General features: G+C 66.6%; 81 protein-coding genes and 1 tRNA gene (1 of these 82 running past the window's edge). 41 read left to right on the plus strand and 41 right to left on the minus strand.

The genetic code is table 11. The features are described 5' to 3' along the window. On the minus strand, nucleotides 1-508 hold a 508-nt coding region (locus Sp245p_RS26145), incomplete at its 3' end, for an NAD-dependent epimerase/dehydratase family protein (protein WP_129557238.1). A 737-nt stretch (nucleotides 509-1245) separates the two neighbouring features. Here Sp245p_RS26145 and Sp245p_RS36335 point away from each other — a divergent pair. After that, nucleotides 1246-1368 carry a hypothetical protein gene (locus Sp245p_RS36335; protein WP_281291748.1) on the plus strand — a complete coding sequence of 41 codons (123 nt, stop codon included), beginning with the start codon at nucleotides 1246-1248 and terminating at the stop codon, nucleotides 1366-1368. 1344 nt (nucleotides 1369-2712) lie between these two features. Here Sp245p_RS36335 and Sp245p_RS26150 read toward each other — a convergent pair. After that, a complete protein-coding gene (locus Sp245p_RS26150) occupies nucleotides 2713-6270 on the minus strand; it encodes a glycosyltransferase family 4 protein (protein WP_109139043.1) in 3558 nt (1185 codons plus the stop codon). Between the two features lie 331 nt (nucleotides 6271-6601). On the opposite strand from Sp245p_RS26150, the gene Sp245p_RS26155 reads away from it, so the two are divergent. The 12 genes from Sp245p_RS26155 to Sp245p_RS26210 all read left to right on the plus strand — a co-directional run bounded on the left by Sp245p_RS26155 (nucleotide 6602) and on the right by Sp245p_RS26210 (nucleotide 18443). Continuing rightward, nucleotides 6602-6892, plus strand: a complete 291-nt coding sequence (locus tag Sp245p_RS26155) for a hypothetical protein (RefSeq protein WP_014200367.1) — start codon at nucleotides 6602-6604, stop codon at nucleotides 6890-6892. Nucleotides 6893-6896: 4 nt separating this feature from the next. Continuing rightward, nucleotides 6897-7562 carry a hypothetical protein gene (locus Sp245p_RS26160; RefSeq protein ID WP_014200366.1) on the plus strand — a complete coding sequence of 222 codons (666 nt, stop codon included), beginning with the start codon at nucleotides 6897-6899 and terminating at the stop codon, nucleotides 7560-7562. 27 nt (nucleotides 7563-7589) lie between these two features. Beyond that, nucleotides 7590-7892, plus strand: a complete 303-nt coding sequence (locus tag Sp245p_RS26165) for a hypothetical protein (protein WP_014200365.1) — start codon at nucleotides 7590-7592, stop codon at nucleotides 7890-7892. A 180-nt stretch (nucleotides 7893-8072) separates the two neighbouring features. Further along, nucleotides 8073-8909 (plus strand): radical SAM protein, encoded by an 837-nt coding sequence (locus Sp245p_RS26170; protein WP_109139044.1) that lies wholly within the window; start codon nucleotides 8073-8075, stop codon nucleotides 8907-8909. A 5-nt stretch (nucleotides 8910-8914) separates the two neighbouring features. Continuing rightward, complete coding sequence (locus tag Sp245p_RS26175) at nucleotides 8915-9595, plus strand: SPASM domain-containing protein (RefSeq protein WP_014200360.1); 681 nt, start codon at nucleotides 8915-8917, stop codon at nucleotides 9593-9595. Between the two features lie 144 nt (nucleotides 9596-9739). Then, the gene (locus Sp245p_RS26180; protein WP_082188334.1) at nucleotides 9740-12175 is read left to right on the plus strand and encodes a class I SAM-dependent methyltransferase; all 2436 of its coding nucleotides are present in this window, start codon (nucleotides 9740-9742) and stop codon (nucleotides 12173-12175) included. Nucleotides 12176-12859: 684 nt separating this feature from the next. Next, complete coding sequence (locus tag Sp245p_RS26185) at nucleotides 12860-14314, plus strand: hypothetical protein (RefSeq protein ID WP_014200358.1); 1455 nt, start codon at nucleotides 12860-12862, stop codon at nucleotides 14312-14314. Between the two features lie 47 nt (nucleotides 14315-14361). Further along, nucleotides 14362-15654 carry a glycosyltransferase gene (locus Sp245p_RS26190; RefSeq protein WP_014200357.1) on the plus strand — a complete coding sequence of 431 codons (1293 nt, stop codon included), beginning with the start codon at nucleotides 14362-14364 and terminating at the stop codon, nucleotides 15652-15654. 57 nt (nucleotides 15655-15711) lie between these two features. Further along, the gene (locus Sp245p_RS26195; RefSeq protein WP_014200356.1) at nucleotides 15712-16809 is read left to right on the plus strand and encodes a glycosyltransferase family 4 protein; all 1098 of its coding nucleotides are present in this window, start codon (nucleotides 15712-15714) and stop codon (nucleotides 16807-16809) included. Between the two features lie 29 nt (nucleotides 16810-16838). Then, nucleotides 16839-17144 (plus strand): hypothetical protein, encoded by a 306-nt coding sequence (locus Sp245p_RS26200; protein WP_014200355.1) that lies wholly within the window; start codon nucleotides 16839-16841, stop codon nucleotides 17142-17144. Beyond that, nucleotides 17141-18205 (plus strand): glycosyltransferase family 9 protein, encoded by a 1065-nt coding sequence (locus Sp245p_RS26205; RefSeq protein ID WP_014200354.1) that lies wholly within the window; start codon nucleotides 17141-17143, stop codon nucleotides 18203-18205. The genes Sp245p_RS26200 and Sp245p_RS26205 overlap by 4 nt, the downstream gene beginning before the upstream one ends. Beyond that, nucleotides 18195-18443 (plus strand): hypothetical protein, encoded by a 249-nt coding sequence (locus Sp245p_RS26210; RefSeq protein ID WP_041814858.1) that lies wholly within the window; start codon nucleotides 18195-18197, stop codon nucleotides 18441-18443. The genes Sp245p_RS26205 and Sp245p_RS26210 overlap by 11 nt, the downstream gene beginning before the upstream one ends. 31 nt (nucleotides 18444-18474) lie before the next feature. Here the strand turns inward: Sp245p_RS26210 and Sp245p_RS26215 are convergent, their stop codons facing one another. The 8 genes from Sp245p_RS26215 to Sp245p_RS26250 form a co-directional block, all read right to left on the minus strand. Then, the gene (locus tag Sp245p_RS26215; protein ID WP_109139045.1) at nucleotides 18475-20094 is read right to left on the minus strand and encodes a COG1470 family protein; all 1620 of its coding nucleotides are present in this window, start codon (nucleotides 20092-20094) and stop codon (nucleotides 18475-18477) included. Between the two features lie 627 nt (nucleotides 20095-20721). Beyond that, nucleotides 20722-22167 (minus strand): mannose-1-phosphate guanylyltransferase/mannose-6-phosphate isomerase, encoded by a 1446-nt coding sequence (locus tag Sp245p_RS26220; protein ID WP_014200351.1) that lies wholly within the window; start codon nucleotides 22165-22167, stop codon nucleotides 20722-20724. Between the two features lie 514 nt (nucleotides 22168-22681). Next, nucleotides 22682-23902: a glycosyltransferase family 4 protein gene (locus tag Sp245p_RS26225; RefSeq protein WP_158310488.1), complete on the minus strand. Its 1221-nt coding sequence runs from the start codon at nucleotides 23900-23902 to the stop codon at nucleotides 22682-22684. Nucleotides 23903-23933: 31 nt separating this feature from the next. Next, nucleotides 23934-25097 carry a glycosyltransferase family 4 protein gene (locus Sp245p_RS26230; RefSeq protein WP_082188333.1) on the minus strand — a complete coding sequence of 388 codons (1164 nt, stop codon included), beginning with the start codon at nucleotides 25095-25097 and terminating at the stop codon, nucleotides 23934-23936. A gap of 355 nt (nucleotides 25098-25452) precedes the next feature. Next, on the minus strand, nucleotides 25453-26493 hold the full coding sequence (locus Sp245p_RS26235) for a rhamnan synthesis F family protein (RefSeq protein WP_014200348.1): 1041 nt from the start codon (nucleotides 26491-26493) through the stop codon (nucleotides 25453-25455). A gap of 25 nt (nucleotides 26494-26518) precedes the next feature. Further along, a complete protein-coding gene (locus Sp245p_RS26240) occupies nucleotides 26519-28348 on the minus strand; it encodes a class I SAM-dependent methyltransferase (protein WP_041814855.1) in 1830 nt (609 codons plus the stop codon). Nucleotides 28349-28465: 117 nt separating this feature from the next. Then, on the minus strand, nucleotides 28466-29575 hold the full coding sequence (locus Sp245p_RS35185; RefSeq protein WP_014200346.1) for a hypothetical protein: 1110 nt from the start codon (nucleotides 29573-29575) through the stop codon (nucleotides 28466-28468). Nucleotides 29576-29744: 169 nt separating this feature from the next. Beyond that, nucleotides 29745-31181, minus strand: coding sequence for a DUF2142 domain-containing protein (locus Sp245p_RS26250; RefSeq protein WP_014200345.1), 1437 nt, complete (start codon nucleotides 31179-31181; stop codon nucleotides 29745-29747). A 196-nt stretch (nucleotides 31182-31377) separates the two neighbouring features. Between Sp245p_RS26250 and Sp245p_RS26255 the strand changes: the two genes are divergently transcribed. The 3 genes from Sp245p_RS26255 (at nucleotide 31378) to Sp245p_RS26265 (ending at nucleotide 36155) form a co-directional block, all read left to right on the plus strand. Continuing rightward, entirely contained in the window at nucleotides 31378-32352 is a 975-nt protein-coding gene (locus Sp245p_RS26255; protein WP_014200344.1) for a glycosyltransferase family 2 protein, read from the plus strand. Nucleotides 32353-32478: 126 nt separating this feature from the next. Continuing rightward, on the plus strand, nucleotides 32479-33621 hold the full coding sequence (locus Sp245p_RS26260; RefSeq protein ID WP_014200343.1) for a glycosyltransferase family 61 protein: 1143 nt from the start codon (nucleotides 32479-32481) through the stop codon (nucleotides 33619-33621). After that, a complete protein-coding gene (locus Sp245p_RS26265) occupies nucleotides 33618-36155 on the plus strand; it encodes a glycosyltransferase (protein ID WP_041814853.1) in 2538 nt (845 codons plus the stop codon). Before Sp245p_RS26260 ends, Sp245p_RS26265 begins: the two co-directional genes overlap by 4 nt. Before the next feature lie 139 nt (nucleotides 36156-36294). Here the strand turns inward: Sp245p_RS26265 and Sp245p_RS26270 are convergent, their stop codons facing one another. Next, the gene (locus tag Sp245p_RS26270; RefSeq protein WP_129557236.1) at nucleotides 36295-38463 is read right to left on the minus strand and encodes a glycosyltransferase family protein; all 2169 of its coding nucleotides are present in this window, start codon (nucleotides 38461-38463) and stop codon (nucleotides 36295-36297) included. 199 nt (nucleotides 38464-38662) lie between these two features. Between Sp245p_RS26270 and cysD the strand changes: the two genes are divergently transcribed. The 5 genes from cysD to gmhB all read left to right on the plus strand — a co-directional run bounded on the left by cysD (nucleotide 38663) and on the right by gmhB (nucleotide 44681). After that, nucleotides 38663-39568 (plus strand): sulfate adenylyltransferase subunit CysD, encoded by a 906-nt coding sequence (cysD, locus tag Sp245p_RS26275; RefSeq protein WP_014200340.1) that lies wholly within the window; start codon nucleotides 38663-38665, stop codon nucleotides 39566-39568. Then, a complete protein-coding gene (gene cysC, locus Sp245p_RS26280; protein ID WP_014200339.1) occupies nucleotides 39568-41490 on the plus strand; it encodes an adenylyl-sulfate kinase in 1923 nt (640 codons plus the stop codon). Before cysD ends, cysC begins: the two co-directional genes overlap by 1 nt. A gap of 171 nt (nucleotides 41491-41661) precedes the next feature. Beyond that, on the plus strand, nucleotides 41662-42621 hold the full coding sequence (locus Sp245p_RS26285; protein ID WP_014200338.1) for a UDP-glucuronic acid decarboxylase family protein: 960 nt from the start codon (nucleotides 41662-41664) through the stop codon (nucleotides 42619-42621). Nucleotides 42622-43083: 462 nt separating this feature from the next. Then, nucleotides 43084-44022 (plus strand): replication protein RepA, encoded by a 939-nt coding sequence (locus Sp245p_RS26290; protein ID WP_014200337.1) that lies wholly within the window; start codon nucleotides 43084-43086, stop codon nucleotides 44020-44022. A 116-nt stretch (nucleotides 44023-44138) separates the two neighbouring features. Further along, nucleotides 44139-44681: an HAD family hydrolase gene (gmhB, locus tag Sp245p_RS26295; RefSeq protein ID WP_014200336.1), complete on the plus strand. Its 543-nt coding sequence runs from the start codon at nucleotides 44139-44141 to the stop codon at nucleotides 44679-44681. Between the two features lie 55 nt (nucleotides 44682-44736). Here gmhB and Sp245p_RS26300 read toward each other — a convergent pair whose 3' ends face one another. Further along, nucleotides 44737-45729 carry a recombinase family protein gene (locus Sp245p_RS26300; RefSeq protein ID WP_014200335.1) on the minus strand — a complete coding sequence of 331 codons (993 nt, stop codon included), beginning with the start codon at nucleotides 45727-45729 and terminating at the stop codon, nucleotides 44737-44739. An 849-nt stretch (nucleotides 45730-46578) separates the two neighbouring features. On the opposite strand from Sp245p_RS26300, the gene Sp245p_RS26305 reads away from it, so the two are divergent. From Sp245p_RS26305 to Sp245p_RS26320, 4 genes are all read left to right on the plus strand, one after another. After that, a complete protein-coding gene (locus Sp245p_RS26305) occupies nucleotides 46579-49455 on the plus strand; it encodes a DUF4347 domain-containing protein (protein WP_014200333.1) in 2877 nt (958 codons plus the stop codon). A gap of 428 nt (nucleotides 49456-49883) precedes the next feature. Beyond that, complete coding sequence (locus tag Sp245p_RS36340; protein ID WP_014200332.1) at nucleotides 49884-52181, plus strand: DUF4347 domain-containing protein; 2298 nt, start codon at nucleotides 49884-49886, stop codon at nucleotides 52179-52181. 183 nt (nucleotides 52182-52364) lie between these two features. Then, on the plus strand, nucleotides 52365-53357 hold the full coding sequence (locus tag Sp245p_RS26315; RefSeq protein WP_014200331.1) for an AAA family ATPase: 993 nt from the start codon (nucleotides 52365-52367) through the stop codon (nucleotides 53355-53357). Further along, nucleotides 53347-54216 carry a ParB/RepB/Spo0J family partition protein gene (locus tag Sp245p_RS26320; protein ID WP_014200330.1) on the plus strand — a complete coding sequence of 290 codons (870 nt, stop codon included), beginning with the start codon at nucleotides 53347-53349 and terminating at the stop codon, nucleotides 54214-54216. Before Sp245p_RS26315 ends, Sp245p_RS26320 begins: the two co-directional genes overlap by 11 nt. A gap of 157 nt (nucleotides 54217-54373) precedes the next feature. On the opposite strand, the gene pgmG is transcribed toward Sp245p_RS26320, so the two are convergent. The 9 genes from pgmG to Sp245p_RS26365 form a co-directional block, all read right to left on the minus strand. Continuing rightward, nucleotides 54374-55780 (minus strand): phosphoglucomutase/phosphomannomutase PgmG, encoded by a 1407-nt coding sequence (pgmG, locus tag Sp245p_RS26325; RefSeq protein ID WP_014200329.1) that lies wholly within the window; start codon nucleotides 55778-55780, stop codon nucleotides 54374-54376. 35 nt (nucleotides 55781-55815) lie between these two features. Next, the gene (locus tag Sp245p_RS26330) at nucleotides 55816-57141 is read right to left on the minus strand and encodes a UDP-glucose dehydrogenase family protein (protein ID WP_014200328.1); all 1326 of its coding nucleotides are present in this window, start codon (nucleotides 57139-57141) and stop codon (nucleotides 55816-55818) included. 308 nt (nucleotides 57142-57449) lie between these two features. Beyond that, complete coding sequence (locus Sp245p_RS26335) at nucleotides 57450-57746, minus strand: hypothetical protein (RefSeq protein WP_014200327.1); 297 nt, start codon at nucleotides 57744-57746, stop codon at nucleotides 57450-57452. 100 nt (nucleotides 57747-57846) lie between these two features. Continuing rightward, on the minus strand, nucleotides 57847-59100 hold the full coding sequence (pseC, locus tag Sp245p_RS26340; RefSeq protein ID WP_014200326.1) for a UDP-4-amino-4,6-dideoxy-N-acetyl-beta-L-altrosamine transaminase: 1254 nt from the start codon (nucleotides 59098-59100) through the stop codon (nucleotides 57847-57849). After that, entirely contained in the window at nucleotides 59100-60092 is a 993-nt protein-coding gene (gene pseB / locus Sp245p_RS26345) for a UDP-N-acetylglucosamine 4,6-dehydratase (inverting) (RefSeq protein WP_041814898.1), read from the minus strand. The genes pseC and pseB overlap by 1 nt, the downstream gene beginning before the upstream one ends. Nucleotides 60093-60341: 249 nt before the next feature. Next, nucleotides 60342-60416 (minus strand) — tRNA-Gly (locus Sp245p_RS26350). A 397-nt stretch (nucleotides 60417-60813) separates the two neighbouring features. Continuing rightward, nucleotides 60814-61482, minus strand: coding sequence for a 4-carboxy-4-hydroxy-2-oxoadipate aldolase/oxaloacetate decarboxylase (locus Sp245p_RS26355; protein ID WP_014200323.1), 669 nt, complete (start codon nucleotides 61480-61482; stop codon nucleotides 60814-60816). 79 nt (nucleotides 61483-61561) lie between these two features. Continuing rightward, a complete protein-coding gene (locus Sp245p_RS26360) occupies nucleotides 61562-63064 on the minus strand; it encodes a tripartite tricarboxylate transporter permease (RefSeq protein WP_041814897.1) in 1503 nt (500 codons plus the stop codon). Further along, on the minus strand, nucleotides 63064-63591 hold the full coding sequence (locus Sp245p_RS26365) for a tripartite tricarboxylate transporter TctB family protein (RefSeq protein ID WP_246119816.1): 528 nt from the start codon (nucleotides 63589-63591) through the stop codon (nucleotides 63064-63066). Before Sp245p_RS26365 ends, Sp245p_RS26360 begins: the two co-directional genes overlap by 1 nt. A 507-nt stretch (nucleotides 63592-64098) precedes the next feature. On the opposite strand from Sp245p_RS26365, the gene Sp245p_RS26370 reads away from it, so the two are divergent. From Sp245p_RS26370 to Sp245p_RS26385, 4 genes are all read left to right on the plus strand, one after another. Further along, nucleotides 64099-64677: an NUDIX hydrolase gene (locus tag Sp245p_RS26370; protein ID WP_014200320.1), complete on the plus strand. Its 579-nt coding sequence runs from the start codon at nucleotides 64099-64101 to the stop codon at nucleotides 64675-64677. Between the two features lie 493 nt (nucleotides 64678-65170). Next, on the plus strand, nucleotides 65171-65863 hold the full coding sequence (locus tag Sp245p_RS26375) for a TVP38/TMEM64 family protein (RefSeq protein ID WP_014200319.1): 693 nt from the start codon (nucleotides 65171-65173) through the stop codon (nucleotides 65861-65863). Nucleotides 65864-65912: 49 nt separating this feature from the next. Next, on the plus strand, nucleotides 65913-67118 hold the full coding sequence (locus Sp245p_RS26380) for a glycosyltransferase family 4 protein (RefSeq protein ID WP_014200318.1): 1206 nt from the start codon (nucleotides 65913-65915) through the stop codon (nucleotides 67116-67118). 290 nt (nucleotides 67119-67408) lie between these two features. After that, nucleotides 67409-67708, plus strand: a complete 300-nt coding sequence (locus Sp245p_RS26385; RefSeq protein ID WP_014200317.1) for a hypothetical protein — start codon at nucleotides 67409-67411, stop codon at nucleotides 67706-67708. Between the two features lie 82 nt (nucleotides 67709-67790). Here the strand turns inward: Sp245p_RS26385 and Sp245p_RS26390 are convergent, their stop codons facing one another. The 4 genes from Sp245p_RS26390 to Sp245p_RS26400 form a co-directional block, all read right to left on the minus strand. Further along, on the minus strand, nucleotides 67791-68651 hold the full coding sequence (locus Sp245p_RS26390) for an amino acid kinase family protein (RefSeq protein ID WP_014200316.1): 861 nt from the start codon (nucleotides 68649-68651) through the stop codon (nucleotides 67791-67793). Between the two features lie 13 nt (nucleotides 68652-68664). Beyond that, nucleotides 68665-69477: an amino acid kinase family protein gene (locus Sp245p_RS26395; protein ID WP_041814848.1), complete on the minus strand. Its 813-nt coding sequence runs from the start codon at nucleotides 69475-69477 to the stop codon at nucleotides 68665-68667. A 361-nt stretch (nucleotides 69478-69838) separates the two neighbouring features. Then, nucleotides 69839-70333 carry a calcium-binding protein gene (locus Sp245p_RS36590; protein ID WP_109139049.1) on the minus strand — a complete coding sequence of 165 codons (495 nt, stop codon included), beginning with the start codon at nucleotides 70331-70333 and terminating at the stop codon, nucleotides 69839-69841. Then, nucleotides 70222-73176 (minus strand): carbohydrate-binding domain-containing protein, encoded by a 2955-nt coding sequence (locus tag Sp245p_RS26400; protein ID WP_165360004.1) that lies wholly within the window; start codon nucleotides 73174-73176, stop codon nucleotides 70222-70224. Before Sp245p_RS26400 ends, Sp245p_RS36590 begins: the two co-directional genes overlap by 112 nt. A 232-nt stretch (nucleotides 73177-73408) precedes the next feature. Between Sp245p_RS26400 and Sp245p_RS26405 the strand changes: the two genes are divergently transcribed. Further along, on the plus strand, nucleotides 73409-75802 hold the full coding sequence (locus tag Sp245p_RS26405; protein ID WP_041814847.1) for a glycosyltransferase: 2394 nt from the start codon (nucleotides 73409-73411) through the stop codon (nucleotides 75800-75802). A 34-nt stretch (nucleotides 75803-75836) separates the two neighbouring features. On the opposite strand, the gene Sp245p_RS26410 is transcribed toward Sp245p_RS26405, so the two are convergent. The 4 genes from Sp245p_RS26410 to Sp245p_RS26425 all read right to left on the minus strand — a co-directional run bounded on the left by Sp245p_RS26410 (nucleotide 75837) and on the right by Sp245p_RS26425 (nucleotide 82310). Further along, complete coding sequence (locus tag Sp245p_RS26410; RefSeq protein ID WP_014200312.1) at nucleotides 75837-77570, minus strand: B12-binding domain-containing radical SAM protein; 1734 nt, start codon at nucleotides 77568-77570, stop codon at nucleotides 75837-75839. A gap of 63 nt (nucleotides 77571-77633) precedes the next feature. Next, entirely contained in the window at nucleotides 77634-78704 is a 1071-nt protein-coding gene (locus Sp245p_RS26415; RefSeq protein ID WP_014200311.1) for an NAD-dependent epimerase/dehydratase family protein, read from the minus strand. Nucleotides 78705-78753: 49 nt separating this feature from the next. Then, on the minus strand, nucleotides 78754-79833 hold the full coding sequence (locus tag Sp245p_RS26420; protein ID WP_014200310.1) for an NAD-dependent epimerase/dehydratase family protein: 1080 nt from the start codon (nucleotides 79831-79833) through the stop codon (nucleotides 78754-78756). Between the two features lie 113 nt (nucleotides 79834-79946). Then, on the minus strand, nucleotides 79947-82310 hold the full coding sequence (locus tag Sp245p_RS26425; RefSeq protein ID WP_014200309.1) for a glycosyltransferase family 4 protein: 2364 nt from the start codon (nucleotides 82308-82310) through the stop codon (nucleotides 79947-79949). Between the two features lie 253 nt (nucleotides 82311-82563). On the opposite strand from Sp245p_RS26425, the gene Sp245p_RS26430 reads away from it, so the two are divergent. Together Sp245p_RS26430 and Sp245p_RS26435 are read left to right on the plus strand one after the other, a co-directional pair. Continuing rightward, a complete protein-coding gene (locus tag Sp245p_RS26430; protein WP_109139051.1) occupies nucleotides 82564-84579 on the plus strand; it encodes a hypothetical protein in 2016 nt (671 codons plus the stop codon). Then, a complete protein-coding gene (locus Sp245p_RS26435) occupies nucleotides 84564-85172 on the plus strand; it encodes a hypothetical protein (RefSeq protein WP_109139052.1) in 609 nt (202 codons plus the stop codon). The genes Sp245p_RS26430 and Sp245p_RS26435 overlap by 16 nt, the downstream gene beginning before the upstream one ends. A 125-nt stretch (nucleotides 85173-85297) precedes the next feature. Here the strand turns inward: Sp245p_RS26435 and Sp245p_RS35195 are convergent, their stop codons facing one another. Further along, a complete protein-coding gene (locus Sp245p_RS35195) occupies nucleotides 85298-85468 on the minus strand; it encodes a hypothetical protein (RefSeq protein WP_162471590.1) in 171 nt (56 codons plus the stop codon). Nucleotides 85469-85660: 192 nt separating this feature from the next. Between Sp245p_RS35195 and Sp245p_RS26440 the strand changes: the two genes are divergently transcribed. Next, a complete protein-coding gene (locus Sp245p_RS26440; protein WP_014200306.1) occupies nucleotides 85661-86503 on the plus strand; it encodes a class I SAM-dependent methyltransferase in 843 nt (280 codons plus the stop codon). Nucleotides 86504-86539: 36 nt separating this feature from the next. On the opposite strand, the gene Sp245p_RS26445 is transcribed toward Sp245p_RS26440, so the two are convergent. The 3 genes from Sp245p_RS26445 to Sp245p_RS26455 all read right to left on the minus strand — a co-directional run bounded on the left by Sp245p_RS26445 (nucleotide 86540) and on the right by Sp245p_RS26455 (nucleotide 91797). Then, nucleotides 86540-89275 carry a methyltransferase domain-containing protein gene (locus Sp245p_RS26445; protein WP_244439588.1) on the minus strand — a complete coding sequence of 912 codons (2736 nt, stop codon included), beginning with the start codon at nucleotides 89273-89275 and terminating at the stop codon, nucleotides 86540-86542. 334 nt (nucleotides 89276-89609) lie between these two features. Continuing rightward, nucleotides 89610-90737 carry a DegT/DnrJ/EryC1/StrS family aminotransferase gene (locus tag Sp245p_RS26450; RefSeq protein ID WP_014200304.1) on the minus strand — a complete coding sequence of 376 codons (1128 nt, stop codon included), beginning with the start codon at nucleotides 90735-90737 and terminating at the stop codon, nucleotides 89610-89612. 25 nt (nucleotides 90738-90762) lie between these two features. After that, nucleotides 90763-91797 carry an NAD-dependent epimerase/dehydratase family protein gene (locus tag Sp245p_RS26455; protein ID WP_014200303.1) on the minus strand — a complete coding sequence of 345 codons (1035 nt, stop codon included), beginning with the start codon at nucleotides 91795-91797 and terminating at the stop codon, nucleotides 90763-90765. Nucleotides 91798-91984: 187 nt separating this feature from the next. Here Sp245p_RS26455 and Sp245p_RS26460 point away from each other — a divergent pair, with 187 nt between their 5' ends. Continuing rightward, nucleotides 91985-92815: a class I SAM-dependent methyltransferase gene (locus tag Sp245p_RS26460; protein WP_014200302.1), complete on the plus strand. Its 831-nt coding sequence runs from the start codon at nucleotides 91985-91987 to the stop codon at nucleotides 92813-92815. Nucleotides 92816-92859: 44 nt separating this feature from the next. On the opposite strand, the gene Sp245p_RS26465 is transcribed toward Sp245p_RS26460, so the two are convergent. The 5 genes from Sp245p_RS26465 to Sp245p_RS26485 all read right to left on the minus strand — a co-directional run bounded on the left by Sp245p_RS26465 (nucleotide 92860) and on the right by Sp245p_RS26485 (nucleotide 98633). After that, nucleotides 92860-94065, minus strand: a complete 1206-nt coding sequence (locus tag Sp245p_RS26465; RefSeq protein ID WP_158310487.1) for a tetratricopeptide repeat protein — start codon at nucleotides 94063-94065, stop codon at nucleotides 92860-92862. 451 nt (nucleotides 94066-94516) lie between these two features. Beyond that, entirely contained in the window at nucleotides 94517-95419 is a 903-nt protein-coding gene (locus tag Sp245p_RS26470) for a glycosyltransferase (protein ID WP_014200299.1), read from the minus strand. After that, a complete protein-coding gene (locus Sp245p_RS26475; protein WP_014200298.1) occupies nucleotides 95361-95771 on the minus strand; it encodes a glycosyltransferase family protein in 411 nt (136 codons plus the stop codon). Before Sp245p_RS26475 ends, Sp245p_RS26470 begins: the two co-directional genes overlap by 59 nt. A 389-nt stretch (nucleotides 95772-96160) precedes the next feature. Next, nucleotides 96161-96892 carry an FkbM family methyltransferase gene (locus tag Sp245p_RS26480; protein ID WP_014200297.1) on the minus strand — a complete coding sequence of 244 codons (732 nt, stop codon included), beginning with the start codon at nucleotides 96890-96892 and terminating at the stop codon, nucleotides 96161-96163. 88 nt (nucleotides 96893-96980) lie between these two features. Further along, a complete protein-coding gene (locus Sp245p_RS26485) occupies nucleotides 96981-98633 on the minus strand; it encodes a bifunctional glycosyltransferase/class I SAM-dependent methyltransferase (protein WP_014200296.1) in 1653 nt (550 codons plus the stop codon). Between the two features lie 236 nt (nucleotides 98634-98869). Here Sp245p_RS26485 and Sp245p_RS26490 point away from each other — a divergent pair, with 236 nt between their 5' ends. Then, nucleotides 98870-100162 (plus strand): nucleotide sugar dehydrogenase, encoded by a 1293-nt coding sequence (locus Sp245p_RS26490; protein ID WP_014200295.1) that lies wholly within the window; start codon nucleotides 98870-98872, stop codon nucleotides 100160-100162. 40 nt (nucleotides 100163-100202) lie between these two features. On the opposite strand, the gene Sp245p_RS26495 is transcribed toward Sp245p_RS26490, so the two are convergent. After that, nucleotides 100203-101693, minus strand: coding sequence for a bifunctional class I SAM-dependent methyltransferase/glycosyltransferase family 2 protein (locus tag Sp245p_RS26495; protein WP_014200294.1), 1491 nt, complete (start codon nucleotides 101691-101693; stop codon nucleotides 100203-100205). Nucleotides 101694-102062: 369 nt separating this feature from the next. Then, entirely contained in the window at nucleotides 102063-103061 is a 999-nt protein-coding gene (galE, locus tag Sp245p_RS26500) for a UDP-glucose 4-epimerase GalE (protein ID WP_014200293.1), read from the minus strand. 655 nt (nucleotides 103062-103716) lie between these two features. Here galE and Sp245p_RS26505 point away from each other — a divergent pair. From Sp245p_RS26505 to Sp245p_RS26525, 5 genes are all read left to right on the plus strand, one after another. Continuing rightward, nucleotides 103717-104751, plus strand: a complete 1035-nt coding sequence (locus Sp245p_RS26505) for a calcium-binding protein (protein ID WP_014200292.1) — start codon at nucleotides 103717-103719, stop codon at nucleotides 104749-104751. 135 nt (nucleotides 104752-104886) lie between these two features. Continuing rightward, entirely contained in the window at nucleotides 104887-109089 is a 4203-nt protein-coding gene (locus Sp245p_RS26510; RefSeq protein WP_014200291.1) for a glycosyltransferase, read from the plus strand. A 20-nt stretch (nucleotides 109090-109109) separates the two neighbouring features. After that, nucleotides 109110-109703 (plus strand): class I SAM-dependent methyltransferase, encoded by a 594-nt coding sequence (locus tag Sp245p_RS26515; RefSeq protein ID WP_014200290.1) that lies wholly within the window; start codon nucleotides 109110-109112, stop codon nucleotides 109701-109703. A gap of 100 nt (nucleotides 109704-109803) precedes the next feature. Then, a complete protein-coding gene (locus tag Sp245p_RS26520; protein WP_014200289.1) occupies nucleotides 109804-111051 on the plus strand; it encodes a glycosyltransferase family 4 protein in 1248 nt (415 codons plus the stop codon). Continuing rightward, nucleotides 111048-112601: a class I SAM-dependent methyltransferase gene (locus Sp245p_RS26525; protein ID WP_014200288.1), complete on the plus strand. Its 1554-nt coding sequence runs from the start codon at nucleotides 111048-111050 to the stop codon at nucleotides 112599-112601. The genes Sp245p_RS26520 and Sp245p_RS26525 overlap by 4 nt, the downstream gene beginning before the upstream one ends. Nucleotides 112602-112633: 32 nt before the next feature. Here Sp245p_RS26525 and Sp245p_RS26530 read toward each other — a convergent pair whose 3' ends face one another. Further along, nucleotides 112634-113755, minus strand: a complete 1122-nt coding sequence (locus Sp245p_RS26530; protein WP_014200287.1) for an NAD(P)/FAD-dependent oxidoreductase — start codon at nucleotides 113753-113755, stop codon at nucleotides 112634-112636. Nucleotides 113756-114222: 467 nt separating this feature from the next. On the opposite strand from Sp245p_RS26530, the gene Sp245p_RS36345 reads away from it, so the two are divergent. Beyond that, nucleotides 114223-115343: the 5' portion of a M10 family metallopeptidase gene (locus Sp245p_RS36345; RefSeq protein WP_014200286.1), read on the plus strand. The gene runs 571 nt beyond the window's last position; 1121 of the gene's 1692 nt are visible here — the first part of the coding sequence; its start codon is at nucleotides 114223-114225; the stop codon falls past the right edge of the window.

A 115343-nucleotide genomic window follows, 5' to 3' on the forward strand; every position in this document is an offset into this window, starting at 1 on the left:
CCCACTGCGGCGGCCGCGGCCGGCCGCGGCGCACCAGATCGACGATCCGGCGGTCGAAGGCGTGCTTGGACCAGCCATAGGCGTTGAGCGGACGAAGCTCGGCCAGGGCCGCCGGGTCGTTGTCATCCACGAACCCCCGCGCACCGTCGCCGTAGGTGGCGGCCGAGGAGGCGTAGATCAGCGGCACGCCGCCGGCGGCGCACCATTCCCAAAGATGGGCCGAGAATTTTATGTTCGTGTCGACGATCAGATCGACGTCGGTGGCGGTCGTCGCGGAAATGGCCCCCATATGGACCACCGCGCGCACGGTGCCCGCCGTACGGTCAAGGAAAGCCGGAAGCTCCGCCGGCGCCACGAAATCCGCCACCAGATGCTTGGCGAGATTCCGCCACTTCTGGCCGCTGCGCAGCCGGTCGCAGACCACGATCTCACAGTCGTTCCAGCCGTGCAGGGCGGCGGCGATGTTCGAGCCGATGAAGCCGGCCCCCGGTGACGATGATGATGTCAGTCATGAACGGACCATAGATACCGGGGTGTTGCCCAAGGTGACCGGCCGATGCCCCCGCTTGAGGTGCCAAGGCAGCCTTTATGAGGAGGAACTTTCATATACCATCTGGTTGGCCCCGTCTTCTGGCTTTGCAGCATCGCTGTCCAATTCACCGGCAGACGGGAAGAAAGGCGCGTCGAGCGTCCTTTTCTTCCATACCCTGGCCACATCCGGTTGCCATGCGGCAACCGGATCGGCGCCCCATACCGCCAACGCACTGTTGACACTTCGTTAATTGAAAAACCGTTGCCCAGCTCTCTTCCGAGCCGGCTGTGGACCGGCGACGGAGCCTCCCCCTGCCCCCGCATCCATTGGCGCAGAAGAAGGCCGCCGCCGCTCCTTTGGATTCCCGACCCTCAGGTCGTCTGGCCGGTCTCCGAGACGAGGGCTGCTTCGCAGACGATGGAGCCGCTTTCCAGTCGGCGGCCCGTGGCTTCTTGGCCAATGAGGCGGCCATCATGCCATCCTTCTCCGAAGCCTCCCCGTTGGCCTCGGAGCGGATTTCAGAAAGGACCTCGAGCCCAGCCCCGGATTCCGCCTTCGGCTGCGTCCCGTTGTGATGGACTCCGTTGTGCTGGGCCGCAGCGGCGGGCTGATGCCATTCGATGCCGACGAGGAGAACGCCGAGGCACCGGAAGTCCGAGCCAAGCCCGACATCCTGCGGAACCAGCGCGCTGTCCGTAACCAGGGACACCTTCATGAGGCTCCCGGCCCGGCCCGTTCCGGACGGCAACTCGACGGGTACGGCCTGCGCGTCCATGTGCGACATCGTCCGGCTGGTCACGACGACGTCGTCGATCAGGACATCGACCCGCGCCTGACCTTGATGACCGGCAGAGACCGCGGCGCAATGCAGCGTCATGCGGGAGCCCGGGCGCATATCCGTGGGGATCGCGATCCAGATGTCTCCACGCTCCCCGTTGGTCCAACGGCCGAGCGCCTCCCTGACATGCCAGTTGGGGAACAGGGGCGACCCGCTCCAGCGCCTCGTCGACGCGGCCAGGAAGGCCTTTTCCGGCAGGGTGGCCCAAGCGTTTCAGCTCCACCTCGGCGACCCGAAGGCCAAGCAGGCGGCGGTCGCCGGACATGCCCAAGCGCTGCGGGCTGACGGCCCGCGTTCCGACGGAACGCGATCGTGATCTCCTTGCTCCCCTGCGGCAGCGCGGAACCGAGACCGAGGGGCACGATCCGCGACACCAAGCCGACATTCGGAGCGGTCAGATCGACCGGAACGCGATGTCGGTGCCTTCGACGGCGATTGTGGCCTTGTCGTCCGGCTTTGCCCGTCGACAGCGCCGCGACCTCCAGCAACAGAAGCTCGTTCCGGCCCTCGATGTTCACGGTGCAATCGAGACGCCCAAGGTCGCCGATCGACCAGACGCCCTGCTCCTCCGCCGCGTACCAACCCCAGGGCATGAACGCCCGCTGGACCGCCGCGTTGGCCGAGGACAGCACGACGCTCCGGGCCCGCTCGGCAGTCGGGGATGGTGCGCTGGGCCTGCGGAAACGGGCTGGTCCAATCGGAGCTGGGCGATCACGAATTCGCCCGGCCCAGCCTCCTGATTGCCGATCATCCCGAGTCGACAGGAAGACGATCTCGGCGGGATCCCTCTTCAACAGGACCGCCATCGGCAGAACCATGCGCCGGGAGCTCGGCACGTCGGTCTCGATGGTCCAGCTGTCGACAAACTCGTCGTTCACCAGCACCGAGACCACAAGGCTTTCGCCAGCGGAAACGTCCGCGACGATGGCCGCCTCCAACATCGCGTCGCTTTGCGCGACAGATCGATGGTGCCGCCCCGCAGGCGAAGGCTGCCCTCTGGGACCGGAAGCCGTCGAAATGGACGGTCGCGGCGTCCGACCCGCGAGCTGCGCGTCGTCCACCGCCGCCGCCATCCAGCTGCGGTTCACCGGGTAGCGGGACGCGCCGCGCTGAGCCTGAACGCCTGCGCGAGGTTCAGCGTGGGCGGGGCGCGAGCGCGCCACGAAGCTCGCTGCGCGTCGCCAGCAGGTCGAGGCTGTTCGTCGTCGTCGACACGCTTGCAGGCTGAAGCCGGTCACGCCGAGACCGAGGAGACGATGGTCTTCGGAATTCGCGACGACCTCGCTGACCTTGTATCTTTCCATCGCGGTCAACTCGATGACGATCTGCCCATCGTCGTCGATCAACCCTTCGGAATCAGCGCCTTGCCGGCAGCGTAGGGCCAGCCGCCCCGCCCGTCGTGGAGCGGAAATCCCAGTCGGCGACTTTCACGCCGTTGGCAACGACGCTGCAACGGTCCGTCTTGTTCGCCTTGCTGAAATGCTTGGCGATCACCGTCAGGATCAGATCCTCGTCCGGCTTCGCCGTCAGGACGACGCGAATCCTCGCCGTGCGCGAGCTTGCCCAGGCCCCCAGCCTTCGCGCTGGAACCAGCCGCCATGACGGTAGCGCGGCACGGCTCCTCCGCGGTGAACAGCACGAGATCGCCGAGCGTGTAAAAGTCGCGCCGGGCCGGAACCAGGGGCGTGGACAAAGCCTTCAGCATCCCCGCGGCCGTGTCCATCCACGAGGTCGGAACATACTCGTCGCGGATGCGGGCTTCCTTCGCGTCACGGGCGCTCTTCGACGTCGCGTAGTGCTGGATGGCCGCCGCCCAGAGCTTGCGGTCCAGAGGGTCGAGCAGATCGGTGAGCGTGGGGGCGATTTCCGGAACCGAGGAGCGGTTCGACGCCACGCAGATCTTGCCGTAGCTGAGGCTTTCACCGACGGGCAGCCCCCAGCCTTCGTAAAGCGACGGGTAGACCGTGAACAGGCAGGTCCGATAGAGCCAGTCGAGAAGGGCGTCGTCGACGTCGTTCAGAATATGGATGTGCCGGTTGACCAGGCGATCCTCCTGGATCGTCCGGGCCATCTCGCCGCCGTTCCACAACACCCCGCCGGCGATCACCAGATGCGGGCAGCGATCGCCCATCGTCGTCCGGAGCATGGTCCAGACGTCGTACAGAAGCCCGTAGTTCTTCCGCGCGTGGATGCCGCCGGTGGCGAGGATGAAGGGAACCTTGGAGAATTTCGCCTGGATCGCCCGGCCTTTCTCGGACATCTCCATGGCGAAGATGCCGATGGCGTCGGCCAGCCGGAACTTGCCGATCGAGCACAGGTCGAGATCCGTTTCGAGCGCAAGCGCCTCAAGGTCCGAACGCGTGTTGTCGGAATAGGCGAGCAGGCGATCCGTCGTCTGAAGCAGCGTGTTCAGGTTCGCCGTGAAGCGTCCGGAATAGCCGTCCAGGAACCAATGCGGGAACAGCACCGGGGTCAGATCGTGCATCAGCACCGACAGTTCGAGCCGGTGCTCAATGGCGAAAGTCGACAGGAAATGGACGTAGGAGGCGTTCTGCATCCAGCTGCTGCCGACCACGACGAACCGGGAGCCCGGACGGAAGGTCCCCTTCTCGATCGGGAACACGGTCGTCGCCTGGAGATAGGCGGACAGCAGGTCGCGGGCGACGATCGATTGGGGAATTTCGACGAAGCCGACCTCGACCGATCTCCACACCACGAAGCGGACCCGCACCCCCTTAGTGGCAAGAAGGGCGGTGGCCATCGAACGCTCCACCCGCACGATGCCGGACCGGGTGGTGGCGTTGTTGGCCAGGGTGGTCAGATCGAAGACGATCTCGAGGGGGTCCTGGACCTCGCCCGTCTCTGCGGCGGCCTTTTCGTTATGGACCGGCACGGGCAGCGGCGCCACGCGCGCGACGCCGGGCGGACGAATTCCGGCCGCGCGGCGCGCGGCGACCTCCTCGTAGACGTCGGTCACGGCGGTCGTGTGGACGTCCCAGGAGAAGGAGCGGGCGACATGATCCTTGAGGGATTCACGGTCGCCGTCGGACCAACCGCCTTCCCAGGCCTCCAGAACGGCCTGGCGGATGGAGGCCGGGTCGGCGGGGTCGCAGTAAAGGGCGCGATCGCCGAAATACTCCCGCTCCGACGACCGGTCGCTCAGCACCATCCGCGCACCGGCCGCGCCGGCCTCAAGCGCGGCGAGCGGGGCTCCCTCCGCCCAGCTCGGCAGGGTGAAGACGCGGGCTCCGGCGATGGCCGAGCGCAGCATTTCCGAGCCCGGCTCCAGGCGATCGATGATAAGAAGGTTCGGTCCGCCGAAGGACTTCACGAGCCGCAGATACTCCTCGTCGCCGGGATGGCCGATGAGGACGAGCGGAATGCCGGTGTCGCGCAGCGCCAGGGCGAGCAGGAGCTGGTTCTTGCGGTGCTCGATCCGGGCGACGCACAGCACATAGTCCTTCAGCCCGTAAGCCGAGCGGAACAGGTCCGGATCGCCGCAGGAGAAGAGCGCGGCATCGACCGGGTTGCGGACGATCCGGCTGACCTCGGGCAGGGAGGGCACCAGCGTCGCCGTCAGCGCGCGTTCCCGCTCGCCAAGGAAGACGAAGGCGTCCGCCGTCTCCGCCAACTCGCGCAGGGCGTCGAGGTAACCGGGCTCAGGCTCCCCGCGCAGGCCGTCCTCCGACCGCATGGCCTGACGGGTTCTGGCCCAGGCCATCGCCGCTTCCGCGTGCTCCGGCGAGGTAGCGCTGCGGAAGACGCGCAGGATGTCGGCCTGCCAGAGCCCGGCCTCGGACAGGTCGAGCATGATGGGAGAGAAGACGAACGGCTTGCCAAGCGTCGCTGCCCGGCGGGCGATCCGGACAGCCGAAACCGGCGGCCACACATTGTAGGCGTGGACCAGATCGTAGCGGGGCAGGTCGACCGTCGGATAGCGAAGCGCGGCCGCCTCGATATCCTTCTGCCGCAGGGCCTGGGCGGTGCGCGGAATACGGACGCTGGGGCCCCCGATGACGGTGCTCTCCAGCCCATGGCTCAGCAGGGCGACGGAACGGACCCGGCGGCACGAGACCGGAGCGCTGGTCGGCACGAGGTTCCGCTCCGTTGCAAGGCGGCGGAACAGCGCGTCATGCCCCTCGGCCCAAGCGTCCCAGGTCATGCCGGACACGGCCTCGCGCAGGGCGAATTTCTTCTCGCGCAGGCCGCACAGAACCGCGCGCAGCGACTGCGCATCGCCGTTGTCGAAGGGAATGTGCGGAAAATCCTGAACCCACCCGGTGTTCGAACCGATCACCGGAACGCCGGAAGCCAGGGCTTCCAGGACGCACATCGGGCCGCCTTCATTGGTCGCCGGCACCAGAATGTAGTCCATGGAGCGGTAGAAGGCCGGCAGTTCCTCGTCGGTCAGCTTCAGCGCCGGTCCGGGCCACCCTTCGCCGGTGAAGTGCCACTCGATCCCCGGAATGTCCATGACCGCATTGACGAGCGCCTCTCCCTTGCGGCCCGTGTGATAGGTGCGGCCGACGACGGCGATCTTCAGGGTGGGGGCGAAGCGGTCAAGATCGACACCCGGCGAAATCACCGTGTTCGCTATGCCGGCGTCCGCCAGTATCCGCCCGGTCGCCTTCGACATGGCGATGGCCGCGTCGACGTCACGCGCCGCGGTCAGAAACCGCCCCGCCGTGGCCGGGTCCTGTTCCTGGTGCGTGAAAAGCGCCACCTCTACTGGAGAGACGCGCTCCTTACGGCATCCGTAAGTTATATAATATTGAATAGGGGAAGAGGCATCGGGCAATGTATCAAAACGAACGTAAGAAAGCCTCTTTGCAATTTCATTTGCCAGACGTTCAAGAATCCATCCACGGTCCGACAAAACGATGTGAACGAGGCGGTTCATCACACTCTCTTCTGGCAAATTTCAGATGCTCATCGACTTTAAGACGACAAAAGAACAAATGCCGTCCAATTCATTCCATACCATTCGACGATGCAGACGGTAAACAACTTTTCAAGTTGAGCCGTGAATCAAAAAATATCACAGGGAAACAAAATATGCGGGGATCAGCAAACAGGAAAAAATTCTTGATGCTGAAGCCGCGAATGGCGTAGGATCGCGTTACAAAGAGAGGAGACTCGCCCGCCCGGCACCGCCGAGGCGGGTTTTTTCGTGCCTGAGCCACATGAAAAAGGAGATTTTTATGAGAGACTTGCTGACTCATAAGGACGCTATGGGCACACCGAGCGCCGTGCTCTCCGTCTCCGATTCCCGCTACGCCCTGGTGCTCGCCGCCGGGACGGGAAAGACGGTTTCGGTGCCTAACGATGCGAAAACAGTCCTTTTTGCGTCCACCGGCCCCTTCTGGGTGCAGTATGGAGCCGCCGCGGTTCTCCCGGTGGCGGACGACGTGAGCGGCGTGGCGCCCGAACTGGCCCCCGCAGCGCGCAGACTGGACGGAACGACCTTGCTGGGGCTGGTCGCCCCGTCCGACTGCACCGTCTCCCTGACCTTCTTCGGGTGACGCCATGACCGCCCCCTATACGCTCAGCCTGATCAGCACACCGCCGGTCAATCTTACCCCCTACGCCGCCAAAGCCGACCCGAGCTTCACCGGCACGGCGACCTTCGCAGGCAGCGTGCAACTGGCAGCCGGCAGTCTCGCCGCCCCTTCACTCAGTTTTTCCAGTGACGCCGACACCGGCTTCTGCCGGCCGGCCAACGACCAGATGACGTTGGTCGCCGGTGGAGGAGCCGTGTTCCGAGCCGCCGCCGTCACCGGGCAGGTGAACAATCTGGTCGTGTTCTCCGGAGCGTCCGGCGCCCCTCCGGTCATCGCGGCGGAAGGCGCGGACGCCAACATCGGCCTGCGCCTGATGAGCAAGGGAAGCATGCAGGACTCTTCCGATATCCTGCTGCTGAACGGGGCCGGCCGATCACTCGCCCGCTTCGGCAGCGGCACTGGTGGGACCATTGTCAACTCCCTGCTCGTCCGCGCCCAATCATCCGGACAGCCGGTGCAGATTTACGCCGAAGGGAACGACGCCAGCATCGACTTGGCGCTGTATGCGAAGGGCAGCACCGGGCGCATCCGCTTCGGCACCTTCACGGTCGGCAGCGACGCACCCGTCACCGGCTTCATCGAGATCAGGGACGGTTCAGGCGCGCTGCGCAAGCTCGCCGTGATCGCCTGACACCCCACGTCAAGAGGAGCATTCACCATGGCGCTCATCAAGCCTATCCCCACGCCCTTCGGCCCCGACGCCGCTTACTGGCATATTCTGGCCTTCGAGGCCAACCGCCCCCAGGGAGCCGCCCGCACCGTCCTGGCCGGCTACGTGAATGCAGACACCCGCGCCTCCGGCTGCCGCCCGCTCGCCACCATCACGCTGGATTTGGCTGGTCCTCTCTTCCCCGGCACCGAGGAAGGCATCCGCTACACCGACCTTTACGCTGCGATCAAAGTTGCTACCAACGATCCGAACAGTCCAGCGGCGGTGCTCGCCGGAGCAATGGACGGATAAAATGACGCTTCACGCGGGATGCGGCAAAGCCGCATCCCGCTTCAAAAAAACTTCTCCACCCCCTCCACCTGCATAGATAGCAAAAGCCTCAGTGTATAAAAAATTTTTAGTGACCTTAATGACACAATGTGTTATTTAGAGGAAAAATTTTTCATTTTTAGCTCTCAAAAGGAGAGGTAAATGGATTATTTAATTGATGGAAAACTTGGATCACCTGCCGATAATGAAAAAAGAGCGCTTCTTGCTTGGGAGCAAGGAGAAGAGTTCGTAACCAGCAAGCCAGTTCTACTCTCCATAGAATCCACCTCTGTTTGCAACCTTAGATGCGTAATGTGCCCACATGCTATTGGTGCAGTGCGCCGACCAAAGCATATGGATAAGGAGGTCGCGGATAAGCTGGAAGGATTTCTTAAATCCGCGAAGAGCATTCAACTCCATGGTATCGGAGAACCTCTCCTTAGTCCAGCATTTTGGCAATTTCTTTCAGCTGTACAAGACAATCACGAAGCACATATTGAAGTGAACAGCAACGCTGTGCTCCTAACAGATACGACAATTAGCAAAATACTAGATTCAAATTTGAAAACTATAAATATATCTCTTGATGCCTGCACTCGCGAAATGTATCAGAAAATACGCGGCGAGAAATTTGAAAAAGTATCAATGAATATAAAAAGATTGTGCGACAAACGGAGGGAAAAAGTTGATTCAGAGCTTAAAATATGGCTCAACATGACAATTATGAAAGAAAACTACAAAGAAATTCCTTATTTTGTTTATTTCGCGAAAGCTATTGGAGCTGACCACACGCACTTTAACGATTTAAACGCTTTCAATGCGCATACTTTGTTAAACTGGAAAGTCGAAAGAGGAGATTTTATATTTAATTATTCAGAGCAGATGATCGACTCCGTAATAGATGAGGTTCATGAAAAACTTAAAGAAGCAAAAAGAAATGCTGAAATTCTTGGGATAGGCTTTAGCATTAGCGGAAACAAGAAACTTCATTTGGAGTAAAATCAATGTCATCGCCGCGTCAATGCACAGCACCATGGTATTGGATGCAAGTTATCACAGATGGGACTGTGCGTCCTTGCTGCTTTTCAGCACAAGACATAGGAAGCCTTCATCACAGCTCAATCGAAGAGATTTGGAACGGAGATCTTATAAAAGAATTACGCCGTTTTATGCACCAAAATCGTGTGCATCCAATTTGCCAAAATGCGCCATGTAAATTTATACAAAAGAACAATGCCAAAAAAGATGCCCTTCCTCGCTTAGGAGATCGCATCTTTTTCGGAAAAAATGGAGCTGGATCAATATATATGATCGAAGGATGGCATACTCAAGAATATTGGGGATGCTGGTCAAAAGAAAAATATGCAAAAATATCCTTTCCAAATTTTGACGACTTACTAGAGGGAAGTACTGTTGATATAGCATTGAGAGGCTTGAAAAGTGAATCCAATGTTTCTATTTCTGTCATGACGAATGCCTCGGAAGCCGTGATGGCCAATTTTTCTCATTTTGGTAATTTTCTGGTATCTGTTCCCATAAGCAAAGAAACTGCTAATCTGCCTTCCCTGGATATCACTATCGAGACAAGCCACGTCTCAAGCCCAGCTCAGCGTGGAATCAACAATGATCAGCGGCCAATAGGCGTCGGGATAACATCCATTCATGTGCACAAAGGGCTGTCGTAAACGCACATAGACTGCATTGGTATAAATGAATATGGAGTAGTATATTAAGTAAAAGTTAAATAGATACGCTGTTTGATTAAAAAATCTTATGGCGATGCTCATAAATGAGCCAAAACAGAATAAATTTACTCTGGAGTTCCGGTCATGCCTTACAACCTTTCCATTCCAGGTCAGATGTCTGAATGGGAATTGCAGGCAATTGAAGCTGTTGCAGCGCTTGTTCCTCCCGATGGCACCATTGTCGAGATCGGTTCTCTGTTCGGTCGATCGAGCTGGGCCTGGGCGAAAAGCGCCGATCCCAGCGTCACCGTCCATTGCATCGACCCCTGGGAGGAGAATCACGGCATCCGGCCGATGGAGCAGGCCCTCGGGATCACCTACGGGATCGACCAGTTCCGGGCCTATCTGTCGGACTGCCCGAACGTGAAAGCCTTGCAAGGGTACAGCCCGGACAATTTCCAGGACTGGAATCGTCCGGTGGATCTCTTCTTTGAGGATTCGGTCCACACCAATCCTATCCTGTCCCGGAATCTGGAATTCTGGAGCCGGCACCTGCCCCCGACCGGAATTTCATGCGGGCATGATTACCGCCCCCGCTTTCCCGATGTGATGAACGGCGTCGACAGGCTCGCCCGGAGCCTGGAACGGGAGATCCTTGTCGTCGATACGCTCTGGTGCCTGCTGCCGCCGGTTTCGAAGGTTCCAGCCGCGAAGGCCGTGCGCGAGAAGCTGCTGACGCTCGCTGCCGAGGCTCGCACGGATGCCTTGACCCGGCCGTACGCCCACACGTTCCAACTGCGCAACAAGCCGGACACCGTCTCACCCGGCGGCACCATGCTGATCGATGTCTATGCCTGCAACGAAAGTCGCCACCCTTGGATGGACGGCTCCGGAGCACCGGCGATCGCGCATGTTTCCGTCCATGTGCATACCGAGCACGGAGAAACATCGGGCGCGCTGCTTCCACTGCCCAAATCTCTTTCGCCCGATCGGCCGGTCACGGCGCAGCTTTCCGTCTGCCTCGGCCCGCTGCCTCCTGGCACCCATCAGGCGAGCGCCCGCTTGGTCCTGATCTCCGCCAGCGGTGAGGTTCTGCGAACCTTCGAAACCGAGGAGCGCTGGACGGTCCGGATGGATGGAAACGCCGCTCTTCCCACGTCATTGCGGCTTTATCAGGCCTTTCAAACCGATCGCCCCGTTAATTTCGAAAGCATCGATGCGCTGGATGTTCACGCGGCCTATCGCATCCTGCTCGGCCGGCCGCCTGAAGGCCCTCAGCAGGTGGCGAGCCATTTGGCGGCCGCCCAGACCTTGTCCGGGCTTCGACGGCGTTTCATGACGTCGCAGGAATTCATAAGCGGCAACCTGAAGCTGGCCCCGTCGCCACCGGACGTACAGCCTGCGCCTGCCACCGGGCGAGCGCACGACGAACGAACGCCCTTGGCCGACCGCCTGCCGGAGCTTCTGCGGAATGGGCTGAACGGGCTGTTCAAGCCGTCGACCGACCCGACCAGCGGCGTGACCTCCTATCTCCTGCGCCGGTCGGCGGCACCGCTGCAGCAATCCTTCTATTTCACGCAGCCCTGCTGGAGCCGGGACGGCCGCTTCCTGTGGCTGTATTGCGCCCATCCGCCGTCCGGCTCGGCCCGCGACGGGCGTACGCTGGCCGTGGTGGATTTCCAGACGGGGACTCTTACCAACTTCCCGGAAACCCAATTCACGGATGCCTCCCCTTGGGTGGACAGCCACGACGGTTCGGTCGTCTGGGCGACACAGAACGCGGTGTGGCGGCGCAGCCCGGAAACCGGCGGCCAGCCGGTCTGCCTGACGCGCATTCCGGACGATCTGCTGCGCAAGCGCCCCGTCTGGCGTTTGGCGACCCATCTGACCCGAAGCGCCGACGGCGCCTGGTTCCTTCTCGACATCACCGTCGGCGGCGACCGTCTCCTGGGCGGCATTCCCTTCGAAGGCGGCGACCTGCAAATCTGGCAGCGGCTGGACCGAGGCTGGCACCACGCCCAGTTCTCCCCCACCGATCCCGACCTGATCCTTCTGGCCGAGGAGGAGCGGATCGACCCGCGGACCGGCGTCGTCACGCCACCGCAGGGCCGCATGGCGCTGTGCCGGCGGGAAGGCCCTCTGCGCCCGCTCGGACTCGGTGCGACGGTGGGGCACGAATGGTGGGACCGTTCGGGCACGGCCATCTGGTATGTCGATTTCGAGCGGGGCACCATGCGGGTCGGCCTGGACGGACAAGCCCCCGAATGCGTCTGGCCGGCCGGCAACTGGCACGCCAGTGCGAGCCGCTGCGGCCGCTATCTCGTCGCCGACACGCAGCCCGAAACCACCCAGGGCCGCGGGCCATCCACCTCCGTGCTGTTCCTGAACCGGCAGACGAAGCGGGCGGTGCCCATCGTCACCGCGATGCCGGTCGCCTCGCCCAGCCTCGAACCCTATCACCCGCACCCGCATCCCAGCTTCCAATGCGATGACCGAATGGTTGTCTACACCACTCATCTCGCAGGAGGCCCCGACCTGGCCGTTGTCCCCGTCGCCCATCTGGTCGCCGCGACATCCTGATCCACAACGCCCGGCCGAGATCGTATGGACGGCCCCGGACCCTCTGTCCAGGGCCGCCAGGGGCTTTTGGGCATAACCTTTTGGCCTACTATCCTTAGGGCCGAAATCATTGTTGGCGCCACCGCCGGAAGCCCTAAGCCAAACGCGGTGAGCCCTCGCAATTTTTTGCGGCGCAGAAATTTTTGAAGAATACAAAAACTCACCGCGCCGATCGTTTATTTACTATAGCCTCAGATCATTCAGCATGTTTCAAAAGTGAAATTGTCAAAATTTATTATACTCACCAATCAACCGCCCAAATTTCAGGAAATATTGGACGGCATCATTCCACAACCATTGAATTCCCTTCTTGAAAGCTCCTTCACCCTAAGAAGGTTCATATTTTTTTAATGGCTTCCGCTCCTTTTAGATATAGTAGGGTCAATTTCAGCCTATGCCGTCGCCCTTGCCGGCTGCGCGGGCGAAATGAACGAAAGGAATAAGCATGGCGGCCGTCTCTCCAGCGAGGTCGACCCTCCACGGAAAGCAGCACGTCATCATCGCCATCAAGCCGGCCCTTCCTTGAAGGCCGGCCCTTGAAGGCCGTGGCGTCATCCTGAAGCGGGCGATGCGGGTTGCCGCGCACCGGCCGGGCGCCGGTCGCCCTCCCCCGCCGATCTCCGGACATCAAGGCTCGAAGACAAGATGAAGCATATCGTGGTTTCCGAGGACCTCCCGCAGGCGAAGCTTCTGGCCCAGTGGATTCCGGAGGTCGATGCGGCCGACGCCCTGGCCACATGCCGGATGATCGCGGCTTCGGGAACACGGGCCGCCCCCTTCTTCACCCCGCTGGCCACGGCGCGGTGGCTGTCGCGCGGGTGGAGCGCCTCGGCCATCGCCAAGGCGAACGAGGCCGAGCAGTTCCGCTTCCTCGGCTGGTACTGCTTCTCGCAGCCGAAGAACCTCATGCGCTGGGCCGACATCCAAGACATCGAGGCGATCCTGGGAACCCTGACCAACAGCGTGGTCGGACCGACCTCGGTCAAGGAACTGCCGCTGACGGCGCTGATGCTGGTCGCCTGCTTCGCCTCCGAGGATCAGCCGATCAATCTTGATGGCGTCAGGACCTGCGATCCTCTGATCACATGGTACGCCGATGAGCTGCTGCGCTGGTTCTGTCTCCAAGGCGTGCTTCAGCTTGGGCTGACCAGCCGTTTGACCAAAGAGCAGAAGGCCAGGATGCGCCAGCCGGTCCAGACGGGCGACGACGGGGTCTGGACCTGCCTGGCCGCCGCGTGGCTGCGCGCCCTGCGTTCCGACGTCAGCGAGGCCTTCGCGCTCAAGACGCCGGAGAGCGGGCAGCGGCTGGAGTCCTGGTTCCTGCAATACGGTCTGTGGGAACACGACCTGACCTATCTCCTGACACCCGACGAACTCGGCCTGATCCGCCAGGAGCTGACCAAGCCCGACGTCTCCAATCTGCCGGAGTTTCTGAAAGGCGTCATAAAGGGGGTGGAGCAGGTCACCTCCTCCGTCACGCAGCGTGCCGCCGCCTTGCACCGCAGGAGGGGATTCTGGCCCGAACTGCTCGGGCCGCAAGGAGCCGAGGCGATCGTCTTCCCGAACCGCGCCAAGAGCGGCGCAACGCCGCCGCGTCCCGCGACGGGCAGACCGGAAGGCTATCTGAGCGCCAGCCGCTACCGCATTGCGAACGGACAGCGCGTCCATTTCGTGACCGGCAGCAGCGCGGTCTCCCTGCTCCTCAGCGGCGGCTGGAACCTGCCTGAGCATTTCCATACCTGGTCCAGCAAGCCGATCTCGTCCATCGGCTTCGCCCTGGACCCCGGCGCGGTCGCCTTGCCCGCGGCGGCCAGCCACATCGAGATCGAGTTGGAGTTCCACTACGAGCAGGCTTCCTCCCAGCAGTTCGACACCTGCATGACCCTGACGCTGGACGGCATGGTGTTCGAGCACATCGAATTGCAGACCGTTCAGACCCCCGAACATTATTCGACCGTCAAGGCCACCCTGCCGTACCGGCCGGGCGTGCACGTTCTCGGGATCGGGCTGGACCGCGTGTTCTCGCCAAGCGAGTTCGGCAGCCATGACACCCGGATGCTGGGCGTCGCGGTGCGCAGCCTGCTCGTCCGGCTCACCTGATCCCTACGCCGCCGCCCCGCTTACCCAACGCCGCTGTGAGAGCGACCATGAGCACTTCCATCACTCACGCCGTCCCCTTCATCGTCCGGGGCGACCTGCGCAGCGAAACGGGGTATGCACGCGCCGCACGCGCCCTGACGAATCTGGTCGCCCGCTTCCCGGACATCGCCGTCTTCGGCATCGACCTGCACCCCAACCCGGCGGATTGCGGGGGCAACTTCGCCCACATGCTGATCGACGAGTCCCAGATGTGGCAGGTGGTTCGCCAATCGACGCAGACGCCGATCGTCCTGCACTACACCGGGATCGACGATTTCGTCCAGGTGCCCGGCGCCGTCAACATCGGCGCCTTCTACTGGGAAACGGACACCCTCGTGCACCAGCGCCACTGGCCGCTGCGGCTTGCCGGCATGGACCGGATCTGGGCGCCGACGTCGTTCCTCGGCACCTACGCGCGCGCCTCGGGCTTCACGGGCGACGTCACCGTCGTGCCCTGGCCCCACGAGTTCCCGGACCAGGCGCCCGCCGTGAGGCCGGGCGCCCTGGAGAGCATCCAGGCCCTGTATTTCGGCCGCTCCGGGCCGTCCGGACGCTTCCAGACGCAGACGGTGTCGTTGCGCAAGATCCGCAGCGAGGCCCGCAACCTGTTCGTCTCGGTGCAGTCTCTGGCGCCGCGCAAGGGGTTGCCGATCCTGCTGCGGGAATGGCGCAACCACATCGACGATCCGTCCTGCCAGGACATTCTGGTCCTGCGCCTCGCCTTCCGGCACGCGCATGGGATCAACGCCGCCCCGGCGGAGCATTTCGAAGCCATCCTGAAGACCATCGGCTTCGACGGGGTGGACCCGCGCATCGCCATCATCCACGACCATCTGCCCGATCCGCAGTTGTCGGCCCTGTACGGGGCGTGCGACTCCTACGTCTCGGCCTCCTACGGCGAGGGCTTCGGCGGGCCGATCATCGAGGCGATCTCCGCGCATCGCCCGGTGATCGCCCCCCGCCACACGGGCATCGCCGACCTGCTGCCCGCCGACCATCCCCTGACGGTGAACTCCGTCCGCAAGTGCGTGGGCCTCAAGGGCAACGTCTCGGCCTATCCCTACTCATCGAGCTGGTATCTGCCCCTGCCCGGCGAGATCGCCGGCCGGCTGCGCGACTTCGCCGCGATGGACGCCTCCCGGCGCGCCGCGGTGGTCCGGAAGGCCCGGCAGCACGCCATCGACTTCTGCTCGTCCTGGCGGTTGATCGCCATCCTCGGCGACGAGATCGCCCGCATTCGCGCACCGGCCCTGCCACCCATGGCCACGCAGCCGGCGCAGGAGCCTGCCATGCTGTCCTAACCGGATTGTCCTTCGGGAATCATCGGATCGATCGCGACGGAAATCTGGAAGACCATCATGACCCTGACCCTCGACATGAGCCCGACGCTCATCAACCGGACGGCCGTCTTCAACATCTGCAACGACATCGCCCGGATCTTCGCCGATGTCGATCCCTGGCTCTACTACTTCGGCGTCACCGTCAAGCAGGCCCCGGTGGCGGCGGAGGCGGACACGCTGAAGGGCATCCTGTTCCAGGCGCTGTCCATGGCGGGCGAAGGGCGTTTCGACGAGAGCCGCCTGAATTTCGGGAACGTCCTGCGCCCCAGCCGAAAGGACGGCGAACGGCGCTTCTTCATCGACCCGCTCTACATCCTGTTCTCCGACCTCTACCCGACCGACGTCGTCACGGTGCTGGACGTGTCGACCGTCACGCAGCCGGAATGGCATTCGCCCGCCGTGGCGGCGCTCTACGCGAAGGCGTTCGAGAAGCTGTGCCAGGTCCAGCCCAAGGTCGTCACCATCAGCGACAACACCGCCTACACCTTCTACGCCAACTACGGCTTCCCGCTCGACCGGATGCGGACGGTCCACCTGTACTCGCCGGGCCATCTGCGGGACGGGCTGGGGGTGCCGCCGCTCCATGCGGTGAAGCCTTACTTCCTGTTCGTCGGCAGCCTCGAAGCGCGCAAGAACATCCTGGGCGCCATGCACGCCTTCCGCTGCAGCGGCCTGCATGAGCGCGGCTACCAGCTCCTGGTCGTCGGCGGCCGGGGACACGGTGCTCCGGAGATCACCCAACTGGCCGAGAACACGCCGGGAGTCACCCTGTACGGCTACGCCTCGAACGAGGACCTGTGCTCGATCTACGCGGGGGCGACCGGTTTCCTGTACCCCTCCTATCTGGAAGGGTTCGGCGTGCCGCTGCTGGAGGCCATGATGTACGGCGTGCCGAGCATCGCCTCGACGACCGGCGCCTGCCCGGAGGTCGGCGGGCCGCATGTGGCCTACTGCGACCCCGACGATCATGAGGGCATGGCGGAGGCGATGCTCCACATCGCCGCCATGGACCCGCAAGCCCGCGCCGCCCTGGCCACGAACATGCGCGGCTGGGTCAACGACCGGTTCAGCTTCGAGGCCTTCGCCGCCAACATCCGCGACGCCGTTCTGGGGTAAGGAACATGCTCGGTTTTCAACGCTCCGTGATGAGCGCCTTCATCCATCTGTTCGGTGAGTGGCTTCTGGCGCACTCCAACCGCCGGCTCTTCGAACATCCGGGCGCGGTCCTGTTCCCCAAGACGATCCACGAACTTGATCCGTCGGAGCCGAAATGCCCCGACGGCGCCGGCGTCGATTACGTGCTGCTGGCGCTTGCGAAGGGCGAGGCGCCCCGGCTCGCCCAGACCGCGCATCCGTTCGAGAGAATGCTCCAGATCGTGCAAAGGGAAACGCAATCCGCCCTGGCGATCGAACGCCTCCTGCTCGCCCGGCTTGAAGGTAAGGACCAATGAACGTTGCGATCATCAAGCCGGATCACATCGGCGACTTGGTGCTGTCATCGGCGGCCATCCGGGCCATCATGCGCCGCCATCCGAACGCGACGCTGTTCATCGCCGGGAAGAACCGTTCGCTGGCCCGGCATCTGTTCGGCGACGTGGCCATCGAAACCATCGATTTCCCCCATCTGACGAAGGCCGACGCCTCCCAGGGCGGCTACCCGGATCTGCGCGGCTTCGACATGGTGGCCTTCCTGCGATCCGACGGAATCCTCAACACGCAATGGGCGTCCTTGCGGTGCCGGCGCTTCGTCCTGCCCGTCGACACGCACGGCGATCACCAGAGCGTCATCGATTTCGGGGTCGCTTCGGCGCTGGTCGGCCACTACGACATCGAAGAGGCCTTCTACACCGACCGGCTGGAACGCGTGCGGGCGAAGGCCTCCCGTTTTCCCGGAAAGGTCGGCTTCTCCATCGGCTCCGGCTTCCACGCGAACTCCTGGCCGCCCGGCCATTGGATCGCGCTTGGCCGCAAGCTGCGCGACGCCGGCATCGGGGTGAGCGTGATCAGCGGTCCCGCGGAGGCGGGGCTGGCCCGCTTCCTGCTCCGGCAGATCGGGCTGGACCCGGTCCGCGACCTGATCCTCGGCGGGAAGGATTTCGCGAACTTTCTGGGCCGGGTCGATGAGTTGGACTGGGTCGTCGCTTCGGACGGGGGAACCGGCCACCTGTGCTCGCTGGTCTGCCCGACCCTGTCGGTCTTCGGTCCCAGCCCGTTCCGGCGCTATGCGCCCTTTGGCACCTGGGCGCGGCTGCTGACGATGAACCTGGACTGCTCACCCTGCTGCCAATACAGCGCGCGGCTGGTGAACGGCTGTCTGACCACGGAATGCGTCACCGGCATCAACGCCCAGGTCGTCATGGACGCGCTGCGCTTCCCGCACAGCACCGGTATGGTCGGCTCGTCCCTGGAGATCGCGCCCGGCTGCCAACTCTATCTCGGCGTCAGCCACCTCGATCACCGAAGCAAGATTGAATCCCGCCTCCTCGAGAATGGTGTCCACCATGCGGCCTGACGATCTCAAGAAGACGGTCGCCACGGCGCCCGTGAGCGACGCTGAGCTGGAAGCGCTCTACATCGCCCTTCACGAACGGCGGACGCGCTTCATCGGCGACGTGATGAAACTGCGCCATCAGTCGCCGGACACCTGGCTGCCGCATCTTCGGCGGGCCGCCGTCTCCTTCATCCGCCTCTGCGCCGCCAACCGCCGGACGATGCGGATCTTGGAAGGCCGGTCCCGGCGCCGGCCGTAACCGGCACCAGCGCTCTCCACGGACGGGTTCGTCAGGAAGCCGGGGTTTCCGCGTCCCCGGCCGGCGCCACGCCCGCCGACGTCACGATCAAGGTGACAGGTTCGGGGCAGCGGAAGAACCAAGCGATCCGCTCCTGCACCAGAGCGGGGCGGAGCAGCCAGACTCCTTCCTCTTCCGGCGCATCGACACGCAGGGCGATCTGCGCTTCCTCGCCCGGCCGCAGCCCCTCCGGCAGGAAGGTTCGGCGGCCTTCGCGCGGGCTTTCCGCCGGTCCACCTTCAAGCCAGTAACTGGCGGCGACGCAATGGAATCCGGCGGGCTGCCAAGCCGCTCCCCCCTCGTTCCTCACACGGACCGGCAGCGTGACGCTCTCCCCCGGCCGCACCGTGACCGTGCCGGCGGCGACGGACAGCGAGCCGCGGGCGGCGTCGTACGCCGACGCCTGTTCGATCACACGGAACTCGGGCTGGAGGTTGCACAGGCCCGTGACGTCGTGGCCGCCATCGGTGACGATCTGGAACTGATAGAAATTGTCGCTGGATGCGATGAGGGTCTCGGGCAACCCGTTCACCATGCTTCGCACGTCCAGCGAAACATCATAGGTGTCGGCCCCCAGCGTGCAGTTGAAGAACCACAGGAACTCCACGAAGCCGCCATCCTTCAGAGTGAAGGCAAAAGGGCGACGTTCCCGGTACATGACCTGCTTCACGCTGTTCCGGATCGTGACGGACACGCAGCAGTCTTGCGGGAAATTCTCCATGCGGAACTTGGTCGCAAGCCAGCATTCCTGCGACGAGACGCCGACATCGTTGCGCGGCCGCTCGGGACACATGAGTTCGGCGCCAACGAAGGTCATGGACGCGTTCGGAACGCTCATCCGCGGCGTGATGTCCTCGGCGTTCCGCCGCGGGGCCGGCATCCGGTGCAGCGCGAACTGCGTCATCCGTTCCAGATGCTTGAAAAACCTCTCGCGGCACAGCCGATAGAGCTCCATGTCGTTGGCTGTAAGATCCTGAAGCCTGCGATGCGTCGCACGATCCAAGCTGTCCACCGACAGACGATCCCCAGTCACCCGTGAACGAATGTCCACGAGGTTCGCATTGGCCGCGTTTCCGAAGCAGATCGCTCCCAGGCTCAGCTTCAGGAATTCGCTGATCCCAACAAATTGATAGCTTTCTTCCATGAATTCAAATATGTCTTCAACATTTATTTGTCCAGACCTGGTTATTGATTCAAGTTCTTCTTTTCCATACATGCCAGCCATAAAGTGATTGCAATAATAATTCTGGCTGGCTTCGCGAACGTGGAAATCGCACTCTTCAAGGAGTTCGGAAAGGCTGTGTGTTTGCGCCAACCGGGCAAAAGGCTCGGAAGCGGCTTTTCTCTCACGCACATAGGAGTAGTGAGAAATGAACCGCTCAATCGGGTCGCGCAGGATGGTCGTATGGTAGACGGACTTCGGCCAGTGATAATCATGGCTAAGAACGAAATGGCCAATGACGACGTCGTGATCCCTGAACAAATGCTCAGATATCAGAATGCTTTCATCCATCAGAAGCGGCGTAACCCGTTCACTTCCCGAAAGTCCTCTGAAGAAATCTCCGACAGATGTTCCAGCCGTCTTCCGAATGTGGTCCACCAGGATCTTCATACGCCGTCTCGCAACCTCAAGAGAAAGAACAAACCAACGCCTTGTTCATCAACAAATCGTCCTCATCTCGCCACGTCCGAAGAACAAGAACAATTGCATAAAAATCACTGAAAAACTTATTCTAAAAAAGCACTGAACAGCATGAGCAAAAATAATGAGGTTTCCTGGGTTCTTTCTTGCCCAGCTGAGGAACAGTCATCAATAAATCAGTCTTGATGAACAGTGGCTGCAAGACACCATGCATGGCTCCGCATGGACATCCAGCACCATAAGCATTTTGGCGCGCCTTGTGGACACACCATCAGCACAATTTGATGGATGACCTATCACCGAATCGCTAAACCAACAATAGTTTTTGTCGGGGCCATGTGTCGCGCCGACACTGGGGACGCCGATTGGCCATCCCCCCGGATGCCGATCCTTGTGAACGCCAGAAACCCCTTCGATTGAGCAGGCGGCCAAACGGACAAGGCCCGAACAAAGAAAGTCCCGCCTTCAACCGGGCTTCATCGATCATCCCGCGCCATGGCGCGCTTCACAAAAGACACGGGCGAAGCAGGAGGGACCTCCCGCTTCGCCCGTGTCCCACTCAGACTCTTCCGAACCGGGTCATTCCCCAGCTTGGCGTTACTTGCCGGCCACGCGGCCATAGCCGTCTTCAAAACGCACGATGTCATCTTCGCCGAGGTAGGAACCGGACTGGACTTCGATGAGGTGCAGCGGCACCTTGCCCGGATTCTCCAGCCGGTGCGTCGTGCCCATCGGGATATAGACGGACTGGTTCTCGAACAGCAGCTCCTGCTTCTCGCCACAGGTGACGAGCGCGGTTCCCTGCACGACGATCCAGTGCTCGGCCCGGTGGTGATGCATCTGAAGCGACAGGCGCTCGCCCGGCTTCACGGTGATGCGCTTCACCTGGAAGCGGTCGCCGATGTCGATGCCCCGATAGCTGCCCCAAGGGCGGTAGACGGTCGTGTGGAGCGCGTGCTCGTCGCGCTTCTCGGCCTTCAGCCGCTCGACGATGAGCTTGACGTCCTGCACATGCTTGCGGTCGGCAACCAGGACCGCGTCGTCGGTGGCGATCACCACCACGTCGTCCAGGCCGGCGACGGCGACGAGCTGTTCCTCGGAACGGACGTAGCTGTTGCGGGCGTTGTGCAGCACCACGTCGCCATGGACGACATTGCCGCTCTCATCCTTCTCGGCGATGTCCCACAGAGCCGACCAGGCACCGACGTCGTTCCAGCCCATGTCGACGGCGACGACGGCGGCCTGATCGGTCTTCTCCATCACTGCATAGTCGACGGAATCCGACGGCGAGGCGGCAAAGGCCTCCTTCTCCAGACGGCAGAAGGTGAGGTCGCGCGCAGCGCTCGACCGCGCCTGGCGGCAGGCCTCGACGATCGCCGGGTTGGACTTCTCCAGTTCGGCGACGTAGGCCGCGGCGGAGAACAGGAAGATGCCGCTGTTCCAAAGATAACGGCCGTCCGCGAGATAGGTCTGGGCCGTCGCCAAGTCGGGCTTCTCGACGAAGCGCTCGACCACGCGGATGTTGTCACCGGTCCCCAGCGGCCCGCCCGCCTTGATGTAGCCGTAACCGGTTTCCGGCGCCACGGGCGTGATGCCGAAAGTGACCAGCGAGCCGGCGGCGGCGGCCACGGCAGCCTGTTCCACCGCCTCCAGGAAGCGGTCGGAGCGGGCGATGACGTGGTCGGACGGCATGACCAGCATCAGCCGGTCCTCGCCGGACTCCAGAAGGGCCAGGGCGGCGATGCACACCGCCGGCGCGGTGTTGCGGCCGACGGGCTCGAGGATGATCTCCGCCGGAGACACGGACGCGGCGCGCAGCTGCTCGGCGACGATGAAGCGGTGCTCCTCGTTGCAGATGACCAGCGGCGCGGCGAAGCGGTCGCTCGAGACCCGCAGCGCGGTTTCCTGGATCATCGTCTGCTCGCTCGCCAGCGGCAGGAACTGCTTGGGATACGACGCGCGCGACAGCGGCCAAAGACGGCTTCCCGCTCCCCCCGACAGGATGACCGGCGTGACTGTGCTTGCGGAGGCTTTGCTACCCATCAGATCGTTCCTGATCCCGTTCAGTTCCATGTTTGCGCAGATGTTTACCCGAAACCACGCTGCAGTTCGCCATCATATCGGCCCCCGACCGGTGCGTAGGAAACCATGGGGATGGCGCCTCCACTCGTCCCGACGACATCCGGCAGCTCGGGACGGACCGTAAACCCTTGATATCGAACAGGCCCCTGGTCGAGCCCTGGAAGACTTCCGATTGTCCAGCTTCATGCCATGGGAGCGCCCCGGCAGACAAGCCTGAAGCCAGGCGAAACACTGTCCCACAATGTCCTTCCTGGTAAAGGACCTGCCCCAGGAAAGGAAGCATCACCGAAAAACGTCACAGCAATCGAAAGAATCCCTAATTTTCAAGAGGTGTTTATGGCGAGACGAGAAAGGCCTGTCAATCCGCTTCTCCAGGGAAGAAAGCCCCTCTCCGCCGCGAATAAAAAGTTGCATATTATCTTTCAAGATAACAATAATCCTCGACCAAATCTTCGCTGTTCCCCTTGACGCCGGCTCAGGACGGAAGATCCAGGCGCTCCCGCACACGGCGCAGCCACGCCTCCGCCGAAAAGTCGGCAAGGATGTGCTCACGTGCTCTCTCCGCCATGACCCGCGCCTCGTCCGGATGCTCGCGCAGCCGACGCAGCCAACGGGCGGCGTCCCGCACATCCGGCTCCGCCCAGAGCTGCTCGGGATGATGGTAGGGGCCTCCCGGGTCGGCGGCCGGGACCAGCGCATGGGCGACCAGGCCGGCCGTATCCGGCGTCATGAATTCCAGATTTCCCGACCAGCCGGTGGCCACCACCGGGATTCCGGACGCCATGGCCTCGGCCAGCGGAAGCCCGAAGCCCTCGCTGCGGTGAAGGGACAGTAGGACGTCGCAGCCGGTCATCAGCCGGTTCAGCTCGTCCCGGCTCAGGGTGTGATCGATCAGGCGGACGTTGCTCCGGCCGGCCACCGCCGTGCGCAAGGCGCTCCGCTGGTCGGCATAGGCCTCCGTATGGTGGGTCTTCACGACCAGCTGGGCACCGGGATCGTCGCCGAAGGCCTCCAGGAAAGCGCGGATAGCCGCCAGCGGATTCTTGCGCACGAAGCCGGAGCCCATGTTGAACAGCGTCAGGACGGTGAAGGGACGCCCATCCGCCGGCGGCGACCGCCCGGGCAGGTCCGGCGCCGCGACGGGATGCGGAACGACCGTCACCGGCAGACGCGGCGCGGCGCGGCGGAAAGCCTCGGCGTTGAAGGCACTCGGCACCCAGACCTCGTGCATGAAGCGGCAGGCCGCGCGCCAGGCTGGCGGCAGGTCGGGGAGTTCCCACGCGCAGTAGCCGATGATCTTCTTGCCGGACACCAGATCCCGGCCGAGGGTGGCCAAGGCGACCGGGACCAGCGGAGCGTTCATGTGCAGGATCAGGGTTCCCGGCCCCGTCCAGTCGCGGGCATCCTGGAAGGCGACGGGCCCTTGCCGGTCGCCGCCCAGGAACCAGCGGCCGATGTCGATGCCGCCGACCGTGGCTCCGGCAGCCTGCAGTTCATGCAGGCAATGCCGCGCGCCCGCGCCGATGCCGCTTGCCGTGTCGATGGGCCCCACCACGATGAAGGGGGCCGCCGCGCGGCTTTCGGCGACCGGGCCGGTTGCGGGGCGGGCCGCCAGCAGCGCCGCCGCCTTGTGCAGCAGGGAACGGCGCAGCCCCGGCGGGATCAACCGCCAAGCGGTGTGAGCAAGAGTTCGCATGGGTCCGTGTTCCAGGGCGCTCCGCAGGGAGCTAGACGCGCTGCCGTTCCGCGCTGAGGCGGGTGATGAGACGGGACACCTCCGCTGCGGCTTCGGTCCAGACGGAAGCGGAATGCCGGACCCCGCCCCGGGCGCAGCGCTCATAAAGGGCGCCGTCCTCGATCATGCGCCGGATCGAGGCGGCCAGACAGTCCGCCGTGACCTGGCTGGCGACCAGCCCGGTCTCTCCGTCGATCACCTGCTCGACGAGACCGCCCACCGGCGTGACCACCACCGGAACGCCGCAGGACTGGGCCATGGCGATGACGCCCGACTGGCTGGCCTCCCGGTACGGCAGGACCACCAGATCGGCTTTGCCCATGATGGCCGGGATCTCGTTCTCCGGGATGTAGCGGTTGTCGAGCGTGATGTTGGGAAGCGCCGCGATGCGGTCCGCGTAGGGCGCGGCATTGCCGCTGCCGTGGATCGACAGGGTGATGTCGGGAAAGTCGCGGAGAAGCGCCGCGAAGGCATCCAGAAGGAGGTCGACCCCCTTGTATTCGAGGATCCGGCCGAAAAACACCAAGCGCCGCGGCGGACGCCCGTCGAGCGGCAGGGGGTGCAGCCGTTCGTTCAAAAGCGGCCCGAGCGGCGCGGTGATGACCGCATCCTCCCGCAGGACATGGCGGGCGCAGAGAACGGTGCGGACATGACGGCTCAGCGTCACCACGCCGTCGGAACGGCCGATCTCATGGTCCAGCCATCGCTGATAGGGTTTGAACTGCTCCCCCGGATGCAGCTTCGCGTCGTGGACGGTGACCACATAGGGCAGGTTGCGGCTGCGGATCAGGTCGAGGAAGAGGGGGTTCCACAGATGCGCCATGGTGCACAGGACCGCATCCACCCCCTGCTCGTCCAGGAAGCGGGCGAAGGCGCGCCGCAGCCGCGGCAACCGCATCACGGACCGCATGGCGCTGCCGATGTCCGTGTAGGTGTCGATGTCCAGCGACGAGATTCCCAACTCCAGGAAGCGGTCGTACAGATCCGATTGCCGCGACAAGGACAGGCACAGATCGAACTCGCCCTGCCGCTGAAGCGCCCGCGCCATCTCGTAACAGTACTGCGCTCCCCCGCCGCGTCGTCCCCAATACCAGATCAACAGTTTCCGCCGGCGCCCGGCCGCTGCGGAAAGCGAAGAAGAGGCGGCTTCGCACATCAAGTGATCACGCAGGGGCTGGGGGACAAATGGCCAAGGGCGTCGCGGGCGATCGTCATCAGGCTCGCTGAGCGCAATTCGTGCCGGTTGGGGGAAAACGATATATCATCGCCTTTCCGTCGCGTCCAGCAGCCTTCGGGTCGCGGGTATCCACGGCCATCGGTTGGTCCTGAAACCAAGTCCACCGCGACATTGGACCCGCATTGGTGGAAAAGGCCCATCCCCCGGCAACGCGGCACGTCCCCGAAGGTTGAAGCGCGAAGCGACCCGCGCCCGCCCGCGACATTGAGCCACGGGCAAGCCGCCAGCGAACCACGGACGGCGCCCCCCTCCGTCGCCTGCCCTGTTCCGGCGCTCAAACGCTGCGGTTCTTCAACGACAGCTCCAGATGGCGCAGAATCAGGTCGGTGTCGTAGTCGGTGGACTGCCTCACCACGCGTTCCCAATAGTTCAGGAGCGGAATGCGCGCCGGGTTCTTTTGCAGCAGATCGCGCTTCAGGAACGGAAAATCCATCTGGGAGATCAGATAGTCCCAGAAGAAATGCGTGCCGTTCAACGGCACTCCGGCGTTGACCGTGCGGAAGACCTGCTGGATGAAGGTCTTGCGCACCGGGTCCAGGCCATCGCCGGCGACGTTGCGCTCCACCACCGCTTCGATCAGCGCGGAGGCCGCCTGCCGGTAGGGGAAGGCCGCACGGCAGCGCAGGCCGGCGCGGCGCAGGGCGCGGGTCAGGCCGACCTCGTACCGGCGCACGACCCAGGTCTTGGACTGGACGTAGCGCAGCTTCGTCCAGAAGGCCGTGAAGGCCGGAGAGGCCAGGGCCGCCCGATGGAAGACCAGGAAATAGCTCTGCAGATGGAAGGAGAACTCCCAGCTGTCGGACGCCCCCCAGACGTCGGCCCCTTGCGGGTCCATCCGGTCCAGGACGCCCGCCAGATGGTACAGCGGGCCATAGACGCTGTCGTTGGCGAGCAGGAGCGTGTCCACCGCCGCCAGCTCGGGAATGGCGGCGATGCCCTCCTTGTAGGCGCCGAAGTCATAGCCGACGTTGTCGCGCCGGATGACCAGGGCGCACAGGTCGCGCAGCGTGTCCGACTGCGCCAGCCGGGGCGCGTTGCTGGTGAACACGATGGCGAAGCCGAGATCGTGGAGCTGGCGCAGATAGTGCTCGACGAAATCGTGGACGACGCCTTGGCGGTCGTAATGCACGAAGACGGCGACGCGCTTGGCCCCGGCAAGGGACTGCGCGCCCTCCCAGCGCTCCTGCACGTAGCTCTCGCGGCGAAGGAACGAGGCCCAGTAGGACAGATAGGCGCCCCCCAGCTTCAGCTGCGCGAGGCTCCACGCCAACGCGATGCGCAGCCGCTGAACGAGACGGTACATAATGCCGATCATCAAAATGGCATGTCCTTGCTCACGGTCAAACCGGCAGACGCTGGGTGCGGACCAACAGCTCCGTGCGGGCCCGCAGGTCGAGCGGTACGGACGGCAGGCCGGCGGCTGGCTTCAGAAGGCCGCGCAACGCTTCGCCCGCCTCCTGGCGCAGCCCCGCGTTGGCCAGGGACTGGCCCTGATGGTACAGCGCCGGCCACAGCAGCGACTGGACGACCGGCGCGGTCTCGCGGTCGGGCATATCCAGACAGGCCTGATGGGCGCGTCCGAAGAAGGCCGCGGCCGCGCGCGGCGCCTTGCGGTGGTTGAGCGTCAGGATGCCGAGCGCGAAGGCCAGGGAGGCGAGCCCCTCGCCACCGGACGGCAGGGCGGCCTCGACCGGCCCGGCGAGCCTGTCGGCCGCCGCGTACTGGCCGAGGTTGACGAGATCCACGAAGATCTTGCGCTGCGCGTCCTCGAGGATGCGGGCGGGCACGCGCTCGCCGAGCAGCGGACTCGGCATGTTGGCGAGTTGGCGGATGTCCTCCGCCGCCTTTGCCGGCTCGCTCCACACCCGCAGATGGCTGACGTAGCAGCGGGCGCGCCACATCAGTTCTTCGCTCTCCTCGTCGTCGGCGCCGATGATGTGCAGGGTCGCGCGCATCCGCTCGCCGGCGAGGGTGGCCGCCTGGAACCAGGATTGGGCGATGTCGCGGCGCCCGTCGGCCAGCCAGGCGAGGATGCCGCTGAAATACAGGACGCTGCCCAGGCAGAAGGGATAACGCTCGTGGTAGGCCTCGATGCTCGCCGGCAGCGGGGCCTCGAACAGGGCGGCGTGAAGGGCGGCCGGATCGGTCAGGTCGATGTTCCAGCGTTGCCGGATCACCGCGGCCACCTGGGCCTGGGCGGCGCGCGCGGCCTCGAACTGGCCGGCGTTGGTCAGCTCCTTCAAAAGCCGGTAGCGGTAGCCGACGCCGAGCGGGCTGACCGGATCCGTCGTGCCGATGCGCGTGCGCAGATAGTCGTGGTAGGAGCGCCGGTCGAAGGGCCGGGCGAGGTCGGCCCGCAGTTCGTCCCCGACGGAGGCCGCCACGCGCAGCGTGTGGCCGCGGTCGATGACCGAGACGCTCTTGAACCCGACGCGCCGCAGCAGGGCCTCCATGCCCTTGGGGCTGTAGAGCGCGTAATGGTAGCCGGGGCAGAGCAACGACAGGAGCGTGCCCGGCTGGGTCTCGGGCCGGATGCCGCTGGCGCTCGGCGTGGTCAGCAGGAGCGTGCCGTTGGCGGTCAGAGAGTCGCGCAGGATGACCAGCAGCTTTTCCGGTTCGAAGACGTGCTCGATCACCTCGGCGCACAGGGCGAGGTCGAAGGGCTCCGACCCGGCGTCCGCCGCCGAGTTCAGATAGATGTGCTGGATGTCCACGCCGAGCGCCTCGCGCCCGAAGCGCGCGCTGTAGCCCGGATCGAAGCCGCGGGCGTCCCAGCCGAACGCCACGCGGGCATAGTCCAGCAGGAAGCCGAAGCCGCAGCCGATCTCGATGTAGCGCCGGATGCCGGACGGATCGACCGCCGCCAACAGCTCGGCCATCACGTCGATGCCGGCGTTCTGCTCCAGATAGACATCCACCAGCGGATCGAGGACCGCCTCGTAGGGCGGCTGCCCCATGGTCGGGTGGAAGGCCGTGCCGCAGGCCGCGCAGGTCACCAGCGGCTGTTCGGGGTGCGGCGGCCAGGGCGAGCGCACCGCCAGGCGCACCGGCTTGGCGCCGGCGTCCCCGCAGGCCGGGCAGGTGGCCTCCAGGTGGCGATCACCGGCTTCCCAGGCGATCGTCTGGGTCCAATTGATGATCTCGGCGCCACCCATGGCGATCTTTTCCATTCCTATCCCCGGTCTCGATCCAACACACTCGTTGTCTTTAACAGCCCGGTCCGATGGCAACAAGGGCGGGGGCCTTGCCCGGAGCGCCATGTCGCCATTGCCGCAGGGCCGTCTTCCTCACCCGCGCTGCGGATAATGGCGGGCGCGCTCCTCCGAACGGTCCTGGTCGGTTGGCCAGGCCACCGCCCCGTCCGGCAGATCCCGCACCTTGCGGGCCAGCACGAAGGCGCCGCCGAAGGCGGAAACCAGCGGCATCAGCGCCTGCGCCGGCTGGCGATGGTCCGGATAGATGCGGGCACGGCTGGACAAACCGGCGGCCAGCACCTCGAACCCCGTGGCCGGGCCGAACAGCACCTTCAGCCCTTCGTCGCTGAAACGCCAGAAGTCGTTCGGCTCCTCGTGCAGCGGCCAGGTCTGGTGGGTCAGGTGGTAGGTCAGGCCGCCGACCCGGAGCGCCCGGTTCACCCCGTAGGCGAACAGCCAGGGCTGGGCCAGATGCTCCATCACCGACAGGGAGAAGACCGCCCCGGCGGCGTCCCGTCCGATCAGCGCGTCGATGTAATGGGCGTCGCCCACCACGTCGACGTTGGGGGCGGCGTGGATGTCGATGCCGATGTAGCGCTCCGCCCCCGCGAAGGCGGCGCGCAGCGGGCTCATCTGCGAACTGACCACCCGGGCGCCGACCTCCGCCACGACCAGGGCGCGCTCGTTCACCTCGCGCTGGAAGGCGGCGTAGGCCTCCTCCGCCGGGCCTTGCTCGGGGTGGGGGTCCCGCCAGGCGCTGCCGTCGGTCAGGCAGAAGGGGGTGCGGAGCGACGACGACGATCGCGGCAGTTCGATCGTCTCGACGAAGCGGTCGTCGGCGGTGACCACCTCGAAGGTCAGCGGCGTCCCGGCCCGCCAGGGGAGATAGAGCTTGAATCCGCTCTCCCCGCTGTTGGGAAAGTCCGCGTAATGGGACAGGACGTCCGGGCGCGGCGCGAAGCTGGCGATTTCGTAGGCGTCCTCCCCGGCGGCGACGCGCAGGCGGAGAATCCGCTTGTCGTAGGCGTGTATCCAGCCTTCCAGATAGGCCCCGTCGCGGTCGCACCAGAAGACCTCGATGGCGTGGGCGAACGGCTTGCGCGCCGGGCCCCGCCCTGTTGCGGCCTTCGCGAGGCCGGCCCTGGACAGGGCCCCGCGGATGGTCCTGGCCGCGAGACGGAGAGAAGAAGGGCGCTGTTCCATGCCACCGTCCTGATGTCCATGCAGGCAGACGCGGCCCGCGAGCGAAGGGGAAAGGCCGCAACAGATAGGCGTGGCACTCACGCCCTGTCAATTCGCCCGCCCCGTCGGGGCGGCGGGGCGGGCGGGGCCGGAGCGGACGCCGGCCCGGGTTCCGTCAGCCTGGACTCCCTCAGCCGGCGGGAACCCACAGGGCGCTCCAGGCGGTCAGCACATGCACCAGGACCGCCCCGCTCAGCGCCAGGGCGGCCGCGAAGAGGCCGAGGCGCAGGCCGCGGCGGAGCCCGGCGGGCGTCCATGGCCCGGCCGCCGCGGCCAGAGCCAGGACGACCAGGAGCTGGGCGGCCAGGAAGTAGCGGCCTTGCACCCCCTCGACCGTCGTCGACCCCACCGTGGTGTAGCCGATCCAGAAGGCCGTCATGATCAGCAGGACGTAGCCCGGCGCCGGCAGCAGGTAGCCCACCGCAACCACCGGATCGCGGCGCCGGGCGCCGTCGCACAGCGCCAGAAGGGGCAGGACGAACAGCGCCGGCAGAATCCAGCGGTCGGGGGCGTAGCCGCTCCAGGGCGACGGGTGTCCGCCGTAGCGCCCGTAGCTGTCGCGCCACCACGTCAGGCCCCATTCCCACGCGTTGACGGCGAACAGCTCCAGCGTTCCCAGCGGATCGGCCCGCAGCCGGGCAAGCTGCGCCGCCGGGTCGGCGCCGGTCCCCCAATAGGGGCCCGGAACGAAGGGATAGGCCATGTTCCACAGCAGGGCGATGCCCAAGGCGACGCCCAGGCACAGGGCGGCCAGACCGATCCGGAACCGGGTGCTGCCGCCCGCCACCGCGGCGGGCAGGTAGAGGACGACCCCGGCGAAGGGCGCCATGGTGAGCTTCAGCAGGCCGAGCGCCGCCGACAGCGCGACCAGCCCGGCCATGTCCCAGGGACCGAGCGGCGCGCCTCGCTCGCGGTAGCCCCAGACCAGCGCCAGCATCAGGGCGGGAAGCATCAGGTTCAGCGGGTCGGCGCTCAGCGAGCAGGCGCTCTGCAGCGCCCCCGGGGACAGCGCCAGGGCGAGGAACACCAGCCGCCCGCCGGGCAACGCCCGCAGGATGGCCAGGATCATCAGGCCGTAGACGGCGAAGTTGCCGATCCGTCCGGCGTGCGCCTGCTCGAGCGGACCCAGCCCCCAGGCGCGCGCCGCGGCGACGAAGGCGGCCTGGGGCATGTAGGCGAGCGGCGCGAAGCTGGCCGAACTCGGGAAGGGCACCACCCGGTCGGCCGGAGGCTTGCCGGCCAGGTGGTCCGACAGGGCGCGCGCCTGGGCGGCGTCCACCGGCTCATGCTTCTGGATCAGCACGAAGTAATGGATCATGTGCAGGTAGCCGGCCTCGTCGATCGGCCCGCCCCAGGAGTTCGGCCCCAGTGTGTCCGCCAGGAAGCGGCCCTGCGCGATCTGCAGCACCCGCTGCCAGTGGAACGGTTCGTCCGGCCCGGCGTAGGGCGGCGTCTTGACCAGAAGGAACGCGCCGAACAGCAGGAAGAAGAGGATGGATGGAACGGCGATCAGAAGCGGCTCGAACCGGAAGGCCGCGCGCAGGCGGACGGGCACGGAACGGCTCATCGACTCTTTCAACATCCACACCGGCTCGACAGCAACAGGGGAATCCAAACGGAAGACGCGGCCCCGGTCCGGGCCGCGGCGGTAACAGACCATATTCCGCCGGTGCTGGAAACGCCGAACCTTCCCCCCGCGCGCCGGGGCGTGCCATGGTGCCGCTCCCCGCCTCGCCCGCATCCCCCACCTGTTTCCCCCGCCGATGCCCCCCGCCAACCGACCCAGCCTCCGCATCGTCACCGTGAACTGGAACGCGGGCGACCTGTTGCGCCAGTGCGTCGCCTCCATTCCCGCGGCGCTGACCGGCGCTTTCGCGCTGGAACTCATGACGGTCGTCGACAACGCCTCCACCGACGGTTCGGCGGACGGGCTGGCGGCGGACGGCGTTCCGCTCGCCGTGCTGCGCAACCCATCCAACCGGGGTTTCGCCGCCGCCTGCAACCAGGGGGCCGCCGGGTCGCGGGCCGACTGGCTGCTGTTCCTCAACCCGGACACCCGGCTGTCGGAGCGGTCGCTGGCGCCGGCCTTCGCCTTCCTGGCGGAGCTCGCGCAGGAGCGCGTCGGCGTCCTCGGCATCCGGCTGGTGGACGGGACGGGACGAACCCAGCGCTGCTGCGCGCGCGCGCCGACGCCGGGCCGCATCCTGGCCCAGGCGGTGGGGCTGGACCGGCTGTGGCCCAGGCTGTTCCCGCCGCATTTCATGACGGAGTGGGACCACGCCGACAGCCGGCCGGTCGATCAGGTCATGGGGGCCTTCCTGCTGATCCGCCGATCGCTGTTCGAGGAGCTGGGCGGCTTCGACGAACGCTTCTTCGTCTATTACGACGACGTGGACCTGTGCCTGCGCGCCCGCAGGGCCGGCTGGGCGGTCGTGCATTTCGCCGGAGCGGAAGCCTATCACCGCGGCGGCGGCACCAGCGACCAGGTGCGCGACCTGCGGCTGTTCTACGGGCTGCGCAGCCGGATCCTGTTCGCCGCAAAGCATTTCCCGCCCGCCGGCGCCGCCCTGGCCACGGCGGCCACGCTGGGGTTGGAGCCGCTGGTGCGGCTGTCCCACGCACTGCTGGCCCGCTCGCCGGCGGACGCCCGCGCCGTTCTGCGCGGCAGCGCGATGCTCTGGCGTGCCCTGCCGCGCCTGCTGGCCCGCAAGCCCGCCGGAGGCGGAGCGGCGGAGTGACCCGGCCCCTTTCCGCTCATCCCTTTGTCCCACGACTCTTTGTCCCACAACCGCCTTGCGGCTATAGTCGCCACGGCGCCGGCTGGCCGGGCTTCGCCGATCCGGACACGCTGACTGGACCTTTGCATGCCGTCCACCCCGATCCCACCCATCACAACGGAGCTGCCGGCCGGCGCGGATCTTCTGACTCTCCTGTCGCCCGCCTTCGAGGCGCCGCACCCGTCCATCCGCCACAGGGAACGGGTGCCCCCCGACGTCCTGCGCACCATGGAGGCCACCTGGGCGCCGGGCCGCTTCGAGGAACGCCGGGTGAGCGTGCTGCGGCTGCGCGACGTCTGGGTCGCCAAGGAGGGGCTGGTCTTCGACCGCGACGGCGCGCTCTATCACAGGACCGTCACCCAGCACAGCGCGGCTGAGGTGGCCGGGGCGCAGGCCGCCGTCCGGGAGGCCATCGCGCGGGGCGGCGCCACGCCCGACCGCGACGGTCCGGTCGTGCTGTGCAAGAAGCGCGGCGTCGGCAACTACGGACATTGGCTGATGGAGATGCTGCCCAGAGCGCATCTCGTCCACCGCCATCGTCCCGACCTTGGCGCGCGCGTCCTGGTGGCCGACGTGCCCGGCCAGCTGCGCGCCTCCATGGCGGCGTCGCTCGCCCTCCTCGGCATCGACCCGGCCCGCGCCGTGGTGGCCGGCGACGCCCCCCGGGCCTTCGGCGAGCTGCTGCTGGTCGAGGGGCTGACCGATCACGGGGCCTACATGTCCCCGCTGGTCATGGAGTGCGTGGAGGCCCTCGCTGCAGCCGTTCCCCCCCGCCCGCCCCGCCCCCTTCTGGTCAGCCGCCAGAGCGTCGGCTTCCGCCGGCTGGTCGATGAGGACGCGCTGCTGATGCAAGCCATGGCGGCGGGCGCCGTTCCGGTGGAGCCGGCGCTTCTGCCCCTGGCCGACCAGATCGCCTTGTTCAAGGGGGCGTCGCGGATCGCCGGGGTCATGGGGGCTGCCCTGACCAACATCGCCTTCGCCGCACCGGGAACCCGCGTCACCGCCCTGGCACCGGCCGGCATGCCCGACACCTTCTTCTGGTTCATCGCCACGTTGCGCGGCCTGGACTATACGGAAATCCGCTGCACCCCGAGCGGCCCGGTGCGGGGCAACATGCCCTGGGACACCGATCTCCTCCTGGACCCGGAGGACGCGGCGGAGGTCCTTGGGCTCGAAAGCCGCGAGTTCCCGCTCCCCGACGCGACACCCGTTTCCGGATGCGTTCCATGACCGACACGGCGTCCAGCTTCACCATCGGCATCGACAGGGTGACCGTCGGCACCGACCTGCGGGTCGAGGGCTGGGCCTTCCACCACCGCCACGGCCCCTGCCTCGTCGCGGCCTCCGTCGATGGCGCGCCGCCTTCTCCCGTCGACCGTCTGCTGATGGGGATCGGCCGTCACGACGTGGGCCTCGCCCTGAGGATGCTGCAGGCCGACCGCTCCGGCTTCGAGCTGGTGGCCGCCCTGCCCTCGGGCGCCACGTCGGTGACCCTGCATCTGGCCGCCGGAACCCCCGGCGCCGACGAGGAAGGGGCCAGCCTGCCGCTGCTGGTGCGCGAAGGCCCGTCGCTGCGCGGCTGGCAACCGGCCATGGGCAGCGGCATCGCGGTGATGGAGCACCGTTTCCTGACCGAGCGCGGGGTGTCCTTCGCCACCGCCCTCCCCCCGGCGCTGGGCCGAGCGGGCGCGGCGCTCGGCCTGTTCGCCACGCCACGGCACGCCGGGATGCCCCACGCCGCCGCGCCGCTCGCCGCGCCCGTCTCCATCGTGGTTCCGGTCTATGGCGGCAAGACGTTCCTGACCCCGCTGCTCCACAGCCTGCTCGACACGGTCGAATCCCGGCACCCCATCGTCTTCGTGGACGACGGCAACCCCGACCGCAGCGTCTCCGCTTTCCTGGTGGCGCTCGGCGTGTCGCTGGACAACGTCACGGTCGTCGCCAAGCCGCGCAACGAGGGCTATCCCCGCGCCGTCGCCGACGGGCTGGAGGTGGCGACCCGGCTGAACCCCGACGGGCACGTCGTCCTGCTGAACACCGACGTCGAACTGCCAACGGGCTGGCTGGAGCGGCTGGTCGGCCCGATCGAGCGCATGCCGCGGGTCGCCAGCACCACGCCGCTGACCAACGCCGGCACGATCTGCGGCTTTCCCACCATGCCGGAGGACAACGCCCCCTTCCTCGGCGCCACGGTCGGGGAGATCGACGCGGCCTTCGCGTCGCTGGCGGAGCTGCCGCCGGTGGAGGTGCCGACCGGCGTGGGCTTCTGCATGGCGCTGAACCGCAAGGCCCTGCGCGCCGCCGGCTTCTTCGACCTGGACGCCTTCGGACGCGGCTACGGCGAGGAGGTGGACTGGTGCCGGCGCGCCGAACGGCACGGCTTCGTCAACGTCGCCGTGCCCAACCTCTACGTCCACCACCGCCACGGCGGCAGCTTCCCCGGCGAGGAGAGGCAACGCCTGATCGCCGCTTCCGGCGCGGTCATCCGGCAGCGCTATCCGGAGTTCGACGCGGAGGTCCAGGACTTCATCCGCGCCGATCCGCTGCGCCCCGTCCGCGCCGCCGCCGCGGTGGTCGCCCTGGGCCGGATCGGCCGCAAACGGACCGTGCTGCTGTTCGACCATGCGGGCGGCGGCGGAACCGCCACCTTCCGCGCCGCGGAGATCGCGCGCCTTCAGGCGGCGGGCCATGCCGTCCTGCTGGTGCGCCCGGCCGGCCGGCCGATGCCCGGCATGCCGGCTGGCGCGCTCGACCTAGAACTGCGGCTTCGCGACCCGGCGCAGGAAGAACCGTCGGAGGAAGGGCTGAGCTTCCGCTGGCTGGCCAACGACCTGTCCGACCTCGCGGCCCTTGCCGGCGCGCTGCCGCTGGCCGGGATCACGGTCAGTTCCCTCGTCGGCTACGCCGACCCGGCGGCGGTGATGGCCTTCATCCGGGATCTGCGCGCGATGCGGGGCGTGCCGCTGCGCCTTCTCCACCACGATTATTTCCCGGTGTGCCCGTCACTGAACCTGATCGACGCGCAGGACCGGTTCTGTGGCGTCCCGGGACTGGAGCGCTGCCGCGCCTGCCTGCCGGCTAACCCGCACCGCCACGGGCCGGTGGGGACGGTGACGCCGGACCCCGCTTTCGATCTGGCGGGACACCGCCGCCTGTGGCAGGCCTTCTTCGACCTCGCCGACCGCCACGTCTTCTTCTCGCGGAGTGCGCTCGCCACCATGCGGCGGGCCTTCTCGCTGGAGGACGGACGGCTGAGGATCATCCCGCATCTGGCCGGTCACGTGACGGTGACCCCGCTGCCACCCCCGTCCCCTCCGCCGGCCGGGTCCGATCCGGCGGCGCGCGTGGCAATCGTCGGCGGTATCGGGGTGGCCAAGGGGTCCAACATCGTCGAGGCGATGGTCCGCCTGGCCGAGGCGCACCGGCTTCCCCTCGTCTTCGAGCTGTTCGGCAACATCGACCGCCCGATCCCCTCCGCCCATTTCCACGACAACGGCCCCTACGAGCCGGACCAGCTGCCGCGCCTGCTGGCCGGGCGGGGATGCCGGGCCGTCTTCCTGCCCTCGATCTGGCCGGAGACCCATTGCTACGTGCTGGACGAGGTGGTCGGGCTGGGGCTGCCGGTGGGCGTCTTCGGTGTCGGCGCGCCCGCCGAACGGCTGCGCCACTGGCCGAACGGCTTCGTCGTCCCGACGGTCACGGCGGAGGCGGCGCTGTCGGCCCTTCTTCAGGTGACGGGGCGGGCTGCGCCTCCCGCACCCTGACGCCGCTGCCGGGCTTTATCGAAGCCAATTTGTATTCGCTCCGGCTTCATGCCGGCGAGCGCAAAGCCCGGCACATCGGGCTTTGCGCTCGCCGACAAACCGAAGATACGGCGCAGGTTTTAACAGACAAGGAATCGTCTTATTTTGAATCAATGCGTTTCAGTGCAATGCCTGAAACCGACAGATCCCCGAGACCATTGAAGAAGGTGCGAACCTCCACATTCTTGGCACCTTTTAGAACTGAAACCTCACCACTGCAAGCGCTCTGCCTACCCGTTTTCAAAGGTGCTTGGAAAAACGTTTGCGGGCCGTCCACGACGCCAACAAAGTCCCAAGAGCCGACGCCGGACCCACCCGAACCCCCTGTGCTGGATTGGTAGTCGACACAGGCGACGTATTTCCCCGGCGACAAATTTGCGTAGGGGCCGAAGGTCAGGACACCACCTTGCCCATCCCCTCCCTGGACCGTTCGCGCGTCTCCCTGGACATGCCCGACGATGCCCGGCAGGTCGGCCGCCACAAGCGCGACTGCGGACTCGCCCCATAGGCCCGTCTCGAGCTTGGTCTGCGGAACACGCCGTTTCATCATGAAATCGTGCAGTTCCGATCCGCTGTAATAGAAAACATCAAACGCGGCCTGTTCGCACCGGTGGCGCTCGTATCCGGAAGGCAACTGAGCCTCAATGTTGTCGGCCAGGAACGGGATGGAGCCGGCGGCGGCCGAATCCCTTGCGGTGATCACGAAGTTGATGTGGGTCCCGTAGTGCTGCTGGCGGATGAGGGGGCCGACGGTCGACATCCAGAAAAAGGGACGGAGATCGGGTTGCACCGCGATCATCCGGTCGATGGAGCGGGTCTGGTACTGAACACCCCGAGCATGCCAGTAATCGGAAATACCGGTGCGCAGCTTATGCTTGCCGCCCAGATCGTCAAGGCAGGCGGCGATCTGCCATTCATAAAGGCGGTTATCGCCCTGCAGCCCGAGAATTGGGACGACTCCGTAATCGCGCAAATGGGAGAAACTGAAGTCGGGAGCCATGATCCGGGTCGTCGCCATCGCCGCACCTGTCGCTCCCAGGCCGACGAGGCACAGCCCTGCGGCGTAGCCGGACCAGCGGGAGCGGGTCTGCCGCCCGGCGCACCGGCGGTCGTGAATGATCAGGCTCAGCAGAAAGACTAGGGCGCCGGGAAGCATGAGGTACCGCAGGCCGAATTCGTCCGCATACCCGCCGGAGATGATCGACCCGGTGACCAGAACACCGCCCGACGCCAACAAAAATGCCCAGGCGATGGCCAACCTGCCATCGCACTCGACCATGCCGATCCGCAGGCTCGACAGCCCTTCGGTCCGTGCGCCAGTTTCGCGGCGGAACTGCACGATGCCAGGCAAAGCCGCCGCCGAATACAGCAAGGCCGCGGCCATGGACCCGAGAAAAATCCAGACGAGGGCATCGGCGGAGCGATAGAGAAGCTCAAAGCTGTCCAGGAACTTGTTCAAGGACGCGATCATCCGCACACGCGAGATCGACGCCCGGCCAAGCAGCGGGTCGTTGTAGGTCACGTAGCCTTCCAGCCCCTTGGCCACGGCAAACGCCCCGAGAACCATCAGGGTTGCGAGGATCACCCGGTTTCGCGTCCGCGCATCCCTTCCCGCAAGCGCGGCCGTCATCAGTCCGACGAGGGACATCGGCACAACGAAGGCCAGGATGAACAGCGAACCCGAAAGCACCGCAACGACCACGCCAAGACCAAGGGCCAGCAGCCAGACAACACCGCCCCGATCGATGAAACGCAGGAACGCGCCCAGGCACAGCAATCCAAAGATGGTCGTTGGAACATGCACGTTGTTGTGGATGTGGTAGAACCAACCATGGTCCACGGCCACGAGATTGGTCAGCGACAGGACAATCAACAACGACGCGATTCCGACTTTCGAGACGTCGGGCATGATCTGGCGCGCCAGAAAAATGGCGGACCCGGCGAGGATCAGGATCTGAAGGATGGTGACCAACAGAATGCGGTCGCCCGGATGCACGAGCAGAAGATAGGCGAGAGCGTTCAGGGCGGTGTCCGGAACATAGGCCGGAGCCGGGGTGAACCGCCAATGGGACCATGCGCCGCCGAGGTCGAACAGATCCCGGAACAGGTCTGCCTGAAACAGCATATCGCTGTGAAGGCTGAGCCGGAAACCGTTCAACAGCGCCGTCATCAGCACCAAAAGCCACGCTGCGGGCAGCAGAATGCGCGTCGCGGCACCCCCCGATGCGATGCGGTGGTTCTCTCTTCCCATCTCTACCAATTCGATCACGTTGCCGAAGGACGTCGAACATACCGAAAAACATGGAGCCGTCAGGAATTTTGCGCGCACAAACACAACGAGTGGTGACCCCATTATCAGCCGCAAACACGAACAAGCGAAACGAAACCTGTCACGGATAGGACACTAGACTCCCGGTCGGCCGGGCGCATAGGGTGGCGCCGCCCCCGAAGCACCGCCTTGGAATCCCATGCCGACGCTGCCCGACGACCTCCGGCTTCTCGAAGCCGAGTCCATCGCCATTCTGCGGGAGGTCGCAGCCGCCTTCACCCGCCCAGTGATGCTCTATTCCATCGGCAAGGACAGCGGCGTTCTCCTGCACCTGGCGCGCAAGGCCTTCCACCCGTCGCCGATCCCGTTTCCTCTTCTCCACGTCGACACCGGCTGGAAGTTCCGGGAGATGATCGCCTTCCGCGACGAGACGGTGCGCCGGCTGGGCCTGAGGCTGCTCGTTCACCGCAACGAGGACGGGGTGGCCCGCGGCATCGACCCGATCCGCTCCGGCTCGGCCCTGCACACCCGCGTCATGAAGACCGAGGCGCTGCGCCAGGCGCTCGACCGGCACGGCTTCGACGCCGCCATCGGCGGCGCACGGCGCGACGAGGAGAAGAGCCGCGCGAAGGAGCGCGTCTTCTCCGTCCGCAGCGCCGCCCACAGCTGGGACCCGCGCGACCAGCGGCCGGAACCCTGGCGGCTGTGGAACACGCGCCTCGCACCGGGGGAGTCGGTGCGCGTCTTCCCCCTGTCCAACTGGACCGAGATGGACGTGTGGCGCTACGTCGCGGCGGAGCGCCTGCCGGTGGTGCCGCTCTACTTCGCGGCGGAGCGCCCGATGGTGCGCCGGTCGGGCGCGCTGATCATGGTGGACGACGGCCGCCTGCCGCTGAACCCCGGCGAGGTTCCGGAGATCATGCGGGTCCGCTTCCGCACGCTGGGCTGCTACCCGCTGAGCGGGGCCATCCCCTCCGACGCCGCGACCGTGGAGGATATCCTGGCGGAAATGCGCGCGTCGCGGACCTCCGAACGGCAGGGTCGCCTGATCGACGGCGACGAACCGGCCTCCATGGAGCGCAAGAAGCGCGAGGGCTATTTCTGATGACGACCCCCCTCAATTCCATCCTCAATTCCTCCGTCACGTCTGCCGCCGCTCTCGTTGCCGAACCCGCCGCGGGTCGCGGCCTGCTGCGCTTCCTGACCTGCGGTTCGGTGGACGACGGGAAGTCCACGCTGATCGGCCGCCTCCTCCACGACGCCGGGCTGGTGCCCGACGACCAGCTCGAACAGGCGCGGCGCGACAGCCGCGGCCGCGTCGAGACCGAGGGGGACATCGACGTCTCCCTGCTGGTGGACGGGCTGGAGGCGGAGCGCGAGCAGGGCATCACCATCGACGTCGCGCACCGCTTCTTCGCCACCGGACGGCGCAGCTTCATCGTCGCCGACACGCCGGGGCACGAGCAGTACACCCGCAACATGGCGACCGCCGCCTCCACCGCGTCGCTGGCGGTGCTGCTGGCCGACGCGCGCAAGGGCCTGCTGACCCAGACCCGCCGCCACGCCATCGTCTGCTCGCTGATGGGCATCCGGCACGTCGTGCTGGCGGTCAACAAGATGGATCTGGCCGGCGGCGACGAGGCGGTCTTCAGCGCCATCGCACGGGACTTCCAGAGCTTCGCGGAGCCGCTCGGCTTCCGGTCGGTCACGGCGATCCCCCTGTCGGCGCGGCGCGGCGACAACGTCGTCCACCCCTCCGGCGCCATGCCCTGGTACGCCGGCCCGACCCTGCTGGCGCATCTGGAGACGGCGGAGGTCGGAGACGAGCGGACGGCAGACGGGCCGCTGCGTTTCCTGGTGGAATGGGTGAACCGTCCGGACCCCGACTTCCGCGGCCTGTCGGGGACGGTGCTGTCGGGGTCGCTGGAGCCGGGCGACGCGGTGACGGTGTGGCCGTCGGGGCGGCCCGCCCGGATCGCCCGCGTCCTGACCTTCGAGGGCGACGCGGCGCGCGCGCGGACCGGCGACGCGGTCACCGTGACGCTGGAGGATGCGGTGGACGCCGGGCGCGGCGACCTGCTGAGCCACCCCGGCGACGCGCCGGAGGTGGCCGACCAGTTCGCCGCCCATCTGCTGTGGATGGCGGAAGACCCGCTGATGCCCGGCCGTTCCTATCTGCTGCGCGCCGGAAGCCGCTGGGTCCCGGCCACCGTCACCACGCTGCGCCACGCGCTGAACGTGGAGACGCTGGAACACACCGCGGCGCAGACGCTGGAGCTGAACGCGGTCGGGCTGTGCAACCTGTCGACCGCGGCCCCGCTCGCCTTCGATCCCTACACGGCGAACCGGGACACCGGTTCCTTCATCCTGGTGGACCGCTACACCAACCGCACCGTCGGGGCCGGGATGATCCAGCACCCGCTGCGCCGCGCCGCCAACCTGCACCCCCAGGAGCTGGCCGTCTCCGCGGCGGAACGGGCGGACCTCAAGCGGCAGCGCCCGGCGGTGCTGTGGTTCACCGGCCTGTCGGGAGCCGGCAAATCCACCGTCGCCAACCGGGTGGAGCGGCTTCTCCACGCGCTCGGCCATCACACGATGATGCTGGACGGCGACAACGTCCGGCTGGGGCTGAACCGCGACCTGGGCTTCACCGACGCCGACCGTGTGGAGAATGTCCGGCGCGTCGGCGAAGTGGCGAAGCTGATGACGGACGCCGGGCTGATCGTGCTGTGCGCCTTCATCGCCCCCTTCCGGGCGGAGCGGGAAGCGGTGCGCGCCCTGCTCCCCGAGGGCGCGTTCCTGGAGGTCTTCGTGGACACGCCGCTGGAGGAATGCGTGCGGCGCGATCCCAAGGGGCTGTACGCCAAGGCGCGCAGCGGGGCCCTGAAGAACTTCACGGGCGTCGACTCCCCCTACGAACCGCCCATCGCGCCCGAGCTGCGGCTCGACACGGCGGCGGAGGACGCCGACGCGCTCGCCCGGCGCGTGGTGGAGGAACTGCGGCGGAGAGGCATTGCCGGAGCCTGAGGCGGGCCGTAGGCTGGATCTCTTGGCCTGACATCGCCGGCACGGCACAATCGCTTGCCAAAGCCGGACGCTTGCGGCCATCTGCAAGGCAGTTCCGCGCCCGGACGCCGGCGCGAGGCCATCATGCCCGCTGAAACCGCCCAGCCCGCTGAAACCGCCTGGAGAGACACCATGACCGCAATCCGCAGCTACAATCGGCGCGTCCTGGTGACCGGCGGCGCCGGCTTCCTCGGCTCCCACCTCTGCGAGCGCCTGCTGGCCCGCGGCGACGAGGTGGTGTGCGCCGACAACTACTTCACCGGATCGCGGAGCAACATCGCCCACCTGCTGGGCCACCCGAACTTCGAGGCGATCCGCCACGACGTGACCTTTCCGCTCTATGTCGAGGTGGACCAGATCTACAATCTGGCCTGCCCGGCCTCGCCGGTGCATTACCAGCACGATCCGGTGCAGACGACCAAGACCAGCGTGCATGGCGCCATCAACATGCTGGGGCTGGCCAAGCGGCTGAACGCCCGCATCCTCCAGGCCTCGACCAGCGAGGTCTACGGCGACCCCGCCATCCATCCGCAGCCGGAGGAATATTGGGGCAACGTCAACCCGATCGGGCCGCGCTCCTGCTACGACGAGGGCAAGCGCTGCGCGGAGACGCTGTTCTTCGACTATCATCGCCAGCACGGGTTGGCGATCAAGGTGATGCGCATCTTCAACACCTATGGGCCGCGCATGCACCCCAACGACGGGCGCGTCGTCTCGAACTTCATCATGCAGGCGCTCCGCAACGAGCCGATCACCGTCTATGGCCAAGGCCAGCAGACCCGCTCCTTCTGCTATGTCGACGACCTGATCGAGGGCATGATCCGGCTGATGGATTCCCCCGACGAGGTCACCGGCCCGGTGAACGTCGGCAACCCCGGCGAATTCACCATGCTGGAACTGGCCGAGCAGGTGATCGCCTTGACCGGGTCGCGTTCGCTGGTCGAGCACCGTCCGCTTCCCCAGGACGATCCGAGACAGCGCCGCCCCGACATCACCAAGGCCAAGGCCCTGCTCGGCTGGGAGCCGACCGTACCGCTTCGCGACGGGCTGGAGCGCACCATCGCCTATTTCCGGCAGCGCTTCATCGACTGAGCCCGCGGCCCATCCGGACGGCGCGTCCAGCCCCCCGCACACCGTCCGGACCGGATACGGAAGGCCATGGGTTTGGAGTCTTGTCGCGCCCCTCCCCCGACTCAGGCGCGCCGGCTGGCTCCCGCAAGACCGGAACACCCCGCCGTCCCTGCCCAATTCACCGAGTCGCGTTCCGAATCGCCTTCAAAAGCGATTCGGAAACGTAGAACTGGAGTTTTGTCGCGTGCGACCAAGCTTCCACAGGAAGAATGGGTTATCCCCTGGAATGTTGTCGCGCGATTCCTGGACTCTTGTCGCGCGACTCGCGATTCTCTACTGGAGTCTTGTCGCTCAAACTAATAGGTGAATCTAGTAACCTTACAAATAGTCTGCGCGACAAGATTCCAAATTGCGGCTGTCAACCTGCCGTGTTATGGATCGGACCATAAATGGACCCGGAACAAACGGCGAGAACAGCGCGCTATGGGCCAGTTGCATCGCCTGATCAGCCAAGTGGGCCGTGAGCAGGCCAAAGCACTCCAGACCGACCCTGATCAGCGTTCGCTGGTCGACATCGCCGCGGCGGTACTGGAGGAAGAACGGCAGGATCTTGGCATTACCTATTCAGGCTTTGCCTTGACCGCGCTTCCGCATCGCCGCCTTCCCGACGATCAGCCGTGGGAAAGGCGCGGGCATCGTATTCGTTTGCTGATCGAGCCGGGCCGACTGCCCGTTCGTGGTGGCGGCTTCAAACTCTACGGCGTTCCTTATGGCAGCCGGGCCCGCATGATCCTGCTGTATCTGCAGACCCGCGCGCTGCAAACGGACAGCCGCGAGGTCGAACTGGGCCGCAGCATGCATGATTGGCTGGATCGCATGGGACTGTCGGTGGGCGGGCAGACCTACCGCGACATCCGAGAACAAGCCTCGCGGATCGCCGCCTGCAACCTGACCTTCGCCTGGGAAGACGCTAACAGCCTCGGCTTCGAGAAGGACTCGATTGTCAAGGGCGGCATCCATTTCTCCTCGGAGCACAATTCCCCCCAGGGGACGCTGTGGGAAGACAGGGTCCTGCTGTCCGAGGCTTTCTTCCGCGAACTGAAAGCGCATCCCGTGCCGATCTGGGAGCCGGCGCTGCGGCACATCCAGAACAACAGCACGAGCATCGACATCTACATCTGGCTGGCCTACCGGCTGCACAGCCTGAACAAATCCACGACCATCACTTGGCCGGCGGTGTTCGAACAGTTCGGGGCCGGTTATTCGCGTCTGCGCGATTTCCGGAAGCGCTTCATCGAAGCTCTTCAACTGGCCCTCGCCGTCTATCCCGAGGCGCGCGTCGACGTGGAGGATCATGGACTGCTCCTGCACCCCTCGCCTCCCCCGATTCCCGAACGGAAGACGAGCCAGCTCATGCGCTGAGCGCAACTCTCTGCAAAGCGGCTCAGCTTTTTCGGGACACGCGACAAGACTCCAAACTCCCCGCCGGCGGCGCTCGCGACAACACTCCAGACGGCCCCGCTCCAGCAAAGGATTCCATGCCCCACAGAGCCCTTCTGCTCGACCGCGACGGGATCGTGAACGTCGATCACGGTTATGTCGGCGACCGTGGCCGTTTCACGTTCATGGACGGCATTTTTCCCCTGACGCGGCACGCGGCGGACCGTGGCTTCCGGATTGCCGTCATCACCAACCAATCGGGCATCGCGCGCGGCTATTTCAGCGAAACCGCGTTCCTGGAGTTGAGCGGTTGGATGCGGGACATGTTCCGCTCCCAGGGCGTGGAAGTGGCTGGAGTCTTCCATTGCCCCTACCACAAAGGCGGCACGGTGGAACGTTACGCCCGCGACAGCTTCTGGCGGAAACCCAACCCCGGCATGATCCTGGAGGCGGCGCGGCGGCTGGACCTCGACCTGTCCCGGTCGGTCTTCCTGGGCGACCAGCCGACCGACATGGCCGCGGCGCAGACCGCAGGCGTGGCGCAACGGGTCATGCTGGAATCGGCTGGGGAGCTGCCACAGGAGACGGCGGCAACCCTGACAATCCATCAGCTGACTGAATTGATCCCTTTTCTGACCTGACCGGCCGCAGGCACACCGGAGCGGATTGGCGGCATGACGCAAACCTGAACCACGCTCATTCCAGCCGCAAATCCGTCCGGGAAACGGAGTGTGTCTCTCCGGCGCCGGGCTTCTGCATCAGATCCTCATCGAGCAGTCCGTCCGCCCGCGCCCGGTCGAGCAGTGCCTTGACGCTCGACGGTGCCCAGGTTCCGGCCCCGGTCGCCGTCCGCACGCCCTGGCGCTCCAACTGCCGGCCGATGCGGGCCAGCGTCGGTTTCTGCCCGGCCTGGGCGGCGTTGTGGATGGTAGCGACCAGTTCCACCAGTCGCTTAGCCTGTGCCGCCGCTTTCTTGGAACGGCGGGGTGCCGCCTTCAGCAGGTCGGATTCAGCCAGACCATCGGCGACGAGACGGCGCACCGCGCGGATCAGGGCATCGCGCGTCCACGGCGCCGGGTTGTTGCCGGGCCGCTTCTTCATCGCGGTGTTCAGCACATCGACGACACGGTCCCACGGCTGGGCCGGCCGCAGGCGCCGCACGATGGGCAGGAACTCGTCCGCACCGGCGATGGCCCGCTCGCTCAGACGCTCGTCACGCGCGCGGGCGACGCGACGACGGGCCAGCGGATCGCCTGAGATCAGACCGGGATTGCCCGGCTGCCGGCCGAGCGCCTTGGCAGCCCGCACCCCGGCCTTGGTGCGTTCGCGGATCAGCGAGCGTTCGAATTCGGCTACGGCGCCGAGAATCTGCAAGGTGAATTTGCCTTGCGGACTGCCGGTGTCAATGGGATCGCCCAGCGATTTGAACGCCGCTCCCTTGCGCTCCAGCGTCTCGATGATCTCCAGCAGATGGGCAAGTGAGCGGGCCAGCCGGTCGATGCGCGCCACCACCAGTGTGTCACCCTTGCGGAGGCGGGCCAGCATGGCCTTGAGCTGCGGCCGCTCGCGGTCGGCACCGGAGGCGCTCTCGCAAACGATCTCGGTGCAGCCGAACCGTTTCAGCTCGAGAAACTGCGCTTCGGTGGATTGGTCCTCGGTGGAAACGCGCGCGTAGCCGATCAGCGCCATGGTCTGCCCTCTTCCGTCCGCCGAAGCAATGGCTTTTCAAGACTTGCATAAGGTAACAATCGGACGATTGAAAGTCAGTGGAAAGCCTCTGGCCGAAATGGTCCTGGCAGCGAGGCAAGCCGGTCGAAGCCGGACAAGACGGCACGTGGCGCCGCCAGGGCGCAGCGTTCGGCCACAGGGCGCAGGCACGCATGGTCCGCGTCCTCTCCGGAAAATCAACGCTGGATCAATTGTGTAACCGGGTCTTGAAAGCGCTGGGAGCACGTCTGCCGCAAGTGCCGCTCCGCAAGATGGTGGCGGATTGACTCTCCACCCCCTTGGGCCTCGGCTTTTCGCACGAACCATCTGGCGGGGACAGCCAGTGGGCATCCGTTCATGGAACCGATGCGACGATCACGTCTCGGCAACTCCACCTGTTTTGCGATGAGATACGGCAGTGATACGAGAGATAAGTATCATGAGAGCCCTGGAAGCGCACAAGACCGTGGCTTGGGCGGGGGGCTTAGCGCGAAGGAGAGGGCGGCGCATCCGTGTCACCGCCGGCGCCTGTCGAGGTTTCGAAATACATCACGGCAATATCGATTGCGCCCATCCTTCACCGCACGAGGCTTCGATCCATCCAAAGGACTTAAGTTATCCTAAAGTGATGGTACTGAAGAAGGCCTCCTTATGGAATGGATATCAATAGAACTGGCGCTTTTCACGAGGAGTAGGAGTTATTCCTTATTAGGCAGTTGCAGGAATACGCCTTGGAAATTCATGTCATAGGAAGTCGCACGCTTTGCCATATACGCGGGCGGGGCGCTCGGGCATCCCAACGATCACAACAAAATTTACGGAGAGTTCCCCTTGAACGAAGTCATCATCGCGGACGCTGGGCTTGAGGATCTCGACGCACTGCTCAGCCACCGCCGTCCCGACGTTCAGGTTACGCTCGTTTCCTCCGCCGAGGACGGCCATGCCGTTCTGGCCGCAGCGCTCGCCGCGCGCCCGTCCGTCCTGCATCTGGTCGCCCATGGCGAGCCGGGGAGGGTCCTGCTGGGTGCCCAGCCGCTGGACGCGCGGTCGCTGCTCGACCGCTCCTGGCCGGACGCGCGCGGCACCGAGATCCACCTCCACGCCTGCCATGCCGGCGCGGGTGCCGAGGGCCGTCTCCTCCTCGATCGTCTGGCCGCCGCCACGGGCGCCGCGGTCGCGGCCTCCTCGGGTCCCGTCGGTCCGGCGGCGCGCGGCGCGTCCTGGAAACTCGACGTGCGCACCGCGCCGGTGTTCACCTCCTCCCCTTTCGCCGGGGTCGAAGGCGCCGGCGCGCGCGGCTGGGCTCATGAACTGGCTGTGACCGGCACCCCGACCGACGGCAACGACACGCTGACCAGCGATGACGCCGCGGACAACATCAACGGTGGGGCCGGCAACGACATCCTGATCGGCAACGGCGGCAACGACACGCTGATCGGCGGCATCGGCCACGACACCATGGACGGCGGCGCCGGGGCCGACGTGTTCGACGGCGGTGACGGTTTCGACGTCGTCACCTACGAGAACGCCACCACCGGCATGGTCATCGACATCGGCAACCCGGCGAACAGCACGGGCGACGCCGCGGGCGACAGCTTCACGGGCATCGAGCGCTGGATCGGCTCCAACTTCGCCGACACCATGGTGGCCGGCAACGACCCCGTGTGGTTCTGGGGCCATGCCGGCGACGACGTGGAGATCGGCGGCGCCGGCAACGACACGATGGAGAGCGGCGACGGCAACGACACCGTCCATGGCGGTGCCGGTGACGACCAGATCTACAGCCGCGCCGACAACGATGTGCTCTATGGCGAGGACGGGAACGATCTGATCTACGGCGGCTGGGGCAACGACATGCTCGACGGCGGCGCCGGCAACGACACCCTGTTCGGTGAAGGGGATGCCGACACCATGTACGGGGGCGCCGGCGACGACAGCATGGACGGCGGCCAGGGCAACGATCTGATGTATGGCGGCGATGGCAACGACACGCTGATCGGCGGCATCGGCCACGACACCATGGAGGGCGGCGCCGGAGCCGACGTGTTCGACGGTGGCGACGGCTTCGACGAGGTGACCTACGCGAACGCCACCGCGGGCGTCGTGCTGGATCTGCGCAACCCGGCGAACAGCACGGGCGACGCCGCGGGCGACACCTTCACCAACATCGAGCGCTGGATCGGCAGCGAGTTCGACGACCGGCTGGTCGGCAACGACAACGGCGTCTGGTTCTGGGGCCATGGCGGCAACGATGTCGAGATCGGCGGCGCCGGCAACGACACGATGGAAAGCGGCATCGGCAACGACACGATCTACGGCGGCGGCGGCGACGACCGGGCCTTCGGGCGGGCCGACGACGACATGCTGTACGGCGAGGCCGGCAATGACCTGCTGGCCGGCGGCGGCGGCAACGACATGCTCGATGGCGGCACCGGCAACGACACGCTGATCGGCGACTGGGGCGTCGACACGATGATCGGTGGTGACGGCGACGACGTCTTCTACAGCGGCGCGCACGATCCCCTGCCGGAGGCCGACATCATCCAGGGCGGGGCCGGCAACGACACCTTCATCATCGCCGCGCAGAGCGACGCCGGCACGGTCTCCTACGATGGCGGCGAGGGCACCGACACGCTGCGCATCAGCTCCGACAACGTCGCCGATCCGGAGAACAAGATCACTACGGCGACGCCGCAGATCGACATCTCCGGCATGACCCTGACCAGCGTGGAGCGGCTGGAGCTGGTCGGCAGCGTCCGTCATGCGGTGACGATGAGCGTCGCCCAGGCCAACAGCTTCGCCAGCATCACCGGCGCCACCGGTGGCGATGTCTTCACCATCGCCGGAACGGCCATGACGGGCGCGGTCACCGCCGGCAACGGCAGCCAGCTCACCGCCGGACAGGTCCAGGCCGAGACGGTGAACGGCGTTACCCTGCTGCACATCGGTACCGATGCCACGGCGGGCGCCGACGTGACCCTGCGCTTCGCCGGCGGCTTTACGGCGGACCAGTTCCAGGTCAGCGGCAGCGGGATCACCCTGAGCGGAACCCCCTCAACCCCGCCCACGACGGAGCCGCCGACCACCACCCCGCCGACGACCGAGCCGCCAACCACGACGCCTCCCACGACGGAGCCGCCGACCACCACTCCGCCGGTTGACGACCGTCCTTCGACGGCCATGCAGCGCATCGTGAACGGCGTGACCGAGGACGTGAAGGCCTACGCCTACGAGGGGCCGGTCTCCACCCTGCAGTGGACCTTCCTGGGCGACTCCCGCAGCGAAGTGCTGGGCGGGTCGGACGGCAACGACTTCCTGAACCTGATGGGCGGCGACGACGCGGCGGCGGGCGGGGCCGGTGACGACGTGCTGGACGGCGGTTCGGGCTCCAACTGGCTGATCGGCGGTTCGGGCAAGGACACCTTCTTCGTCGACGGCCGCGGCACCGAGATCACCTGGTCCACCGTCACCGACCTGGAGCAGGGCGAGTGGTCCACCCTCTGGGGCTACAAGGAAGGCGTCTCCACCCTGCGCTGGGAGGAGATGGACGGCGCCGAAGGCTACAAGGGCGCGACGGTCCACTGCGACATCGACGGCAATGGCACCATCGACGCCAGCATGACCTTCGCCGGCAAGGCCGTGGGCGCCATGACCACGACGACCGGCACCATAGGCGACCAGAACTACATCGCTTTCATCAGCCTGTGATCCGGCGCGGTTCGTGATCTGAGGCACCGAGCGGAAAAAACGGCCCGGGGAACACTCCCCGGGCCGTTTCTCGTTTGTCGCTGCCATCCGGGGCAGCCCATCGGTATAGGGCTTATCCCTTCTAAAGATTGTGGAGGCATCGCCTGATTTTCCTGTATTCGCTCTTGATGTATAGTTTTCGTCCCTTTTATTCATAGGACAATGACAGTTCATAGGCTCATTGAGTTTCCCGTTATCAATAAAGATAACCCAACAACTATGTTCCATTGATGAGAATGTGTTATTTCTTCTTGGGCAATTGCGAAAAGGCTCTCCGAAAGCGCATGTGATTGGGTGTCGCGCTTCCCCGTATCCGCGAACCTCCCGTAAACGCGAACGATGCGACCGGGCGCCCCAGCGATCACCACAGAATGCACGGAGAGTTTCCCTTGAACGAAGTCATCATCGCGGACGCTGGACTTGAGGATCTCGACGGGCTGCTCAGCCGCCGCCATCCCGACGTCCGGGTCATGCTCGTCTCCGCCGCCGACGATGCCCACGCCGTTCTGGCCGAGGCGCTCGCCGCCCGCCCGTCCGCCCTGCATCTGGTCGCCCATGGCGAGCCGGGACGGGTCCTGCTGGGCGCCCAGCCGCTGGACGCGCGGTCGCTGCTCGACCGCTCCTGGCCGGACGCGCGCGGCACCGAGATCCACATCCACGCCTGCCATGCCGGTGCGGGCGAGGCGGGCCGTCTCCTTCTCGATCGTCTGGCCGCCGCCACGGGTGCCGCGGTCGCGGCCTCCTCGGGTCTGGTCGGTCCGGCGGCGCAGGGCGCCTCCTGGACGCTTGATCTGAGCACCGCGCCGGTCGGCGCCCCCTCCCCCTTCGCGGCGGTTGAGGGCTGGACCCATGTCCTGGCCGTGACCGGCACCACGACGGCGGGCCCCGACCTGCTGACCAGCGATGACGAGCCGGATGTGATCGAAGGCGGGGCCGGCAACGATACGCTGATTGGCGGTGGCGGAAACGACACGCTGATCGGCGGTGCGGGGGCCGACGTTCTGAACGGCGGGGCCGGCTTCGACGAAGCGTCCTACGAGACCGCGACCTCCGGCCTCGTGCTGGACTTGCTGAACCCGGGCAACAGCACGGGCGACGCCGCGGGCGACACCTTCATCGACATTGAGCGCTGGGTCGGCTCCAACTTCGACGACACCATGGTGGCCGGGAACGACCCCGTGTGGTTCTGGGCTCATGACGGCGCCGATCTGGTGACCGGCGGGGCCGGCAACGACACGCTGGAAAGCGGCAACGGCAACGACACCGTCCATGGCGGGGCCGGCAACGACCAGATCTTCGGGCGTGCCGACGACGACATGCTCTATGGCGACGACGGCGACGACCTGCTGGTCGGCGGCGGCGGCAAGGACAGTCTGATGGGCGGGGCCGGCAACGATACGCTGGTCGGCGACTGGGACGCCGACACGATGATCGGCGGCGACGGCGACGACGTCTTCTACAGCGGCGAGCACGGCGACCTGAACGAGGCCGACGTCATCGAGGGTGGGGCCGGCAACGACACCTTCATCATCGCCGCGCAGGGCGATGCCGGAACGGTCTCCTACGACGGCGGCGACGGCACCGACACGCTGCGCATCAGCTCCGACGACGTGACCGATCCGGAAGGCAAGATCACCACGGCGACGCCGCAGATCGACATCTCCGGCATGACCCTGACCAGCGTGGAGAACCTCGATCTGGTCGGCAGCGTCCGCCACACGGTGACGATGACCATCGCCCAGGCCAGCGGTTTCACCAGTGGGGTGACCGGAGCCATGGTGGGCGACGCCTTCACCATCGCCGGCACGGCCATGACCGGGACGGCCACCGCCGGCAACGGCAGCCAACTCACCGCCGGGCAGGTCCAGGCGGAGACGGTGGACGGCGTCACCTTCCTGCGCATCGGCATGGACGCTACGGCGGGCTCCGACGTGACCCTGCGCTTCGTCGGCAGCTTCACCGCCGGGCAGTTCCAACTCAACGGCGACACCGTCACGCTGATCGACGCACCGCCCACCACAACGCCTCCCACGACGGAACCGCCGACGACCACCCCGCCGACGACCGAGCCGCCCACGACGGAACCGCCGACCACGACACCGCCGACGACGGAGCCGCCGACCACCACCCCGCCGGTGGACGACCGCCCCTCCGCCGCCATGCAGCGCATCGTGGACGGCGTGACCGAGGACGTGAAGGCCTACGCCTACGAGGGGCCGGTCTCCACCCTGCAGTGGACCTTCCTGGGCGACTCCCGCAGCGAGGTGCTGGGCGGGTCGGACGGCAACGACTTCATCAACCTGCTGGGCGGCGACGACGCGGCCTGGGGTGGCGCCGGTGACGACGTGCTGGACGGCGGCTCGGGCTCCAACTGGCTGATCGGCGGTTCGGGCAAGGACACCTTCTTCGTCGACGGCCGCGGCACCGAGACCACCTGGTCCACCGTGGTCGACCTGGAGCAGGGCGAGTGGGCCACGATGTGGGGCTACCAGGAGGGCGTCTCCAAGCTCTCCTGGGAAGAGATGGGCGGCGCCGAAGGCTACAAGGGCGCGACGGTCCATTGCGACATCGACGGCAACGGCACCATCGACGCCAGCATGACCTTCACCGGCAAGAGCGTGGGCGCCATGACCACGACGACCGGCACCATGGGCGACCAGAACTACATCGCCTTCATCAACCTGTAAGCTGAGGTCGTGCGAAACGCGCCGGTCCGGGGGATGCCCTCCCCTGGGCCGGCTTTTTCCTGTTGATGCCGGCTGTTGATGCAACGGAGGTGACCGTCAACCTTGACCGATTCGGGCGTCCATCGTATCGGTTGAACACGGCAAGCGCATTCGCTGTGGAGGTTGACGTTGCGTGGCGAAGACATGAGGCTCCTGCGCGAGGAGCGCAAACTTTCACAGCCGGATTTCGCGGCCTGGCTGAACGAGCGGCTGGAGCGGCGCTACGACCGGTCCAAGATTTCCCGGTGGGAAAGCAACAGCGAGAAGATCCCCGACGCGGTGGTCCGCTTCCTGCTGAAGGAGACGGCGGTGGTGGACGGCAAGCATGGCCCGGCCCTGGTCATCTGCCTCGCCAATCAGAAGGGCGGGGTCGGCAAGACCACCTGCACGGTGAACACCGCCAGCATCCTGGCGCGCGAGGGCTACCGGGTGCTCATCATCGACGCCGACCCGCAGGCGAACGCCACGGCGCATCTTGGCATCGACCTGATCGAGTATGAGGAGGGCCGGCGCAAGTCGCTCGCCCACGTGCTGCGGGAGGAGGTCGCCGTCGAAGACATCGTCGTCCCGGTCGGCGACATCGGGCTGGAGATCGCCCCGTCGAGCATCGAGCTGGCGTCGGTCGAGGTGGAGTTGACTGCCGATCCCAGCGGCCCTATGGCCCTGCGGGAACGGCTTCAGGACGCGCGGTCGGCCTATGACTTCATCTTCATCGACTGCCCGCCGAACCTCGGCCAGTGCACCGCCAACGGGCTGGTGGCGTCGGACCTCATCGTCATCCCCTGCCAGACCGAGTATTTGTCTTCCATCGGCGTGAACCATCTGCTGAAGACGATCAACAAGCTGAAGCGGCGCTGCCACCCCAGCCTCGCGGTCCTGGGCATCCTGCCGACCATGCACAACGCCCGCCTGAACCAGCATCAGGTGACGCTGGAACAGCTCCACAGCGCGCTGGGCGGCACGCTGCGCATCTTCCCGCCGGTGCCGCGGGCGACGATCTACGGCGACGCCGCCCTTGCCGGACGCGCCGCCCTGGAGGCGGTGCCGGACGCACCAGGTGCCTCGTCCTACCGGGCGCTCGCCGACGCCATCGTCGTGGAGCGGCGCAAGCGCGTGGAGGTGGCCAATGTCGCGTAAACTCGGAACCGGGAACCTCGCCCGGCTGAACGCCATGAGCCGCGGCGCCCTCGCCGTCTTCGCGGAGCCCGAACAGGGCGTCCGCCTCGTCTATCCCGACGTGGATTGGATCGAGGCCAACCCCGACCAACCACGCCGCCGCTTCGACGAGGCGGAGCTGGCCGCCCTGACGGACTCCATCCGCAAATACGGCCTGCAGCAGCCGATCGGCGTGCGCGAGCTGGGGCCGAGCCGCTTCCAGCTCGTCTTCGGGGAGCGGCGCCTGCGCGCTGTGCGCGCGCTCGGACAGCAGACGGTCCCCTGCATCCTGGTGCCGGACGGCATCGACACCGCCGAGGTGGCGGTGATCGAGAATGTCCTGCGCGCTGACCTGACCCCCTTCGAAGAAGCCGACGCCTTCGTGGCTCTGGTGGAGAAGCACGGCTACTCCCATGCCGACCTCGGCCAGATCATGGGGCGCGACAAGGCGGAGATCACCCGGACCCTCGGCCTGACCCGGATCGCCCCGGCGGTGCGGGAACGCTACGAGAATGCCGCGAGGAAGGTCGCCCGCTACAAGCTCTACCAGATTGCGGCGCTCGACGACGCGGCGGCGCAGATGAGCCTGCTGGACAGCCTGGCCAATGATCAGCCGCTGCCCGAACCCCGGGAGACCGGCACGGGGTCAGCGCCGGCGCGCGACGAGCCGGAGGTGGTGTTGAGCGCCTTCAGCCTGCGCGTCTCCCGCAACATCCTGCGCACGCGCGAAGCTCTCCAGGCTTTCCAGGAGAAGCCGAAGCGGCTGGAGGAGGTGGATCGCGAGGTTCTGCGCGACCTCCGCCGCTCCATCGACGCCATTCTGGACGGCGGGAAGGGCTGACCCGGATCGGTGAGAATTCTCACCGGTCCCTTTTTTCCGCACCCTTTTCCTCACACGGGGCGGTGAGAATTCTCACCGCCCCGTCTCGAAGGCTCGGACAAAGAAAAAGGCCCCTTCCCGCATGCGCAGGAAAGGGCCTTTTTTCTTTGTTCGTGCCTCAGTGGGCAGCGTTACCGCCGTTTTCGAAGGAGGGGGCTTCGAGGCCGGAGGCTTCGAGCTGGGCGACGACCATGCTCTTGAGGCGCTCCAGGCCGTCCTGGGTGGAGGACTCCGCGCGGGCGACCAGGACGTCCTGGGTGTTGGAGGCGCGCAGCAGCCACCAGCCGTCGGGGGTCTGGACGCGCACGCCGTCGATGTCGTTGACCTGGGCGCCCTCGGCCTTGAGGCGCTCCTTGACCTCGCGGACGACCTGGAACTTGCGCTCCTCGTCGGCCTGGAAGCGGGTCTCCGGGGTGTTGATCACCTCGGGCAGGCGGTCGCGCAGCGCCGCCAGCGGGCCGCCGGAGCGGCTGACCTGGCCGATCAGGCGCACCGCGCAGTAGAGCGCGTCGTCGAAGCCGTACCATTTGTCGGCGAAGAAGATGTGGCCGGACATCTCGCCGGCCAGCGGCGAGCCGGTCTCGGCCATCTTGGCCTTGAGCAGGGAGTGGCCGGTCTTCCACATCAGCGGCTGGCCGCCGAGCCGGGCGATCTCGTCGAACAGCGTCTGGCTGGCCTTGACGTCGGCGATGATGGTGGCGCCGGGGTGGCTCTTCAGCACGTCGGCGGCGTAGATCGCCACCAGCTGGTCGCCCCAGACGACGCGGCCGAGATGGTCGATGGCGCCGATGCGGTCGCCGTCGCCGTCGAAGCCGATGCCGATGTCGCAGCCGTGCTCGGCGACCGCCTTCTTCAGGTCGACGAGGTTCTTCTCGACGGTGGGGTCGGGGTGGTGGTTGGGGAAGTCGCCGTCGATGGCGTCGAACAGCAGGATGTGCTCGCCGGGCAGCGTGGCGGTCAGGCGGCGCAGGATCTCGCCGGTGGCGCCGTTGCCGGCGTCCCAGGCGATCTTGAGGTCGCGCACGCCGTCGTAGTCCTTGAGCAGGCGGGCGACGTAGGCGTCCTGGACGTCGACGCGCTCGGCGCTGCCGGCGCCGGTGGCGTAGTCGCCGGCGGCGGCGATGGCGCCGAGCTCCTGGATCATCGCGCCGTAGACCGGCCCCTTGCCGAGCATCATCTTGATGCCGTTGTACTCCGGCGGGTTGTGCGAGCCGGTGATCATGATGCCGCCGTCGGCCTCGCGGTCGCGGGTGGCGAAGTAGAGCATGGGGGTGGGGCCGAGCCCGATGCGCGTCACCCGCAGGCCGGTGGAGACCAGCCCGTCGACCAGCGCCTCCTCCAGTTCCGGCGAGCTGTGCCGCCCGTCATAGCCGATGCAGGCGGTCGTGCCGCCCTTGCGCACGATCATCGTCCCGAAGGCGCGGCCCACCGCGCGCGCGTCCGCGGTCGTGAGCGTCGTGCCGACGATGCCGCGGATGTCGTACTCGCGCAGCAATGTCGGATGGAAGGTGTGGGGCTCGCCCATGTTCTCGACTGACCTCCGTGGGGCAGGATGGTTTTTCAGGCCTTCGCAGACGGTGCCGCGGGCCGCCCGATGGAGCTGTAGGCGAAGCCGGCGGCCGCCATGTCCTCGGGATTGTAGACGTTGCGCAGATCCACCATGACCGGCCGCTTCAGCAGGGCCTTGGCCCGCTTCAGGTCCAGCGCGCGGAACTCGTTCCACTCCGTCAGGATGACCACGCAATCGGCTCCTTCCAAGGCGCCATAGGCGTCCTGCGCCCACACCACACCGGGCAGAAGCTTCCCGGCCTCGTGCATGCCAGCCGGGTCGAAGGCGCGCACGGTGGCGCCGGCGGTCTGCAGCGCCGGCACGATGTCCAGCGACGGAGCGTCGCGCATGTCGTCGGTGTTGGGTTTGAAGGTGACTCCCAGCACGCCGACGGTCTTCCCCTCCACCGATCCGCCGCAGGCGGCGACGATGCGTCCGGCCATCGCCTTCTTGCGGGTGTCGTTGATCTCCACCACCGTTTCGATGATGCGCAGCGGGCTGCCGACCTGCTGGGCGGTGCGCACCAGAGCCAGCGTGTCCTTGGGGAAGCAGGAACCGCCGTAACCCGGTCCGGGGTGCAGGAACTTCTTGCCGATGCGCCCGTCGAGGCCGATCCCGCGGGCCACGTCATGCACGTTGGCGCCCACCTTCTCGCACAGGTCGGCGATTTCGTTGATGAAGGTGATTTTGGCGGCGAGGAAGGTGTTGGCGGCGTACTTGGTCAGCTCCGCCGTTTCCAGCGCTGTCAGGACGATCGGCGTCTCGATCAGGTAGAGCGGGCGGTACAGCCGGCGCATGACGTCGGCGGCGCGCTCGGAAGACGTGCCGATGACCACGCGGTCGGGGCGCATGAAGTCGCCGATGGCCGAGCCTTCGCGCAGGAACTCGGGGTTGCTCGCCACGTCGAAGTCAGCGTTGGGGTTGGTGCGGCGGATGATCGCCTCCACCTCGCGTCCCGTTCCGACCGGCACGGTCGACTTGTTGACCACCACTGTGTAATGGTCGAGGTTGGCGGCGATCTCCTCGGCGGCGGCGTAGACGTAGGAGAGATCGGCGTGACCGTCGCCGCGGCGGGTCGGCGTGCCCACGGCGATGAAGACGGCGTCCGCACCGGCCATCGCCTCCTTCAGGTCGAGCGTGAAGGACAGCCGGCCGGCGGCGACGTTGCGCGCCACCAGATCGTCCAGGCCCGGCTCGTAGATCGGAATCTCGCCGCGCTTCAGGTGTTCGATTTTCCCTGCGTCCTTGTCCACGCAGACGACGTGCACGCCGAACTCCGAAAAACAGGCGCCGGACACCAATCCGACATAGCCCGTACCGATCATCGCGATGCGCATGAAAGTTCCTTTGCTGAAAGCCACGCGCCTTTGCCCGTCTCCGGCCGGGAGGCGGTTCCTGGCGTTCAAACGCCACAGGTTGCGTTTCGGGTCGCTGCTCTGGTGAATCCGTCCGGTTGCGGATTGCCGGGGAGGTCTCGAGGAGTGGCGTTCATCGGACGGCGCGAAGCCGGCCCGTGGAGCGCCAGCCCGTCGGATGCTGGCTCATGGAACAGCGGGCGGGGCGGGGCCGGACCGGAGAAAGGGCTGCATACCCGTCCTGTCGGCGTGGTCCGGCCTTCCCGAGGCAACCCCGGTTCCGGGACGGCTCAGATCGCCTGGAGGTAGGCGGGGTCGAGGGCGCCGTGGCGGAACGGGATCCAGTCCTTGTGGTCGGCCCGGTACTGCAGGCCGTAGGGGTTCTTGAAGAAGATCTTCTGAAGCGGCTGTCCGCCTTCGGCGCGGGTGCGCTCGAGATCGATGAGGGGCGAGGCGGCGAACACCTTCTCCCACAGCTCACCATTGTCCACGTCGCGGCCCGCGTTCTTCACGTAGTCGCGCGCGGTGTCGCTCAGTTGCCAGGCCTCTTCGACCATCGCGTAATAGTCCACAGTACCCTCGGCCATGACCCTGCTCCGAAGCGTTCGAGATGACGCTTGGCATAGCGCATTTTTGGAAGGGAGAAAACCTCCGAGCAAGCACACCCCGAGCGACAGGCCAGGGGCATCACGGCGGATTGCGGCTTGGCAGGCCCAGCGTTTCGGCCAGGGCACCGACGACCCGGTCCACGTCGGAGTCGGCCATGGCCGGGTACAGGGGCAGCGAGAGGGTCCGGGCATAGTGCGCATCGGCGCCGGGCAGGGAGAGACGGCCGCAACGCTTTTGCCAGTAGGGCTGGCGGTGGACCGGGATGTAGTGGACCTGGCTGCCGATGCCCCGCGCCCGCAGATCGGCCATGACCTGCGCCCGGGTCCGTCCGGCGGCGGCGAAGTCGATGCGGACGGCGCAGAGATGCCAAGCCGGTCGGCACCAGGGAACGCGGGCCGCCGGCCGGACCAGTGGGGCCAGCGGGGCCAGCCGCTCCGCATAGAGATCCATCAGGTGCCGGCGCCGTTCCACGAAGCACTCCAACCGGGCGAGCTGGCTGAGGGCGAGTGCGGAGTGGATGTCGGTCAGACGGTAATTGAAGCCAGGCTCCGCCATCTCATAGTACCAGGGGTTGGCGGTCCCGTCGGCGGCGAAAGCGGCTCCATGGTCTTCGAACTCCGCCGGCTCCCGCTCCATGCCATGGTTGCGGAAGCGGCGCAGCCGGGCGGCAAGTTCCGCATCGTTGGTGGTCACGGCCCCTCCCTCGCCCGCCGCGATGGTCTTTACGGGGTGGAAGGAGAAGGCGGTGAGCGTGCCGAAGGCGCCGGAACCGACCGGCAGGGGCGGGCCGTCCGGCGTCACGTCCACGCTGCCGATGGCGTGGCAGGCGTCCTCGATGACGGCCAGCCCGTGTCGGGCGGCGAGCGTGCCGAGCCCGGCCATGTCTGCGGTCTGGCCGGCGAAGTGCACGGGCGCCAGAGCGCGCACCCGCCAGCCGGCGCGGGCGGCCCGCTCCATCGCCGCTTCCGCCTGCTCCGGTCCCATCAGGCCGGTTTCGGGATCGACATCGGCGAAGGCGACCTCCGCCCCCACGTAGCGGGCGGCGTTGGCGGTGGCGAGGAAGGTGACGGAGGGCACCACCACCGCGTCGCCGGGGCCGAGCCCCAGCGCGAGGGTGGCCAGATGCAGGGCGGCGGTCCCGTTGGCGCAGGACACCGCATGGTCCGCGCCGGTGCGCTCGCACAGCGCGCGCTCGAACGCCTCCACCGTCGGCCCCTGGGTCAGCCAGTCGCCGCGCAGGACCGCGGTCACCGCGTCGATGTCGGCCTGATCGACGTCCTGGCGCCCGTAGGGCAGAAAGGGCAGCGGCGGCCGGGACACCGGTTCGCCCATCACGGCGCTTCCGCGAGAAGCCGCATCAGCCGCGCGCCGTCCAGCCAGTCCCCGTTGGTGTCGCTGGCGTAGCGGAAGCCGTCGGCGACCGGCTTGGCGCCCAGCCGCTGATAGGGCTCGTGCGTCCAGAAGGCGAAGGCCGGCTCGATGACGAAGCGGTCCGGCAGTTCGAAGGTCTGGCGGGAATCGTCCTCGGTGATCATCACCTCGTGCAGCTTCTCGCCGGGGCGGATGCCGACCTGCTTGTGCGGCAGATGCGGAGCCATCGCGCGGGCCAGATCGGTGATGCGCATGCTGGGGATCTTGGGCACGAAGATCTCCCCGCCCTGCATCATCGCGATGCAGGAGACGACGAAGTCCACCCCGTGCTGCAGCGTGATCCAGAAGCGGGTCATCCGGTCGTCGGTGACCGGCAGGGACTCCGCCCCTTCCGCGATCATCCGGCGGAACAGGGGGATCACCGACCCGCGGGACCCCACCACATTGCCGTAGCGCACCACCGAGAAGCGCGTGCCGAGCGAGCCGGACAGGTTGTTGGCGGCGATGAAGATCTTGTCCGAGGCCAGCTTGCTGGCGCCGTAGAGGTTGACCGGGTTGGCCGCCTTGTCGGTGGACAGGGCGATCACCCGCTTCACGCCGGTGTTCAGCGCGGCCCGCACCACGTTTTCCGCCCCATAGACGTTGGTGTGGATGCATTCCATGGGATTGTATTCGGCGGCGGGCACATGCTTCAGCGCCGCGGCGTGCACGCACACGTCCACTTCGCGCATGGCCAGTTCCAGCCGCTCGCGGTCACGCACGTCGCCGATGAAGAAGCGCAGCGTGGACGCCCAATCGGGCCCGAGCTGCTGCTGCATCTCGTACTGCTTGAACTCGTCACGGGAGAAAACGATGACCCGGCGCGGGCTGGCGTGGCGCAGCACCGTCTCCACGAAACGCTTTCCGAAGGACCCGCTTCCCCCGGTCACCAGGATCGACTGGCCGTTCAGCATGCCGAAGCCGGGGAGCAGCGCCTCGGTCGGCGATTCGTTCGGACGGTCAAACTGCTGCATGGTCAAGGGCGTCCGCGCTTCGTGGTTCATTCAGGCCGGTTCGATCGACCTTAGCCCGAGACCCCTAGCAGTGGGTTAACATTCCAGCAAGGAATCCGCGGCTTCCACGCGCAGGGATGGTGCGGCGGCACGCTGCCGCAGCCCGTTTTCCACGCGTCCGGCGATGAGGAGAGAAAGACTTCGTGATACTGGAGCGGGCGAAGGGATTCGAACCCTCGACCCCAACCTTGGCAAGGTTGTGCTCTACCCCTGAGCTACGCCCGCGCCGCTCCAACGAAGGAGGCAGGGAGATACCCCACGCGCCCGGCGGAACGCAAGCCTCCTGTTTGGCTTGCGCTGAGATTTTTCTCTTCGGACGTCCCCATCCGCCTTCCTGGCGCATCGGAAGGAGACGTTAGGCTTAAAGTTATAACCCGCTCAATGCTGTTGACTTCCCTGCATCGACTGTGGAAATTTCCTCTCACAAAACAAAGGCCTTGAGGTCTGGGGAGGAAACCAAAAACATCATGATGCTCTAAGAGCATTCGTCTGCCGCGCCGACCTCGTGTCCGGACGCGGCTTTTTTTTGCCTATCGCCATTCTTTTGCCAACAGCCGGTAATACCACTCCAGGCAATGGCAGGCGGGACTTGGCCCCGCCCGCTGTTCCGCAGCGCTTCGCGTCACAGGGCGATGCCGCCGGCCTCCAGGTAGGGTTCCAGGGTCAGCGCCTGGACCGTCGTTCGCCCGGCACGGAGCTGTTCGCGCAAGCCCTCCTCCATCCGTTCGCGTTCCGCCGCCTTGGCGAGCGTGGCCGCAGCCTCGGCCTGGGGCACCACCACCACCCCGTCGTCGTCGCCGACCAGAATGTCGCCCGGCATGACCATCACGCCGCCGCAGACGATGGGGGTGTTCACGTCGCCCGTGGGCTGGGTCTTCGTGGTGCCCTTCATGCTGGTTCCCCGGCAGAAGACGGGAAAGCCCATGTTGCGGATGGCCGCGGCGTCGCGCACGCAGCCGTCGATGACCAGCCCGGCCAAGCCCCGTTGGATCGCTGCCTCGGTCAGCACGTCGCCCCAGGGGCCGGCCTCGGTCATGCCCTTGAAGTCGACCACCAGCACGTCGCCCGGACGGGTCAGCGCCATGGCGGCGTGGATCATCAGATTGTCGGTGGGACCGCCGGACACGGTCACCGCGGTGCCGAACAGCGTCATGCCCTGATAAAGCGGCTTGATCGGAAAGGACATCGCGCCCTTCTTGCCCATCGCTTCGTGCAGCGTGGCCGGGGACTGGCCGCGGAAGGCGGCGACCAGGTCGGGGGCGGGACGGGGGAACTCTTTGACGACGGTCATCGCACAGGCACCTTTCACGGCGTGAAGGCCGCCGGCCTTTGGAAGAAGGGGCGGGCGGGGATAGGAAGGCGTTTGGGATTCAATCGTCCTTGAAGGCTTCGTCCCGGCGGCGGCGCACCGATGGCATCACCATCAGGATCAGGAGCAGGGCGGCGGTGGCCAGCAGGCTGCCGCTGATCGGGCGGGTGGCGAAGACGGTGGGGTCGCCGCCCGACAGCAGCAGGGCGCGGCCCAGATTCTCCTCCAGCATCGGCCCCAGCACGAAGCCCAGCATCAAGGGCGCCGGCTCGCAGTCCAGCTTGCGCAGCGCGTAGCCCAGGACGCCGAACAGAGCCATCAGCAGCACGTTGAAGCCGCTGTTGTTCAGCGTGTAGGTGCCGATGCAGCAGAAGACCAGGATGGCCGGGAACAGATAGCCGTAGGGCACCCGCAGCAGCCGCACCCACAGCCCGATCATCGGCAGGTTCAGGATCACCAGGATCACGTTGCCGATCAGCATGCTGGCGATCATGCCCCAGAACAGCTCCGGCTGCTTCGCCATGATCTGCGGCCCCGGCGTGATGCCGTGGATGGTCATGGCGCCGATCATCAGGGCCATGATGGCGTTGGGCGGGATGCCCAGGCTCAGCATCGGGATGAAGCAGGCCTGCGAGGCGGCGTTGTTTGCGGCTTCCGGTGCCGCCACCCCCTCGATGGCGCCGTGGCCGAAGCGCTCCGGGTGGCGGGACACCTTCTTCTCCAGCGAATAGGCGGCGAAGGAGCCGAGCGTGGCGCCGCCGCCGGGCAGAATGCCCAGCAGCGCCCCCATCACCGTCCCGCGCACCGTCGCCGGCCAGGCCTGGCGGACGTCCTCGCGCTTCGGCCACAGGCTGGCGATGCGAGCGGTGGTCTGCCCGGCGCCGCCGGTCTGCTCCAGGCTGGAGATGATCTCGGCCAGCCCGAACAGGCCCATGGCGAGCGGAACGAAGTCGATGCCGTCGTAGAGCTGCGGCAGGCCGAAGGTGAAGCGCGTGTCGCCGGAATTGACGTCGGTGCCGACCATGCTCAGCAGCAAACCCAGCAGGATCATCGCGATGGCCTTCACCACCGATCCATGGGCCAGCGTCACCGCCCCGATCAGGCCCAGCAGCATCAGCGACACATATTCCGCCGGCCCGAAGGCAAGCGCCACCCCGGCCAGCGGCGGGCCGGCCACGGCGATCAGGATGGTGGTGACGATCCCGGCGAACAGCGAGGCGAGCGCCGCCGTGGCGAGCGCCACCCCGGCCCGGCCCTGCCGGGCCATGGCATGACCGTCCAGGCAAGTGACGACGGATGAGGACTCGCCTGGCAGGTTCACCAGGATGGCCGTCGCCGACCCGCCGTACTGCGAACCGTAGAAGATGCCCGCCAGCATGATGAGCGCGCCGACCGGCGGCAGATAGAAGGTCAACGGCAGAAGCATCGCCACCGTGGCGGTCGGTCCCAGACCGGGGAGCACGCCGATCAGCGTGCCGATCAGCGCCCCGCCGAAGCAGAGCAGCAGGTTGTCCGGTGACAGCGAAACCGACAGGCCGAGCAGCAGGTTGCCGAGCAGGTCCATCATGGCCACACCCGCAGCGGCAGTCCCAGGCCCCAGACGAACAGCGCGACGCAGCCCGCCGCCAGGGCACCGCCCAGCAGCAGCAGGGGAACCGGACGGAGCGGTTGGCCGGCCAGATTGCCCAGTCCGACCAGAATGAGCACCGCGGGCACCAACCCCAGAGTCTCCACCGTTCCGGCGAAGGCCAGCACCGCCGCGGTCACCCAGATCAGCGGGCGCCATCCCCAGGACGGCCACGCGGCGCCATGGGTCAGCAGGGCCCGCCCGGTCACCAGGGCGCCGGCCAGAACCATGAGCATGCCGATCATCCGCGGAAAGAAACCGGACTGCACAGAGGCGAGCGTGCCGGTCGGCCAGTCGCGTCCCAGCCACAAGGCGCCGATCCCGAAGGCGGCGATCAGCAACCCGGCCGCCAGATCCAACGGCGCCCGTACCGGGGCGTGACCGCCGGAGGCCTTGCGGTCTTGGAACGCGCCGTCCGGCGTGCCTCGCGGTGCTGTTGATGGGCCGTGGAGCGGGGTGGGCACGGAAGAGGTCGAACGAAGATCGGGGAAGGGCAGGCTCGGCATGAGATTCCGGCTTTCGGTGGACGGCTTTCGGTCGGCGGTTGTCGACGGCGGCGTGTTATTGGAGGGGATTCCGTTATGAGCTTTTGCAAATATAAAGGTAAAATTTGACCGTATGCTGTTATCCTGCGTTGTTTATCCATCCTACCAATATTCCTATAGAGAGCAAGTCCGTCAGAATGACCCATTTTGAAGAGTCAAAATTGCGCATGCATCAATAACTTAAGATTGTATCGTTGAGTTAGTTAAGTTGTTCTGGTTGATGCAGCCTTCCAGGTGGCGTGGTTCGGTGGCTTCGGTGGCGGGGTGTCTGTGCTTCCCGTCCCGGCAGCATCACCCCTCGGCCAGGGCAGCCGGGTTTGAACCGCCTTGATCGCGTCTCCCCGATTGCGCCGTTGCCCTCACGGCCGTGGGCCGCTACCCATGCTGCGTGGCCATAAAGCGGGTCACCATCAAGGAGATTGAAGAATGACGCGCCGTCTGCGCCCATGGACCGTTCTGGAAAGCCGTGAACTGCTTGACGCAGACCCGTTCCTGAAAGTCCATGTGGAGACGGTCGCCCTTCCCGATGGCCGGATCATCCCGGATTACTATCAGTTTGACATGCCGTCTTTTGCCTGCATCTTCGCTGAGACGGAGGATGGGCATGTCATCGTCTACCGGCAGTACCGGCACGGGCCGCGGCGGGTGAATCTGACGTTTCCCGGCGGCCATCTGTCGACGGGCGAGGACCCGCTCGAGGCCGCCCAGCGTGAACTGTTGGAGGAAACCGGCTTCGTCTCGGACCGCTGGACGTCGCTGGGCGGCTACACGGTCAACGCCAATCAGGGCGGCGCCGTCTCGCACATGTTCCATGCGGTCGGCTGCCGCCGGGTGGCCGATCCCCTGTCCGATGATCTCGAGGAAACCGAGATCCTGTTCATGACGCGGCAGGAACTGCTGGCGGCCGTCGGGCACGGCGAGATCGCTTTGCTCACCCAGATCGCCCTGGTCAGCATGGTCTGGCAGAACGACATCCGGACGGCGCTCGCCAGCCAGACGCCGTGATGCAGTGTGTCTGAGCTTAAGCTTAAGCTTATCTCTATTGATGTTTCTCAAAAAATAGGTATGTCTTCGGAATACATGGCTTGTTTACGAGCCGTTAATCAAATCGGCCCATAAATGGCTTCACCAAGTTCTCTTGGTTTCCTCCCTCCCAGAACTAGGCTGCGCCTCACCGGCTGCAGCCTTTTCTTTTTCCGGCATCATGGCTGCAGAGGCGGCGGGGCCAACTGGGGAAGAAAAGAAATATTTTCAGCGGAGACCATCCGCCGGGGGCTTGACCTTTGCTGCGATGCAGCATAAATTGAATCCCGGATGCCCTTTGGGCGTTTCCTCCCTAGACTTGAAGGCCGCGCCGCTCTGGCTGCGGCCTTTTTCTTGGCCCCGGCTCGTGGATGTCCGCCCGGCGCCCACGCGATCGTCTCTCGCGGCGCGGTAGCGCCCGTGATATGCAAGCCGGACCATAGAAGCCCTGTTCGTCGAACCGAAGGCCCGCACCATGGCCGAGCGCCGCACGCCCTCCCTGTCCACCCTCCGCAACCTCGGGCGGGGGCTGCTCGTCCTGCTTCTGCTCGGTGGAGCCGGGGCTTGGTGGGCATGGCATGGCGCCTTCGGGATGGACGCGCTCCAGGACATTCTGCGCCATCACCCCGCGGCACCAGTCCTGTTCCTGTTCCTGCACATCCTGGCCAGCCTGCTGTTCTTCCCGCGCTCCGTCATGGCGATGGTCGCCGGGCTGGTCTTCGGCGTCTGGTGGGGTGGGGTGCTGGCGGCGGCGGGCAGTGTGATCGGCGCCTCCACCGGCTTCCTGCTGACCCGCTACGTCTGCGACGGGCTGGTTCCGGCTCTGGACCGGGCGCGCTGGGGCGACGTCCTGCGCCGGCTGGAGACCGGCGGCTGGCGCGCCGTCGCCATGCTGCGGCTGGTTCCCGTGCTGCCGCACAGCGGGGTGAACTACGCGCTCGGCCTGACGCGGGTGCGGCTCGGCGCCTACGCCTTCGGGTCGCTGGTCGGGCAGTTGCCGATGACTGTGGCCTTCGTGCAGTTCGGCGCCGCCGGCGACCACGCTCTGGCCGGCAAGCCGGATTGGATCGCGCCGACCGTCATCGGGCTCAGCCTGCTGATCCTGTCGGTTCTGCTGCCGAAGGTCGGGCCGAAGCTGCGCGAGAAGTTCGGCGCCGGGCGCGCCTGACGGTCAGGTTTCATCAAGACGTCCGGTTGGCGGCCCTTGCGGAGGCATCATGAACATCGTCTTCATCCACCAGAACATGCCGGGCCAGTACAAGCATCTGGCCGCCCGTCTGGCCGCCGATCCGGCGAACCGCGTCGTCTTCATCACCAAGCGCACCGACCGGGACATTCCGAACGTTCGCCGCCTGTCCTACCAGCCCAGCCGAAAGGCGCGGGAGAACGCGCATCCCTATCTGGTGTCCACGGAGAACGCGGTGCTGCACGGGCAGGCCGCGGCCCGGCTGCTGATGGGCCTGCGCGAGGAGGGCTTCCGTCCCGACGTCATCGTCGGCCATCCGGGTTGGGGCGAGACGCTGTTCGTCAAGGACGTGTTCCCCAACACCCCCTACCTGAATTACTGCGAGTTCTTCTACCGCGCCCAGGGGCTGGACGTCGGCTTCGACCCGTCGGTCCCGGTCAATGCGGACACGGTGCTGCGGCTGCGCATGCGCAGCACGCCGCTGCTGCTCGCCCTGGAGGCCTGCGACCGCGGCATCGCCCCGACCGAGTGGCAGCGCAACTCCCATCCGGCGCCGTTCCACCCGAAGATCGAGGTCATCCACGACGGGGTGGACACCGCGCAGCTCCTGCCCGATCCGGACATCCGCGTCACCCTCGCCGACGGCACGGTGCTGACGCGCGAGGACGAGGTGCTGACCTACGCCGTGCGCAACCTGGAGCCCTACCGCGGCTTCCCCAGCTTCATGCGCGCCCTGCCGCGCATCCTGGAGGCGCGGCCGAAGGCCCATGTGCTGATCGCCGGCGGCGACGAGGTCAGTTACGGTTCGGCGCCCCCCGGCGGGAAGAGCTGGCGGGAAACCATGCTGGCCGAGGTGCCGCTGGACCCGGCGCGCGTCCATTTCCTGGGGCACCTTCCCTACGACCAGTATCTGTCGGTTCTGCGGCTGTCGCGGGCGCATGTCTACCTGACCTATCCCTTCGTCCTGTCCTGGTCGATGGTGGAATCCATGGCGCTCGGCTGCGTGGTGATCGGCTCCGACACCGCGCCGGTGCGGGAGGTCATCCGGCACGGCGAGAACGGGCTGCTGGCCGATTTCTTCTCCCCCGACGACATCGCCGCCAAGGCCGTCGCGGTGCTGCAGGACCCCGGCGCCTTCGCCCCGCTGGTCCGCGCCGCGCGGGAGACCGCGGTCGAGCGGTTCGACCTGTCCCGTTGTCTGGAACGCCAGATCGCGCTGATCCGCGCGATGGCCTGAGTCGGGGAAAGCCCCCACTCCAAGAGGCAATATTTTCCCGGCGGGTGGGCAGAAGCCGCCGCCCATGGGGAGGTTTTTGCCGAGCGCGTGAGCCGAAAATGGTTTTTTTGCGCCCGCGAAACGCGAGGCCCGCACCGAGGGCGGCGACGGGGGACTCCCCGGCGTTTGTTTGATTTTGAGATAATTTCCAAACGAAGGCCTGGGAACGTCGGGTTCAGGGCGCGGGGTATGGCATGACCCTTGCGATGGTGTGGGTACCAATCCGGCGAACCCGAACACGAGTGCCTGCCATGTCCATGACCGCAGTCCAGCCGATGGCGGCTGCCTCGGCGACCGCCCTGGAGGCGGATGACGCCCTCTTGCAGTCCAAGTCTCCGCGCCGCGGCGGCTTCGCCTGGGAAGCCGTGAAGACCCTGATCGCCGTCGCCGTCTTCGCCGCGATGCTGCTGCCGGTGGCCTTTCCGTCGAAGGCGAGCCCGCAGGGCCGGCTTCAGCAGGCGTCCTCGGAGGACATGGCGCCGCCCGTCGTGAAGGCCGTGGCGAAGGCCGACGGACAGAAGGCCGTCCGCAAGCCGGTGGCGAGCAACTGAATTTCTGAAGGCGCACGCTGCACGAAAGGCGTCCGGTGACGGCACCGGACGCCTTCGTCGTTCTCTGACGGAGCGGGGCCGCTCAGAGCGGGCGAGCGCCCGTGCGGATGCCGGTGCGGATGATGGTGCCGACATGCTCGCCGCGCAGCGCGGCGGTCAGGCGGCCCGGAACCAGCCCGTTCACGACCTGCACGCGCTCCAGGTGGCGGGCGTTCGCCATCACCTCCAGCAGCGCGCCGTCCAGCGGCAGCGTGCCGTCCCGCTTGGCCAGTTCGGTGGCGGTGGTCTCGCGCAGCAGCTCCGCCGTTCCGCCCTCGGGGCCGTTCGGGTCGGCGCTGTAGATGCCGTCCACATCCTCCACGATGGTCAGCCCGGCGGCGCCCAGGGCGTCGGCCAGCAGGAAGGCCCCGGTGTCGGCCCGGTGCTGCGGAATGCGCGAGCCGGGGAACTCGTGGTGATGGTAGGGCGGGAAGGCGCTGCCCACCACCGCTCGGGCGGCCGACAGATGGACCGCCAACTGGTTCGCGATGGTACCGTGCTCGACGTAGGACACGCCGTCCGGCGAGAGCAGCGCGGCCAGGATGTGGCCGTTCTGCCCGGCTTCCGTCGCGGCGAGCGGGGCGAGCGAGCCGACCGGAAGGCCGAGATCCAGCCCGACGCTGTAGAGATGGCGGGCGCGGATGCCGGCGCCGGTCAGGATCAGCAGCCGATGCTCCGGCAGGACGCTGCGGATCTCCTCGACGATCGGCAGGATCGCTTCGTGGCCGCGGTCCATGATCGACCGCCCGCCGATCTTCACGACCTGGAGCCAGGGCAGCAGGCGGATCGGGCGGACGCCGGCGACCGGGGCGGTCAGGCTGCCGTCGAGAAGGGTCTGGCGCGCGAGCGGCGAGGCCACATGCTTGATGCTGTTGGCATGCTTCTTGTGCTGGGTATCGGACATGGCGTGTGGTCCTTCAGCGCGCGGTGATGATGGTGCCGACATGCTCGCCGGCGAGCGCGCGGGTCAGGTTGCCGGGGACGAGGCCGTTGACGACCTGCACTTCGCGGACGTGGCGGGCGTTTTTCAGCAGGTCGAGCACCGGGAATTCCAGGATCGAGTCCTGCAGCCCTTTCGCCTTCATCTCGTCCACCGAGATTTTCGGGATGAAGGTGGCGTTCCTGGAGGTCTTCGGGTTCTCGGTGTAGAGCCCGTTCTCGTCCTTCACGTAGATCATCGCCCGGCAGCCGAACTGCTCGGCCACCAGGAAGCAGCCGGCGTCGGTGCGGTAGGGCGGAATGACGCCCTCGGCGGCGGGGCGCATCCACAGCTTGTAGGGTGGCATGCCGCTGAAGACGACGGCGTTTACTTCGGCCAGGAATAACGGTACCGACGACAGACCGGCGCCATCCACCGCGGAGATGCCGTGCTTGGCAAGGAGTTGGCCAAGCATGGCGGCGTTCTGGTCGGCGACCGAGCCGCCGAGCTGCGAGAGCAGGCCAGCCGGCAGGTTCAGCCCCGCCGCGATCGAGTAGATGTGGCGGGCGCGGGTGCCGGCGCCGGTGCCGATCAGCAGCTTGTGCTCCTTGCGGGCGGCGACGATCTCGTCGACCAGCGGGTAGACGGCGGCGCGGCCGCGGTCGATGACGCTCTGCCCGCCGATCTTGAGCACCGTCGCGTTCGGCAGGATGCGGAAGTCCGCCGCGGCCTCCGCCGCCGCCAGAAGCTGCGCGTCGGTCAGCGACCGCTGCATGAGGAGCGCTTCAAGCTCCGCTGTCGTGCTGGTCATGAGGGGCTGTTCCCTTTCGGTTCAAAGGCATGTCGGTAAGGGGCCGTTTCCTCCCGGTCCGGTCCAGGGGAAAGGGCATCCGCCGGAATCGGCGGAAAGCGGGTGCGATCCCGATCCGTGGATCCCGTAGAACGGCGTATGGAATGCTGACTTTGGTATTAATCGTTGATGGGACCGTGATCTCTTCCCGGTTGCGCGTCAACCCGGAAAATCAAAATACCTTTGTTTTTCATGGCGTTATGAAGAGAGTGGTGATAACGCCGATGAATCCCCGCCTCTGTCGCCCGTTGGATCCGCCGGGGCGTGCCAGTGGGCTCGGCGGCGCATGTTGGGCCAGGATGGGGAAAAGGAGAGGAGCCGGCTACAGGGTGATAAAGGCGATGTAGGGCTCGCTGCCGGCCATACCGGTGGTGACGGTCATGGCGCCCACGGCCTTGCCGGTGAAGGTCATGCTGGCGTCGATGGTGCCGTTGCCGTCGATGTCGCAGCGGACGGTGGCGCCCTTGTAGCCTTCGGCGCCGCCCATCTCCTCCCAGGTCAGCCGGGACTGTCCGGGCACGAAGCCCCAGAGGGTTGCCCACTCGCCACGCTCCAGATCGACGATGGTGGACCAGGTGACCTCGCCCCCGCGCCCATCCACGAAGAAGGTGTCGTGGCCCGGCCCGCCGATCAGCCAGTTGGAGCCGGAGCCGCCGTCCAGCACGTCGTCACCGGCCCCGCCCGACGCGGCGTCGTTTCCACCCATCAGGTTGATGAAGTCGTTGCCGTCCGAGCCGCCGACCACCTCGTCCTCGGCGGTTCCCAGGAAGCTCCATTGCAGGGTGGTGACCGGCCCCTCGTAGGCGTAGGCCGCCACCGTCGTCTGCACCCCGTCCACGATCCGGCTGAAAGGCACGGAGGGCCGCGCCGGAGCCGGGTCGGGAAGCGGCGCCGAGACCGACGGGGTGGCCGGCGCCGGCGTCGGAGAGGGGGCGGGCGGGGGGCGGGGGTGCTGTTGTCGGGCTGGGGCACCGGCACCGGGGCGGGCGGCTCGTTGGCCTGGGGATCGGAAGGGGGCAGGGGGGTGGTCCCGCCGCCGTCCTGCGGAGGCGCCGAGCCGTTGCCGGAGACGATGCCCATCAGTGTCCAGGCGAGATCCTGGAGGCCGGCCGTCAGGGCCGGGGACAGCGGCAGCAGGCTGTAATCGTGGTTGTAGGCGTCGGCGAACAGCGGGTCGCCGGTCCGGTCGTTCGCCCCATAGGCGCCGACCTGATGCAGGAAGTTGGCGTCGATGGCGTTCTGCCCCGCCGACAGGATCGTCACGTAGCCGCCGAGCGGCACCGCCCCCGACACGAGGTTGCCGGTGACCGTGTTGTTCGCCGGGATGCCGGCCGCTCCGGCCAGGGGCACCCATTCGATGCGGATGAAGCTCTCGCCGTTGGCGCCCAGCACGCCGATGTTGTTGGTGACGGTGTTGTCGTGGCCGCCATGGATCATGACGGCGGCCCAGGCAGTGTCGCGCAGGAAGTTGTTCCGGACGGTCACGCCGCTGGTCAGGTCGTCCAGATAGATGCCGTAGCCCTTGTAGTCGCGCAGCCACTGGCCGGTGCTGGTGGTGGCGATGCCGCCGGTGTGCTCGACCCGGTTGCCTTCGATCCGCGTGCCGGTGTTCAGGTTCGACCGCCCAAGCAGCTCGATGCCGCCGGAATCCGCCGTCTCCAGCCCCGTGTTGCGGACGCGGTTGTAAAGGATGGCGTTGTTCAGGCTGATCGTCGCGGTGTCCCAGTTCTTGACCGAGATGCCGTAGCGCGAGCTGTGGTCGATGTCGTTGTGGGAGATCACCGTGTCGCTGATCCCCGACGCCATGATGCCGCCGGCGTATTTGCGCACCTCGCCGATGTGTTGGATGCGGTTGCCGGTAACCGTGTTGCCGATCGACTGGCCGGTCAGCGCGATGCCGTTGATGCCCAGATGGTCCAGGTAATTGCCGCTGACCAGATTGCGGTCCGACCCCTGGGTCAGCCGGATGCCGGTGCCGACATTCACGAAGCCGTTGCCGGCGATGGTGTTGACGTCGCCGTTGACGACGTCGAGCGCGTTGCCGTCCGTCGTCGTGTTGGTGAAGGTCAGCCCTTGGACCGTCACCCCGTTGGCGCCGTTCAGCCGCAGCAGCGTGCCGAGCCGGGCGACCTCCACCCCGGTCCCGGTGAAGTCCTCCCCCGCCTTGATGACCAGCCGCCCGTCCGCGGCGCGGTAGGCGAACTCCCCGACCTGATCGACGTGGGCGCTGTTGCCCAGCAGCTTGAAGGTCGAGCCGTCGCGCATGGTGAAGGGCGCGTCGGCGGTGAAGGTCAGGGTGCGTGTCACCGTGTCGATGCCAGCGACGGTCAGGATCGCGTCCTGGAGCCGCTCGGTGTCGAAGACCTGGACCCGGCTGCCGGGCACAAGATCAGCGGTGGTGACGTCGCCCGCGCGGTAGCGCAGCGCGTTCTTGCTGGCGCCATAGGCGCTCGCGTCGGCGACGAACCAGCCGGTGGTCGGGTCCTGCGGGTCGTAGGCGCCCTTGGAGGCCAGGCGGTAGCGCACGCCGTCGACGGTGACGTCCAGCCCCGGCGCCGCGGACAGAGGCGCCGACCAGACGCCGTTGCCCTCATAGGTGAAGCCGGTGACCCGCTCGCCGCCGCTGAGGACCGCCTGCTCACCCGGATAGCCGAGGATGCGGACGCCGCTGTCCGACGCGCCGAGGCTGAGCGTGCCCGTCAGATTGTAGGAGCCCTCGCGGACGTAGGTGGTCTTGACGGTGCCGGCGCGCATGGCCGCCTGCGCCCGCTCCAGGCTGGCGAAGGGGCCGTCGGTGCCCTCGGCGTTCGGCGCGGCCAGCCGCCCGGACCAGGCGTCGTTGCCGTTCTTCGCCACGTAGAAGGCGTCGCCCTGCGGAGCCGAGGCGTCCGACGCGCTGCCCTGGAACACGGGGGCGGCGACTGCCAGGGTGACGGAGCCGTCGTTGGACGGCGCCGGGGGGAGCACGGTCTTGCCGTTCACCGTCACGGCGCCGAGCGCCAGAGCGCCGGCCGGTGTCCCGTCCACCGGCAGGATCCGCACCGTGTGGGCGATGGACGGGTCCAGGGTGACGCCGAAGATGAAGCGCTCGGCGGTGCCGGACGCGGCCTCCGCCTCCCCAACCAGCGTGCCGTCCACCAGGACCTTGAAGCGCACCGGCCCGGTGGCGGACGCGCCGCGCGCCGCCTCGACGGTGATGGGGATGGGCCGGGTGATGACCTCCTCCGGCTTGGGCGGCGGGCGGACCAGAGGGCCGCCGAACATCTCCTCGCCCAGACCGAAGGACAGCAGTCCGCCCCAATAGAGCCCGACCTGGCCGGGAACCACGTCCTTCCCGTCCACCGCACCCTTGTCGTAGGTGGCCCGCGCGTCGGTGGATTTGACCTCCTGCCCGTCGACGAGGATGGAGCCGACGAAGAGGTTGCGGTCCACCCCGTTCACCATCCCGTCGTTGTCGTACCAGATCGAAATCCGGTGGGCCTGATCGGGATCGACCGTGGCGGTGAAGCGGTAGGGCGTGCTGGAGGTGGCGGCGACCCACGCCTCGCCGATCATCACGCCGTCGACCAGCAGCCGGAAATGCGGCGCTTGGCCGGCGGACACGCCCCAGGCGTTCACGACGATCGGGATGTCGATGGTCCGTTGCGGGGACGTGGACATGCGGGGTCCTGGAGCCTGCGGGCGGGGAAACCGCCCGTCCCGAGGGTTGCGGAATGCTCCCTCGCGCTCCAAAACTGGCATACCACTATCGATTGGGTGTGTGACATTGGTCCCAGAATGGCCACAGCCGGGACACTGGTCACAGCCCATGCGGGAAGGCTTGCCGGGGCTCGCGGAGCGGCGGTAGATAGCGGTGCCCCTCCGCCTCCCGCCCCCCTACGCCGAGCCATTCATGACCCTGCCGCCGACCTTCGACGCGGATGCCCTCGCCCGCTACGCGGCGGCGGACGTGATTTTCCTGGCCCAGGACGGCTTCCGACAGCCCTCCGCGCGGGTGCGCTGCTACAACTTCGCCAAGGCGCTGCGCCAGCAGGGGCTGCGGGCGGAGGTGCTGTCCTTCTTCGACCATCTGGGCGCCGCCGATCAGGCCGGCGCCCTCTCCACCATCCCCGAGGAGGAGAAGATCCGCCTGAACCTGGAGGCCCACCGGGTGCTGGCGAGCAACCCGCGGGCGGTCCTCTATGTGCAGAAGGTGGGCTACCACACGCTGGCTGCGGCCCTGGCGGCGGAGCGCGGCGGCAACCGGATCGTGCTCGACTACGACGACTACGAGCTGGACATGCAGCCCTTCCGCCGGCTGGAGCCCTGGTTCCCCAGTCTGCGCCCCGACCAGCTCTTCCACACGGTGGCCAACCGGGCCGGGGCCTGCGTCGCGGCCAGCCACCGGCTGGAAACGCTGTTGGCTCCGCTGAACCCGAACACGCACCTGATCCACACGGTGGCCGATCAGGACCTGTTCACCGCGGACGGGCGGAACGCGCCGCGCCGCCGCTTCGGGGACCGGGTCAACATCCTCTATTCCGGCGACTTCTGGGGCGACATCCCCATGAAGGACGTGCTGTTCGCGGTGGACGCCTTCACGCTGGTTCCCCGCGCCGTGCGCGACCGCGCCTGTTTTCACATCATCGGCTTCGGGCGGGCCTGGGAAGAGTTGAAGCGCCGCCTGAGGGAGCGGTTTCCGGACCTGCCCAACCTCGAACTGCACGAGTTCATTCCGCCCACCGAGATCCCCGCCGTGCTGCGGGAGATGGACATCGGCGTGCTGCCCTATTCGGCCAACGAGTTCAATGTCGCCAAGAGCCCGACCAAGATGTTCGAGTTCCTGCTGGCCAAGGTGGCGGTCTGCGCCACGCCGGTGGGCGAGGTGACGCACTGCCTGGAAAACGGCGTGTCCGGCCTGCTGGCCGAGGGGATGGAGGGCTACTCCGCGGCGCTTGCCCGACTGATCGGCGACGACGCCTTCCGTCGGGACGTGGCCGAGGCCGCCCACCGGGTGGCGATGGAGCGTTTTTCCCTCCAGGGCATCGCTCCGCGGCTGGCCGCCGTCGTCCGCGGCCTGCTGGAACCGCAGGAGCGGGCGGAGGCCCCGCCCGTGACGACACTGGAGGATTTCCTGGCCGCCCGCCTTGCCCGGCCGGTCCCGCCGGCCCCGCGCGAGGTGCATCTGATGCGCCGCGACCTGGAAGCCTTGCTGGCCACCGAGGACCTGGAGGGTGCCGACCCGCGCCGCTGGAGCGGACCGCTGGTCGCTGCCCTCGACTGGCCCGGCCTGACCAGCGTGGAGCGGGTGGCGCCGGACCGCGTGGCCGCCCTGAAGGCCGCGGCGGCGCGCCACCGCAACGCCGCCCGGCTGCGCCCGGAGATCCTCCTGCCGGTACAGGAACGCCCCCCCGGCCCCCCGGCGCTCAGCAAGCTCGCCGCGGCGGAGGATTGGGATGACCCATCCTGGCGGCCGTGGGCAGTGCGGGTGCGGACCAACGTCTCGACCTTTCAGGCCCCCTACATCGATGACGCCGACGCGGAGCGTCGCCGCGATGAGGACGCCCGCAACAACATCGACAATTTCTTCAAGCGCAGCCGCGGCACCTGGGAGCGCGCGCAGTTCCTCTACGGCCTCGACCGGCTGGGGCTTCTGGAACAGAGCCCCCGCGCCCTGGTGCTGAGCGCCGAGGTGGACGGCTTCTACCTCATGCTGACCGAACTGGCGCGGTGCGTCGGGGTGGTCGATGTCGGGCCGGGGGCGGCGGCCCACGCGGAGCGGGTGGCGCGCGGCGATCGCGACCCCTGGCTCGCCAAGCCGCGCCGCTTCCATCGCGACCGCATCGTGATCCACCATGGCGCACCGGGGGCGGATCTGTTCGCCGACGCGCTGTGGGACATCGCTGTCCTGCCCCAGAACACGCTGCCGCGCTTGGTGGCGGAGGGAAAGGCGGCGGCGCTTCTGACCTGGATCGACCGGCGTCTGGCCCCGGGCGGAGTTCTGGCCTTTTCGGCGGAGATCCGGCTGAACGGGCGTCCGGGCGTACCGGGGCTCACCCCGCGTCAGGCCGAGGGCCTGGGAGACGCCTTGTCGGATACCGGGCTGGAGTTACCGGGGGCGGTGGACCTGTCGCTCAGCGACGCCACGCTCGACCGGTTCGTGACGACCGGCGCGCCGGGTTCCGGGAACCCGAACTTCGCCGCCCGCACCGGCGAGGCCCTGCACATCACCGCCGTCTGGTTCGTCAGCAAGCGGGCCGATATCCCGGACGGCGGGTGGGAGAGGCTGGCCGGGTTCCTGGCCTGACCGGCCTCTCCGTCCGGTTTCACTCCGCCGGACCTTACTCCGCCAGAACGGGCGCGTCGTCGTAGAGATCGCGCAGGATGGCGGCGGAAATTCCCAGCCGCGCCGCGTCCTGCCGCATTGCCGTGCGGGAGGAGACGATGCGCGGCGTCAGGAAGACCGGCCCCGCGAAGCCGGGCAGAGCGGCGGGGGCCTCCACCGGGGCGCCGTCCAGCGACTGGCCGGCCAGCTTGCCGTCGAACAGCCGCACGCGGCCTTCCGTGATGAGCGGCCTCAGCGCCGGCACCTGCCCCAGCGTCTCGAAGAAGTCGGTGCCGATGCCCCACAGGGCCACAGGGCCGTCGGCCGCGGCTTCGGTCACCGCAGCACCCAGCGCGCGCCACTGGCGGATGAGGTAGTCGGAGCTGCTCTTGGCCTTGTCGGCCCCGATGGCGAGGTCGCCTTCGGACAAACGGCGCATCTTCTCGCCGCCGTCCGGCACGTAGAGATACTGCTCGTCGAGCGCCGCCCCGGCGTAGCGGTCGAGATGGCCCTTCTCCCTCAGGGTGGACATGGGCGTGCCTTCGATCTCGCCGCAGCCCGTCTCCTGGAAGGTGTCGAGCGGCAGGCTGGCGATGTAGGACTTGGTGTCCTGCATCTGCTCGCGCGTTTCGCCCGGCAGGCCGTAGGTGAAGGTGCCGTGGACCGTCATGCCCAGGCGCTTGATCTCATGCACCGCAGCGCGCGCGGTCTCCAGGTTCAGGCGCTTGTTGACGATGTTGTCGTTGACCCACTGGTTGCCGCTCTCGAAGCCCAGCTTGACGCCGAAGCAGCCGCTGTCGCGCATGGCCCGCCACGTCTCCAGCTTGATGGTGTCGGCGCGGCACATGGCCGACCAGGGCAGGCCGATGCGGGTCATCACCTCGCAGATCCCCAGAACGTGCTTGTCGCCGAGGTTGAAGGTGTCGTCGTCGAAATAGATGGACCGGTAGCCGTAGCGTCCGACCAGATCGCGCAGCATCCCTTCCACATAGTCCGGCTCGTAGAAGCGGACCGAGCGCTTGCCGGTGCCGTCCGGGTCGTTGCCGGTCATGGTTGCCGGCCAGACGCAGAAGATGCACTTGTAGGGGCAGCCGCGGCTGGCCCAGACCTGGAGCTGCGGCGCCTTCTGCCCGGCGGGGTTCACGTCCCAATAGCGATGGGCGATGACCTCGTCGAAGTAGGGGTAGGGCGCGGCGTTCATCTCCGCCACCGTCAGCAGCTCGTGGGGAAGCACACCCGACGCGCCGTTCAGCACGCGCACGCTGCCCTTCTCGTACTCGCCCTGGATGACGGCGTGGATGGGGAACTGCTCCATCACCGCCTCGCCCTTGGCGGACATGGCGCCGGTCAGCACGATCTTGGTGTCGGGCAGGATCTCCTTGACGCGTCGCACGATGGTCTGGTCGTGGTCCCAGCAGGGCGTCGCCGTCTCGATGAAGATGTACTCGTACCGCTCGTCCCGCAGATGCTGGAAATAGCTGTCGTAGGATTCGCGCAGCGCGATGGAATCGCGGAAGACGACCTTGGCCCCGGTGGCCTTGGCGGCGTAGGACGCGGCGTAGCCCATGAAGAAGGGATAGGGCAGATACTCCCCGAACACGAAGTTGCCGGGCGAGGAGTGGGCCTGGTTGGTGTGCGGCCACCGTGAACCGGCGCGCACGCCGCTGAACCAGGCCGAGGCCGGGGCGTCGTCGCCCGCGAACTCGAACCGCTTGATCCACCAGGGCGGATTGCTGAACAGGACCTTCATCGCGCTTCCTTCCACCGCTCCCCGCGGATCGTCATTCTCAGGCCGGCCATCACGGGCCGGCAATCACTGGCGGGCGAAACGGTCGGCCATCTCAGCGTGCATCTCGGCCAGAATGCCGTCGATGTCGCGGGTCAGCGACCAGTCCGGATAATGCTCCTGGAAACGCCGGATGTCGCTGATCCACCAGATGTGGTCGCCGATCCGGTTGGTCTCGTCGTAGCTCCAGATCATCGGGCGGCCGGTCAGCTGCTCGGCCTTCGTGATGGCCTCCGCCATCGAGCAGTTGGAGTGACGCCCGCCGCCGATGTTGTAGACCTCGGCGCTGCGCGGCTTCTGGAAGACGTGCCAGAAGGCGTTCACCAGATCGAAGGAATGGATGTTGTCGCGCACCTGCTTGCCTTTGTAGCCGAACACCCGGTAAGGCGTGCCGGTGACCGCGCATTTCACCAGATAGGCCAGGAAGCCGTGGAGCTGGGCGCCGGAATGGCCCGGCCCGGTCAGGCAGCCGCCGCGGAAGCAGGCGGTCTTCATGCCGAAATAGCGCCCGTATTCCTGCACCATCACGTCCGCGGCCACCTTGGAGGCGCCGAACAGGCTGTGCTTGGTCTGGTCGATGCTCATCGCCTCCGGGATGCCGTGGGCGGCCCAGGGGTGGGACGGGGCCAGTTCCCAACGGGTTTCCAACTCCACCAGCGGCAGCGCGTTGGGCGTGTCGCCGTAGACCTTGTTGGTGGAGGTGAAGATGAAGGGGGCGTCCGGGCAATGGCGCCGCGCGGCCTCCAGCAGGTTCAGCGTGCCGTTGGCGTTGACCGAGAAGTCGGTGAAGGGCTCCCGCGCCGCCCAATCGTGCGAGGGCTGGGCGGCCGTGTGGATCACCAGCGCGATGGACGAGCCGTACCGCGCGAACAGCGCGTCGATGGCGTCCTGGTCGCGGATGTCCGCGGTGACATGGCTGTAGGACGGGTGCCGCTTCTCCAGCCGCTCCCGGCTCCAGGCCGTGCTCGCCTCGTCGCCGAAGAAGTAGCGGCGCATGTCGTTGTCCACGCCGACGACGTCGAACCCCTTCTCCGCGAAGAAGCCGACGGCTTCGGCGCCGATCAGGCCGGCGGACCCAGTGACGATGACGACGGACATGAGGGAGTTCTCCTCGGGGAAAGTGAAGCGGGGGACCGCCAAGCGTCGTCTATAACAGAATCGGTTCCAGGATGCGCCGGTTGGCGTCCAGCCAGCCGAACAGCTCGTCCATGATGGCGCCGGGTGTCCGTCGTGGACGCCAGCCGGTCGCCTGCGTGACGTCCGCGTTGTCGGTCACGTACCAGGGGATGTCGGCGGCGCGGGTTTCCGGGCTGGCGGCGATGGGGATGCTCCGGCCCGCCCGCTCCGCGCAGAGCGCGGTCAGCTCGGCCAGCGAGACGCTCACCTCCGGCCCGCCGCCCACGTTGAAGATCCGGCCCTTGAACCGGTCCATGCCGGCCACCTGCACCCTCAGCAGATCGTACAGGTCGGTGACATGCAGCATGTCGCGCACTTGAAGCCCCTCGCCGCCGAAACCGCTGTAGGACAGGGTTCCGCCATACAGATGCCGGGCCGCCCACAGCACGACGACGCCCTGGTCGACCTTGCCCATCTGCCAGGGGCCGGTCAACACGCCGCACCGGTTGATCACGGCACGCAGGCCGTACATGGCGCCGTATTCCTCGATCATCAGTTCCGACGCCAGCTTGGTGGCGCCGTAGATGGAGCGGCTGCCCGGCATCGGGAAGTCCGTGGAAATCCCGGCCGCCGACCAGCCCGGCCCGGCGGCGCCGTCCGGCAGGACCAGTCGCGTGGCGCCGCGCTCCAACGGGAGCCGGCGCAGCGGGTCGATGGGATAGACGCGGCTGGTGGACAGGAACACCATGTCGGCGCCGTGGCGCCGCGCCGCCTCCAGGCAGTTCACCGTGCCGACGAGGTTGGTGTTGATGACATAGGCCGGGCTGCCGTCATAGCCGGCGTGCACCGACGGCTCGGCGGAGCATTCCAGCAGCAGGTCGAAGGCGCCGAGTTCCTCCAGATCCTCCGGGTTGCGCACGTCGCCATGGGCGAAGCGCACGCCGCCCGCGCGCAGGCGCTCCAGGGCCAGTTCGGAGCCGCGTCGGCGCAGGTTGTCGAAGGCCACGATCTCGGCTTCGGGCCGGTCGCGCTTGAACAGAAGAGCGAGGTTGGACCCCACGAAGCCGGCCCCGCCGGTGACGACGATCCTGTAAGGGCGTGTGGCGTTCATGGCGCGGGTGGTCCGGATCTCTTGCAGCGGGATGAGGCGATGATCAATGGGGCGATGATCGAAGAGGGGCGGTTAACAAAGCCTCAAATCCTGCGTGCGGCCGGGCTCTCCCGTCAGGCGCGCAGCGCCGTCGCCAGCCGCGTCCAGCCGCCGGGCACCGTGGGGCCCGTCTTGCGGCAGAACCAGACCACGGACGTGTGCAGGGTGTCGCCGGTCAGCGCCACCAGATGCGGATTTTCCGCGCCGGGCGCGCCGGTCCGCACCAGCCGGTCGAGCGTCGCGTCGCTCAGCGATGCGTCGAATCCGCCCAGCAGTTCGAAGCCGGTGTGCCGCGCGAACAGGGCCGCGAGTCCCTCTCCGGCTAGGTCGGGGCCGAGACCGGCCACATCCGTGCCGCCGTCGAGGCGCAGCCGGCCCATCACGGCCAGGACGCCGCCGTCCGCCAACCGCTCGTCCGCCCAGGCGAGCAGACCATCGGCGTTCGGATCGAAGATCGCGTCCTGGAGCAGAAGGACCGCGTTCCAGGGGGCGTCCCCGGATCGTTGCCCGGCGGCTTCGGGCTGGCCGTGGTGGATGGTGATCCGGTCACGGTGGAACAGACGCGGTTTCAGCAGCCACGTGTCCAATTCGCCCGCCGCCGCGCACCCGGCCCGCGCCGCGGCTCCGGGGCCGATGTCCAGCACGTCCACATGGGAGACCCATTCCGTCAGGGCCAGATAGACGCCATCGACCGCGGTGCTGACGGCCAGCATCCGGGCTGTCCCCCCGAGCAGCCCCAGCCGGTCGAGGCCGTACAGGAGGTGCACACGCTCCCACGTCCCCCGGCTGCGCTTGAAGTAGCTGTAGACGTGGTTGAGCAGGTCGTCGTCCCGCAGCGCCTCGAAATCGGGAATGTTGTCGGCGGCGCTGACGTGAAAGGTTCCGCAGTTCGTCTTGAAGCGCTGCGCCCAGGCGAACCAGGCCGGGTCCTCCCAATCCTCCGATGCGGCCAGCTTGCCGAGGCACGGCGGCCCGACCGGCCGTTCCGTAGCGGCGATGCGCAGGCGCGGGCGCAGGCGGCGGGCGTTGCGGTGGCGGAGCGCCGCATCCCGGACGCGGGCCAGAGTCTCTTCGGGCACGCCTTCGCTCCGCGCGGCGCCCGGCCAGTCCAGAAGCGCCAGCAGCGGCGCCGACCAGCGGCGCGGATCGACGGCGGCGAGGTCGGGAGCCGCCGCCGCCGCCTTCAGATCGCCGCGGGCAAGCGCCACCTCGCGCGAGGGCATTGCCAGCCGGCGGTCCAGGGCCTGCCGCATGAAGGTTTCGAGCGGCACCCCCACCGGGCCGGATGGGGTTTCCGGTGCCATGGCCTGCCGGATGATGGCGGTCAGCCGGTCACCGACGGCGTCCAGCGTGTAATCGGCGAGCGCCCGCTCATAGGCGGCCACGGCCACGGCCTGGCGCTTGCCGTCGTCGTCGATCAGCGTCGCCAGCCGAGCGGAGAAGTCTTCCAGCTCTTTGCCGAGAAGGATGGACGTGCCGTCCTCCAGGCAGTGGACGGCCTCGCCGACCGGCGTGGCGCAGATCGCCACCTTGGCCAGCATGTACTCGAACATCTTGGTCGGGCTTTTCGACGCGTTGAACGCGTTGTCGGCGTAGGGCAGCACGCCGATGTCCATCTCGGTGAGCACCGCACCGAACTCCCCCGGGGGAATGTGCTCGTGGAAGACCAGATTGTCCATCTCCGGGTGGCGTTGCCGCAGGCGCCGCTTCAACTCCTCCCAGGCGCGGCCGAAGCCGATGATGTGGAAGCGGGCCTTGCCGCGAATGCGGCTTGGCACCAGCGCGAAGGCGTCGACACCGAAGACGATGTCCTTCATAGGGATGTCGCCCCACACGTCGCCGCACCACAGGATGTTCACGGAGTCGCCGAAGAGCCGGCGCGGTTCGCCGCGGCGGTCGGGATTGAAGACGTCGCGGTCCGCCACCGTGTGGACGAGGTGGGTGTTCGGGTTGAAGGGGGTGAGCAGGTCGAGGATGCTCTGGCTCGACGCCACGCAGGCCTGCGCCCGAGCGGCGAAGCGACCGAGGAACTCCTCAGGCTTCAGCGACGGCAGCCAGGGCTCGATCCGGCGGAACGGCTGGTTGCCCAGATCGTAGTCGTCGTAGTCGAGGACGATCCGGTTGCCGTTGCGGGCCGCCGCCATCAGGCAGGCGATGGCGTGGTAGCCGGCCTTCTGCACGTAGAGCAGCGCCCGCGGGTTCTGGGACAACACCTCGAAGGCCGCCAGATTCAGGCGGAGTTTCTCCTCCTCCGCCAGACCGGCCACCGGCCCCCCCTGTTCCGCCGCGCCGAGATGGTCGAAGAAGGACAGCACTTCCGCGCGGATGCCGCGTTGGTTGACCAGCTTTGCGAAGCTGTAGGCGCGCACGCGGGCCGGCGCCAGTTTGAACCCGTCCTGCGCGACGAAGATGACGGCGGCCTGGGCATAGCGGGCCATGTCATCCGGACCCAGCGGTGAAGGGATCGGCATCGATAATCCGGGAAGGGCGCAGCGGAAAGTCCGGCCACCCTCCGACTGGTTTTGCTGGCGGTCAAGACAAAAATATTAAGGACAACCGCTTCTTGCGTCTTTTCAAAGATGGGTTGCGTAGCTCGGGATTTTGTTTCAGAAGTTGGTGGGTGTGGTGGGCTGGCTGTGGCCTTTCTTACAGAGAGCCTGCCGTCTTGTTTTGCAGAGCCGGTGATATTTCATGATTTCCGTCATTGTCTACGGCAGGAACGACTCGCACGGCTATAATCTGCACAAACGCGCCGCTCTTAGCCTCAACAGCATCGCAGAGGTTTTGACCGCTCCCGGTGATGAGATCGTCTTCGTCGATTACAACACGCCTGACGATCTGCCGACCTTCGTCGAAGCGATTCTCGATACGTTGACCGGGCGCTCCCGAGAGATTCTGCGTGTCGTTCGCGTTCGTCCGGCGCTGCATGCACTTTTCGCCGACCGGACCAGCTATGCGACCGTAGAATCGGTCGCCCGGAACGTGGGCTTGCGCCGCTCCAATCCGCACAACCGCTGGATATTGTCCACGAACACCGACATGGTTTTCCTCCGCCGGGATGGGGGCCGTTCCCTGTCGGAGCTGGTGGACGGGTTGCCCGACGGCTTCTATCAGGTGCCGCGTTTCGAAGTGCCGGAATCGCTGTGGGAATCCTTGGACCGCCGCGATCCCCGCTTGGCGATCGAACGGTTTCGCTGGTGGGGTGCACGTTTTCACCTGAACGAGCTGGTGCACACCGATCCCATCACGCGTTTTGACGGCATCGGAGACTTCCAGCTTGCCCTCCGGTCGGATCTGTTCGCGATCCATGGCTTCAACGAGGACATGCTGGCGGGGTGGAACGTCGACATGAACCTGTGCCATCGGCTGCACCGCCGGTATGGGCGTGTCGACTCCCTGTCGGACCAAGTCCTGGCCTATCATTGTGGCCACACCCGTCTTCCCACCGCGATCCATCGCGACGACACGGTCATGAACGATCCGGTGCGCTACATCGACCGTGTCGTTCGGGACGACCTGCCCGAGCAGGCGGAGCGTTGGGGCCTGGCGCGTCATGCGCTGGAGGAGTTCCGCGCGGACGCTCCGCCTTCCGGTCGCCTGCCCGCCGCCCTGGAAGAGAGTCTCCCGGCGCAGGACGATCCCGGACGTGAGGCATGGAACGACTTCACCAATTTCAGCGCCCGTTTCCGTTTGCGGCTCGACCCGGACCACGCGCTTCCCTATGTCGCGGATCTCTTGGCGACGGCGCCGCCGGATGCGGTGCTGGCCTATGTCGGCAGTCACCGTGGGATGTTCGAACGCACGCTGCGGGCTTGGCGGGCGCTCGGCCATGGCGAGGCGGTTCTGGTGCCCGAAGGTGGGGTGATTCCGGATGAAGTCCCTGGCGTGAAAGCCGTCGATGCGCTGGAACTCGACCGCCGGGCCTCTCTGTTTCTGTTCGAATTCGCCCTGGATGACGTCTGGCTTGCCCAGGACCCCTGCCCCTGCTTCGAGGGGATTCCGGAGGAAGGGCTGAAGCAACTCGGCCTGATCTACGGCCTCTTCATTCAGCAGACGGAACGGGAGCGCCAACGCCTCGCGGCGGGCAAGGGCACGCCGAGGCGTTTCATCGGCGTGCCTGCGGTCAACACGTTCTTCGGCATGCGCTTCGGAGAGCGGGTCATGTTCACGCACACGATGTTCAGCACGCGCGTCCGGCATGGGCAGGTCCGCCGCACAGGGCTCGCCGTCCGATCCGATGGGGCGGCGGACGAGACCGGGCGGCGCCTCGGAGCGGCCCTGGGCCGGGCCTTTTCCATCGACCGGCAGGAGGTCGAGATCGCGCGCGGCGATCTGGACCGCATTCTTGCCGCCGAAGGGCCGGATGCCGTTGAACCGCACCGCTGCACGGCGGTCGCTCTGGCGCTGCTGGACGTTGTTGGGGGGGGGTGCCTGAGCCGGTGCGGCAGGAGCGGAGACGTTGGATCGAACGGAACCGGCCGAGTCGTGCATTGCGGGAGCGCATCGATCCTCTCATCGTTTCTTCCAGGCCCCCTGGCCCGCCGCTGCTCAATAAGCTCTGCGCGGCGGAGGATTGGGAGGATGTCCACTGGCGGGCTGCCGCCGAGGAGTTCACGCGTGACGGCCTGCCTTTCCGGGCGTCCACCTACGCCTATTTCAAGCGCAGCCGCGGGGTGTGGGAACGCACTCACATGCTGTACGGGATGAGGCAGCTTGGCGTGATCGGGTATGATGCCCGCTGTGCGGTCATTAGCCGAGTGCCGGACGGGCTGGGCCATTTCCTGTCCCTCCGGAGCGCCGGGGTTGATGTCATCGACCTCCAGGGGCATGAGGCTGGCTGGCTGGCGCGGCGGCGGATGCGTCGGGCGGACCGGATGTCCATCCTCCCCGATCTGGACTCCATACCGCCAGACCGCTCGTGGAATGCTGTCTTCATTCCGCAGAACACCCTGCTGATAGTCGGATTGCGGCAGGCCGATGCCATTCTACGCAGCACCGTGCACAGGTTAGCCGGGGATGGGGTCATCGCCTGCTCTGTGGAGACCGCTCTCGATGGGCGGGGACGGAGGGATCGCCTGACTCCGGGCCGGGTCGCCGCGGTGATGGCCATCCTTGCCGAAAGGAGCGGACTGGAATTGTGCGGGAGCAGGGACTGGAGCCTGAGCGACGCCACGCTGGACCGGATTGCTGTGCAGGGAGAGGATTCGGAGCGCCGGCCGCATTTGGTGACGCGCGACGATCACGGCCCTCGCACCTGTTCGGTCTGGTTCCTGCGCAAGGGAGGGCATTGTCAGCGTTGAGCTCGACTTTGGCCAATTTTGGGGTCAGTGGATCAGGCGTGTATCCAGAAGTCCGGCTCGTTGGCGATGTAGTCGAGGGCGCGGTCGGGGGCCATGGTGGCAATCCCCAGCGGGCCTGAGGCTCCTCAGCGCTCGCCGTTCCACCAGAGCACCTGGACCGTGTCGCCGTTGCCGGACGGCCGCAACCGCGCGATGGGGGTGCCGGTGCGTTCCCTGAGGAGCGTGTAGCCGCGGGCGGCCTTGCGCACGATCACACCGCCGCCGCGTGCTTGGTTGAATCCCTCGATACGCTTCAATCTGCACTGCCGAATCACCCCCATGATCAGAACCGTTCCACCGGGCGGCGGGTGATGGCTGCGCCGTCCCCTGGCACGGACGGGGCGGAGGGGCTGAACAAGGGTTTTGGGAAGACTGGTTCCAACGTATGATCTCGGCCGGCGGCTCGGTCCCATCGGGCCGAGGAATGGCCGGCCGCGAGGGAGAAAGCCGTGAAGCGCATCAGCGAGGACAAGGCAGCGGATCTTGCCCGGGACATCCGGACCCTGCTCAAGGTCCATGCCGAGGCCATGGGGCGCATCGAGGAAATGTTGGACAAGCCGAGCGTTCCCATCGCCGAGGCCGTGGCGGAACTGGCCGCCATGTCGCGTGGCTTCGCCGCCAACTGCCACGACGTGAAGTTCCGCTACGACTGGAGCATCCCGCCTGCGCCGGAATGGTTCGATCATTTTATCGACTCCTATCTCCTGCTGCGCCGCGACCGGAACACCTTCTGGATGGAGCGGGGTGTCTATGGCGTTCTGGCTCTGTCGCGGGGCGGGAGGGTGCTTGAGCTATGCTGCGGGGACGGCTACTATACGCGGAATTTCTATGCGCCCTTCGCCGGAAGCATCGTGGCACTCGATTTCGACCCCGACGCCATCGCGCACGCCCGGCGCTACAATGCCGCGCCGAACGTCGAATTCCGGAACGCGGACATCCGCAAGGACATCCCGAAAGAAACCTTCGACAATGTAGTGTGGGACGCCGCCATTGAGCATTTCACGCCGGATGAGATGGACGGCATCCTGAAGACCGTATCGTCGTGTCTGGATGGAAAAGGCTGCCTCAGCGGCTACACCATCGTCGCCATGGACTCGGGCAAGCATCTGGACCAGCATGAGCACGAGTTTACGTCCATGGGCGAACTCGTGGACTGCCTTTTCACGCATTTCCGCAATGTGAAGGTTTTCGAGACGGTCCATCCGGCGCGCCACAACCTGTATTTCTACGCTTCCGATACCGTCCTGCCATTTGACGGCCATTGGCCGCACGTCGTCGAGAAGCGCCGGTGATCCTGCCGCACCTTCACAGCCGCCCTACCCCCGGCATCACTCCCGAACGGCTTCCATGAACAGGCTATCCGGCTTGTGGGTCGTGCCGGACGGCGTGGTCTCCAGGTGGTACAGGGCAAAACCGGGAATGGCGGACTCGCTTGCCGACATCGGGCGGCAGCCGGCAAAGCCGGCCTGTTCGAGACATCGGCGGAGCGACAGGCGGTCGTACATCCAGCGATGCACCTCGCCACTCAGCCGGAAGCGCCCGATCTCGGTCGGATCTTCCGCACCGGCCGTCTCCGCTTCCTGCTCTACCGTGCCGTCGCTCAGTAGGGCTTCGGCGTCCGAGCCAATGCGGTGGCGGACAAAGTCTAGCGCCTGGACTGGGCACCGTTCCAGGAAGTGGGCGATCCGGCCGCCGCTGGTGTGACGGGCAAGCTGATCGACCAACTCGGCGATCATCCAATCGTGCCGCGCGGCGGCGCCCTCCTCCCCCGCGTCGCAGGCCGCCAATGTGCCAAGATAGGCGCGGCAGGCGGCCTCCAGGTCTGGCACCGCGATTCGCAGGGTGCCGCCGGGCTTCAGCACGCGGCGGCATTCCCGTAGGAAGGCAGGGACCGCCGCCGGGCTCAGATGCTCAAGCACGTGAGAGTGGTAGACCGCGTCGAACGTTCCGTCCAGAAAGGGAAGACCTGCGGCTGCGTCGTGAGCCAGCACCGCGTAGCTGTAGGGCATCACGTCCATATTGACCCAGTCGTCGTGAAAACGCTCCCCGCAGCCGATGTTGAGCAGGAGCGGGCGGGCGGGGTTCACTGGCTCGACCACTTCGCACAGATAGGTCTTGGTCGGCGTCGGTTCGTCCAGGACATCGGCAAGGTCATAGGGGATGCTCCGCCAGATGCGCCGGATCAATAGCCCATGGCGGACGAGCAGCGCGCGCAGTTCGCCCTCGTTGAGGATCACCTCGGCCATCGGGGCGCCGTAGCCGGACTTGCGCAGCCAGGTCGTGGGGCGTCGGGCCAGCACGGGAACCGTGTGGAACACCACGAAACGGCGGGCGACGCGACGCGCCTCGGCGATGGCCGCCTCGTAGTCCATGGTGTGCATCAGAGAGACGCCATTGAACACGATGTCCATGCTGCCGTTCCCATAGGGCAGCCGCGTGGCGTTGGCCACGGCGAAAGATCGGCCGGGGCGATGCTGGCAGGCCAGTGCGATCATCGGCGTGCTCCGATCAATGCCGGCGTAGCGCACGCGCCCGGGCAGGAGGTGATCGAACACCTCGGCGTAATACCCGCTGCCGCACCCCACTTCGAGGAGCGTCGGAGACCACAAGCCGGCAGCCTCCACTGCCTGGGCCGCGACGGCCAGATCGCTGCGCGCCGCGCCGGCGCGCATGCCGGCCAGCAGGTCGCGGAAAGCCTGTTCCTGGGCGTTGCAGACCTCGGGCCGGTTCCATGCCTCATCCGGTCGGGCGGCCAGGGTTTGGGCTTGCGCCCGGTCGATCACGCTGTAGCCGCGATGCTCCCGTACCGGAGCGGAAGGCGGGGCCGCCGCCGTCTGGGCAGACTGGGCCGCCCGGGGCTCCGGAACCGCCGGCTTCCGCGACGGCGACCGGGAGGAGAGATGGCGGCGCAGGATCGCGTCGAACTCGTGGATGCGCTGGGCCATCCCATGCTCTTCCAGACAGCGCCGTTGACCGTTCCGGGCGATGGCGCGGCGGGCCTCGGGATTGGCCAGATAATGTTCGATCTTTTCGATCAGGTCGTTCGCGTCTGTGAAGGTTTCAATGTCCCTGCCGGGCTGGAAGAAAGATGCTAGATTGTCGTGATGTTCCGTCAGCAGGAAGGCTCCGCCCCCGGTCGCCTCGAACAGGCGCATGTTGGAGGTTTCGTTCCCGGCCAGGTTCATGATGCGCCCGTCGCCAGTGAGGCTACTATAGTCGCCCCGGGCGTCGAACACGATGCGCCCGCTTTTTAGCACCCGCTGCATGGCCAGTCCGAAGACCTGGGGCTGCAACCGGCGGCGGGCGGACGGCGGCAGGTCGTCGAGGTCGCCGCCCAGATGCAGCGCGCAGGAGAAACCGCATTCCTCCGCCGCCTCGGCGATGCGGTTGACCAGCAGGTTGCGCGGGGCGTGATAGGCGCGGGTGTAGGAGCCGGGGAAGACGAGGTCGCACGTTTCGGGCACGTTGGCGACAGTGCTGGCGATCCATTCGGGAAAGCCGGGCATGTAAGGCTCGGCGGCCCGCACTCCCAACCGCTTTGCGGCATCGCGCACGCCGGCAAGTCCCGACAGGATGAGGTCGAACTCAGACCAGTCGGTGCCTACCGGAATTTTCGCGGCATGCCAGCCGACCACGAGCCGGGGGCGTCGGCGCAGGCTGCGGATGAAGGCGCTGTCGAAGGTGGCCGCGTCGCTGCAATAGAGAATGTCCGGGGCCAGTGCGTCCACTTGGCGGCGCACCACCTCATGAAGCATGCGGTCGGGCGACGGTGCCGGAAAGCCGTTTTCCCGCAGCCAAGCTCTCTGCGCGGGCCAGGCGTTGCCGATGATCAGGTGGGCCTCGTACCCCACCGTGCCGAGATAGGGCGCAATGTTGTGGAGCGCGCTGAACCCGTCCAGGACAAGCGCTTCGATCTGATTGTCGAATGGCGCCGCCCGCAATTCCGAGTGGGCTTCGTAGAACGCCTCGATATAACGGGGATAGAAGCTTTCCAACTGGACAAGCCGCAATTCGCCATCCGCCGGTCGTGTTGGCATCGGAAACGATCCGGTCTGTTGGGGCATTGAGGGTGTCCTTTCAGTTTCTGTCCGTGTCGGGCGGCGATGGACAGAATATGGTCCAAACTCAATTAAACATCTGCTGATTTGCGGCTTGCAAGAAGCGCGGCAAGACGGGGCGCAGTCTGCGCCGAGCGTCGGCGTAGCGCGCCGTCTTCCAGCAGGCGGATCAGGCATGGCTGCACCGCCCCAGGCTCTCAGCCTTCCACGGCAAGCGCGCAGCCGCGCCGGGCGAAGGCACCTGTTCGCCTACATCGAAGGCTACTGTAATCGCTAACGCCTCCACTCGGTGATCGGCTATAGAACTTCTGAGCAGGCCGAGTTGCGGGCCGGTCGCCGGTTACCCGGCACGGAACGCCCCCGCCACCGCCTCGGCCACGCGCGCGACCTGCCGGTCGGTCATCTGCGGATACATGGGGAGGCTGAGGATGCGTCCGGCCAAGCTTTCGGTCCGGGGCAGCCCACCGGGAGCCAGAGGCACGCGCCCCGCATAGGCCGGCTGACGATGGATCGGTACGGGATAATGGATGCCCGTGGCGATCCCGCGCGCCGTCAGCGCCATGCGCAGGGCGTCGCGCTCTTCGAATTCGACGACATATTGGTGGAATACGTGGACGGCGCCGGCGCGCCGGCGCGGCAGGGTCAGCGGCAGCTCGGCGAGCCGGTGGTCGTACAGCGCGGCGATCTGCTGCCGACGCGTGTTTTCGGTTGCCAGATAGGGCAGTTTGGCCCTCAGCACCGCCGCCTGCACTTCGTCGAGCCGGCTGTTGCGTCCGGCCACGGCACTGACGAAGCGGTCGCGCCATCCGTACTGGCGCAGTTCCCGGACCCGCTCGACCAGGGCCGCGTCGCTGGTGGTCAGCACCCCGGCATCGCCGAGCGCACCAAGATTCTTGGTCGGGTAGAGGCTGAAGGCGGCGGCGTTTCCGAAGCCGCCCACCGGCCGGCCCCGCCACAGGGCGCCATGCGCCTGCGAGGCGTCCTCGATCACCGCGATGTCATGGCGTCCGGCAATTTCCAAGATGGCGTCGAGATCGACCGGCTGGCCGTAGAGATGGACGGGGATGACCGCTCTGATCCGGCCGCCGGTAGGCTCGGCGCGCAGCACCGCTTCCAGGGACTCCGGATCGAGGCCATGCATTGCGTCGACATCGGCCAGCACAGGCGTCGCCCCGGCCATTTCGATCGCCGCGACGGTGGCGACTGCCGTGTGCGATACGGTCACCACTGCATCGCCGCGTCCGATGCCCAGCGCTTCCAGGGCCAGCACGATGGCGTCGGTGCCGTTGGCCACGCCGACGGCACAGGCGGTGCCGGCGACGGGAGCGAACTCCGCCTCAAAGGCTTTCACCTCCTGGCCCAGGATATACCAGCCGCTGTCCAGCGCCCGGCGCAACGCGGCGTCGATCCCGTCGCGGTGGGCACGATACGAGGCGGCGGGATCGGTCTGCGGAACGCTGTCGTCCATGGAATGAAACAGGCCCTTCCAACCGTCACAGATAATGCCGGACATACCGGCGGTAGTACGCGACAGTGCGTTGCAGTCCGTCTTCCAAAGGCACGCGGGGCACCCAGCCGGTCACGGTGCGGAAGGCCCGGTCGTCGGCGTAATAATCGCCGATGTCGATCCGTTTGCGTTCCGCCGGAAACTCGTGAATCGAGTAGCGCCCGCCCGATACCGAAGCCAGAAGGGCAGCCGTGTCCGCCAAGCTGTAGACGCCGTCGCCTCCCAGGTTGAAGGCGCGTCCGACCGCATCCTCGGCCATGGCGAGACGCATAAGCGCATCGACTGCGTCGTCGACGTAGGTGTAGTCGCGCAATTGCTCCCCGCCCCAGACCTCGAACGGTTGACCCTCGATCACGGCACGCACCCAGACGCCGAGGAAGGTTTGGCGGGCGTCCTTAATGCGCATCCGCGGCCCATAGGTGTTGGTCAGCCGCAGGGCCGTGGTCTGCAGACCATACACCCGCGTGTAGAGCATATGATAGGACTCTCCGGCGATCTTGTTGATCCCGTTAACGTCCACAGGGTCCAGCGGATGCGCCTCGTCCACCGGCAGGTAGCGCGGGCGGCCATAGATTTGGCGCGTGCTGGCGAAGACGATGCGTGCGCCGGGATTGTGCTGGCGGCAAATCTCAAGGATGGACAACTGTGCGGCGCCGTTGATGGCGAGGTCGGTGAACGGGTCGTTCATCGAGTCAAGGTGCGATGTCTGCCCCGCCAGATTGAAGATCAGCTCGCGGTCGTGCATCAACCAGCGCAGGCTGTGCGGGTCGCGGATGTCCGAGACGTTGATGCGGACTGGTGGCACGGCGCCGTCCAGACCATCTCCTTCCAGGTTGAACGGATTGCCGCCATATTCCGGGACCAAGCTGTCGATCACCACTACGTCAGCCCCGAGACCAGCCAGTCGCAGCGCGAGATTGGAGCCGATGAAGCCGAGACCGCCGGTGATTAGCACGCGGCGACCGGCCCAGCAGGAGAACTTGCCAGCATCGGTGGGCAACATGGCGTCGGGGGTGTTCATCGGGATCCGTGGAACTGGCACGCGCATCGGATTCCCTGTTGCCGTCGCTGCGGAAGGCTGATCCGACCACATCATCTTCATGCCGAATAGCGGCCTTGTCACGCCCGAAATTGCCGCGCAGAGTGGCGCCTGCGTTCCCCCGACGCGATGACGGTCCGCCCGCCGCCTCTTGAGAGAGCCTATACCCATGAACATCACGTCCCGATGCCGCAGAAAGCCCGGTCCGCTGGTGGTCGCCACCCTGGGGCAGCATTTCGAGCAAGTCGACCGCTGTTGGGCTGCGGGAAATCATATCGGAGCGCTCGACATCGTCGCTGCGCTCGTTGAACAATACCCTAGCCGTTCCATCGAATTTCTGGCGCGCGTCCATCCGATTTTCATGGAGTTGGAGAACCGGACCCGGTACGAACTCTACCAGCAGCGTCTGTTCGACTTTCCCATCCGGCCCGGTGACCGCGTGCTCGACATCGGCAGCGGGCACATGCCCTTTCCTTTGGCGACTCATCTGGCCGACATCGCCACTACCGACGACGGCTATGGCCGGGCCGGCGTGCCGTTCCGCTGGATCGAAGACAAGCCCGTCTTCGAGGTGCCACTGGAAAACACCGGCTTCGCCGACAAAGAATTCGACTTCGTTTATTGTTCACACGTCCTTGAACACGCGACCGATCCGGAGAAAGCCTGCGCTGAACTCATTCGTATCGCCAAGCGTGGCTATATCGAAACGCCCAGCCCGGCGAAGGATTTTTTCCTTCAAATGGCCGGTGTGTCGAATCATCGCTGGTCGGTCGATCTGGAGGGCGATTTCCTTTCCATTGTTGAGTACACGCCCCGAGACATCGTCGGTATCGGGTCCGACGTTTTGCTTCATATGTGCTGCGATCCCGTCACGGAACGCGAGAAGGCGCTCAAGTCATTACTTCTTCTGTGCGCCGATCGTGTGAACACCATGTTTATGTGGGAGGATTCCTTCGAATACTCCGTCCGCCGCATTGCAAAGCCGCCGCAAGCGTCATGAGGGCGCGCTTCCCGCGCGTAGGACGCGCGCTTGCTGGATGCCTATCAGCGCATGAGGGCAAGCCCCAAATCCTGGTAGGTTCTCAAGGTTCCGGCGGCGGCCCAGGGGCGGGTTCTTATATAATACTCCAGGCCGCGCCTGACATGGGACAGGACATGCCGGTGTTCCTCCAGCGCCTCCGTGCGTCGGTTCATCGCTTCCAGCGTCAGGGCACGGTCAAAGCGGGACATGATCAGAGATGGGGCGGCCTTGATCGCGCGGTTGTGCAGATCGAGCGCCTGTTCGAAATGCCCTCGCCTCTGCTGTGTCAGGCCAAGCCAGCCAAGAATGGCCGGGTGCTGCGCTTCGATTTTCATCGCGCGCGTTAGCGTGTCTTCAGCTTGGTCAATCTCTCCGGCGGCCAGATGCGCGAGGCCCAGGGTCGCCAGGGCTGAAGTGCTCTGGGAAGGGCTGCTCTGCAGCAGCCGGACGGCTTCGCCGCCCCGGTTCAGCCCGATCAGGGCCATAGCTTGGTAAAGGTGCAGGGAGGCGATCTCCGGCGGTGGCGGAGTGGGAACGTGCCGGTCTATCGTGATCGTCTCTTCGAAACGGCACGCTTCGTTCAGGGTTGTGGCCAGGCGGAACAGCAGGGACATCTGGCCAGGCGCGATCCTGAGGCTGGCCTCGAAGCAGTGGATCGCCTCATCCCAGCGTTCCGTAACGTCGTAGGCGCGGCCCAACTGGGCCAGGATTCCTGGATTGTCCGGGAACATGAGCGCGCCCTTCTCCAGCGTAAGAAGGGCGGTCGCGGGATCGGAATGGGTCAATGGGTCTGCCATTTGCAGCAGCACGTCGACAACAATGGAGCGAGCGTCCCCGGCCGGATCGAGGGCGTAGGCGCGCTCCAGCAGGGCAAGGGCGCTGCCCGGATCCCGATGCTGAAGGTGGCTGGCTTGGTCGGCCAGGTCTATGGCTGCTGCTGCCGCAGCATAGCGCGGTTCCAGCGACAGGGCGGTGCAGTGGATGTCGTCCGCTTCGGGCCGCCGGGCGGCGCGCAGGCAATCGGCGAGCAGACCGTACGCAAGGGCATGCTCGGGATTCGCGTCGATCGCTCTCCGGAACGCCTGAATCGCTTGTTCCGTGTCGCCGAGCCTGCGGAAAGAACGCCCCATGACAAAATGGTAGTTTGAGAGCGTGTCCGACCGGATGCGTTCCCGCCACGCGGCGACATCGATGGCACCCGCTGAATTGGGTTCCGTTGGGGTGGACAAGGATCTGCTCCCGTGATGCGCATGGTTGCCGCGACCGGCTGGCCTCAACTTACCGGGTCTTCCCCCGCACGCGTCAAGCCTGCTGCGCGGGGCAGGTTTGACCATCAGCTCTGGAGCTGACAAAGGCAAGGTCTTCGGTCAGATTATAGATGAATTTATTGAAACTGGTGCGGAGAGTTTTCCTCTGTGCAGAGAACTCTGCCGGCATTCGGAGCAGGTCAATAAAAACGCCGAAGGTTGCAGTAGGCTGCCAGCTCGACGGGAACAGCGCTCACCGAGTGTAGGAATAGAGCGAGGGCATTTTCTTCTTGTTTGATTGCGGAAAAGGAGACGGTCTTTGCATTGTCAATTCTACTGAAAATACCACACGTTAAATTTCCAACCTTAAACAGTCCGTCAGGGAGCGTCGATCGGAAAGCAAGGTTTCGCATTCTGGCGGGCAACGGGCATGTCACCGTAGGGTAAAGGGAAAGCGCGATAGGCATACCCATTCGCGCTTGGTCTCCACATACTGCAGCACCGGCCCCACGTAGCCACACCGGGCAAGGCCGCCGAGATCCTTCGGCGATGACAGGCTGCGGTATTCGTCCCACACTGAGGCACGCAGGGCGGTCGCCTCCTTGGTCAGGGAACGGTCGATTTCGGCATGGTAGGACGCGATGTCGGAACCGAGCTGTCCCGTGTGCTGGCGGAAAGTCGCAAGGACGCTGTTGACCACGGTCAGCGGCGCGTGCATGGCGAACCGCCGCCAGAGATCGAAATCACCCGCCCTTTGGAACCGGCAGTCCATGCCCCCGGCCAGACGCCACAGACGCCCCGTCCAGAAACAGCCTTCTTGTTGCACGAAGGGCAGATGCCGGTTGTCGTGGAGCCCGGCGATCAGGGTCTTCGTGGGATAGGCGAAGACGTCTTCGATGAAGACGAGGCTGCCGCGCTCGTTCAGGCGGGCGACGCGGCCGCCGATCCATTGGGTTTCGGGAAAGCGGTCGAGAAGATCGGCGACCGTCTGGAAGGCTCCGGGAAGAAGCCGGTCGCTGGCGTTCAGCCAGGTCAGCACATCCCCATCCCGGACCGGCAAGGCCGAGAAGCCGCGGGCGACGGCGTCGTAAAGACCGGTATCGGGGGCGGAATCGAAAGAGAAGCGCAGGCCGCGGCACAGCGGCGGCAGGCCGCGGCCCTGCATTCGTTCGGACCAGGCCGCGAGTCGCAGCACGGTTCCGTCCTGCGATCTCCCATCCTGGACATGGTGATGGATTTCGAAGTCCCCGGCTTGGCCGAGCACGCTCAGGATGGTTTCATCGATGAAGCGGCCCGCGTTCAGACAGGGCGTGACCACAAGAAAGCGGCGTGGCATGGCGAATTCCCGGTTTCCGAGAAGGATGTGGGGCGGACCGATGCTCAGGAGCCCGGTTTGATGACGGACAGGAAGTGGTGGAACCCACCGATCGCAGATTCTGCCGGATGGCCGCGTTGATCAGGTTCGCCAAGCCCATGACCTTTTCCGACCGGATGAGTTCGAGGCATTCCGGGGACAGAGCATAGACCCCGACGTTGATGAAATGCGTGAAGACCGGCTTTCCCCGGATGCTGACGATGCGGGATGCCTTCAGTTCGATGATGCCGTAGAGAACCACGACCTGCTCCTGGGCGAGCGCCACGGCCATGCCGTTGCCTTCGATCCCGTGGAACCGCAGCATCTCTGTCATAGGGGATGTTGGTCAGGAGGTCGCCGTTGGTCACCAGAATGGAGGTTTCCGACCTATCCAGGATCAGCGATATGCCGCCGGCGGCTCCCAGCTTGCGGCCTTCGCACAGGGAGCGGATAACATGCCCCGTCTCGTCCACGGCCAGAACACCGTGGCAGTTGCACTTTTCCATCAGCGCCAGGATTTCGCCATCGGATATGCCAAGATGGGCGATGGCCGGATACCTTATCATGATGTCGCTGATGGCTGCGCGAAATCGACACGAATCAGGATGGACTGCCGAAAATCATTATCCATGACACCCCCCGGAAATCGGTCTACTCGGATCGGTGATTGGCTCGAAGGGGGGCATTGATCGAGAGGGTCATGCCGGCGGCTGCCTTGGGTGTTCACCAGCGGGTGTGGCGGGCTTCCGGGCGATCCTGCGGGACGAAGAAGAAATCTACCTGCCAGAACGCACGGTCATGGTCACGGAACAGCGGCTCCGCCATGTCGATACAGTGGAAGCCCAATGCTTCCACATGCTGGCACATCTGCGGGAAGCGCCGCGTCGGATCGCCAAAATTGTACATCTCAATGACGAGCAGCGAGGCCTGCTTCAGGGTTTCGGCTGCTCCGGCAAGGATTTCCCGCTCGGCGCCGTGGGTGTCGAGCTTGATGGCGAACGGACCCTCCAGCCCGAGACGTCCGACCTCGCGGTCGATGGACACCTGGGGGACGGTCCACTGCGGATCGTCCGCTTCGGGGCGGATGGTTCCACCGAACGGCGCGTCCGGAGAGTTGGTGAAGACCGTCTCTCCATCCTCCACTCCCGCCGCAGCCAGTGAGAAAGAAAAGGACGGCTCACCATCCCGCAAGCGCTCAAGATCGGGCTTCCAGTGATCGAAGGCTTCGATAAGGTGGAAACGGGCCTCCGGCCAGACCTGGCGGGCCATCAGGGACCAGCAGCCGTCGGAAGCACCGACGTCGATGACCGTCCGGCATTCCAAGTCACGGGCCTTGATCCGCTTCAGAGCGTTGGCGTGGCTCAGCAGATGGGGAGCCAGGGCCTCCGGATTGCCTTCGATGACGCGCCAGACGGCTTTCTTGAAGGAATCGAGCGCGCTGTCCGGAATATCCAAGTGTGCCCCCAGCCTCTGCGTTCCATATCGGCGCACGACTCCTCCGGCACCGTGGCGGGACGATACACGAAGCCGCGGCCCGATGCCATCAGACCGCTCCCCGGCGGAACAGGAAGCCCCGCAGTTCCGGCTGTTCGGGCGCCCCTTGGACGCAGGGCATCTCCTCGACCGGCATCTGGCGGTCGAACTCCAGCCCCTCATCCGCCGCGGCCTTGAGAAACTCCACCAGATTGACCGCCCAGCCCTGCCATGACGTGGTGTAATCGGCGGCGGCGACACGATGCAGCAGTACGAAAGAGGGAACGGACGAGACGACGGGAAGTCGAAGGACGACCAACAGTTTTCCGGCCGCGGCCGCCAACCGGCGCAGATCCTCCCGCCAGTGCTCGCTCTGGTGCAGGCTCCCGCGCGCGATCACGAGATCGTAGCGGCGGGCGAAGGCGGCGGCATCGCTGTCGTGGAAGGTCGCTTGGGGAACGAGGCCGCGCCCCCGTTCGGCGAGTGCCGGCGTCGCCCGGCAGTGATGCTCGAAGCGTATCCTGGGAAGGAGGAGGTCGAGCGCCTCCTGATGGATGCCAAGCCCGCCATGCCAGTCGAGCACGGTCAGTGGCTCCTCCGGGGTGGCGGCCCGGGCCGCCGCGTAGCCGAGAACCATCGTCTCGGCGGTTGTCCGCGCATCGCCAGCCACCGGCAGCGTGGTTCCCTGGCGCCGCTGCACGATTGCCAGACGGTCGGTCAGTGCGTCCATGGCCGCGGGGGCGTTCCAACCCGGTGCGTCGGCTTCCGGCTGCCAGCCTTGCGGCCGGTATTCCCATGCCGGCAGCGCCGGCTCCGCACATGATGGCACGCTGCGGACGGTCGCGAAGGTGGCGAGTGGAGAAAGGCGGGTCAGCTGCTCCTCATAAGGACGGTAAATCGCTTCGACGACAGCGCTTCCGGGCACCTCCGCGGGATTGGCGAGATAGTCTCCCAGATTCCGCTTGAACGCCGCGGCGCCGGTCTGCCGCAGCCGGTGGAAGTGATAGAACACGAGTGGCTGGCCATCGGCCAGAATCCGCCCGTCCCGCAGTTCCAACGGCTGGCTGTCGAGGTTCCAGGGCGCGAGGTTGGCGCCCTTGTGCGCGATGACGTGAAGTCCGGGATAGACTGAAGGCCAGACGTCCAGATAGCGCTGGTCGGCAAAGCGGTCGCCGTCCATGTAGTCGTGACACCATTCCAGACACTGCGCCCGGTAGTCGTCCAGACAGGCGAACCCGACGGGATGCCGCCGCCATGTGATCCAGCCCACGTTGAACAGCCCGTACCGCCGCTTGGCCGCGTTGCGGTCGGAAAAGCGGTGCGGGACGATGGCGACTGGAGCGTCTCCGATTTCCTCGAAGACCGTTTCGGGGGAGCCGAAGAACTGGATGTCGGCGTCGAGATAGGTCAGTTGGCCGATCGCCGGATTGCGGTCGAACAGAAAACGCCCAAACGCCCCCGTCAGGGTGAAGTAGTAGGAAGCGGTACTGCGCTGGGATTTGACAGCAGCCAACGCTGGGTCCGCGGCCTCCAACTCGGCCAAGGGGACGGGAATGGTATCGCCGGAGGCTTCGGCGGCGAAATGGCAAGCGGTGGCCGGATCGAGGCACAGGACATTTAGACGGAACGCCACTCCGCTCGCCCGCAGGGAATCGCGCAAAATCAAGCCGCGGGGTAGATAGTTGCGGTCGAAGTACGTGTAGAAATGGTGGGTTCTGGGCATCGCGCCGTCAGTTCCGTTTGCAGTCCCGGGCGACGGCGTTCCCGCGTTGGTGCCGCATCCGCTCACGCCAGACACTGTTCCGCGAGCACGGCGTTGGTCAAGCCGCATTCCCATCGCCGGTGAACGGCCATCCCCACCGACCCTGCAGGGCACTTCTTCCCTCCTCGGCGGCGATGGAAGGTGTATAAGACGGTCCGCGTCCGTTTCGCCCGGTCTCGAGGAGCTTTTTTCACGCCATGACCCATTCCCGCCGCATCTCGGTGATCGGACTCGGTTACGTCGGTCTGCCCGTGGCCGTTGCGTTTGGGCGGATGGACGTCCCCGTCGTCGCCTTCGACATCGACGCGCGGCGCATCGCGGCGCTTCGGGCTGGGCACGACCACACGGGCGAGGTGGCGGACACGGATCTGGCGGCGGCCAGGCTCCACCTGACCGACGACCCGGCGGATCTGGCGCAGGCGGACTTCCACATCGTCACCGTGCCGACCCCTATCGACGACGCCCGGCGCCCGGACCTGCGCCCGCTGCTGGCCGCCAGCCGTACCGTCGGGCGGCATCTGAAGCGTGGCGACGTGGTGGTCTACGAATCCACGGTCTATCCCGGCGCCACGGAGATGGACTGCGTGCCGGTGCTGGAGGCGGAATCGGGCCTCACCTTCGGGCGGGATTTCACCATCGGCTATTCGCCGGAGCGTATCAACCCCGGCGACAAGGAACACCGGTTCGAGACGATCACTAAGGTGGTCTCCGGCTCCGATCCGGCGACGCGGTCGCTCGTCGCGGCGGTCTATGGCAGCGTGGTCAAGGCCGGCGTGCACGAGGCCGCCTCCCTCGCCGTGGCGGAGGCCGCCAAGGTGATCGAGAACACCCAGCGCGACGTCAACATCGCCCTGATGAACGAACTGGCGGTGATTTTCCACCGCATGGGCATCGACACCCGCGACGTGCTGGCCGCCGCTGGCACCAAGTGGAATTTCCTGAAGTTCCAGCCGGGCCTCGTCGGTGGCCACTGCATCGGCGTCGACCCCTACTATCTGACCCACCGGGCGGAACAACTCGGCCACAACCCGGAAGTCATCCTGGCGGGCCGGCGCATCAACGACACTATGGGCCAGTATGTGGCGCAGGAGACGGTGAAGCGGCTTCTGCGCGGCCGCGTCGGGGCGTCCGGGCCGCTGCGCGTCACCGTGCTGGGTCTGACCTTCAAGGAGGACGTGCCCGACATCCGCAACACCCGCGTGGTGGACATCGTGGCCGAGCTGAAAAGCTTCGGTGTGGAGGTCGCTTTGCACGACCCGCTGGCCGCCGCGGATGAGGTGGCCCACGAGTATGGCCTGACCCTGACCGCGCGGGATGCCCTGCCGCCCGCCGACGCGGTGGTGCTGGCGGTTCCACACGCGGCCTACCGGACGGAGGGCTGGGACCTGGTGAGCGGCCTGCTGAAGGACCGGCGGGGCATCGTCATGGACGTGAAGGGCCTGCTCGACCGCGGCGCGGTGCCGGAAGGCGTGGATCTCTGGCGGCTGTGACGCCGCCAGGGTCCTCCAAGAGGGGCTTCGCGACGGGCGGTCAGAACGCCTTCAGCTTCTTCCAGGCGAACAGCACCATGCGCAGCAGCAGCCAGCCGTGGGTGAAGCGGCTGATCTGCGTCTCGCCATAACTGCGGTCGGCGTAGCGGATCGGCACTTCGACGATCTCCAGGTTCAGCTTGGACGCGCCGAAGATCAGGTCGAAGTCGCCGAACGGGTCGAAATCGCCGAAGTAATGGCGGTTCGCCACGATCTGGTCGTAGTCGCGCTTCCACAGCACCTTCGTGCCGCACAGCGTGTCGGTGAAGCGCGTGTTCAGCAGGAAGGAGAAGATGCGGGCGAAGGCGCGGTTGGCGATCCAGTTCAGGAAGCGCATGGCCTGGTCGTCCATCGGGTAGACCAGCCGCGTGCCGTTGATGAACTCGCCCTGGCCGGACGCGATGGCGCGGTAGAATTTCGGCAGGCTCTCCGGCGGAACGGTCAGGTCGGCGTCGAGGATGATGAGGATGTCGCCCCGCGCCGCGTTGAAGCCGGCGCGCACCGCGTCGCCCTTGCCCTTGCCGGGCTGCTTCATGACCTTGATGTCCCAGTCCGGATAGGCGGCCTGGACGCGCAGGCATTCCTCGTAGGTGTTGTCCTGGCTGTTGCCCTCGACGTAGATGACCTCCAGGTCCGGGCAGAAGCGCGGCAGGCGGCGGATGGCGTTCTCGATGTTGCCGCGCTCGTTCCGGCAGGGGATCAGCACCGTGCAGGACGGCTGCTTCTCCGGCGCCCGCGGGGCGGGGCGGGCCACCACGTAATTGCGCAGACACAGCTTCCGGACACCGGGCAGCGGGGCGATGCTGCGGTTGATCAGCGTGCCGAGGCCGAGCAGGCGGCGGGGCACGAGCTGGCGCCATTCCCGCTTCACCGGCTGCCAGCCGGCGAGCGTCAGCAGCCCGGCGATGTCGGTGCTGGACAGCCAGTTGAGCTGGCCCTGCGGCATCTTCAGCCCAAGCGTCTCGGCAAGGCCCAGCACCGGCTCCCACAGGCGGGAGTGGTAGCTGACGATGATGCGGGTGCGCGGCGTGGCGAAGCGGTGCAGATGGCGCAGCGTGTCCTCGATGTCGTCGAGGAAGCCGACGGTGTCCGACAGCAGGATCACGTCGAAGGTTCCGGCGATCTCCGCCAGAACCGCGGGGTCCTCCGCGTTGCCGGTGCGGAACTCCAGACCCGGATGACGCTGCCGCGCCCGCTCGACCATCGCCGGGCTGAGGTCGATGCCGACCCCGCGCGACGGCTGCAGGAAGGCCAGCGTGTCGCCCGTCCCGCAGCCGACCTCCAGCACCGAGGCGTTCTCCGGCACGAGGAAGCGCAGATAGGCGCGGTCGGCCTCGTGGAAGGCGCGGTTGCGCTCGACCCAGCGGTCGCGCTCCCCGGCCAGCCGGTCGAACAGCGTCCGCACGCTGTCCTGACGGGGCGACAGGGGGCGTGGGCTGCCGGCTCCGGCGGGGGTGCCGGACACGGTTTCCTCAAGGGCTTCAACGGTCATGGGTAGGGTCCGCAACAGCGTTTTCGGAAGCGTCCCGGCTTCCGTGGGACAGGGCAGGCCAGGCAAGGCCGCCGGCGGCATGCCGGGCCCGCCGAACCGCGCGCCGGCCGGCGCGCGCCATCCTGGTCCCGAACCTGCCGCGGACCAACCGGGGTTCATCCCCCGAGGCCGGGAAAGCGGGAAAGGTGGTTTGCAATCTCATCCGGCAAGAAGGCGGTGTGTGCGGGCGGGCGCACTGTAGCCTTCGGCCGGCGGGATTGCCACGCTTTCCATGGTGCTGCCCATGGTGCTGCCCATGGCGCTGTCTATAACGCTGCTTGGTCCGGCGCGTTCGGTGCGCGCCCGCGCCGGACCGGGCGGTTGTGTCGGTTATGTTAAGGAGCGCTCCCAGGCGAGCGCGTCGCGCACGATCCCATCCAGCCGGTCGTGCTTGGGGACCCAGCCGAGCCGTTCGCGGATGCGGTCGGCCTTGGCGACGAGTTGGGGCGGGTCGCCGGGGCGCCGCGGGGCGAGCGTGGCCGGCACCTTTTCCCCGCTGACCTCCTCCAGCGTGCGCACGACCTCATGGACCGAGGCGCCGCGCCCGTAGCCGCAGTTCAGCGTCAGGCTCTCGCCGCCGCGCCGCAGATGGAGCAGCGCCAGCACATGGGCATCGGCCAGATCGCTGACATGGATGTAGTCGCGGATGCAGGTGCCGTCGGGCGTGTCGTAGTCGGTGCCGAAGATCGACAGTGCCGGCCGCCGGCCGAGCAGGGCTTGGCAGGCCACCTTGATGAGGTGCGTCGCGGTCGGGGTCGCCTGTCCGGTGCGCCCCGCCGCGTCGGCCCCCGCCACGTTGAAGTAGCGCAGGATGACGCTGCGCAGTCCGTGCGCCGCCCCGGCGTCGCGCAGCATCTGCTCCGTCATCAGCTTGGACGTCCCATAGGGGTTGATCGGGGCGGTCGGGGTCGCCTCGTCGATCGGCACGCGGTCCGGAGCGCCATAGACGGCCGCAGTGGAGGAAAAGACGATGTTGCCGACCCCCAGCCGCACGCAGGCGTCCATCAGGGTCAGGCTGTTGACCGTGTTGTTGCGGTAGTAGGCGAGCGGTTTCTCCACCGATTCCGGCACGACGATGGAGCCGGCGAAGTGCATCACCGCATCCACGGCATGGTCGCGGATGACCCGTTCCAGAAGCTCGGCGGACCCGACGTCCCCTTCGACCAGCGGGACCGAGGCCGGGACGGCCGCACGCCGGCCCGTCGACAGGTTGTCGATGGTCACCGCGGGAATCCCGGCGTCGGCGAGCGCGTGGAGGACGTGACTGCCGATGTAGCCCGCCCCGCCGGTCACCAGGACACGGTGTGGGGTTGCCGTTTCGTCAAGCATGCTTCCCGCTTCCTTTCGTCCGTACTCGCCAAGCCATGTTCGCCAAGCCGTCCATACGGCGCCGGCTGGTTCGCCGGCATCGGCGTTCCCTGAACTGGGCATCGAGGAAAATCCTGTCAACGCAGCCCGAAGCGCCATCCCCGCCACCAATCCGGAGGGCGTCGGCGGAGTGGTGGCACTCCCTTGGGCGGTGATGGTTCCATGGGGAACGCGCATCGCGCGCAAAGAACGAAGAGATTTATCGATTTTTACAATTTCCGGTTCGGCACTCCGAACCTCGTAGGTCGTGCTCGCCATATGGAAGATGGGGTGCAGACGCCATCAAGTTCTGTCCTAAAGTACCTAAGATATAAAAAGCTTGGGCCAAAGGGACTTTGTCATGGAGCCCCCGCAAAATACCCACCAGCGGCGAGTCATTGGCACATGAATATGCGGGTTTTCGCGCGTAATCGCAAATTCATGCATGCCTCAGGTTTGTCACAGCCCCGAAACATTATCCGTTCAGATCACCCTCCATTCAGGGCAATCTGCCCAAGAGGTGTAACCTTTATGGCGGGTATCATTCCGCACTTGCAAAAAGGGGTTACCAATGATATCGAGCGCTAGGCATGCCATAAGGCACAAAGTCTAGTCACTTTGGCGGGGGTTTCCACATATGTCCAGCTCGAGCACCATCACCGGTGGCGTTACCAACAACAACGTCAGCACCGCTTCCACCCTGGCGGGCGCCATTCTGAAGAACACCAGCCTCGTCGCGACGACGGCGGATACCAAGGCGCTCGTTCTCGGCGACGACGCCCTGCAGCAGAACAAGGGCGTCGTGGCCCTCTCGAGCGAGAGCAACACGGCGCTGGTTCTGAACACCAGCAACGCCGCGACGCTGCTCGGCGGCGCCGGCAACAACAACGTCCTCGTCGCCAACGACGCGGCCGGCACGGTTCTGCAGGCCGGCACTGGCACCGGCCAGACGCTGATCGGCGGTTCGGGCGGCCAGCTCCTCGGCACCAGCACCGTTGCGGGCGCCTCCGCCACCATCTTCGGCGGCTCGGGCGCCGACACCGTTGTGGCCGCGGCCGGCAACAACGTGCTGACCGCCGGTGCGGGCAACAATCAGATCCACGCGATCGGTGGCAACAACCAGATCTTCGCGGCCGGCAACGACACCGTCTTCGCGGCGGGCGGCAACGCCACCATCGGTGCGGGCACGGGCAATTCCCAGCTCCTGATCACCGGCGGCAACAACCTGATCGCCGGCGGCCAGGGCAACACCACCATCGCTTCGGCGGCGGGCAACAACACGATCTTCGGCGGCTCGGGCAACACCACCATCGCCGGTGGTGCGGGCAACGACCTGCTGATCGGTTCCACCGCGAAGTCGGGCAAGGCCGTCATCGGCGGCTTCGACGGCAACGACACGATCATCGGCGGCGTCGGCAACGACACGCTGTTCGGCGGCGCCGGCAACGACATCTTCGTGTTCAGCACCGTCTTCGGCGGTGGCAAGCACGTCATCGGCGACTTCAAGGCCGGCACCGACCTCATCGCGGTTCAGGGCTACGGCCTCACCGCGGCCCAGGTCGCGTCGCGCGTCACCGTCACCGGTGGCAGCTCGGTCCTGTCGCTGTCGGACGGCACGCAGATCACGGTCGCCGGCGTCACCAACCTGACCGCCAGCAACTTCGCCGTCTAATCAGAGCCTCTGCACGACCCAATGGACCTGCCGAGCAATCGGCAGGTCCATTTTTATGCGCTTTTTCTCTCTGCCTTTTCCCGGCAGGAAAGGCCGGTTCCAGACCATCCAAAGTCCATGGCAAGGCCTTCCTTCATGACACCGTCGGGCGGATCGAAATCCCAGGCGCGGCGCCTGGACGTGCGGCGCCTGGAAGAGCGGATCGCCGCCGGGCGGATCGCTGAGGCGGAAGCCGTGGCGCGCGCTCTGCTGCGCCACAGCGACACGCACGCCCCAGGAGCCACCGGGCTCGCCCGCTGCGCCCTGGCGCGGGGGGATCTCGCCGCCGCGCTTCGCTGGGCCGAACGCGGCGCCCGGTTCGCGCCCAACGACATCGCCCTGAAGGCCTTCTTCGCCGCCCTGCTGATCGCCGCGGGCCGTTCGGCCGAGGTGCCGCCGCTGCTGGCGGGTGCGGTCGAGCGGGCCGCCGTCCCCACCGCGGCGATCGCCCTGGGGCAGGCCCTGGCCCGTCTGGGGGCGATGGACCGGCTGGTTCCCCTGCTCGTCCGCCAGCTTCATCTCGTTCCGGTGAGCGTCGCCCCTCTGCTGGGCGACCTCGCCGACCATGTGGTGCTGTCCGGAGGCGCTGTCGGCTGGGCCGCCGCGGACATCGGCCTGCAAATCGTCGGCGCCCTCTCCGCCGAGGCCGGAGGCACCATCCGGGTCGCCTCCGCCCGGCACGAAACGCTGCTTGTCATGGAGCGTGCCTCCTTTCTGCGGCGGTATGGGCTGCCGAACGGCGATGGCGGTCCGATCCGCTTCGCCCTGTCGATGGGGGCGGAACGGGAGGGGGAGGCGCTCTTCATAACCCTTGACGGCGTGTCCTTGCTTGGCGCGCCGCTGCACCCCCGGCGCCATCCCACGGTCGAAGGAAGCGCCCTGCTGATCGGCGGTTCCGAAGCACCGGGGTCATCATCCGGTGCGATGATCACCGGTTGGGCCTGGTGCCCTGGCGATCCGCCGCAGTCCGTTTCCGTCCGGGTGACGGACGGGACCGGGCGCTCCGTGACGGTGCCCGCCGACCGTCCGGCGGAGGGGGGCCGCGCCAGAGGGGCGGAGGACGGCAACTATGGCTTTCTCATTGATCCGTTGGCCGCCGGCCTGTCTCCGGGGCTGCTCCATGTGACCGCCGAGCCGGGCGACCAGCCGTTGGCCGGCAGTCCCCTGCCCTGGCCCGGTCCCGGACGGGCCGCGTGGTCCCCCACGCCGATCGCGCCCATTCCCCTGCGCCCCCCGCGCGCGGCGCGTCCCTCGCCCCTCGTGGACGTCATCGTCCCTGTGTATGGCGGGCGGGAGGAGACGCTGGCCTGTCTGCGCTCCGTCATCGCGGCGGACGACGCCACCCCCCGCGAGATCGTCGTCATCGACGACGCCAGCCCCGATGCGGACCTCGTCTGCGATCTGGCGGCCCTGGCCGCCGAAGGGCGCATCACGCTGCTTCGCAACTCCCGGAATCTTGGGTTCCCCGCCACCGTCAACCGTGGACTCGCCCTGCATCCCGACCGTGACGCGGTTCTGCTCAACGCCGATACGCTGGTGTCCGGCTCCTGGCTGGAACGGCTGCGGGCCGCGGCCTGGTCGGCGCCGGACATCGGCACCGTCACGCCGCTGTCCAACGACGCCACGATCCTCAACTACCCGTCGGGCACCGACCGACCACCGTCGCCCTCCCTGACGGAGACGGCGACGCTCGACCGGCTTGCCCGGTCGGTGAATCCCGGGTTGCGGGTGGACCTGCCGACGGCCGTCGGCTTCTGCGCCTACATCCGCCGCGACTGCCTGGAGGAGACCGGACTTTTCGAAGAACGGCTGTTCGGGCGGGGCTATGGGGAGGAGAACGACTTCTGCCTGCGCGCACGCCGTCTGGGGTGGCGCCACGTCGGAGCGGCCGACCTGTTCGTGGCGCATGTCGGCGGCCGCTCCTTCGGGCGGCAGAAGGCGATCCTCGCCGCGCGGAACGGCGAGTTGCTGGAGCGGCTGTATCCCGGATACGACGCCCTGGTCAAGGACTTCATCGCCGCCGACCCGCTGATGGCCGCGCGCCGCCGTCTCGATCTGGCCCGCTGGGCGGAGGAGAGTGGAGGCGGGCGGGCGCCGGCCGTCCTGCTGGTCACGCTCGCCGGCCGCGGCGGGGTCACCCGCTTCATCGAGGAACGGTCCGCGGCGCTGCGGGCGGAGGGTTGGCGCGTCCTGCAACTCGTCCCGGAGAACGCCGGGGATGATGAGGACGAAGACGAGGACGAGGATGGTGATGAGGGGGACGGCGCGGGCCGCGGTTCGTCACGATCCATCGTGCCGTCCCGGGCGGCTCTGGCCGAGCGGCGCTGCCGGATCATGGTCCTGGACCGGCCCGATCTCCGCGATCTGGTGTTCCGCACCCGCGCGGAGTTCGACGCGTTGGTCGGCGCCCTGCGGCTGGGGGGAACGACGGCGGTCGAGATCCACCATCTGCTGGGGCACGACGCCGCGGTGCTCGATCTGGCCGGGCGGCTCGGCGTGCCGTACGACCTCACCATCCACGATTACGGCCTGATCTGCCCGCGCCTCAGCCTGGTGGACAAGGCCGGCCGCTATTGCGGGGAGCCGGACCTGCCCGCCTGCGAGCGCTGCACCGCCGATCCGGAAGACCGGGCCGATCCCGACGTGACGGTGGGCGCCCTGCGCCGGCGCACGCGCGCCCTGGCCGCCGGGGCGCGGCGGGTGACGGCACCGACCCGCGATGTGGCGGCCCGGCTGCTGCGTCACATCGACCCGCGTCCCATCGAGGTCCGGCCCTGGGAGGATGTCGCGCCGCCACCCGCCCGCCCGCGGCGTCAACGGAACGATCGCCGGTGGCGGGTCTGCACGATCGGCGCCGTCGGCATCCAGAAAGGCTATGAGATCCTTCTGGCCTGCGCCCGCGATGCCGCGGCGCGGGACCTGCCCCTGGAGTTCGTCGTCGTCGGCTTCAGCGAGAAGGACCCGCCCCTGTTCGAAACGGGGCATGGCTTCGTCACCGGCCGCTTCACCGAGGAGGAGGCGGTCGCTCTGGTGAGCGCCCAGGAGGCGGACATCGCCTTCCTGCCGTCCATCTCGCCGGAGACCTGGTGCTATGCCCTGTCCACCGCCTGGAAGGCCGGGCTGGAGGTGGTGGCCTTCGACTTGGGAGCGCTGTCAGAACGCATCCGGGAGAAAGGTGGCGGACACTTGCTGCCACCGTTGCTGGAACCTGCGACAATCAACGACACGCTCCTGGGTGTCCTTGACGCTCATACGCCGCATGGCGTAGCAATCGGGCGGTCCGTTTCCTTTCGGCCTACTTTCAGGCCAGACAGTTCGGCGGCGGATTCGGATGGTCCGGACCTTCGCCGTTCAACCTTTCAATCCCGCGGGGGGTCGTCGATGTCCGGTAGCGTTGCGTCCGCAGAAGCCCATCCATCCAACCAGATCAAGGCGACGGCCCAGACCCTGTCCCTGGTCCCCGGCTTTTACTCTTTGCTGGTCACGGCGGGCGGCGGGGCGGCGGCTTCGGGCGAATTCCCCTTGCCCAGCGTCCAACTGGCGGCGGCTCCGAACAACCTTCCCGGCGTCACCATCGAGATGATCGGCAGCGTGACGGGCAACTGGCTGGCCAAGCCGGGCGACACCGTCATCATCAAGGTGTCGGGCGGCACCGCGACCGTGGTCCTGTCCTCCTACAAGCATGTCGACCGCCCGAACGCGCTCCTGTCGCTTCAGTTCGCCCGCATCGACGACGCCCAGACCTCCCCGCCGCAAGCTGCTCCGGTGGCCGCCTCCGCTCCCGTCCAGGGCGTTCCCTTCCAGAACGCACCGGTCCAGAACGCACCGGTCCAGGCTCCGCCGGCCCCCCAGGCCCCCCGTCCGCGCGCCGAGATACTGGCCCATGTCCAGCGCCAGGGCGACCTGCGCTTCATGGATTCCAACTGGGCCGGTGCCGTCGGGCAGCGGCTGTGGATCGAGGCCTTCTCGATCACCCCGACCGAGGGCATCGCGCCGGAGGATCTGGAGTACAAAGGCCTGACCGCCAACGGCTGGGAAACCCCCTGGATCAGCGGCGGCGGCATGTGCGGCAGCCGTGGCCTGGGCACGCCGCTGATCGGCTTCTCGATCCGTCTGCGCGGGGCTGCGGCCGAGCGGTTCGACTGCGTCTATGAAGGCGCCTTCGTCAGCGGCTACCGCTCTCCCACCGGGCAGAACGGCAGCCCCTGCCGCTCCGACGCCATCGGCGACGCTCTGGAAGGTCTCCTGCTGCGCTTCGTGGAGAAGCAGACCGGCGCCGTTCCGCCGCGTTCCTATTGATCCCGAGCGCCTCCAGGCCGATGCTCAAGACCGTGCTCAACGTCGGATGCGGTCAGCGCGCCATCTCGATCCTCGGCACCTCCCTGCCGGCGGATGAGTGGCGGGAACTGCGTCTCGACATCGACCCGGACGTCGACCCGGACATCGTCGCCTCGATGACGGATATGGCCCCGGTGCCCGACGGGTCGGTGGACGCGGTCTGGTCGTCCCACAACCTGGAGCATCTCGACCCGCACGAGGTGCCGGTGACGTTGAGGGAATTCCTGCGCGTCCTCAAGCCGGGCGGCACGCTCCTGCTGACCGTGCCCGACCTGCAGGCGGTGGCGAAGCTGGTGGCGGAGGATCGGCTGGACGAAGCGGTCTACGAGTGCAGGCAGGGCCCGATCCGGCCGTTGGACGTCATCTACGGCTACGGTCCGGCCCTTGCCGCCGGCAACCGCTTCATGGCCCACCGCACCGGCTTCACCCCGAACCTGCTGGGGCGCCTGTTGCAGGAGGCGGGGTTCGAGCCGGTGGCGATCTGGCGGCGGGCGGCGGCTTACGAGTTGCAGGTCAAGGCCCTCCGTCCCCCCGCCTCGGCGGCGGCGCTGGAGGAGTTCGGCTCGCTCCTGTGAACCCCGGCCCTGCGAACCCCGGCGGGCTGACGCCCCTGGGTCAGGCTCATCCAGGTCCGCGGCGGGTTGCGGGCCTTCTTTGCGGAATCGGCGGCACGCGATGAACTATCTCTTTGTCCACCAGAACTTTCCGGGCCAGTACCAGCACATCGTGCAGCATCTGGCGGCCCAGCCGGGCAACCGCGTGGTCTTCATCTCGCACGAAAGCCCCGCGTCGATTCCCGGCGTGGAACGCGCCGTCTATCAGCCGTTCCGGACCGCGAAATCGACGACCCACCATTACATCCAGGAACTGGAACTGGCGGTCGTCTACGGGCAGAGCGTCTACGAGGTCTGCCGCCGCCTGAAAGCCGAGGGATTCCGCCCGGACATCATGATCGGGCACAACGGCTGGGGCGAGACGCTGTACATGAAGGACGTCTGGCCGGACGTTCCGCTGCTCGCCTATTTCGAATTCTTCTATCACCTGCGGGGGGCCGACATCGGCTTCGACCCGATGATGGCGGTCACCGAGAACGACGGCCCGCGGGTGCGCACCAAGAACGTCATCAACACGCTGGGCTTCGAGGCTGCCGACTGGGGCCAGACGCCGACCGGCTGGCAGTGGTCGCTTTACCCCGACTACATGCGTTCCCGCATCAGCGTCATCCACGAGGGTGTGGACACCACCATCGTCCGCCCGGACGCCGACGCCTGGCTGCGTCTGCCGTCGGGCCTGACGCTGACGCCCAAGGACGAGGTCATCACCTACGTCGCCCGCAACCTGGAGCCCTACCGCGGCTTCCACGTCTTCATGCGCGCCCTGCCGGGCATCCTGAAGCGGCGGCCCAGGGCCCATGTGCTGATCGTCGGCGGCGACGAGGTCAGCTATGGGCAGGTGTCCCCCGACGGACGGAGCTACCGCGACATCCTGATGGCCGAGATCGGTTCGGGGATCGACCGGAACCGTGTGCATTTCCTGGGCAAGCTTCCTTACGGCACCTACCTGTCGGTGCTCCGCGTCTCGTCGGCGCACATCTACCTGACCTATCCCTTCGTTCTGTCCTGGTCCTTCCTGGAGGCCATGGCGGCGGGCTGTCTGGTCATCGGTTCCGCCACCATCCCGGTGGAGGAGGTGCTGCGCGACCGGCAGAACGGCCTGCTGGTGGACTTCTTCGACGGGACGGCCCTGGCCGACCGCATCGACGAGGTGTTCGAGCACCCCGACCGGATGCAGACGCTGCGCGACCGGGCGCGGCGGACGGCGGTGGAGAATTACGATCTCCGCACCGTCACCCTGCCCCGCCACCTCGCCCTGATCGACGATCTGATCGCCGGGCGGAACCCCGCGGAAAGGATGCCGAAATGAACGCGTGGAGCGACGGCTACAACGCCGACATCGCCTACACCCACGGTGCCTACCGCGAGCTGTCGCCCGGTTACCTGTCCTACGTCTGCCTGCTGAACGGTGTCCGCCCGCCCCGCACCGACCGTCCCTTCCGCTATTGCGAACTGGGCTGCGGCCAGGGCGTGACCCTGAACATCCTGGCGGCCACCCACCCTCATGGGCGCTTCACCGGGATCGACTTCAACCCGCTGCACGTCGCCGGCGCGCGCCGGCTGGCCGAGGACGCCGGGCTGGCCAACGTGGACTTCCATGAGCGCAGCTTCCAGGAGGTGGTCGCCGGCGCGCTGCCCGCGGAGGAGTCCGGCGAGGGCTTCGACTTCATCGTCCTGCACGGCGTCTACAGCTGGGTCAGCCCGGAGAACCGCCGGGCGGTGGTGGACATCCTGGAGAGGATGCTGAAGCCCGGCGGGCTGGTCTTCGTCAGCTACAACGCCATGCCGGGCTGGGCGCCGGTGCTGCCCCTGCAGAAGATGATGCTGGCCCACGCCGCGGCCAACCCGGCCCGCAGCGACCGCCAGTTCGATGCGGCCCTGGCCTTCATCAACCGGCTGAACGAGGCCGGCGCCGGCTATTTCGCCATCAATCCCACCGTCGCGCAGCATCTCGGGACGATCGCCACCCAGAACCGCCAGTATCTGACCCACGAATATCTGAACACCCATTGGGAGCCGCTGAGCCACAGTCAGGTGGCGCAGGACATGGCGTGGGCGAAGCTGGGCTATGCCTGTTCAGCCAACATCCCGCACAATTTCGACGAGCTGTCGGTGCGCCCGGAACTGCGGCCCATCCTGGCCGAGATCGCCGACCCGGTGATGGCGGAAACGGTGCGCGACTTCGCCATGAACCAGGTGTTCCGCCGTGACATCTACATCCGTGGCCTGGACCGGATGCCCGCCGCCGAGGCCGCCGGCGCGCTCCGCCGCCTCCGCTTCACCCTGACGGTTCCGCGCGAGAAGGCCAGCCTGGCGGTTCCGGTGCCGTTGGGCGAGTTGCGCCATGACGAAAGCCTCGGCCTGCCGATCCTGGACGCGCTCGCCACGGGCACGCCGAGCCTGGGCGCGATCGAAGCGATGCCGGAAATGGCCCGTCACGACTTCGGGACCATCTCCCGTTTCCTGGCCCTTCTGGTCTCCGCCAACCACGCCCACCCCTTGGCGGAGCTTTCGGAGACCGCGCGCGAGGCGTCCCTCCGGCTCAACCGGGCGATCGCCCAGCGCATGCTGATCGACGAGAGCCTGTTCTTCCTGGCCGCGCCCACGGTCGGGCTGGGCATCGGGGCCGACGCCCTGGAACGCCTCGTCCTGGCCGGGCTGTTGTCCGGGCAGCCGCTGGACGTCCAGCCGCTTGCCGGCTTCGTGACGGACGCCCTGCGCGCTCTGGGCCGCTCGGCCGTCGCGGAGGACGGGTCGGCCATTTCCGATCCCGTGGCCATGCGCTCTCTGGTCATCCTGAGGCTGGCCGACTTCCTGCCGCAGAAGCTGCCGGTGTGGCAGCGGCTCGGCATCCTGTGACGGCGGTCTGAAGGCGTCTGGCGACGGAACCGTCAGACGCCCAGCCGCGCCGCCACCTCGTCGGCGATCGCGAGGCATGAGGTCAGGCCCGGCGATTCCATGCCGAACAGATTGACCAGCCCCGGGACGCCGTGCACCTCCGGCCCCTGGATCAGGAAATCGGCCTGCGGCTGGCCGGGGCCGCTCAACTTCGGGCGGACGCCGGAATAGGCCGGCACCAGGGCGCCGTCGGGAAGGTCCGGCCAGTAGCGCCGCACCTCGCCGTAGAAGCCATCGGCCCGCCTTGGGTCGACCCGGTAATCGAGCCGGTCATGATCGGCGGGGTCCAGCCACTCCACGTCCGGGCCGAAGCGGGCCTGCCCGGCCAGATCCAGCGTCAGATGGACACCCAGCCCCCCTTCCACCGGCACCGGGTAGACCAGCCGCGCGAAGGGCGCGCGCCCTTGTCCCAGCGCGTAATAGTTTCCCTTGGCCAGCACCCGCGGCGGTACATGCTCCGCCGGAAAGCCTTCAAGCCCGCGCGCGCCCCCCCAGGCTCCCAGCCCGGCGGCGTTGACCAGAGTGTCGCAGGCGATGCGCGTCGGCTCCGCCCCGCCGACCTCCAGCTCGAAGCCATCCGCGCGGCGGTGGGTGTGCTCCAGGGGGCTGAGGAAGGCCAGCATGGCGCCCGCCGCCTCCGCGTCGCCCTGCAGGGCCAGCATCAGGCCGTGACTGTCGATGATGCCGGTGGACGGCGACAGCAGCGCCCCGACGCAGCGCAGGGCTGGCTCCAACGCCCGGGCCTCGGTGGCGGAAAGGGCGGCGAGGTCATCCACCCCGTTGGCGACGGCCTGGGCGCGGATGGCCTCCAGCCGGGGCAACTGGGCCTCCTCGGTGGCGACGATCAGCTTGCCGATGCGCTTGTGCTCCACCCCATGCTGCGCGCAATAGGCGTAGAGCGCGTCGCGACCGGCCACGCACAGGCGGGCCCGCAGGCTGCCCGTCGGGTAATAGATCCCCGCATGGATGACCTCGGAGTTGCGGGAGCTGGTGCCGGTGCCGATGGCGTCCGCCGCCTCCAGCACCACCACCTCGCGGCCGGCGCGGGCCAGCCGCCAGGCTACCGCCAGGCCGATCACCCCGGCTCCGGCCACCACGCAGTCCACCCGCTCCATCGTTCGTCTCCGGCCAGTGCGAAAGGCTGATCGGGCGCAGGACCGATCGTGGCGACAAAGCCGCAAAAGCGTCGGTTTGCGCAAGAGGGATGGCGGAAAGGCCAGCGGGCATCCCCGGACGAACCACTCCCCTGCGGCCGGTCACGCCACAAGAGGCGTCCGGATGGGCAAAGCCGGCTCAAGGCAGATCATCCGCCGGATTCGCTTCGCCGCTCGAATTACAACATAGAGAAACCATGAAACGCGCCCGTGATAAAGAAGACGCCAACGCCTTACTTTAAACAAGCAAACGGCTGATTTGGGGAAGACTCTTTAGGGATCATTGAATGAAGGCCGGCCGTTTCTGACTTGGATTGATGTTTTTCACAAACATCTTCCTTTTTTGAAGGGTGGGGCTCATGAGCAATCCGGATTACACGTTTCCTGTATCCGCGATCACGGCAAGTGGGCGCATTGAAATCGATTCATTGCTTTCGGGATACAAGTGGGGCGCGGGAAGTCAGCCCGGAACCGGGGTTTCCCTGACCTATTCTTTCGGCGCCGCCGGCCTTTCCGCCTATCGGGACGGTTATCTCACACCGGACCCGGGCAGCGTCTGGACGCTGTCCGGAACGGCCCAGGCGGCGATCCGGCAGGCGCTCGGCACCTGGACGGCGGTGGCCAACATCAGCTGCATCGAGGTTCCTGAAAACGCCTTGTCCTGCGGGGACATCCGCTTCGGAGGAAGCGGCGTGCCGGACACCGCCTACACGGTCATGCCCGTGGTGGATCTGCCGGAAGCGGGCGACGTCTGGTTCGGCACGACCTTCGCCGATCCCGGCCTGTCCTGGACGCCCGGTTCCTACACCTACCAGACCATCGTGCACGAGCTTGGGCACGCCTTCGGCCTGAAGCATCTGCATGAGGAATACGGAGGATTCCCGGTCGCTCCCACCGGGATCGACTACCAGCTCTACAGCACCATGAGCTACCGGTCCTTCCCCGGAGCGTCCCCGAGCATGGGCTACTGGCAGGATCGCTTCCCCACCACCCCCATGGTCGACGACATCGCGGCCATCCAGTATCTGTACGGCGCCAACATGTCCACCAACGCCGGGGACACCGTCTATTCCTGGGCGCCGGGACAGGCGATCTTCGAAACGATCTGGGACGGCGGCGGCAACGACACCATCAGCTGGGCCAACCAGACGACCGACGCCCGGATCGACCTGCGCCCCGGCTCCTACAGCGACCTTGGACCGTCCTGGAAGGCCGGATTCTATCTGGAGCCCCGGACGCTCGGCATCGCCTACGACTGCTGGATCGAAAACGCCATCGGTGGGTCGGGGAACGACCTTCTCATCGGCAACGCCCTCGACAACGCCCTGTACGGCGGCGCGGGGAACGACACCCTGATCGGGGGGGCCGGCAACAACCTGCTGGACGGCGGAGAGGGGTTCGACGCGGCGGTGTTCGAAGGGGCGCCCTCCTCCTACACCATCCTCCACACCGGCGCCGGCGAAGTGACCGTCAGCGGTCCCCAGGGCGTCAACACCCTGCGCAGCATCGAAAACCTGTCCTTCGGCGACCTGACCCTGGCGTTGAGCCG

Origin of the sequence: Azospirillum baldaniorum (assembly GCF_003119195.2) — a bacterium.
GTDB lineage: Bacteria > Pseudomonadota > Alphaproteobacteria > Azospirillales > Azospirillaceae > Azospirillum > Azospirillum baldaniorum.

Excerpts from the sequence above, each read along its gene's own strand:
- pseB (WP_041814898.1), bottom strand. The coding sequence starts at position 60,092 with ATGCTGAACGGCCAGTCGATCCTGGTGACCGGGGGAAGCGGGTCCTTC.
- cysD (WP_014200340.1), top strand. The coding sequence starts at position 38,663 with ATGCCGACGCTGCCCGACGACCTCCGGCTTCTCGAAGCCGAGTCCATC.
- Sp245p_RS26205 (WP_014200354.1), top strand. The coding sequence starts at position 17,141 with ATGAACGTTGCGATCATCAAGCCGGATCACATCGGCGACTTGGTGCTG.
- Sp245p_RS26485 (WP_014200296.1), bottom strand. The coding sequence starts at position 98,633 with ATGCCCAGAACCCACCATTTCTACACGTACTTCGACCGCAACTATCTA.
- Sp245p_RS26400 (WP_165360004.1), bottom strand. The coding sequence starts at position 73,176 with ATGTCCACGTCCCCGCAACGGACCATCGACATCCCGATCGTCGTGAAC.
- Sp245p_RS26520 (WP_014200289.1), top strand. The coding sequence starts at position 109,804 with ATGAACTATCTCTTTGTCCACCAGAACTTTCCGGGCCAGTACCAGCAC.
- Sp245p_RS26530 (WP_014200287.1), bottom strand. The coding sequence starts at position 113,755 with ATGGAGCGGGTGGACTGCGTGGTGGCCGGAGCCGGGGTGATCGGCCTG.
- Sp245p_RS36335 (WP_281291748.1), top strand. The coding sequence starts at position 1,246 with ATGAGGCTCCCGGCCCGGCCCGTTCCGGACGGCAACTCGACGGGTACG.
- Sp245p_RS26255 (WP_014200344.1), top strand. The coding sequence starts at position 31,378 with ATGCCCCCCGCCAACCGACCCAGCCTCCGCATCGTCACCGTGAACTGG.
- Sp245p_RS26180 (WP_082188334.1), top strand. The coding sequence starts at position 9,740 with ATGCCTTACAACCTTTCCATTCCAGGTCAGATGTCTGAATGGGAATTG.
- Sp245p_RS26330 (WP_014200328.1), bottom strand. The coding sequence starts at position 57,141 with ATGCGCATCGCGATGATCGGTACGGGCTATGTCGGATTGGTGTCCGGC.
- Sp245p_RS26160 (WP_014200366.1), top strand. The coding sequence starts at position 6,897 with ATGACCGCCCCCTATACGCTCAGCCTGATCAGCACACCGCCGGTCAAT.
- Sp245p_RS26450 (WP_014200304.1), bottom strand. The coding sequence starts at position 90,737 with ATGGACGACAGCGTTCCGCAGACCGATCCCGCCGCCTCGTATCGTGCC.
- Sp245p_RS26235 (WP_014200348.1), bottom strand. The coding sequence starts at position 26,493 with ATGATCGGCATTATGTACCGTCTCGTTCAGCGGCTGCGCATCGCGTTG.
- Sp245p_RS26445 (WP_244439588.1), bottom strand. The coding sequence starts at position 89,275 with ATGCCCCAACAGACCGGATCGTTTCCGATGCCAACACGACCGGCGGAT.
- Sp245p_RS26225 (WP_158310488.1), bottom strand. The coding sequence starts at position 23,902 with ATGCGAACTCTTGCTCACACCGCTTGGCGGTTGATCCCGCCGGGGCTG.
- Sp245p_RS26195 (WP_014200356.1), top strand. The coding sequence starts at position 15,712 with ATGACCCTGACCCTCGACATGAGCCCGACGCTCATCAACCGGACGGCC.
- Sp245p_RS26460 (WP_014200302.1), top strand. The coding sequence starts at position 91,985 with ATGAACATCACGTCCCGATGCCGCAGAAAGCCCGGTCCGCTGGTGGTC.
- Sp245p_RS26420 (WP_014200310.1), bottom strand. The coding sequence starts at position 79,833 with ATGAACGCCACACGCCCTTACAGGATCGTCGTCACCGGCGGGGCCGGC.
- Sp245p_RS35185 (WP_014200346.1), bottom strand. The coding sequence starts at position 29,575 with ATGGAACAGCGCCCTTCTTCTCTCCGTCTCGCGGCCAGGACCATCCGC.
- Sp245p_RS26360 (WP_041814897.1), bottom strand. The coding sequence starts at position 63,064 with ATGGACCTGCTCGGCAACCTGCTGCTCGGCCTGTCGGTTTCGCTGTCA.
- Sp245p_RS26230 (WP_082188333.1), bottom strand. The coding sequence starts at position 25,097 with ATGTGCGAAGCCGCCTCTTCTTCGCTTTCCGCAGCGGCCGGGCGCCGG.
- Sp245p_RS26250 (WP_014200345.1), bottom strand. The coding sequence starts at position 31,181 with ATGAGCCGTTCCGTGCCCGTCCGCCTGCGCGCGGCCTTCCGGTTCGAG.
- Sp245p_RS26370 (WP_014200320.1), top strand. The coding sequence starts at position 64,099 with ATGACGCGCCGTCTGCGCCCATGGACCGTTCTGGAAAGCCGTGAACTG.
- Sp245p_RS26150 (WP_109139043.1), bottom strand. The coding sequence starts at position 6,270 with ATGAACCGCCTCGTTCACATCGTTTTGTCGGACCGTGGATGGATTCTT.
- Sp245p_RS26240 (WP_041814855.1), bottom strand. The coding sequence starts at position 28,348 with ATGGAAAAGATCGCCATGGGTGGCGCCGAGATCATCAATTGGACCCAG.
- Sp245p_RS26385 (WP_014200317.1), top strand. The coding sequence starts at position 67,409 with ATGTCCATGACCGCAGTCCAGCCGATGGCGGCTGCCTCGGCGACCGCC.
- cysC (WP_014200339.1), top strand. The coding sequence starts at position 39,568 with ATGACGACCCCCCTCAATTCCATCCTCAATTCCTCCGTCACGTCTGCC.
- pgmG (WP_014200329.1), bottom strand. The coding sequence starts at position 55,780 with ATGGGCGAGCCCCACACCTTCCATCCGACATTGCTGCGCGAGTACGAC.
- galE (WP_014200293.1), bottom strand. The coding sequence starts at position 103,061 with ATGCTTGACGAAACGGCAACCCCACACCGTGTCCTGGTGACCGGCGGG.
- Sp245p_RS26475 (WP_014200298.1), bottom strand. The coding sequence starts at position 95,771 with ATGACAGAGATGCTGCGGTTCCACGGGATCGAAGGCAACGGCATGGCC.
- Sp245p_RS26430 (WP_109139051.1), top strand. The coding sequence starts at position 82,564 with ATGATTTCCGTCATTGTCTACGGCAGGAACGACTCGCACGGCTATAAT.
- Sp245p_RS26290 (WP_014200337.1), top strand. The coding sequence starts at position 43,084 with ATGGGCCAGTTGCATCGCCTGATCAGCCAAGTGGGCCGTGAGCAGGCC.
- Sp245p_RS26175 (WP_014200360.1), top strand. The coding sequence starts at position 8,915 with ATGTCATCGCCGCGTCAATGCACAGCACCATGGTATTGGATGCAAGTT.
- Sp245p_RS26410 (WP_014200312.1), bottom strand. The coding sequence starts at position 77,570 with ATGAAGGTCCTGTTCAGCAATCCGCCCTGGTGGATCAAGCGGTTCGAG.
- Sp245p_RS26395 (WP_041814848.1), bottom strand. The coding sequence starts at position 69,477 with ATGACCAGCACGACAGCGGAGCTTGAAGCGCTCCTCATGCAGCGGTCG.
- Sp245p_RS26405 (WP_041814847.1), top strand. The coding sequence starts at position 73,409 with ATGACCCTGCCGCCGACCTTCGACGCGGATGCCCTCGCCCGCTACGCG.
- Sp245p_RS26510 (WP_014200291.1), top strand. The coding sequence starts at position 104,887 with ATGACACCGTCGGGCGGATCGAAATCCCAGGCGCGGCGCCTGGACGTG.
- Sp245p_RS26165 (WP_014200365.1), top strand. The coding sequence starts at position 7,590 with ATGGCGCTCATCAAGCCTATCCCCACGCCCTTCGGCCCCGACGCCGCT.
- Sp245p_RS26260 (WP_014200343.1), top strand. The coding sequence starts at position 32,479 with ATGCCGTCCACCCCGATCCCACCCATCACAACGGAGCTGCCGGCCGGC.
- Sp245p_RS26380 (WP_014200318.1), top strand. The coding sequence starts at position 65,913 with ATGAACATCGTCTTCATCCACCAGAACATGCCGGGCCAGTACAAGCAT.
- Sp245p_RS26375 (WP_014200319.1), top strand. The coding sequence starts at position 65,171 with ATGGCCGAGCGCCGCACGCCCTCCCTGTCCACCCTCCGCAACCTCGGG.
- Sp245p_RS26300 (WP_014200335.1), bottom strand. The coding sequence starts at position 45,729 with ATGGCGCTGATCGGCTACGCGCGCGTTTCCACCGAGGACCAATCCACC.
- Sp245p_RS26490 (WP_014200295.1), top strand. The coding sequence starts at position 98,870 with ATGACCCATTCCCGCCGCATCTCGGTGATCGGACTCGGTTACGTCGGT.
- Sp245p_RS26190 (WP_014200357.1), top strand. The coding sequence starts at position 14,362 with ATGAGCACTTCCATCACTCACGCCGTCCCCTTCATCGTCCGGGGCGAC.
- Sp245p_RS26390 (WP_014200316.1), bottom strand. The coding sequence starts at position 68,651 with ATGTCCGATACCCAGCACAAGAAGCATGCCAACAGCATCAAGCATGTG.
- Sp245p_RS26155 (WP_014200367.1), top strand. The coding sequence starts at position 6,602 with ATGGGCACACCGAGCGCCGTGCTCTCCGTCTCCGATTCCCGCTACGCC.
- pseC (WP_014200326.1), bottom strand. The coding sequence starts at position 59,100 with ATGGGCGAACCGGTGTCCCGGCCGCCGCTGCCCTTTCTGCCCTACGGG.
- Sp245p_RS26210 (WP_041814858.1), top strand. The coding sequence starts at position 18,195 with ATGCGGCCTGACGATCTCAAGAAGACGGTCGCCACGGCGCCCGTGAGC.
- Sp245p_RS26315 (WP_014200331.1), top strand. The coding sequence starts at position 52,365 with ATGAGGCTCCTGCGCGAGGAGCGCAAACTTTCACAGCCGGATTTCGCG.
- Sp245p_RS26435 (WP_109139052.1), top strand. The coding sequence starts at position 84,564 with ATGCTGTACGGGATGAGGCAGCTTGGCGTGATCGGGTATGATGCCCGC.
- Sp245p_RS26200 (WP_014200355.1), top strand. The coding sequence starts at position 16,839 with ATGAGCGCCTTCATCCATCTGTTCGGTGAGTGGCTTCTGGCGCACTCC.
- Sp245p_RS26495 (WP_014200294.1), bottom strand. The coding sequence starts at position 101,693 with ATGACCGTTGAAGCCCTTGAGGAAACCGTGTCCGGCACCCCCGCCGGA.
- Sp245p_RS26285 (WP_014200338.1), top strand. The coding sequence starts at position 41,662 with ATGACCGCAATCCGCAGCTACAATCGGCGCGTCCTGGTGACCGGCGGC.
- Sp245p_RS26515 (WP_014200290.1), top strand. The coding sequence starts at position 109,110 with ATGCTCAAGACCGTGCTCAACGTCGGATGCGGTCAGCGCGCCATCTCG.
- Sp245p_RS26215 (WP_109139045.1), bottom strand. The coding sequence starts at position 20,094 with ATGAAGATCCTGGTGGACCACATTCGGAAGACGGCTGGAACATCTGTC.
- Sp245p_RS26185 (WP_014200358.1), top strand. The coding sequence starts at position 12,860 with ATGAAGCATATCGTGGTTTCCGAGGACCTCCCGCAGGCGAAGCTTCTG.
- Sp245p_RS26265 (WP_041814853.1), top strand. The coding sequence starts at position 33,618 with ATGACCGACACGGCGTCCAGCTTCACCATCGGCATCGACAGGGTGACC.
- Sp245p_RS26470 (WP_014200299.1), bottom strand. The coding sequence starts at position 95,419 with ATGCCACGCCGCTTTCTTGTGGTCACGCCCTGTCTGAACGCGGGCCGC.
- Sp245p_RS26505 (WP_014200292.1), top strand. The coding sequence starts at position 103,717 with ATGTCCAGCTCGAGCACCATCACCGGTGGCGTTACCAACAACAACGTC.
- Sp245p_RS26425 (WP_014200309.1), bottom strand. The coding sequence starts at position 82,310 with ATGGCCCGCTATGCCCAGGCCGCCGTCATCTTCGTCGCGCAGGACGGG.
- Sp245p_RS26335 (WP_014200327.1), bottom strand. The coding sequence starts at position 57,746 with ATGGCCGAGGGTACTGTGGACTATTACGCGATGGTCGAAGAGGCCTGG.
- Sp245p_RS26170 (WP_109139044.1), top strand. The coding sequence starts at position 8,073 with ATGGATTATTTAATTGATGGAAAACTTGGATCACCTGCCGATAATGAA.
- Sp245p_RS26320 (WP_014200330.1), top strand. The coding sequence starts at position 53,347 with ATGTCGCGTAAACTCGGAACCGGGAACCTCGCCCGGCTGAACGCCATG.
- Sp245p_RS26525 (WP_014200288.1), top strand. The coding sequence starts at position 111,048 with ATGAACGCGTGGAGCGACGGCTACAACGCCGACATCGCCTACACCCAC.
- Sp245p_RS26355 (WP_014200323.1), bottom strand. The coding sequence starts at position 61,482 with ATGACCGTCGTCAAAGAGTTCCCCCGTCCCGCCCCCGACCTGGTCGCC.
- Sp245p_RS26415 (WP_014200311.1), bottom strand. The coding sequence starts at position 78,704 with ATGTCCGTCGTCATCGTCACTGGGTCCGCCGGCCTGATCGGCGCCGAA.
- Sp245p_RS26220 (WP_014200351.1), bottom strand. The coding sequence starts at position 22,167 with ATGGGTAGCAAAGCCTCCGCAAGCACAGTCACGCCGGTCATCCTGTCG.
- gmhB (WP_014200336.1), top strand. The coding sequence starts at position 44,139 with ATGCCCCACAGAGCCCTTCTGCTCGACCGCGACGGGATCGTGAACGTC.
- Sp245p_RS26455 (WP_014200303.1), bottom strand. The coding sequence starts at position 91,797 with ATGAACACCCCCGACGCCATGTTGCCCACCGATGCTGGCAAGTTCTCC.